This window comes from Paraburkholderia phenazinium, from assembly GCF_900100735.1.
Lineage (GTDB): Bacteria > Pseudomonadota > Gammaproteobacteria > Burkholderiales > Burkholderiaceae > Paraburkholderia > Paraburkholderia phenazinia.
The window spans coordinates 56,997-172,339 of sequence record NZ_FNCJ01000009.1 but is presented as its reverse complement, the minus strand read 5'-3'; the positions used below and the strand labels follow the sequence as shown (position 1 = coordinate 172,339).

Below are 115,343 nucleotides of genomic sequence, written 5' to 3'. Positions count from 1 at the left end.
ATGAACTTCGAGGCCATCCCCGAGCTGCATTACAAGTACGGTTATCCAATCTGCCTGGCCGTGATGCTGTCGGTCGACATTTTCTTGTGGTGGCGCTTTCGCAAGGCTGGCTGGCTCTAGCCGCCCACGCGCGCGCTGCGCCACATCGCTTCCCCTTGCATCGTACGCAATATAAGTCCAGGATAGGCGGCCCGCTGCACGCAAAGCTTGCAGGCAGCGGGAAACCAGCAAGCGCGGATCAAGCGGGAGACTCATGCCAACACAAGCTCTTGAGGTATGCCAAATGCGGGCCATCACGCCCGCATTGCGGATGCATAAGGGGCGCGGCGCCTGTGCAGTGCAACACTGCAAAGCGTTGACAGTGTGAACAGGCTACGCTGAGAATGAGCCTCGCAAACGTTTGCGCGAAGTCAAAAACACGGCTCATCCCGAGCCCATAAACCTGGAGATTTGCATGGACCACCGCATTCGCCGTCGCGTTCTGGCGGCCGCCGTCGTACTCACCGCTTCTGTTGCCCTGCCGTTTTCCACCGCCCATGCCCAGGCTGCCAAGAAGCCGAAAGTGGCGCTTGTCATGAAGTCCCTCGCCAATGAGTTCTTCCTCACCATGGAAAACGGCGCGAAGGATTATCAGAAACACAACCCCGGCCAGTTCGACCTGATCACCAACGGCATCAAGAACGAGACCGATACGGCTGCGCAGATCCAGATCGTCGAGCAGATGATCGTCTCGAAGGTCGATGCGATCGTGCTGGCGCCGGCCGATTCGAAGGCGCTGGTGCCGGTGGTCAAGAAGGCGGTCGATGCCGGCATCATCGTGGTGAACATCGATAACCCGCTCGACCCGGACGTGCTCAAGTCGAAGGACCTGAACGTGCCGTTCGTCGGTCCCGACAACGCCAAAGGTGCGGAGAAGGTGGGCGACTACCTGGGCAAGAAGCTGAAGGCGGGCGACGAGGTCGCGATTGTCGAGGGTGTGTCGACGACCACCAACGCGCAACAGCGGACCGCGGGCTTCAAGGCGGCCATGCAGAAGGTTGGCGCGAAGATCGACACGGTACAGTCGGGTGAGTGGGAAATCGACAAGGGCAACGCCATTGCCTCGTCCATGCTCAATGAATACCCGAACATCAAGGCGCTGCTGTGCGGTAACGACAACATGGCGATCGGCGCAGTCTCGGCCGTGCGCGCCGCCGGCAAGCAAGGCAAGGTCTATGTGGTCGGCTATGACGACATCGACGCCATCAAGCCGATGTTGAAGGACGGCCGCGTGCTCGCTACCGCCAATCAGTACGCGGCGAAGCAGGCCGTGTTCGGTATCGATACGGCGCTCAAGGCCTTGAACGAGCACAAGAAGCAATCCGAATTGTCCGGCGTGGTCGAGACGCCGGTCGATCTGGTGACGAAGTAAGTCCAGCCCGCCGCTGCCAGGCGGTCGCCGCGCTCGCGTAGCCGTTTGGCGCGAGCGCGGCGCACCGGCCCGCTTCAATTCAATAAACGCTCAAGAAAGCTGTCCCGCCGCCGTTAATCCAAAGATAAGCGTCATGTCGGCGGACGCGGCGGGACGGGGTGCGTTGGAAAACCCAGCGCAGAACCTGCCTTGAGCCGGCATGACACGTGGTTGCCCGACCCGGGCTCCAGTCGGCTGCCGTCCGTCTGAAGCCCGCGCGAGGCGGCCCCGGAACCAGGATCGCGATGGAATTGACCGCCCACCACGCACTGCCCGCCGTACTGTCCGTGACGGGGATTGGCAAGACGTATGCCGAACCCGTACTCGCTGATGTCGCGCTCTCGCTGTTTCCTGGCGAGGTGCTGGCGCTCACGGGTGAAAACGGCGCAGGTAAGAGCACCCTGTCGAAGATCATCGGCGGACTGGTCGAGCCGACCACCGGCTCGATGCGTCTGGCCGACGCGCCATACGCGCCCGCGAGCCGCAGCGAAGCGGAAGCGCTCGGCGTGCGCATGGTGATGCAGGAACTGAATCTGCTACCGACCTTGTCGGTGGCGGAGAACCTGTTCCTGAACCGTTTGCCGCAGGCCGGTCCGCTGCGCTTCGGCTGGATCGACCGGCGCCAGCTGCGCGAGGACGCCCGGGCGGCGATGGCGCAGGTCGGGCTTGAAGCGATCCACCCGGACACGCTGGTCGGCGAGCTCGGCATCGGCCATCAGCAGATGGTCGAGATCGCGCGCAACCTGATCGGCGATTGCCGCGTGCTGATTCTCGACGAGCCGACCGCGATGCTGACTGCGCGCGAAGTCGACCTGCTGTTCGAGCAGATCGAGCGCCTCAAGTCGCGCGGTGTCGCGCTGGTCTATATCTCGCACCGCCTCGAAGAGCTGGCGAGAGTGGCCGAGCGCGTCGCGGTGTTGCGCGACGGCCGGTTGGTGAAGGTCGAAGCAATGAACGCCTTGACCAGCGACCAGATCGTCACGCTGATGGTTGGGCGCGAGCTCGGCGAGCGGATCGATCTGGGCGTGCGCAACATCGGCGCGCCGCTCCTGAAGGTCGAGGGTCTCACGCGTGGCAAGGTCGTGAACGACGTCTCGTTCGAGGTGCGCGCCGGCGAGATCTTCGGCGTCAGCGGCCTGATCGGCGCGGGCCGCACCGAACTGATGCGGCTCATCTTCGGCGCCGACCAGAAGGACAGCGGCACGGTATTGCTCGCCGCCACGCCAGGCGCCGCGCCCACGCCGGTGCAGATCGGTTCGCCGGCCGACGCGGTGCGCCAGGGCATTGCGCTCATCACCGAGGACCGCAAGGGCGAAGGACTGTTGCTGCCGCAACCGATCGCGGCCAACGTTTCGCTCGGCAATATCGGCAACGTGGCGCGTCACGGCGTGGTCGACGCGAAGCGCGAAAACGCGCTGGCGCAGAAACAGATTGAGGCCATGCGGATTCGCAGCTCCGGGCCGGGGCAGATTGTCAGCGAGCTATCGGGCGGCAACCAGCAGAAGGTCGTGATCGGCCGCTGGCTCGCGCGCGATTGCCGTGTGCTGTTATTCGACGAACCTACGCGCGGCATCGACGTCGGCGCGAAGTTCGATATCTATGGCTTGATGGGCGCGCTGGCTCGCGAGGGTCGCGCGCTCGTCGTGGTGTCGAGCGACCTGCGCGAACTGATGCTGATCTGCGACCGGATCGGCGTGATGTCGGCAGGGCGTCTCACGGGGATTTTCGAGCGCGATAACTGGTCGCAGGACGCGTTGCTGGCCGCGGCATTTGCCGGCTATCGCGCCCGCGAAACATTGCTGCACGCCCACGACACCCATTCGGCAGGGAGTCTTTCATGACGAATCAACCCCAAGGCGGTACCCCAGGCGGGGCCAACGCTGCGCCGGTGCCCGACCCGTCGGCGCCGCTCGCGAGCGGCAAGCCGGTTGGCACGCGGCTCGGCTTCTCCAATTATCTCGGTCTGGCCGGCGCCTTGCTGGCGATGATCGTGCTGTTTTCGCTGCTCAGCTCGCACTTTCTGAGCTACGACACGTTCAGCACCATCGCCAACCAGATTCCCGACCTGGTCGTGATGTCGGTCGGCATGACCTTCATCCTGATCATCGCCGGCATCGACCTGTCGGTTGGCTCGGTGCTGGCTCTCGGCGCCTCGGTGGTGAGCGTGGCCGCGCTGAAATGGCAGTGGGCGCCGTTGCCGGCGGCGCTGCTCGGCATGGCCGCGGCGGCGCTGACCGGCACCGTGACGGGCGCCGTGACGGTGAGCTGGCGGATTCCGTCGTTCATCGTCTCGCTCGGCGTGCTCGAGGCGGCGCGCGGCGTCGCCTACCAGATGACGAACTCGCGCACGGCTTATATCGGCGACGCCTTCGACGTGCTGTCCAACCCGATCGCCTTCGGCATTTCGCCGGCCTTCCTGATCGCGGTGGCGGTGATGGTGATCGCGCAACTGGTGCTCACGCGCACGGTGTTCGGCCGCTACCTGGTCGGCATCGGCACGAACGAGGAGGCGGTGCGGCTCGCGGGCGTCGATCCGCGCCCCTACAAGGTGATCGTGTTCGCCTTGATGGGCGCGCTGGCGGGCCTCGCGGCGCTGTTCCAGATCTCGCGGCTCGAAGCGGCGGATCCGAACGCGGGCGTCGGCATGGAGCTGCAGGTGATCGCGGCGGTCGTGATCGGCGGCACCAGCCTGATGGGCGGCCGCGGTTCGGTCATCAGTACTTTCTTCGGTGTGTTGATCATTTCGGTGCTGGCGGCGGGGCTCGCGCAGATCGGCGCCAACGAGCCGACCAAACGGATCATCACCGGCGCGGTCATCGTCGTGGCGGTCGTGCTGGATACCTACCGGAGCCGGCGCAGGCGTGCCTGACTGGTCGCATGAGCGGCCGTATCAGCGCGGCCTGGCAGTGACGCAGGGAACCAGGGCAGCATGCAGGGTGTAGATGTAGCAGGTTGGATCTGTCATTGATGCAGACGCTGGGCTCGGTGCACGTCGCACCGGCCGGCGGGAAAAACAGGCAGGAGAGCAACAGGTTATGGCGACCATCAAGGATGTAGCGGCCGTGGCAGGCGTGTCGTTCACGACGGTTTCGCACGTCGTGAACAACTCGCGGCCGGTGTCGGCCGATGTGCGCGCAAAAGTCGAGCATGCGATCCGGCAACTCCACTACGTGCCATCGGCGGTCGCCCGCTCGCTGAAGGCGCGCGCGACCGCGACGATCGGTCTGGTGGTGCCCAACAGCACGAATCCGTACTTCGCGGAACTGGCGCGCGGCATCGAGGACGGTTGCGCGCGCAACGGCTACTGCGTGTTCTTCTGCAACTCCGATGACGATCCTGCCAAGCAGCGCAACTATCTGCGCGTGCTGCAGGAAAAGCGTATCGATGGACTGATCGTGGCTTCGGCCGGCGACGACGCCGTGCTCGCGCAGGCGCTCGCCGATGCGCGCGAGCCGCTGGTGGTGGTCGACCGCAACATCGAAGGGTTGAACGCGGATCTGGTGCAGATCGATCATGAAAAGGGCGCCTATCTGGCAACGCGCCACCTGCTCGAACTCGGTCATGTGAAGATCGGCTGCATCACCGGGCCGGTGGCGACCGCTGTCAGCGCGATGCGCGTGCACGGCTTTATCCGCGCCATGGCGGAACGCGGCATCGAGATTGCGCCGGGCGCGATCGTCGAAAGCGACTTTTCCGGCACCGGCGGCTATCGGGCCGCGAGCCAGTTGTTCGATGGCGTGATGCCCTCGGCGATCTTCGCGGGCAACGACATGATGGGCATCGGCGCCTTGCGCGCCGCTGCGGAACGCGGTATCAACGTGCCGCGCGACTGTTCGATCATCGGTTTCGACGATATCGAACTCGGACGTTTTACCTACCCTGCCTTGTCGACGGTCGGGCAGTCGGTGCGCGCGCTCGGCGAGATGGCGGCGCAGACCTTGATCGAACGGATTACCGGAACCGCAGCCGGCACGGCCGGCGCACCGGCTCGCCGGCGGGTGGTCGCGCCGCGGCTGATCGTGCGCGAGTCGACCACGACGTGGGCGGGCGCCGGGGCGGCACGGCAAGGGCTGGCGGCTTAGTTTTGGCGCCTTGGTTTGGCGGCGCAGTTGGAAACTCAGGCAGGAACGGCAGGGCGCGCACGCGGCGTGCCCCACGGGTGGGTCCATACATAACAGTTTGAAGGAGAAGACACTTGGCAAGTCAGTCAGCAGACGGACGGGTAACGGTAGTCGGTAGCCTGAACATGGATCTCGTGGCGCGGGCGCCGCGCCTGCCGCAGCCGGGCGAGACGCTCGCCGGCAGCACGTTTGCCCAGGTGGCGGGCGGCAAGGGCGGCAATCAGGCGGTCGCGGCGGCGCGCCTTGGCGCCCGGGTGGCAATGCTCGGCTGTGTCGGCGCCGATGCGAACGGCGCCCAATTGCGCGCCGGCCTCGCCACCGAGGGGATCGACTGCGCGGCGCTCGAAACCAGCCCGTCGGCCCCGACCGGGGTTGCGCTGATCGTGGTCGACGACAGCAGCCAGAATGCCATCGTCATCATTGCGGGCAGCAACGGGGAAGTCACGCCGGAAACGATCGCCCGGCACGAAGCGGCGCTCGCTGCAGCGAACGTGGTGGTCTGCCAGCTCGAAACGCCGCCTGCCACTGTGCGTGCGGCATTGGCGAGCGCCCGGCGGCTCGGCAAAACGGTGATCCTGAACCCGGCACCCGCCACCGCTCCGCTTCCGGCCGACTGGTTCGAGCTGATCGACTATCTGATTCCTAACGAACTGGAAGCCGCCACCCTCACGGGTCTGCCGGTCGATTCGCCCGAGGATGCCGCCAGGGCGGCTGACGCATTGCGCCGTGCGGGCGCGCGCAACGTGCTGGTGACGCTCGGCGCACGCGGCGTGCTGGCGGCGCTCGAGGGGGCCGAGCCCAAACTCTACGCCGCGCAGAAGGTGGCCGCCGTCGATACGACTGCCGCCGGCGATACCTTCATTGGCGCTCTCGCCGCGCAACTCGCACACGGCGAAAGCGTCGACGCGGCGATCCGCTTTGCCCAACGCGCCGCGGCGCTCTCCGTGACGCGCGCTGGTGCGCAGACTTCTATCCCCACGCTCGCTGAATTGAGCGCTTAAGCCGGGTCGCGCGAAAGCCCGCTGGATCAAGGCTTCGCGCGCTCAACGCTTGATTGCGCCGCGACGCTTCGCGCCGGCGCCCGCTAGCATCTCCCTGCTTGTTCCATTAGCCGGTGCGCTGCTTGCACCGAGACTCACGTGTGCCCGTGGGCCATCCTTCGTGCGCCCGCCGATCACCTCCCGCCGAGGCTCCAAGCTTTTTGTAATTTATACAAAACTTGGCCTCGATCAATCGTCATACCATATAAAAGCTTTAAGTATGCAGCCTGATTGCCGTAAACGATTATTAGAGCGCCATATCTAGAAGGCGCCGGCCAGGACGCTATCAACCCGCACCTGGCGCCGCACACGCCCCTCTCATTCGTCACGTCACAGGAAGAAGCATGCTGAACAAGGGCATCACCATCAAGGCACGGATCGGCCTGACCATGGCTTTTCTCGCCGCATTGCTGCTGATCATCGGCGTTCTCGGGCTCACCGGTATGAGCCGCGCGAACGACGCCCATCACGAAACGTTCACCAACCAGATGCCCAGTGCAGTCGATATCGGCAACGCCGAGCTATACGCTGCGCGCGAGCGTCTCGCGCTCGACCGGGCGGCGTTCCTGTTCGGCACCCCGGAGGTCGCGCCCACGGTGGAACGCGCCCACGTCATGCGCACCAACTCGGACGCCTGGTGGAAAAAGTATTACGACTTGCCGCGTGACGCGGAAGAGGACCGCCTGGCGCAGGAGGTGTCGGCCAAGCGTGAAACGCTGCATCAGGCGATGGACGGGTTTGCCGCGATCGTCGCGGGGACCGATCAGTCGAAGATCGCCGATGCCGCGAAGGACCTGCAAGTCAAGTACAACGACCTGTCGGTTGCCGACGACGAACTGCGCAAGCTGCAGTTCACCCAGGCCCAGCAGGGCTTCGACACGGCGCAGGACAGCTTCGGCACGTTCCGCCTCGTGAGCATCGTCGCGGTGGTGGTCGGCCTGCTGGCGGCGCTCTTTTCGTATCTGACGTTGAGCCGCGCGATTGGCCGCCCGCTCGCCGACGCGCTCGAGCATTTCGATGCGATCGCCGCCGGCGACCTGCGCCGCCCGGTGGTGGTGGGCTCGCGCGACGAAATGGGGCAACTGCTGGAAGGCATCGCCAAGATGCAGCGCAGCTTGACCGAGACGGTGCGCTCGGTGCGCGGCGGCAGCGAGTCGATCGCCACCGCGACGCGCCAGATTGCCGCCGGCAACATCGATCTGTCCTCGCGCACCGAAGAACAGGCGTCGGCGCTGCAGGAAACGGCATCGAGCATGGACCAGTTGACCGGTACCGTGAAGCAGAACGCCGACAACGCCCGCCAGGCCAGCTCGCTGGCGGCAAACGCCTCGGAGATCGCCAACAAGGGCAATGCCGTGGTCGGGCAGGTGGTCGGCACGATGGGCGATATCAACCAGAGCTCCGCCAAGATCGCCGACATTATTTCGATTATTGAAGGCATCGCCTTCCAGACCAACATTCTGGCGCTCAATGCCGCCGTCGAAGCGGCGCGCGCGGGCGAGGAAGGCCGTGGCTTTGCCGTCGTGGCGGGTGAAGTGCGCAGCCTCGCGCAGCGCTCGTCGGCTGCAGCCAAGGAAATCAAGGAACTGATCGATACCTCGGTCGAGCGGGTGCAGTCCGGTTCGGCGCTGGTCGACCAGGCCGGTCGCACGATGACCGAGATCATCGGCGCCGTGCAGCGCGTGACCGACATCATGGGTGAAATCGCCGCAGCCTCCGAGGAGCAGAGCAGCGGGATCGAGCAGGTGGCGCGCGCTGTCACGCAGATGGACGAAGTGACCCAGCAGAACGCGGCGCTGGTGGAAGAGGCGGCCGCTGCGGCTCAGTCGCTCGAAGATCAGGCCGGCAAGCTGCGCACGGCGGTCGCGGTGTTCCAGATCACTGAAGGCGATAGCAAAGCGCCGGCTGTCCACATAGTGCGCAATCCGGTCCATAAGGCGGTGGTGCGCAAGGCCGCCCCGGCGAGCCCGCGCCGCGCGCCGGCCGCCACCCCGCCGGCTGCGGCGAGCACGGGCGCGGCGTCTACCGCAGCGTCTGCCCCCGCGCCCACGACCGCACCGGCTTCACCAGCTGCACCGAAAGCACCGGTTGCCGCCAAAGCGCCGGCCGCCGCCGGCAACGATAACGACTGGGAAACGTTCTGATCATCTGCATCACCTGCGACACGCCGGCTGGGTTTAGCTGAGCGTTAGCAACGGCCGCGCCGCCGCAACGGCTGAGCCTGCCGGCGCGGCCACCCCAGTGCCGCCAAGGCGGAATCCGACAGCAAGAACAGGACCACGGTTGCGTATGCAACCGTGGTCTTTTTTCATGCTCGACTCAGTAAGCAACCCGGTTCGACTTGTGTTCCGGTACATTGACGGGCGCGATTGCCCATTCAATGCGCCAGCCAGAAAGGACCGACATGACGCCACACGACCTTGCGCAACGCCTCGTTCAGGCACGCAGGCAGCACCGACTGATCGATGCGCCGCCGCCGGACAGCCTGCCGCCTGACGCTGCAACCGCCTATGCGATCCAGCAGGCCGTGCTTGCCGGCCTCGAGCAGTCGACCGGCGCCTGGAAGATCGGCGCCAAGGCGCCGGGGGCGGCCGCTTCGGGCGCGCCGATCCCGGCCTCGCTCGTGCACGAGTCGCCGGCCCGGATTGCCCATGGCGGATTTTTCCGTGTGCTGCTGGAACTCGAGATTGCCTTTCGCTTCAGCGAGGCGATCGAGCCGCGCCGCGAGGCCTATGCGCGCGACGAGGTGCTCGCGCGGGTCGGCGCGGTGCTGCCAGCCATCGAAATCGTTGATAGCCGCTTTAGCGAGTGGCCCGATATTGCGCCGCTCGCGCAACTGGCCGACGCGCAAAACAACGGTGCGCTCGCGACCGGACAACCGGTTGCCTACGCCGGATTTGCGCGCGTGTTCGATTTTGTCTCGCCGGAGCTCGAATTAACATTTAACGGTGTGTCGCTGGTGCCCGAGGCAACCGGCAACCCGGCCGGCGATCCGCGCGAACTGCTGGTATGGTTTGTTAACCACTGCGCAGCAATGGGTATCACTATCGAACCGGAGTGGACCATTACAACCGGTTCGTATGTCGGCGCGCATCGGGTCGAGCGGGCTGGGACCGTATATGGCCGCATCGACGGCCTGGGCGAGGTCGAGGTCGATCTGACCTGATTCGCCGCGCTTGCCTCCTGGTACGTATACACCTATGTAATCGAACGCACGCAGCAGCGACATACGGCATATCGTTATGTACGCCACCGACCATGCCGCTGTTGTGGATATCGGGCATGCTGGTTCAACCGCACACACGTGTGTGCGATTCGATGTGAACGAAAGCGGTGCTGCAGTGACGAACGTGTAACACCGCGTAGCGAGAGACGAACATGTAACACCGCGTCAACGCTGTGCACGGAAACGCTTCGCTGCGCGTTGAGGGAAAAAGCGCAAAGGAAAGCGCGACACGCATTGATGTAACGGCAGGCCGATGCATGGGCGATTCGCGCATCGGAGAAGAGAGCAGGTTGCTGCGATCCTGGCAAATGATCCTGGCAAATCCTTGGGGGCAGTGCGGTCGAAGATTGTAGGTGACCGAAACTGTGTTTCCAAGTGAGGATTGTAGGGGGGGCAACACGGCACGATTTTCATCACGTAGTCCGTGAAAAAAAATTTAAAAGGGTTTAGGATGAATTCGAGCGATGTCGTTTCCGATTAGCGCGCCGCGCACGACATCGGTCTAGACTTAGGCGAGGAGGTAGCATGGATATCTACAGCAGTTTCGCGACCCGCTTCGAGAAAACGCGAGAAGATGAACTCTCGCTCGAGGAGTACCTCGCGCTCTGCAAAGACAATCCCGCCGCGTACGCTACAGCCGGCGAACGCATGTTGACGGCAATCGGGGAACCGGAACAGATCGACACTCGCAACGACCCGCGTCTTTCGCGCATCTTCGCGAACAAGGTGATCAAGGTATACCCCGCATTCCGTGAGTTCTACGGAATGGAAGATGTGATCGAGCAGGTGGTCGCCTACTTCCGGCATTCGGCCCAGGGGCTCGAAGAAAAGAAACAGATTCTGTATTTGCTGGGGCCGGTCGGGGGCGGTAAATCGTCGATCGCGGAACGTCTGAAGCAACTCATGGAGCGCGTACCGTTCTACTCGATCAAGGGCTCGCCCGTGAACGAGTCGCCGCTGGGTCTGTTCGACTACGACGAAGACGGTCCGATTCTCGAAGAACAGTACGGTATTCCGCGCCGCTACCTGAAAAGCATCCTCAGCCCGTGGGCCGTTAAACGGCTGCACGAGTACAACGGCGACATCCGCAAGTTCCGCGTGGTGCGCCGCTATCCTTCCATCCTGCGGCAGATCGGTATCGCCAAGACCGAGCCGGGTGACGAAAATAATCAGGACATTTCGTCGCTGGTCGGTAAGGTCGACATCCGCAAGCTCGAGCAATACGCACAAGATGACGCAGACGCCTACAGCTACTCCGGTGGCCTGTGCCTCGCGAATCAGGGCCTGCTCGAGTTCGTCGAAATGTTCAAGGCGCCGATCAAAGTCCTGCACCCGCTGCTCACCGCCACCCAGGAAGGCAACTTCAAGGGTACGGAAGGTTTCGGTGCGATCCCGTTCGACGGTGTGATTCTCGCCCACTCGAACGAATCGGAATGGAAGGCGTTCCGTAATAACCGCAACAATGAAGCACTGCTCGACCGGATCTTCGTCGTGAAAGTGCCGTATTGCCTGCGCTATTCGGAAGAGATCAAGATCTACGAGAAGCTGTTGCGCAACTCTTCGCTGGCAAGCGCCGTCTGCGCACCCGGCACGCTGAAGATGATGGCGCAGATGTCGGTGTTGACGCGCTTGCAGGAGCCGGAAAACTCCAGCCTCTTTTCGAAGATGCAGGTCTACGACGGCGAGAACCTCAAAGACACCGATCCGAAAGCCAAGTCGTATCAGGAGTACCGCGACTTCGCTGGTGTCGACGAAGGCATGACCGGCGTGTCGACGCGCTTCGCGTTCAAGATCCTGTCGCGCGTATTCAACTTCGACTCAACTGAAGTCGCCGCGAACCCGGTGCATCTGATGTATGTGCTCGAACAGCAGATCGAGCGCGAGCAGTTCCCACCGGAAACCGAGCAGAAGTACCTGTCCTTTATCAAGGACGTGCTCGCCTCGCGCTACGCAGAGTTTATCGGCAAGGAGATTCAGACCGCTTATCTGGAGTCGTACTCGGAGTATGGGCAGAACATCTTCGATCGCTATGTGACGTACGCCGACTTCTGGATCCAGGACCAGGAGTTCCGCGACCACGACACGGGCGAAAGTTTCGATCGTGCCTCGCTGAACGCGGAACTGGAGAAAATCGAGAAGCCCGCTGGCATTAGCAATCCGAAGGACTTCCGCAACGAGATCGTCAACTTTGTGTTGCGTGCGCGTGCTGCGAACGCAGGCAAGAACCCGGCGTGGATCAGCTACGAGAAGCTGCGCGTCGTGATCGAAAAGAAGATGTTCTCGAACACGGAAGAACTGTTGCCGGTGATCTCATTCAACGCAAAAGGCTCGGCGGAGGAACAGCGCAAGCACGAAGATTTCGTCAACCGGATGGTCGCGAAGGGCTACACGCCCAAGCAGGTGCGACTGCTGTGCGACTGGTATCTGCGCGTGCGTAAGTCGTCGTGATCTGCTCATGAAACTTATAACGTGCCGCCCGCACAGAGAGATTGCGCGGGCACCTTGCGAGGCGCAAGTTGTCTGGACATAGCGTTGTGTTTGCAGCGCGCGTCTCGCACACCCGAAATTAGCGGCGCTGCATGGGATCGGAGTCAAGCGCTCACTCTGATCAACGCGCAGTACCTGCATGGGAGACCGGATGTGCTTCATCAAATCATCGACCGCAGGTTAGCTGGTAAGAACAAAAGTATTGCAAACCGCGAACGCTTCTTGCGTCGTGTCAAAAACTATATTCGTCGCGCCGTGTCGGAAGCGGTGCGCGACCGTAGCATCAAGGATATCCAGAACACCCAGAGCATCACGATTCCGCGCAAGGACATCGCGGAGCCGTCGTTCCGGCACGGTCCCGGCGGCAAGCGCGAAATGGTGCACCCGGGCAACGCCGACTATATCCGCGGCGACAAGATTCCGCGTCCTCAAGGCGGGGGCGGCGGAGGCGGCGGCAACCAGGCCAGCAACGAAGGCGAGGGTCAGGACGACTTCGTATTCGAACTGAGCCGCGAAGAGTTCATGCAGTACTTCTTCGACGACCTCGAGCTGCCGCGTCTGGTGAAAACCCATCTGCTGGCGGTCCCCACCTGGAAGAGCATTCGCGCCGGCTGGGCGGCGGAAGGCACCCCCAACAACATCGACGTGGTCCGTTCGCTGCGCAGCGCGCTAGGCCGGCGTATTGCGCTGGGTGCGCCGCTCGTGAACGAGTTGCATGAGCTCGAACGGCAGCTCGAGGAAATGAAGGCCGATCCCGACGATCGCCGCGACGACATCAAGGCGCTCGAGGAGGAAATCCATCATCTGCGCGGGCGTATCTGGCGCATCCCGTTCATCGATCCGTTCGACCTGCGTTACGTGAACCGTGTGAAGCAGCCGACGCCTTCGAGTCAGGCCGTGATGTTCTGTCTGATGGATGTATCGGGTTCGATGGACGAGCAACGCAAGGATCTTGCCAAGCGCTTCTTCATTTTGTTGTACCTCTTCCTCAAGCGTAACTACGAAAAAATCGAAGTGGTGTTCATTCGCCACCATACGCGGGCCGAGGAGGTCGACGAAGACACGTTCTTCCACTCGACGGAAAGCGGCGGCACGGTGGTGTCGAGCGCGCTGGAGCTGATGAAGAAGGTCCAGGAGGAGCGTTATTCGCCCACCGAATGGAACATTTACGGCGCCCAGGCCTCTGACGGGGACAACTGGACCGACGATTCGCCCAAGTGCCGCAAGATCCTCGCAGATGACATTCTCGAGAAGGTGCGCTATTTTGCGTATATTCAGGTAACGCCCGAGGAACAGAACCTGTGGCTCGAATATGCGCAACTCGCGCTATCGCAGCCGCATATGGCGATGAAGAAGGTCGAGACGGCCGCCGACATCTATCCAGTGTTCCGGGAGTTGTTTGAAAAGCAGGTGGCGTCGTCATGAGCACCAAACATCTGCACAATGAAGCGCGCGGTTATCAGCCGGAGCGCAAGAAAGGCGTGCCGAAGCCGCAATCCGGGCATGCCCAGGCCGCAGCGGCGGAAATTGGGGCCGTTGACGCGGGAGCAGGGCTTGATGCTGCTGCCGCTGCAGAGGGACACACCGGAACGCCCTCAGAGGGGCAAAGGGAAGTCCGTATGAACGTAGCCGATAGGCGGCCACTGCCGTGCCCGTCCGACTGGACCTTCGAACTGATCGAGGAATACGACACCCATATTGCTCATGTTGCAGAGCAATACGAGCTTGACGTGTATCCGATCCAGCTCGAACTCATCAGCGCTGAACAGATGATGGATGCCTACGCATCCGTCGGCATGCCGGTCAACTACCGGCACTGGTCGTTCGGCAAACATTTCCTATCTACCGAAAAAAGCTACCGTCGTGGACAGATGGGGCTGGCCTACGAGATCGTCATCAACTCGAACCCTTGCATCGCGTATCTGATGGAAGAGAACACGATGACGATGCAGGCGCTCGTCATTGCGCATGCGGCCTACGGCCACAACTCGTTCTTCAAGGGCAACTATCTGTTCAAGTTGTGGACGGATGCACACGCCATCATCGATTACCTCGTCTACGCCAAGAACTACATTGCGGAGTGCGAGGAGCGCTTCGGCATGGACCGGGTGGAGGAACTGCTCGACTCCTGCCACGCGCTGATGAATTACGGCGTGGACCGTTACAAGCGGCCGCAAAAGCTTTCGCTGGAAAAGGAGTCCGCGGCGCGCCGCGAGCGCGAGGCGTATCTGCAATCGCAGGTGAACGAGCTGTGGCGCACCTTGCCGAACAAGCACACGCCGCTGCCCGAGGAAACCGACGACCGCTATCCGCCCGAGCCGCAGGAGAACCTGCTGTACTTCGCGGAGAAGAATGCGCCGCTGCTGGAGCCGTGGGAGCGCGAGGTGATTCGCATCGTGCGCAAGATCGGCCAGTATTTCTATCCGCAACGCCAGACCCAGGTGATGAACGAAGGCTGGGCGACCTTCTGGCACTACACGCTGCTCAACACGCTGTATAACCAGGGCAAGCTGGAAGACGGCTTCATGATGGAGTTTCTCCATTCGCACAGCAACGTCGTCTATCAGCCGCCGGTCACGAAGCAGTATTACAGCGGCATCAATCCGTACGCGCTGGGCTTTTCGATGATGAGCGACATTCGCCGCATCTGCGAAAACCCGACCGACGAGGATCGCAAGTGGTTTCCGGAGCTGGCCGGCAGTTCGTGGCTGCAATCGCTGCACTACGCGATGCGCAATTTCAAGGACGAGAGCTTTGTGGCGCAGTATCTGTCCCCGCATCTGATCCGCGAAATGCGGCTCTTCTCGGTGCTGGACGACGACATGCGCGACGCGCTCGAAGTCTCCGCGATCCACGACGACAGCGGCTATCAGTATGTGCGCCAGGCCTTGTCGCGGCAGTACGACATGCATCACCGCGAGCCGAACATCCAGGTGTGGTCGGTCAATACGCGCGGCGACCGTAGTTTGACGCTGCGGCATTTCATGAGCGACAACCGCCATCTGTCCGGCGACAGCGACGAGGTGCTCAAGCATATGGCGCGGCTGTGGCAGTTCGACGTGTATCTGGAAAGCGTCGATGAAAACGGCACGGTGAGAAAGCGCTACGAGTGCCGTTATGTGCCGCCGGCGGTGCGACTCTGATCCTTTGCGCTCTATGAGCGATGTCTAAAGCCAGCCTTCGGGCTGGCTTTTTTATTAGCCTGCCTTGAGCCCGATGGCGAGCTTCAAACCTAACGTTTACCCGACAAATAACATCACAAAACCTTTCATTTCTGTAGAATTCCGCACGCGCGAAGAGAGCGCGCAACGTGAAGGCGGCGCCGCGACCGCTATTTTTCTATCCACGTCAAGGAACGACACAGCATGACCGACCAAACTGACCAGGCCATCGTCACCGCGCACGACACGCGGCGCCGCATCTTCGCGATTGTCGGCGCCTCTTCGGGCAATCTCGTCGAGTGGTTCGACTTCTACGTCTACTCGTTCTGCGCGCTGTATTTCGCGCCGGCCTTTTTTCCGAGCGGCAATCCCACTACGCAACTGCTCAATACCGCCGGCGTGTTCGCCGCGGGCTTTTTGATGCGCCCGATCGGCGGCTGGTTCTTCGGCCGGCTTGCCGACAAGCATGGCCGGCGCACCGCGATGCTGGTGTCGGTGTTCATGATGTGCGGCGGTTCGCTGGTGATCGCGGTGCTGCCCACCTATGCGCAGATCGGCGCGCTCGCGCCAGCGCTGCTGCTGGTGGCGCGGCTCTTCCAGGGGCTTTCGGTGGGCGGCGAGTATGGCACCAGCGCGACCTATATGAGCGAAGTGGCGCTCAAGGGGCGGCGCGGCTTTTTCGCTTCGTTCCAGTACGTGACGTTGATTGGCGGCCAACTGTGCGCCTTGCTGGTGCTGGTGATCCTGCAGCAGACCTTGAGCACCGAGGAACTGAAGGCATGGGGCTGGCGGATTCCCTTCGTGGTCGGCGCGCTGGCGGCGCTGGTGGCGCTCTACCTGCGTAAGTCGCTCGAAGAAACGACCACGGCCGAGATGCGCAAGAGCCAGGAAGCCGGCACGATTCGCGGCTTGTGGGCGCACAAGGGCGCATTCCTGACCGTGCTTGGCTTCACCGCGGGCGGCTCGCTGATTTTCTATACGTTCACCACGTATATGCAGAAGTATCTGGTCAACACGGCGGGCATGCATGCAAAGACCGCCAGTAACGTAATGACGGCGGCGCTGTTCGTGTACATGCTGATGCAGCCGCTATTCGGCGCGCTGTCGGACAAGATCGGGCGCCGCCAGTCGATGATCTTCTTCGGCCTGTTCGCGACCATCGGCACCGTGCCGCTGCTGCACACGCTCAAGGACGTGACCAATCCGTATGCGGCCTTCGGCCTTGTGGTGTTGGCGCTGGCGATTGTCAGTTTCTATACGTCGATCAGCGGCCTCATCAAGGCCGAGATGTTCCCGCCGCAAGTGCGTGCATTGGGCGTGGGGTTGTCGTATGCGGTCGCCAATGCGATCTTTGGTGGTTCGGCCGAGTATGTCGCCTTGTGGCTCAAGTCGGTGGGCAGCGAATCGATGTTCTACTGGTACGTGACGGCGCTGTGCGCGATTGCGGGTCTGGTGTCGCTGCGGATGCGCGACCCGGCGAAGGTGGGGTATTTGCGCAACGAACCCTGAGGGGCTGCGTTTGGGGAGGGGCGCGTACCTCGCCGGTTAGCACGAAAAAAGCAGGAAAGTGCACGAAAAAAGCCCAGCCATCTAGTGCTGGGCGAAGTCACCAGGCATCTGGAGACGGAGGAGTCCGGTATTGGCAAACAGGCCCGCGTGGACGGCTAGCGCGGGCCTGTTTCGTTGGCGAGCCGTTCAAGCGGCCCTGTCCTCATACAGCACGCCGATCAATGACCGACGTAGACCGGCACCGAGTACGGGCTAGCGGTGACTTCGGCACGTTGGCCAGACTGCGAGCTACCGCTTGTGGCCGGACCGTAACCCGTGGTCTCGGCTTGCGCCGTAGCGTTTTGCGCAGCGACGCGTGCTTCAGCGGCCTGGATGTCCGTCGGGTAGTACGGGTCACGACCGCGAGCGGGCGAATAACCGGCTTGTTCCAGCTGCACCAGTTGCGCACGCACTTCCGCGCGGGTCAGCGGCTGGTTCGACGACTGGGCAAACGAAACCACCGGGCTGGCGAGAACAGCAGCAATAGCAACAGCTTGAATGAGCGACTTCATGATATTTGACCTCCGAAGATTGTTTTTGGCCTTGCCAACAGCAGATTCATTACGGCGAGTACGGTGAAAAGCGCGGCTTAATGGCCGAAGAACACCGAACGCGGACCGCTAACCGCTTCACGCGAACCCGATTGCGAGCTTTGCTCAGCTACGCCGCCGTACGAGCTGTTAGCAGTGACATTGGCACGCTCAGCAGCAACGGTCTGGGCGCTCTGGCCTTGTTGCGACGCAGGTGCGCCAACAGTCGGACGATAAAACGGCGCCGGACCATAGCCGCTTGCAAAGGCGGGGGCAGCGAGGGTGGCAGAGGCGGCAACCAGCAGAGCGGCAACGAACTTGGTCTTCATGATGGACTCCATAAACGTTTCGACTTCAACTCGGGGAGGCGTCGCGACAGGGGCCGGTGAGGTTTGCCTGGGGTGTCTGCAACGTCGATGGAGCCAGTGTATACCCTAGCTATCGAAACTTTGTATCGATAGTTCGAAATGACTGTTCCGGATTGGCGGCTAATCCGCTCAGGGCCGCCGGGCAAGGCGGAGCGGGGAGAGCGGGGGGAGCGGCCCGGAGGGCGGCGCAGGCGCTGCGCCGCGCTGGCGTCACGCGATAACGATATCTGTGCCCAATTGATGCAGCAGGTCGCGCAGGGCCTCGGCCTGGGCCATCCGCGCATCGCCGCGCAAATGAATCTGCACCGCGCGCCCGGCGATACCTTCGACCGGACGCGCCAGCCACAGCTCGACCGCGAGTCCGAGACCCTCGGGTTGATTGGCAGCCACCGGTTCGATCACCCGTGGCTTGAAAGCGGCACGCTCGGACATCGCAAGTCTCCTCAAGATCTGATTGCGGAGCCTCGATCCTAGTCAGCGTTCGGCGGCGCGGCAAACGACGAATCGGTCTTTGCAAATCACCGCGTTGCTTAGCAGAAAAGCCGCTTATTACAGGAACATTTCTTGGTTCTGCAGGGTGGGCCCTGGCTGCTAAGGTGGCGCTCGTGCATCGCTCGAACGGTGCCAGGTACTTCACTAGATTGCCGGGTTGCGCTACCCGGCCGCCACACACACTCGCACAAGAAGGTCCATAAAAATGAAATCCAGAACGCTCGCGGCATGGTTCATGGGGTTAACGTTCGCGGTCTCGGGCGTCGCTCACGCCGACCGCCTTGACGACATCAAGAAAGCCGGCGTGCTGCGCGTCGCCACCTTCGATAGCAACCCGCCGTTCGGCTTCGTCGACCCCGCAACCAACCATATCGTGGGCCTCGATGTCGACTACGCGAAGGCGCTGGCCGACAAGCTCGGCGTGAAACTCGAACTGCAGCCGACCAACCCGGCCAACCGGATTCCGTTCCTCACGTCCAGCAAGGTCGATCTGGTGCTCGCCAACTTCACGATCACGGACGAACGCGCCAAGCAGGTCGATTTCAGTATTCCTTATTTTTCGTCGGGTCAGCAGTTCCTCGCGAAGAAGGGCGTGCTGAAGTCGCCGGACCAGCTCAATAGCCTGCGTGTGGGCGCCGACAAGGGCACCACCAACGAGATCACGCTGCGCGAGAAATTCCCGCAAGCCACCATCGTGGCTTATGACGACACGCCGTTCGCGTTTGCGGCCTTGCGCGCGGGCAACGTTCAGGCGATCACTCAGGATGGTCCGAAGCTGGTTGGCCTGCTCGCCAATGTGCCGGACAAGCAGAACTACGAGATCCCGCCGTTCACCATCTCGAACGACTATATGGGTGTCGGCATCCCGAAGGGCGAGACGCGCCTGACGGCCTTCGTCAATACCACGTTGAAGGGGCTTGAAGCCGACGGCTCGGCTGGCAAGATCTATAACCGCTGGTTTGGCCCGCAGACGAAGACGCCGCTCGTGCGCATCTTCAAGATTGGCGACAAGGTTTGAGGCAGGCTGAATAGCCTTCTGAAACGATGGTAGCAACCGGGCACGCCAACGCGTGCCCGGTTGCGTTTTACAGCTCGATGAAATCCAGCAGGTCCGATAATGCAGGCGTGGCTCGCCCCGAAGTATCTGATGTGGTTGTGGCTTGGGTTCGGCGTCACGCTGGGCCTTGCGCTCTCTGCGGCGATTGCCGCAACGCTGGCGGGGTTTGGCCTCGCGATGTGCCGTCACGCCCGCCTCCGGCCGCTGCGCCACGCCGCGCGCGCCTATGTGGTCGTGTTTCGCAACACGCCCTTGCTGGTCCAGTTGCTGTTCTGGTATTTCGGCGTGGCGACTTTGTTGCCCGATGCCTTGATGCAATGGCTCAACGCGCCACACCGCGTCCATCTGGCGTGGCTGTCGGTGCATTGGCCGTCATTCGAATTCGTAGCCGGCTGGCTCGGGCTCACTTGCTACTCGGCGGCCTTTATCGCCGAGGAGTTCGAGGCGGGATTGCGCGGCGTACCGTCCGGCCAGCATCATGCCGCCGCGGCGCTCGGACTGACGCCACGGCAGGCGTTCCGCTATGTCGTGTTGCCACAGGCGGTGCGGATCTCGTTGCTGCCGCTGTTCGGCCAGTACATGAACCTCGTCAAGAACTCCTCGCTAACCATGGCGATCGGCCTCGCGGAATTGTCGTATGCGGCCCGTCAGGTGGAGACGGAGACCTTTCAGACCTTCGCCGCATTCGGTGTGGCGACCGTGCTGTATATCGCTGCCGTCGCGTTGATCGAGGCGCTCTCCCATGTCGTCACGCATCGGCGTGACCCGTCGCTGGCGAGGCGCTAACCATGGAATGGTCGCTGTTCGTCAACAACCTGCCGTATCTGCTGGTCGGCGCGTTTCCCGAGGGGCCGCTGGGCGGGGCGGCTCTGACGCTCGTGCTGGCGGTGAGCTCGGCGCTCGCCTCCGCTTTGCTAGGCGTGGCAGGCGGCATCGCGCTGGCGATGGCCGGCCGCATTACGCGCGTCCCCTTGCTTCTAGTGATCGGCTTTTTTCGCGCGATTCCCGTGCTGATGCTGATCTTCTGGACGTTTTTCCTGCTGCCGGTCGTGTTCCATGTCAATGTGCCGGGACTCGCGGCGGTGATCTGCGCGCTCTCGCTGATCGGCGGCGCATATCTCGCGCATTCGGTCCACGCCGGCATTCTGGCGGTCGGCGCGGGTCAATGGCAGGCAGGGCTGTCGCTCGGGCTCACACGCATGCAAACCTTGCGTTATGTATTGCTGCCGCAGGCGATCCGCATCATGACGCCGTCGTTCGTGAACCAATGGGTCACACTGGTGAAAGACACCTCGCTTGCGTATATCGTCGGCGTCGGCGAACTGTCGTTCATGGCGACCCAGGTGAATAACCGCCTGATGGTCTATCCCATACAGATATTCCTGTTCGTCGGTTTCGTCTATCTGGTCATGTGCACCGCGCTCGACCGGATTGCGACCTACTGGCTCACACGCACGGGCCGCACCACGGCCGCGCATGTGCGTGCCACCGCGCAACCGGTGGCAGGGGAGTAGAGGCCCAAGGGCCCGCTATACGCGGCCCGTTTGCCCGCCTGTCGCGGCTCGAAGGCGCTCGGCAGCGCACTGGACGTAGTGGACAAGGTGGGGAACAGCGGATCGACGGTGGAGGCGGACGCAACCCGGATGGGAAAACTGGCCGCCAGGCAGATCCAACGCTTGACGATCGATCAAAAGTGGCTGGCAAGTCCCTGCGCGAACAACGCCAGCCCCGCGTAGAGTGGTGGGCCCCTGCGGCTAGCTCACCGACGGCTCACCGTCTCCCGGCTTCTTGCCGGGGCGGTCGGCCGGCGACTGCTTGCGCATCTCGTCGTGCCGTTCCGGTAATTTGCTCTTTTCGTTGTCGCTGTGACTGGCTGGCTGCGGATGCTGGAGATCCGGTTGCGGATTTTGGCGGGTTTCGCTCATCTCGTACTCCCTAGGGTGAACACACCCTTGAAGTAGCAATCCGCAGTCCTGCTCAAATGCGGCACCGGCTGAACAGCCTGTGATCCGTAAAGGGAGCCTGTCAGCCAGGCGCCGAAACACCTCGTCGTCAGCCGAATGCCGCCACCACGAAGTCAACAAAGCTGCGCAGCTTCGGGGTGGGCCGGCGGTCCTGGGCGAATAGCAGGTACATCGGCCGCGCCGGCGCTTCGTAAGCAGGCAGCACCTGCACCAGCCGGCCGCTTGCGAGATCGTCGTTGAGCATCTCGCGTGGCTGCTGGATGATGCCGAGGCCCGCCAGCGCCGCGCTGCGCAAGCCCTGGCCATTGTTGATCGAAAACCGGCTGGTCACGCGCACCGTATGCACGCCTTGGGCGCTGACGAACTCCCATTCCGCCATAGGCGGGCGCGTCGAAAACGCAAAGCCGAGGCATTCGTGATTGGTCAGATCCTCGGGCCGGCTCGGGATGCCGCGTTCGGCGAGGTAAGCGGGCGCCGCACAGGTCACGAGCCGGTACGGCGCCAGTTGCCGTGCAATCAGCCCGGAATCCGTAAGCGGGGCGATGCGGATCACGGCGTCATAGCCTTCGTCGACCAGATCGACGACACGGTCGCTCAAGGTCAGATCGACCTGTACCTCCGGATATTGCCGCAGATACTGCGCCACCATGGGCGTGAGGCTGTGCGCGCCGAAGCTCACTGGCGCATTCACCTTGAGCTTGCCACGCGGCGCCGCGAGCAGGTTGGCGGCGAGCGCTTCGGTGGCGTTCGCCTCCAGCAAGACCGCCTTGCTGCCTTCGAAAAACGCATGACCCGCTTCCGTCAGGCTTTGGCGGCGGGTTGTGCGGTTGATGAGCTGCATGCCGTAGCGCGCCTCGAGAAAGCGGATGTGCTTGCCCACCATCTGCGACGAGATGCCGAGGGCGGCGGCCGCAGCCGTAAACGATCCGGTTTCCGCTGCCTTCACGAAGACCGCCATGCTGGTCAAACGATCCATGATTAGAAATCAGATGTTTCAATAGAAGGGTTGGAAGTGCGATTTATCTACGGTGTGGCGGCAATTATAGTGGTTGCACATCAACGTGTTGGAGAAGAAAGATGCCGAAAATCGTGCGTTTCTATGAACATGGCGGTCCGGAAGTACTGAAAATCGAAGACGTCGAGGTGGCGCCACCCGGCGCCGGTGAAGTCACGCTGCAGGTGAAGGCGCTGGGTCTGAACCGTGCCGAATCGATGTTCCGTTCAGGGCAGTACGTGGAGGGCGGCGAGTTTCCGGCGCGCCTCGGTTACGAAGCGGCGGGTGTCGTGAGCGCGCTTGGCAGCGGCGTGACCGAGGTGGCGGTGGGCGATGCGGTCAGTCTGATTCCACCGCTCTCGATCACGCGCTGGGGCACCTACGGCGAAGTGGCGACCGTGCCCGCCGCGTTACTGGTGAAGCATCCGGCGTCGCTCGGCTGGACGGAAGCGGCCGCGGTCTGGATGCAATATGTGACCGCATGGGGCGCGCTGATCGAGATCGCGAAGCTCGGCGCGGGCGACACGGTGATCGTCACCGCGGCATCGAGCAGCGTCGGCCTGGCCGCGATCCAGATAGCGAAGAGCGTGGGGGCGACCACGATTGCCACCACCCGCTCGCGCGCCAAGCAGGACGCGCTGCTGGCATTCGGCGCTGACCATGTGATCGCCACCGACCACGAGGATTTACCGGCCCGCGTGCACGAGATTACCGGCGGCAAGGGAGCGCGTGTCGCCTTCGATCCGGTGGTGGGCCCGATGCTGCCCAAGCTGGCCGAAGCCTTGGCGCCGCACGGCATTCTGTTCGAGTACGGCGCCCTCGACCTCGAAGCAACGCCGTTCCCGCTGTTTCCTGTGCTGGGCAAGATGCTGACGGTCCATGGCTACCAGTACAAGCAGATCGTGGCCGACGCCGGGCGGCTCGAGCGGGCCAAGCGTTTCATTCTCGAGGGCCTCGCGAGCGGCGTCCTCAAACCGGTGATCGACAGGACGTTCACGCTCGATCAGATCGTCGACGCGCATCGCTACCTGGAGTCGAACCAGCAGTTCGGCAAGATTGTCGTCACCGTGTGAGGACGGCGCTGGCGCGGGGCGCTCGAGTCCGCGGCTGGCGCAGATTGCGCAGCCTGATCGAGATGCCAGGCCTCGCGTGCGGCGCTCAAGCGGAGATGCCGCTGCGGGCCCGCGCCAGCAGCCACGCGAGACCCGCCAGCAGCAATGCGCTGGCGAGCCCGGCGATCAATACCGTCATGGCGGCGTAGTCGTTGCCGGCGGCGAGATAACGTTCACTGGCGGTGTAGACCAGCGTGAGCGCCTCGCCGCCGAAGCGCAGCGTGTCGGTCCTGCGCACGAGCGGCGCTGCGTCGTTCGTGGTCTCGCTGAGCGTCGAGCTATATAGCGTCGTGGCAGGCGAGCCGGCCAAAACCTGCAGATCGATCCCCGGCTGATGAGCCATGCCGCGCTCGAATAGCCGCCGGGGATCGACGACCGCGACCAGCACGCCGTCGAAGTCGGGATGTGCATCGGCTGCAACGCTCGCCATAGCCGCGGAGGCAGCAGAGGCAGCAGAGGCAGCAGAGGCAGCAGAGGCAGCAGAGGCCGAGGAAGCATCCGAACTCGCCACCGCAGGGGCGCCCTCTGCGCCATCCCCCCGCGCCGCATGGCCGTACACCGGCAGATACAGCTCGAAATGGGAGTGAGGTGGCTCGAGCGTCGCGCTTGCTTGCGCCGCCAGCGCATCGAGCGTCAGCTCGCCGTTGTCCAGCGCGCGCAGCAGGGCAGCACGCCGCGTAGGGTCGCGGCCCAGGTCGTAGCCGGTGGCGGGCGCACCGGCGCGCACCGGCGTCATCAACTGGACGGGCGCGAACGGCACGTCCCCGGCAGACGCCGGCCCCGCATTTCGTCCCACCGTGGCATAGCCGAGCGCACGAACGATGGACAGCGTGTCGTCCATATCGAGCCGCGTCACGTACTGCCGCCAGGCCTCGGGCGTCACGTTGGGCGACACTGCCAGCAAGCCGCTCGCGCTGCGCAGCACGTACTCGCAAGTGGCCAGTTCCTGTTGCAGGTCGCTCGTGATATGTGCGGCGCGCTGCTCGAACTGGCCACGGGCCGTTTGCAGCGACTGTTCGCGCACCAGCCACCATGTGCCGAGCGCGGTGGTCAGCACGACGGCAAAGGTACAGGCTGCGGCGAATGCCGGCAGGCGGATCAAAGCGGTGATACGCATACGCAGGGTCGAACTCTCGTTGCGAGGCGCATCGCACGGTTCGACCATGCGCGGCTCGATATTTTTTCATGCATACGCCACCCCGAAATCGCCGGTGCCGTGCGGGTTGAAGGACAGCTCGCCCGGGGGCCGCCGCGGCCGCCCCGAATGGATCATCGCAGCCAATACGCATTGTGCGCGGAAGGCATGGATCATGCTAGTCCGTTCCAGCACGAAGGCCCGCAAACTGCAGGCGCACAACGTCGATAACGTTCTCATGAAGGTCCGCAGGGCTAGCGGCACGTTCCTGGCGTTGTCGTATAGAGTAATAGGGCAGCCGGATCCGAACGCAGCGCCGTCCTCACCTTCCATAGGGCTGTCTTTCATATGAAATACAAGGACTATTACGCGGTCCTCGGGTTGGAGCGCAGCGCCTCCCAGGACGAGATCAAGCGTGCTTACCGCAAGCTTGCCCGCAAGCATCACCCAGACCTCAACAAACAGGCGGATGCCGAGGAGCGCTTCAAGGAAGTGGGCGAGGCCTACGAGGTGCTCAAGGATCCGGAAAAGCGCGCGGCCTACGACCGCTTGGGCAGCGAGTGGCAGAGCGGTCAGGAGTTTCAGCCGCCGCCGAACTGGGACGAAGGTTTCGAGTTCCGCGGGGCTGGCGAGGACGCGGCAGGCGAGGCCAACCTCAACGACTTTTTCGAAGCGATGTTCGGCCGGGGGCACGGCCATGGCATGCATCAGCGGCAGGGCCCCGCGGCAGCGATGGCCGGCCAGGACCATCACGCCAAAATCCTGATCGACCTGGAAGACGCCTATCGTGGGGCGCAGCGCGCCATTTCCCTGCAAATGCCGGTGGTCGACGAGCAAGGTCATCTCACGCTGCAAACGCGCACGCTGGACGTCTCGCTTCCGAAGGGCATCCGTGCCGGGCAGCACTTGCGGCTCGCCGGCCAGGGCGCACCCGGAATGGGCGGCGGTCCGGCAGGCGATCTCTATCTGGAGATCGCGTTTCGCGAACACCCACGTTTTCGTGTCGACGGCCGCGACGTCTCGCTCGACTTGCCGGTCGCCCCTTGGGAAGCCGCGCTTGGCGCGCAGGTCACCGTGCCGACTCCTGACGGTTCGGTCGAAATGACGGTGCCCAGGAACTCGCAAGGCGGACGGCGCTTACGGCTCAAGGGCAAGGGGATTCCGGGGACGCCGCCCGGCGATCTGTATGTGGTGTTGAACATCGTCTTGCCGCCGGCCGACACCGAGCGTGCTGCCGCTGCGTACGACGTAATGCGGCAGGCGTTCAACTTCGACCCGCGCGCCCATTTTTACGGATGACCGCTGATCATGAAAGAGACCGTGACGACTTACCTGGAAGGCCAGATAGTCAACGAAGAGATGGAATTCACGCTCGTCGAGTTGTGTCGCGCGAGCGGCGCCTCGCAAGAGGAAGTGACCCTATGGGTTGCGGAAGGCGCATTCGCCCCGCACGGTGCGCGACCAGACGAGTGGCGCTTTAGCGGCGCGTCGTTGCGGCGTGTGCGCACCGCCCGGCGCCTTGCGCACGACCTCGAGATCAATCCGCCGGGTATCGCGCTCGTGCTCGATTTGCTTGACGAAATCGATGCGCTGCGAGCCAATCCACGGCGCGCGCGCAGCGGCTAGGGCGTGCCGCCATTTGACATTCTTCAGATTTAACAATTGGCGCTGCCTGGTACCGCGCTGCCCCGAGCGGCAAGCCGTAGCGGGAGGCCGCGCAAACCAGCAAATGGGCCCTTTCTCCCGCTCTTTTCCGCGAATCGAAATCCTCCTGACCCCCCAATAATTCGCTCTGTGTAAGGCGCGAAATGTGAAATCTCGCGCCTCGCGCGCGACGAATCACAAGGGGAATATCCAATGAGAACCAGCATGCTCTGTGCTGCGGCCGTCATGACGGCGCTGGCCGCCGGCATACCCGCGCACGCCGAGCTCGGCAGTGCGCCCACCTGGCCGGCCAGCAGTGCGGGTCAGGCGACGAGGCTGGTCCAGCACGTCAGCACGGCCTCCGTGCCCTATACCGTCAACGAAACCACCCTGAACGGCGGCACCGTGGTGCGCGAGTACGTCGCACAAAACAACGCGGTCTTTGCGGTCGTCTGGCATGGCCCGCAGATGGCGCCGCTCAACACCCTGCTAGGCCGCTATTTCCCCGAGTACCTGCAGGGGATCAGCGCGGCGCGCGCGGCCCAGGGCGGCGGCCACGGCCCCGCGATGGTCCAGGAGGACGGCCTGATCGTCCAGACGGGCGGCCATATGGGCAATTTCACGGGCCGGGCGTATCTGCCTCAAGCACTCCCACAGGGCACTAGCCCGGACGACCTGCAATGAACCGGATCAACATCATGCGAACCATGGCGTGGGCGCTCGTCACGGCGCTCCTCACGAGTCTGGCCGCCTGCGGCGGCGGGGGCGGCGGTTCTTCGTCGACCTCGCCGACTACCAACACCACCAGCAATACGAGCAATACGAGCAGCAGCACCTCGGTCACGACGCCTGCCGCAACGAGCACGCTTAGTTCGGCGAATCCAAGCGCGGTGCCGACCGCGAGCAGCGCAGCGAATACGGTGCCGGTGCTGGTTTCGGTCACCCAGTTCAACCGGGCCAATGCGCCAATGGCGAGCGTCACGGTGTGTACGGCGGGCTCCAATGCCACAGCGAACTGCACGACGATCAACAACGTGCTGGTCGATACCGAATCGTTCGGCCTGCGCTTGTTCGCCTCGGCGATCCCGTCGACCACGCTCAACGCGCTCGCGCCCCAGACTTCGGGCGGCGCGACGGTGGCCGAATGCGCGTTGTTCGGCAGCGGCTATTCGTGGGGCACCGTGCGCAACGCCGACGTCCAGCTGGGCGGCGAAATCGGGCAGAACGTGCCTATCCAGGTGATGGCCGATCCGACGCTCACGGCGAGCGCGCCGAGCGCCTGCCAGCAGGCGCCGGCCTTTGCGCAACCGTCGGATCTGGGCGCGAACGGCATTCTAGGTATCGGCGTGGCGCCGCAGGACTGCGGCGGCCAATGCGTGAGCAATAGTCCGACGGGCCACTACTATGTCTGCAGCGGTGCGACCTGCAGCGTCGCCAATCAGCAACTGGCGCAGCAGGTGGGCAATCCGGTCCAGTACTTCAGCACCGACAACAACGGCGTGATACTGGAGATGCCGGCGCTCGGCGCGACCGGTGCAGCCTCGGCGTCAGGCACGCTGGTGTTCGGTATCGATACGCAGTCCAACAACACGCTGGCAGGCAGCGGGGCGACCGTGCTCGCGACCGACTCGTCCGGCGACTTCACCGCGACCTATAACGGCGTGACCTTCAGCGATAACGCGTATTTCGATTCGGGCTCGAACGTGCTGTTCTTCCAGGACTCAACTATCGCGACTAACGGCCTGAAGTACTATGTGCCCAGTTCGACGCTGGCGCGCTCGGTGACGATTACAGGCGGCAACGCCGTGAACGCCACGATCCAGTTCAACGTGGCTAACGCGAACACGCTGTTTGCTTCGGGTAACTATGCGTTCAACAACCTGGGCTCGTATCTGAACGCTACCTTCGATATGGGCATGCCGTTCTTCTACGGACGCCACGTCTACTACGGCATCACCGGTACCGCGTCGGCTGGCGGCGGCACGGGGCCGTACGTGGCCTTCACCTCGAGCTGAGCCGGTGGGGCAGCGGGGCATCCCGTTGCTCAACTGAAGGCGAGCGCGGCTGCAAGCTTTACTTGCGGCCGCGCGACGTGATAGCCCTGCACGTAGACCTCGGGGCGCTGCCGCAGCCAGTGCAACTGCGCCTCAGTCTCCACGCCCTCCACAACCGCACGTATCTTCAACCTCTCGAGCAGGTCGAGCAGACCGTTCATCACGACGCAGTCACGCGGCGTGGCGGGGACGCGCGTCATAAAGCTGCGCGCCAGCTTGACCGTATCGATACGGGCGGTTCCCAACAGCGAAAGCGGTGAGTATCCCGAACCAAAATCGTTGAGCGCGAGCCGCACGCCGAGCTGCCGCAACGAACGGGTGAACTCCTGAGTGGACAACAGGGTCGCCGCGTCTTCGGTGGCCGCCAGTTCCAGTTCGAGCAGCAGCGGGTCGATGCCGTGACGCCGGGTCGTGTCGCGGATGGTGGCGCAAAGCGTCTCGTCGAGCAACTGCGTGGGCTGGATATTGACGGTGACGGGCGGCAGAACCTGGCCGGCCTGGCGCATTTCGCTTAGCTGCAGGCTGACTGCTTCGAGCATGAATTCGCTGACCGCGCGGGCGGTCAGCGGATCGTCGAAGGCCGATACAAAGCATTCAGGCAGCAGCAGGCCATATTGGGGATGCTGCCAGCGCAACAGGCATTCGACGTTGAGCAGCGTGAGGGTCTGCGCGTGGGCCACCGGCTGGTAGGCGACGCTGAATTCGCCGGCGCGCAGGCCGGCGCGAATCCGTTGCGCAAGCTCTGCGTCGTGGCTCGACGGCTCGGCCGCTTGCCCGGCAGCGTCCTGATCGATCAGATGTATCGCGGCATGTGCGGTGCGGTCCACTGCGCGTTCCTTTCCAATATGGGTAGCCGGCCCTTGGCCAGCCTCTGGTCACCTCGTCGGCGTTTCGAAGCCCGCAAATCGCCTTGCAGGCTGTCACGCTGTTATGCGCCCAAGCATAAAGCGGGTTGCCCGGGAAGACTGTCAAGAATCAACAGGTTAATGTCGGAAATTTATAAATATTGTTAAATTTGATGATTTTAATCGGAGTCAGCCTGATTGCGAGCGTGATTTGTATGAATTAAAACGGATTGAGTGTCGATTTAATGGTGGTGCGAAAGATGAGCCGGCGATTAAAGAAGCCGGTAGAATGCCCGTCAATCAGGGCGGCTTGATATAAATCTGAAGATTATAAAATCGTATGAAATGAACGTTTGTATGAGATGGTGCGGCGGCGGAGACAATTGTTAGATGCCCTGGTAACGCCCGCTTGCTCGCCAGCGCTTGCCAGCGCTTGCCAGCATTACCCGCTGGGGCTCGTCCAGGCGCCTTTCATCGCACTGCTGCCGGGCGCTTTCCGGTCACTGGCGGGGCTCCGGCGAACTACCATCAATTCACTGCGCTTCTATGTTCACTTCCCATCTTCAGCCGGACAGTTCGGCTCGAATCGTCAATATTGACAATGTTTAACATAATCCGGATGGGTAATTTGCATTGCTTGTCAATTTGAAATAAATGAAACCCATAGAATCCCGCTTATCCCAAATTCTATGCGCGTCGGGATTTCGATTTTCGAAAAATCAGATCGGTTTGTCTGCTGAATACCGGTGGGTCGGTTAGTGTCGCGCGTTACCTGAGAGGCTTTTGTCAAAATGAACAAGTCATACAGAACCATTTGGAATGAGGCCCTCGGTGCGTGGGTAGCTGCATCGGAAATCTCGTCCGCGCGCGGCAAGCCGAATAAGTCATCCGTGGCCAAGGCGATCGCCGTGGTCGTTCTGAGCGCCAGTGCCGGCATGAACGTCGCGCAGGCGCAGTACTCGGCGGGCGGCGGTACGGCGACCGGGGGGCAGGCGATTGCGATTGGCGGCTTGGCCGGCAGTACAACCACCGCATCGGGCGCGACGTCTATCGCGATCGGCGCTAATGCCACCGCGTCGGGTAACTACTCGCAGGCCTTTGGGCAGGCCACGACAGCGACTGGCCTGAGCGCGATTGCGATGGGTTCCGGCGCCAAGGCAACCAATACGGGCGCGACAGCGGTGGGTAACGATTCGACCGCGTCGGGCTCGAGCTCGATCGCGATCGGCGGCGGCAACAGCAGCGGCACGGGCGGTTCGGCGGCACTCGCGACCAATTCGATCGCGATTGGGCGCTTTTCGGTTGCAGCGACGGCGGCGACTTCGAGCGTGGCGATTGGCTATGCATCGTCTGCCGCCGCGGCGGGAGCCGTGGCGTTAGGCCAGTCGGCGACGGCAGTGGGAGCATCGTCGCTCGCCATGGGGCAGAGCGCAACTGCGTCCGCCACCCAGGCGACCGCACTTGGCTACAACTCGAACGCGGCGCAGCAGGCGGTTGCGGTCGGCAATGGCGCCAGCGCGACGGCGACCTTCTCCGCCGCAGTGGGTGGCAACGGCACCGTCGCCAATGCCTCGGAGGCCTCGGCGTTCGGTGATGCAGCGACCGCCTCAGGCACAGCCGCCACTGCGCTCGGCACGTTTGCGACGGCCAGCGGCGCGAGCGCGACGGCGATCGGCACGACGTCGACCGCGACGGGCACCGGGGCGTCGGCGATCGGGACGTATGCAACCGCGAGCGCCAACAATTCCAGCGCAATCGGCGATGGCGCGACGGCAAGCGGTGTTTCGTCCGCAGCAATCGCTTACAACTCGGTTGCTTCCGGCACCAGTTCGCTGGCACTGGGCAGCGGCAGCAGTGCGGTCGGCAACAACAGCGTGGCGCTCGGTCCTAACAGCACCGCGAGCTACGCCAACAGCGTGGCGATTGGCTACGGCAGCGCCACCGGCGCGGCTGCGCCGACGGGTACGGGGTATCTGACGGGCACGGCTGCGCCGTTGTCTGAAGTGTCGGTCGGCACCGCCACCGCGCTGCGCCGGATCACCAATGTCGCCGACGGCTCGGCGCCGCAGGACGCTGTCACGGTCTCGCAGTTGAGCACCGGCATGAGCACCACCGCGAGCAGCATTTCGAGCCTGTCGACTTCGACGTCGACGGGCTTGAGCACGGCGACCAGCAGCATTGCCTCGCTTTCGACCTCTGCGTCGACCGGCATCAGCACCGCGCAAAGCGGTGTGACTTCGCTGTCCACGGGTTTGAGCACCACGAATAGCAATGTGACGGCGTTGTCCACCTCGACCTCGACGGGGCTGAGCACGGCGGTGAGCCGCGATGCCAGCTTGTCGACCGGGCTGAGCACGACGAATAGCAATGTGACGGCGCTGTCGACTTCGGCGTCGACTGGCATCAGCACGGCACAGAGCGGGGTGACCTCGCTGTCGACGGGGTTGAGCACGACGAATAGCAATGTGACGGCGCTGTCGACGTCGACCTCGACCGGCATCAGCACGGCACAAAGCGGCGTGGGTTCGCTGTCGACCGGTTTGAGCTCGACGAATAGCAATGTGGCTTCGTTGTCCACCGGTCTGAGCAGCACGAACAGCAGCGTGACGGCGCTTTCCACTTCGGCTTCGACGGGTATCAGCACGGCACAGAGCGGTGTCGGTTCACTGTCGACCGGTTTGAGCACCACCAACAGCAACGTGGCGTCGCTGTCCACCGGCCTGAGCTCCACCAACAGCAACGTGGCATCGCTGTCCACCGGGTTGAGCAGCACGACGAGCAGTGTCAGCTCGCTCTCGACGGGCCTTGTCACCACCAACAGCAGCCTGACCTCGCTGTCGACCTCGACGTCGACCGGCCTCGCTACGGCGACGAGCGGCATCACCAGCCTGTCGACCGGCGTGAGCACGGTCCAGACCAACGTGAACGCCCTGGGCACCAGCACGGCAGCCGCGCTGGGCGGCGGCTCGTCCTATAACGCGACGACCGGCGCAATCTCCGCTCCGTCGTACACCACGTACAACGCGAACGGCACGACCAGCACGGTCAATAACGTAGGCTCGGCGCTGAGCAACATCGACAGCCAGGGCATCAAGTACTTCCACGCCAACTCGACGCTGGCGGACTCGCAGGCGCTTGGCACGAATAGCGTGGCGATCGGACCGGCGGCCGTGGCCAACAACCCCGGCGATGTCGCACTCGGCTACGGTTCGGTGACCGCGGCGGCGAATCCGACCAGCAGCGCCACGGTCGGTTCGACCACCTTCAGCGGCTTTGCAGGGACTAACCCGACGAGTGTGGTGAGCGTGGGCGCACCGGGCGCCGAGCGGCAGATCACCAACGTGGCGGCGGGCCGCGTCACGGCAACCAGCACCGACGCTGTGAACGGCAGCCAACTGTATTCGGTGGCGAACCAGGTCAACTCGGTGGGCAGCTCGGTGAGTTCGCTGTCGACGGGCTTGAGCTCATTGTCGACTTCGACGTCCACGGGTATCAGCACGGCGCAAAGTGGCGTGACTTCACTGTCCACTGGGCTGAGCACGACCAACAGCAGCGTGACTTCGCTGTCGACATCCACCTCGACCGGTATCAGCACCGCACAGAGCAGCGTAGCTTCGCTGTCCACCACGACATCGACGAGCGTCAGCTCGTTGTCGACGGGCCTCAGCACGACGAACAGCGGTCTGGCTTCGCTGTCAACCTCGACCTCCACGGGCATCAGCACGGCACAAAGCGGTGTGGGTTCGCTGTCCACGGGTCTGAGCACGACCAACAGCAGCGTGGCATCGCTGTCGACCTCGACCTCGACGGGTATCAGCACAGCCCAAAGCGGCGTGACCTCGCTGTCTACCGGCCTGAGCACGACGAACAGCAACGTGGCTTCGTTGTCGACGTCAACCTCGACCGGGCTCAGCACGACGAACAGCGGCTTGGCTTCGCTGTCGACCTCGACCTCGACGGGTATCAGCACAGCCCAAAGCGGCGTGACCTCGTTGTCCACTGGTCTGAGCACGACCAACAGCGGCCTGGCCTCGCTGTCGACCTCGACCTCGACGGGCATCACGTCGCTGTCCACGGGTCTCAGCACCACCAACAGCAACGTCGCTTCGCTGTCGACAGGGCTGGCGAATTCGGTCCAGTACGACGACTCGACCCACACGAAGGTGACACTGGGCGGCGTCGGTTCGACCACACCGGTAACGCTGACCAATGTCGCCGCCGGCGTCAACCCGACCGATGCGGTCAACTTCAGCCAGTTGACCTCGCTGTCCACCACGACGTCGACGAGCGTCAATTCCTTGTCGACGGGTGTGAGCACCGCGCAGAGCGGTGTGGCGTCGCTCTCGACGGGCCTGAGCACGACGGGCAGCAGCGTCGCTTCGCTGTCGACGGGGCTGAGCACCACGAACAGCAATGTGACTTCGCTGTCCACGTCGACTTCGACCGGCATCAGCACGGCCCAAAGTGGTGTGACGTCGTTGTCCACCGGCCTCAGCACGACCAATAGCAGCGTGACTTCGCTGTCGACCTCGGCGTCGACGGGCATCAGCACGGCCCAAAGTGGTGTGACGTCGTTGTCCACCGGCCTGAGCACGACCAACAGCAACGTGACCTCGCTGTCGACCTCGGCGTCGACGGGCATCAGCACAGCCCAAAGTGGTGTGACGTCGTTGTCCACCGGCCTCAGCACGACCAATAGCAGCGTGACTTCGCTGTCGACCTCGGCGTCGACGGGCATCAGCACGGCCCAAAGTGGTGTGACGTCGTTGTCCACCGGCCTGAGCACGACCAACAGCAGCGTGGCTTCGCTGTCCACCTCGACCTCGACCGGCATCAGCACCGCGCAAAGCGGCGTGTCCTCGCTCTCGACGGGGCTGAGCACGACCAACAGCACGGTCACGACGTTGTCGACGTCGACCTCGACCGGCATCGCCTCGCTGTCGACCAGCGTTGGCTCGATCCAGACCAACGTCACCGCGCTCGGCAACAGCACGGCGTCCGCACTCGGTGGCGGCGCCACCTACAACCCGGCAACCGGCGCGATCTCCGCACCGTCGTACACCACCTACAACGCGAACGGCACGACCAGCACGCTCAACGACGTCGGCTCGGTGCTCAACAGCATCAATAGCCAGGGCATCAAGTACTTTCACGCCAACTCGACGCTGGCGGATTCGCAGGCGCTCGGCGCGAACAGCGTGGCGATCGGACCGGCGGCCGTGGCCAACAACCCCGGCGATGTCGCACTGGGTTACGGCTCGGTGACCGCGGCAGCGAATCCGACCAGCAGCGCCACGGTCGGTTCGACCACCTTCAGCGGCTTTGCCGGGGCTAACCCGACGAGCGTCGTGAGCGTCGGTGCACCTGGCGCCGAGCGTCAGATCACCAACGTCGCTGCCGGTCAGGTCACGGCCGCCAGCACGGATGCCATCAACGGCAGCCAGTTGTATGCCGTGGCGTCGCAGGTGAACACTGCCGCGAGCAACGTGGCTTCCTTGTCGACCGGCGTCAGTTCGTTGTCCACCGGATTGAGCACGACCAATAGCAACGTGGCGAGCCTGTCCACCTCGGCGTCGACCGGTGTCAGCTCGCTGTCCACGGGCCTGAGCACGACCAACAGCAGCGTGGCGTCGCTCTCGACCTCGACCTCGACGGGTATCAGCACGGCGCAAAGCGGTGTGAACTCGCTGTCCACCGGTCTTAGCACGACCAACAGCGGCGTTGCGTCGCTGTCGACCTCCACCTCAACGGGCATCAGCACGGCGCAAAGCAGCGTGAACTCGCTGTCCACCGGTCTGAGCACAACCAACAGCAGTGTGGCTTCGCTGTCCACCTCGACCTCGACCGGCCTCAGCACCACCAACAGCACGGTGGCAACGCTGTCCACCTCGACTTCGACCGGTCTCAGCTCGCTGTCCACGGGCATCAGCACGACCAACAGCAGCGTGGCTTCGCTGTCGACGTCGACCTCGACGGGTATCAGCACGGCGCAAAGCGGCGTGAACTCGCTGTCCACCGGCTTGAGCACGACCAACAGCAGTGTGGCGTCGCTTTCGACCTCGACTTCGACGGGCATCACGTCGCTGTCCACCGGCCTGAGCACGACCAACAGCAACATTGCCTCGCTGTCGACGGGCGTGGCGAATTCGGTCCAGTACGACGACTCGACCCATACGAAGGTCACGCTCGGCGGTGTCGGCTCGACCGCGCCGGTGACGCTGACCAACGTCGCTGCCGGGGTGAACCCGACCGATGCGGTCAACTTCGGGCAGTTGACCTCGCTGTCCACCACGACCTCGACCAGCATCAGTTCGCTGTCGACGGGGGTCAGCACCGCGCAGAGCGGCGTGGCGTCGCTGTCGACCGGTCTCACTACGACCAACAGCAACGTGGCTTCGTTGTCCACTGGCCTCACCACGACCAACAGCAATGTCGCCTCGCTGTCGACCGGGCTCACCACGACCAACAGCAACGTCGCCTCGCTGTCCACCGGCCTCACGACCGCCACCAGCAGCGTCACCGCGCTGTCGACCGGCATCGCCAGCGGCACGGTGGGTCTCGTGCAGCAGGTCGGCGGCGCGCCGGGCAACGGTGCGATCACGGTGGGCGCCAACACGGGCGGCACCAGTGTCGACTTCACCGGTACAGCAGGCGCACGGCAGTTGACCGGCGTCGCCGCCGGCACCGCGCCGACCGATGCGGTGAACGTCAGCCAGTTGCAGGCGGTGGCCTCGGTCGCGAGCGATGCGGTGCTGTACGACAGCCCCGCGCATACCAGCGTGACGCTCGGCGGTGTGGGTGCAGCCTCGGCGGTGGCACTGACCAACATCGCGGCAGGTGCGATCACCGCGACCAGCACCGATGCAGTCAACGGCAGCCAGCTGTTTGCGCTCGAAACGCAACTGGGCACGATCGGCGGTCAGCTCACCCAGCTGTCGCAAACCACCACCAACAACGCCGCGGCGAGCAATTCGAAGTACGTGGCGGTGAACACCACCGGCAGCGCGGCAAGCGCTACCGGCACCGAATCGGTGGCGATCGGCGGCAACTCGACCGCAAGCTCGAGCAACACCGTCGCGGTCGGTTCCGGCTCGCAGGCGACGGGCTCCGGCTCGTCGGCGGTGGGTGCGGGCGCCCAGGCAAGCGGCACCAACTCGTCAGCAGTGGGTTCCAATGCGGTCGCATCCGCGCCGAATTCGGTGGCGATTGGCGCCGGCTCGGTGGCAAGCGAGGCGAACTCGGTGTCGGTGGGCTCGCCGGGTAACGAGCGGACCATCACCAACGTGGCGCCGGGCGTCAACCCGACCGATGCGGTAAACGTTGCGCAACTGCAGGGTGTTCAGCAGAATATCAACGATGTGGCGCGCGCAGCGTATTCGGGCGTGGCCATGGCTGGCGCGCTGGCCGGTTTGCCCCAGGTCGAACAGGGCAAGACCTTCCAGATTGCTGCGGGGGTGGGGAATTACGCGGGGTACAGTGCTATCGCCATCGGCGCGAGCGCACGGATTACGCAAAACACCATCGTCAAGCTGGGCGCCAGCGCAACGGATGGGGCTCACGTGCTGGTCAACGCGGGTGTGGGTTATTCCTGGTAGTGTCAAGATCAGTATCAACCTGAGTGTGAACATGCGCATCGGGATTTCCGTCATTACTCACACCGGCCAGAACATCTGGCAGAACGGGCTGGGACAGAACGTCATCTTTCTGGCAGAGCTGTTCCAGCGCCTGCCGTTCGTGCAGTCGGTAGTGCTGATCGATGTCGGCGACCAGGGCGTGATGCCCGAGCAGGTGGACCTGTCCGTGCGCAACCTGCGCCTGATGAGGGCGCACGAAGCCACGGACGAAGTGGATGTGATCGTCGAAATGGGCGGGGCGCTCGACATCGAGTGGCTTGACCTGATGCGCGCGCGCGGCAAGAAGGTGGTGTTCTACTGCTGCGGCCAGCCGTATGTCGGTCTTGCCGAACCGGCCATTTTTACCAAGCCCACTCATGCGCCGCGGCCCGACCGTTGCGACGAGGTCTGGCACCTGCCCAAAGACGCCGCCTTCGCGCCGATGATGCGCCTCTTGCACCGGTGCGATGTGTACGAGGCGCCTTTCATCTGGCATCCGCAGTTTGTCCAGCAACGCATGCGCGAAGTCGAAGCGCTCGGCATGCACTACGGCTATGGGGCCAGCGGAACCGCAACGGCGCCGGCCGAGACAGCCGGAGCATCCGGAGCAACCCGCGACGGCTCGCGCCGCGGCCTGCGGGTGGCGATTTTCGAGCCGAATATTTCGGTGGTGAAGACCTCCAGCATTCCGATGCTGGTCTGCGACGAGGCATACCGCACGGATCGCGGTCTCGTCGAAGCGATGCATGTGCTCAACACCTTGCACCTCAAAGATCATCCCACCATGCTGTACTTCGCCAACTCGCTGGATCTCGTGCGCGAGCACAAGGCCACCTTTCATGGCCGCCACGATATTGTCGGTTTCATGGTGCAGCATGCCGATGCCATCGTCGCGCATCAATGGCAGAACGAACAGAACTATAGCTATCTCGACGCGCTCTACGGCGACTATCCACTGATCCACAACTCGCCGTGGCTCAAGGAGGCGGGCTACTACTACCCTGGCTTCGATGCGCGCAAGGGCGCGGCGCAACTGCAGCACGCAGCGGCGCAGCACGCCCACGGGCTTGTCGAATACCGTACCCGCTCGCAAGGCATCTTCGCCGCGGTGGATCCGTTTAGCCAGGCCAATCTCGACGCCTATGCGGCCCGGCTGTTGCATCTGTGCCGCGACGCGGCGTTTGCCCCCCAAGCGAGCCGCTCATGAGCCTTGAACCTCGCCCGGCCACCCAGCCCCGCAAGCTGCGCGTCGGCGTGTCGATTTACGTGCGCAAGGGCGAGCAGTCGGTGTGGGAAAACGGCATCTACCAGAACTGCATTTTTCTGGTGATGTTGCTGATGCGCTCGCCGCTCGTCGCAGCCACGTATCTGGTGGCGGGCGGCGGCGACGGCCGGCCCGAGGACGCGAAGAACTTTCTCGCCGATTCGCCGGTGCCATTGATCGACATGGACGAAGCGGCCGCGACGCTCGACGTGATGATCGAGATGAGCGCCCAGCTGTCGCGCGAGTGGGTGGTGGCGTTTCGCGAACGCGGCGGCAAGATCGTTTCGATGCGGGTGGGCAACGACTATGTCATCGACATCGAACGGATGATCTTCGACAAGCCGCATGGACTCCTGATTAATGCGGCGCCATATCACGAGGTCTGGACGCTGCCCGAATACGAAAATACTTGCGTGCCGTACTACGCCAGCACCTTTCGCTGCCCGGTACGCCTGATGCCGCATCTGTGGAGCCCGCTGGTGCTGGAGCGCGAAGCGGCACGCCTGCCCGAGGGACTGAGCTTTGGCTACCGGCCGGGGCGGCGGCGCTGGCGCGCCGGCATCTTCGAGCCGAATATCTGCATGGTGAAGACGAGCTTCGTGCCGCTGCTGTCCTGCGAGGCGGCGCACCGCGCCGATCCGGACCTGCTAGAACACGTGTGGGCCTACAACACGTTCCATCTGAAGGAGCACGTGAGCTTCAACGGCTTCGCCCGCAGCCTGAATATCGTCAAGCACGGCCTGACCTCGTTCGAAGGGCGCTTTCCGTTTTGCCGGGTGGTGGCAGCGGACGTGGACGCGGTGGTCAGCCATCATTGGGAAAACGGCCAGAACTATGTCTACTACGAGGCGCTGTACGGCGGCTATCCGCTGATTCATAACTCGCACCTGATCGGCGACTGTGGCTACCGCTATCACGACTTCGATTGCGAGGAGGGCGGCCGGGCCTTGCAGCGGGCCTTCGCCGAACACGATACGCATATCGAGAGCTACCGGCGCACCGCCAATGCGTTCTTGCGCGGACTGGACCCCGAGAACGACGACAACGTGCGCGTCTATAGCGATGCGCTGGCCACGCTCTATACACCCGCTTAACAGCCAGGTTCGAACCGCACCATGAAGACATATTTTTCGCTTGACCGGCTCGCCCGACCGACACGCCCGTCGACAGCCGCCCGCCTTGCCGCCACGCTGACTGCTGCCTGCGTGATGGTTTGCGGCTCGACGCTCGCGCTCGCGGAGCAGGGTACCTCGGCCGACGAACTGCTGAACGACGCCAATCAGGTCTTGCAGCAACTCGACGGCAATCACTATGCCGCGCTATGGCAAGACGCGGCGCCGTTCGTCAAGGCGAGCCTGCCGCAGGAGCGCTTTGCGAGTCAGCTACAGCAGGCGCGTCAGTCCGTGGGCGCGGTGACGCGGCGCGGCTGGGCCTCGGTCACGCGGATCCAGTACAGCGGCGCCAAAGGAATTCCCGACGGCCTGTACGCGAACGTCGATTTCGCCACCACCCTGACGAGCGGCCGCACGATGTTCGAAATGCTGAGCTTCCGGCTGGGCGACGACGGCCAGTGGCATCTGACCGGGTACGTGCCGCGCCAAACCCAGGACCGGGGCGCGACCCAGAACCAGATTGCAACGCCATGAACGCACTGCGGGTCGGCATCACGATCGGCTTGCACCACGAAGCCGAAACGCTCTGGAACAACGGCATCAAACAGAACGCCGCTTTCCTGGCGGAGGCATTGCGGCATTGCCCGCAGGTCGCGCGAGTGGTCCTCGTGAACACCACCGCGGTCGCCGTCACGGAGGCGCTGCCGTGGGACCAGGTTCGCTATCCGACGTTGTCGTTCGAAGCGGCGAAAGACGACCTCGACGTGCTGATCGAACTCGGCGGTCAGATCGACGGCGCCCAGACCGCTTATCTGAAGCAGCGCAACGTGCGGCTCGTGTCTTACTGCTGTGGCTTCGAGTATGTCCACGCGATGGAGTCGGTACTGTTCCGCAAGCCGATGTGGGGCGAGACCTTGTTCGTCAATCAGCGCTACGACGATATCTGGATCATTCCGCAGGTTGCCAAGATCAGTCAGTCGTACTTCGAGGTGTTGCGCCGGCAAGCGGGCCGGGTCGTACCGTTTGTCTGGAGTCCGATGTTTCTGGACGAGCGCGTCAAGGGGCTGCCCAACGCGGGCGAGTACCGCCCACGCGAAGGTGTGCGGCGCCTGAGCGTGATGGAGCCCAACCTCAATGTCGTCAAGTTCTGCCTGTACCCGGTGCTGATTGCCGAGCTGGCCTACCGCCAGCGGCCCGACAGCATCGCACTGTTGCAGGTCACGAACGCTGAGCAGATTGCGAAAGAAAGCCTTGATTTCATCGCCTTGATGAACCAGCTCGATATTGTCCGCGACCATAAGGCGGTTTTCCTGGGCAGGCACGAGACCCCGGTGTTTCTGGCTGAAAACACGGATATCGTTATCTCGCACCAGCTCGAAAACCCGCTGAACTACTTCTACCTCGAAGTGTGCTGGCAAGGCTATCCGTTGATTCACAACGCGTCGCTGTGCAGCGACCTCGGTTACTACTACCAGGGCAACGACGCCGATGAAGGGGCGCGCCGGGTGATCGAGGCGATCGAGACACACGACGCGCACGCCTCCTGGTACCGCGAGCAGCAGCGCAGTCTGATCGCGCGCTATCTGCCGGATAACCGGCAACTGGTCGCAACCTATGCGGCGCTATTCGACGACCTGCTGGCGCGGCCGGTTCGCTAACCGCCGGGCTAACCAGTTTCGCGCCCGGATCGATGCGCTCGATGACCGCTTTCTCCCCATCCCTTACGCGATTCTTGCGGATCAAACCGTGTCTCGAACGCGGTGAGCTGGCGCTCGCGGCGCCGCGTTAGCCCGCTTGCACGATGCCAATTGGCGTTTTTGTTTAGAATCCCGTATTCGACGCAGCGCGCGGGATTGCCCGGGGCCATTGGCGGCTGGCCTTGTCCGGCGCGGCGAATGCACTGTCGCACCTGTTCAAGGAATCCCGCGCAGGTTGCCGAGACAGACCGAACGTCCAGCCATCGGCGATGGTTTTCCGCAGGAGCGGTATTGTGTGGCATTTCCCGACAGCTATTCCACCCGCGCTGTGTGCCTGGGCGGTATTCATGAGCGTGCTGATCACGCAACTCGGCGTGCCGGTTCCGGCCGCACCGATGTTGATTCTGGCCGGCACCATGGCCGCCGTGGGAGAGGTCTCGTACACCAGCGTGTTCGTTGCCGCCGTCTGCGCCACTTTGCTAGCCGATACGCTGTGGTTCACCACCGGGCGCCTGCGCGGGCGCCGCATGCTCAATTCGCTGGTGCGCTTTTCCTTGTCGTTCGACGCGACCGTCCGCACGGCGCGCAATATCTTCGAACGCCACGGCGCGCCGATTCTCGCCGTTTCCAAATTCGTCCCCGGCCTCGGTCTGATCGCCGCACCGTTGCTCGGCACCACGAGCATCGATCCGCGCATTTTCCTGCTCTGGGACTTGCTGGGCGCGTCGTTGTGGGCGGGCCTCTGGCTGGTCGGCGGCGCGGCGCTGCACGATGAGATCGCACAATTGCTGCTGCTCGTGCGGCATAACGGCGTCACGATATTCGATCTGTTCGGAGTGTTGGGCGGCCTGTTTGTTGTCTATCGCTGGGTGCGGCGGGTGCAGTTTCGCCGCTGGCTCGCCAGGATTCGCATCACGCCCGAGCAACTGGACGAGCAGATGAAGTCGAACGCGCCGCCGCTGATCTTCGATGCGCGCCCGCCGGAAGTGCGCGCGAAAGAAGCGTACCGGATTCCCGGTGCACGTGCCCTCGATCTGGACTCGCCGGAGCAACTCGATCCCGAACTGCTGAGGCGTCCAATCGTTGTGTACTGCGTGTGCCCGAACGAAGCGACGGCCAAGCGGATCATCACGCAACTGCATCGAAAGAATATTCATCACGTGAACGCGCTCAAGGGCGGGCTAGACGCCTGGGAGCGGAGGGGCTATCCGGTTGAGCCGCTGACGGCGGATTTTCATGCGCCGCGTGGCAAGCCCGACGCCGAGGCCGAGTTCGATGCAGTGCTGGATAACGAGTACACGGTGAGGGCGCGTCTCACCGAGTGATGCTTGCTGCGCGATACCTCAGTTGATGCGGTAGTAGCGAGCGATCCCATTTTCGAACATTTTTTGCGGTAGCAATTTCTTCGCAGGGTCGGCAACGCCGCGCGGCACACGCGGAGCATGCCGAAAAAGATTGGTATCGAACTGCGCCAGCTTGCACATTTGCTTGCGATCCAGGATAGGGCCGATCAAAAACGGTGCGAAGCGCCGAAACGGTCAATTAGCGGGTCCAGGCCGGACACCGGCTGGGCGATTTCATCAATCCGTCCGGATTGTGTGGGCTTCGAATGCGGAGACGATGCCGTCGATCATCGCTGCGATGCGCGCAGTATGCCGAAGGTCTTGATGCGTGACGAGCCAGATTTCGTAGACCGCCCCACGTGTGGGCTCAGGCCATATCTGCACGAGGCCGTCGTGTTCCGCCAGATGTATCGGGAGCTCACCAATGCCGAGTCCGGCCTTTACCGCGGTACGCAGCATGAGGCTGGAATTGAAGGTCGATACGATGCGCCCCGCGTGTATCGGTTCGCCGGCAAGCGTCGGTGATCGATTACCGGTCCAGTTTCCCTGATAGACGACAAGATCGTGGCCCGCGAATGCCGAGCCAGCGGCGGGCTTGCCGTGTTGCTCGAGATAGGCATTCGATGCAAAGAGCGCCATGGGCCAGCGAGCCAGGCGCCGCGCGATAAGCTCGGGATTGTCCGGCCTGACTGAGCGGACCGCGATATCCGCTTCACGCTTTGCCAGGTTTAGCATGCGCGTCGACGTGTCCAGCAGGACGCGCACTTCGGGATGCGCAGCGTGCAGGCGTTCGATGGCGGGAAGCAGGAACTCGAGCGCAATCGAGTCGGTGCTGGTGACTCTGACGTCCCCCGCGAGCCGGGTATCCGTGCCTTGAGTTCGTCTGACGAGTTCGTGCGCGGAGTGCTCCATTTTTTCCGCTGATCTCAGCGCGGCTTCGCCTGCGGCGGTCAACGCGTAACCCTCAGAGGTCCGCAGGAAGAGCGTTGCACGTAGCGCGTGCTCTAGCGCCGCAATCCGCCTGCCGACCGTCGCCTGATCGAGATTGAGCGTCCTGGCCGCTCCACGGAGCGTTTTTTCCCGCTCCACCGCGAGAAACACTCGCGCATCGTCCCAGTTCATCGTGCCGCCCTCCTGATGCAAATTTGCATCTCACAGTGTGAATAATGCTGCACATATTCATCAATGTCGATGCCTATACTGAACGCAAGAGTTCCTCGTTCAACGATCCGCCCGGATCAATCGAGCCTCATCTATAGAAGGAGTGGTATCCATGTCTGCTTCAACTTATCGTGTACCGTCGTCCATGACGGCCATTGAGATCAAACAGCCCGGCGGTCCCGAGGTCCTGGTGCCGACTACGCGCCCCGTGCCGACGCCGGCCGCCGATCAGGTTCTGATCCGCATCCACGCGGCTGCCGTGAACGGCCCAGACGTTTTCCAGCGCAAAGGACTGTATGATCCGCCCCCCGGCGCTTCGGACATTCCAGGGCTGGAAGTGGCAGGTCAGGTGGTTGCCGTTGGCTCCGACGTGTCGCAATTCCGGATCGGCGAACTGGTCTGCGCGTTGATTCCCGGCGGTGGCTACGCAGAATATGCAGTCGCGCACGCCGATAACGTGATGCTTATTCCCAAAGGCCTGACCTTGGTGGAAGCGGGCGCCATGCCGGAAACGTTTATGACGGTATGGCTGAACCTGTTCCAGCGCGGCAAGCTGGTTGCCGGCGAATCGGTCTTGATCCATGGCGGCGCGTCGGGTATCGGTACCACGGCGACCATGCTGGCGAAGGCATTCGGTGCTGCGAAGATCATCACGACAGTGGGCTCGCAGGCGCATCGGGAAGCGAGCCTCGCGCTAGGCGCAGACCTTGCGATAGATTACCGCGAGGAAGATTTCGTCGCCGAAACGAAGCGGTTTACCGATGGAAGAGGCGTCGACGTGATCCTCGACATCATTGCCGGCGACTACGTGGCCAGAAACTATGACGCCGCTGCCATGGACGGACGGATCCTCCAGGTTGGCGTGATCAAGGGACCGGCGAAGGACCTTAACCTCGTGCCGATGTTGGCGAAGCGTCTGACGCATATGGGCTCGACATTGCGATCGCGCACATCCGCGGACAAGGCGGCCATCATCAATGAAATGGAGCGGCAGGTCTGGCCGCACATCGAGAACGGCAAGATCAAACCGGTTGTCTACAAGACCTTTGCGCTTGCCGACGCTCGCGGTGCTCACGAACTGATCGATGCCGGCACGCACTTTGGAAAGATTGTCCTGACGACAGGGGCCGATCTCATTGACTGAAGCCCCTTGCTGGTTTCGGTCATCCGCGCGGCGAGGCAAAATAGACGGCAACGAGTAGGATAATATCCACCCAGAAGACGATAAGTCACCGGTAACGTCCGGGTTTGGAGATTGCTCGATGTCACCCACACATGAATACTGGTTTCCGGCAAAACGCTATGGTTGGGGCTGGGGGTTTCCCGTGCGCTGGCAGGGATGGGCAGCGCTGATCGGATACTTTTTGTTGCTTGGCGTAGTCGCTCTATGTTTTCCACCTGGCCTACATTCTTTAGCGTTCGCCTTGCTGGTCGCCCTGTTGAGTCTTGCCCTTGTGGCCGTGTGCTGGATGAAGGGAGAACCGCCTCGTTGGCGATGGGGCAAAGACTAAGTCCATCAAAGAGCAAGCCCATCAATTAGCTTCCAACCGATGCCGTAGCGCAACTTTCAATTGGCAGGCGGCATATATAAGCCGCCGGTCTTGCTGGGCGGGGGAGAGCGACTGTTCGAGGGGATTGACGCACGCGCTCTGGGATACGAGTGCGTTCAGTTCGTTGCATCGGAGAAAGCCACCCATGTGGTACTCCGGCGCCAAGGGCACAAAGAAAATGATGCGTTGAAAAAGAGTTGAATTGTTGTCCAAACCATCGCTGAATTAGTCGCCTGGGCGAGCGCTGTAGCGTTCCCAAACACCCGGACCTGTGCCACACTGCACGCCATGAACTCACGTAACGTCTCCACCCGGTCACATCACCATCACGGCAGCAGCCCGTTGCGCCGTGGTTCGTTACGTCTCATAGCAGCGAAGCCAGCCCGATACTGATTGACCGGCTGGTTCATGCGAAAACGACCAAGGCGCCCATGGCGCCTTTTTTATTTCCTCATCACCTGGAGTTCGAACATGACCATGATTCGTGGAACCCGCTTTATCGTCGGCAAGCAAGCCGCGCTCGTTCGTGAACTGGAGAACCGCTTCCGGAGCTACCTTCATTGACGCTGGGGCAGAAGAGGCCATCGTCCCTGCGCTATGGTCGCAGGACACCTTTGTGCAAAAAGCCGGCGGCAGTGAAATCATCGGCCAGATGTGGGCCTTCCCGGACAAGAAGGGCCGGCCGGTTTGCCTGATTCCCGAAGCCACTGCGCTGTTTCAGGAGCGATGCCAGGAGCTGCTCGAGCGCCGCAAGGAACGCCTGCTGTTTTACGTGGCGCGCTGTTACCGCTATGAACGGCCCCAGGCCGGCCGCTATCGCGAGTTCGTGCAACTCGGATTCGAGTACCTCGGTCCAGATCCATTCGGCGCTCTCGTGCGCAGCCTTGAGCTGGCCACGGGCTTCCTCGATTCTCTCGGCGTGCGTTACGAACTCGACGTCGCCGCGCGGCGTGGCCTGAGCTACTACCTGAACGGCGAGGGCTTCGAGATCCGCTGCTCCGAACTCGGCGCGCAACAGCAGGTGGCCGGCGGCGGCGCATACCGCGAGGGTGCCGGCTTCGGGATCGGCGCCGAGCGCCTGTTGCTGGCGATGGGCATGCAAGGTCTGCAAGACCTGTCAGATGGCTAGACACTCCCAGTGAAGGTGAGGCGGCACGGTCATTCAGTCCAGGCATGCGATGAACGATCGCTTCGCTTCGCCTTGCCGCAGCGGCGGCAGTGCATGCTGCCCCGTCTTAGTGCAGCCCGCCAAAAAAGGGATACAGAACTCCGCATGCCACGGGAGCACAGTTTTATCTGCCCGCCAAACCGCCCGTTTTGAGCCGCTTTATTGATGAAGATCGAGTTCGATCGCCCTATCATATGCGCCAGTTTGACGCACCCTACCTGATTGAGGAGGGTGGACCAATTCGTGGAGCCATGATGTACGCAGAGAGTATCGATAAATTCGCCAGGATCGGCGCCCATAAGGCGGCAGCGATCTTGCGCTCGCCGTTTGCCTTTCTGGTTGGGGCGGCCATGGCCGGCGCCTATATCGGCTTCGGCGACATCCTGATGTTTTCGGTCGGCTCGCATGTCGATCCGGCCTATGTGCACCTAGTGATGGGCGCCGTGTTTGCCTGCGCGCTGACCATCGTCGTGTTCGCCGGTTCGGATCTGTTTACCGGGACTGCGATGTACATGCCGCTTGCGGTGCTGCGCGGCGAGACGGGTGTCGGTGGGATGGTGCTGGTGTGGGTGGTGTGCTGGATCGGCAACCTGATTGGCGCCATTGTGCTTGCGGCAATTTTGCATGCGGCCGGCGGCGGTGTGCTGCTGACCGATGGCTCCGAGGTCTTCTTCAAGGCGGTGGCGGCGAAGATGGCCGCGCCCGGTCTGGCGCTGTTTGCCAAGGGCTTGCTGTGCAACTGGCTCGTGTGTCTCGCCATCTGGATGGCGGCGCGCACCAACAACGACGGCGCGAAACTGGGCCTGATCTTCTGGCCGGTGTTCGCCTTCGTGGCAAGCGGCTTCGAACACAGCGTCGCCAACATGTTCGTGTTCGCGCTTGCATTGATCAGCGAACACCCGGATAGCGTGACGCTCGCCGGTGCTGTGCATAACGAAATATTCGTCACGCTCGGCAACCTGGCCGGCGGCGCGATCTTCATGGGGCTGGGCTACTGGCTGCAGGAAGGCGGCATTGGACATCCGTCCAAGACGCGCTTGCCGGTCGCAGCAGGTAACGTCAATACCAACTGATATCGCCGCGCAGGCACGGATTCGTGCCGACCCGCGTGGATCCTTCATCGCGCGCCTCTGAGCAATCAGGTGCGAGCGATGTGTCTTGAGCTATGGGTGTTGGAAGGTATCGAATTGCTCGCTCAGGCGAGAGCCTTGAACCCTTCATGGATAGATGCGACATCGGTCGGTCGCACCACCCGTGCCACTTCGATGCCGTCGCGCAGAAAGATCAGCGTTGGCCAGAGCTTCACCTTGAAGGATCGGCCGAGCGGTCGGCCGGGGCCGTCCTCGATCTTTAGATGGCGCACCTCGGCATGCCCTTCGAAGGCTTGGCCGATCACCGGCTGCGCCCCTTTACAGTAACCGCACCAGTCCGTGCCGAACTCGAGAATGGTTGCGCCCGCAAGCGCATCGACTTCGGCGCGCGTGGGCGAGACGGTTGAATAAGCAGCGCGAGACGTCATTTTCACTCCGCAACAAGGATGGCTGGCAGCACGCTTCGCCTAGGTTGGAATCACGGTTTGCGTGCCGGTAACGTCTCAATGTAGCGGAAAACGGCGCGCCCGACACGCGCCGGTCCGCTCGCGGGTGTTCTGCTAACCGGCGGGCTTTTTGCCTGCAGCGATGTTGGCCCACGAGGGCTTCGGGGCGTTGGTCGCAGCGTTAGCCGGTGCATTGCTTGTGTTTGCGCTGCTGCCGGCCGCCGGGCTGCTGGCCGTGGCACTGCTAGTCGCAGCGTTGGCCGATGCGTTGCTTGTGCTGCTGCTTGCCGAGTTGCTGGTCGACGCGTTGGTGGCGGCCGCACCGCTGGCTGCCGGCTTGCTGGTATCCAGAATAGTGTGCGCCCTCACGTTGTAATCGTGGTTCTCTTCGCCATACTTCATATTCGGGCGGATCCCAGGGTATCCGTACCTGGTCGGCACTGAGGGATTCTGTCCTCGTGTTGTGTCCTGGTAACTCGTATAGACAGACATCGCCTTAAACGTCGATCCCGGCGGCGCCTTTTCTAGAAACTGCGACTCGAGCGTCTTGCTGCTTTTTGCTAAACGCCCTTTGCATCCCACGTCCTCACTTTGCCCGCACGGCCCGAAGTTTCCGTGATACTCGACTTGAACCTGCCACGGCGCTGTTCGCTCGGCGCCTGCCATCAACCGTCGGGCGCGCGGAACGCCGTCGCTTAGCATATGCACTTCAGCGTCGTGCATGGACTTCGCGGTGTCCGCTGCTCTTCTCCCGTCGGGAAGTCTGGCGGGCGATCGAGCACGCCGTCCCTCATCGTTGGGATGAATTCCCCCGACTTGAGTCCCGCCCGACTCTGGATTCAGAGTGTCGTACGTATCGTGTCGCAACACACCTCCATTCGCCACGCCGCGGTTCAGATAGGCTGCACTGTATTCCACCTGCGGCTCTCCCTGTCCGACCTGGATACTGACTCTCATCGCGCTTGATACGCCACGTTCTGGAGAGTGAACGTTCTCCATCGAATTGGACCGTCGCAGTATCGCGAGTTGACCTAGCGTTGCATTCCCCGTCGGTGTCGGGCTGGGAGTGGTTGCGTTCTGATTCGAAGCCGTCGGCTCGGACGCGCTCGATGTCGAGGGCTGCGAGGTCGGGGTGGCCTGGTTAGCACCAATGCTGGAAGGTGTCATGGAGGGCGCTCTACGTCGGAAGTAGGTAACCGTCAAACGTTACGCGGCGCGCAACGCCTGAGGCGCGCATTCGCGAAGCAACGCCGCAAAATCCGAAACGCCCCACCTGATAACGTGGAATAGCCGCGCGTCCGCGGCACGGGGCGCCGGCCGTCCGCTTCGATTCGCGCGTCGGGTCCGGCGCGTGCCAATGGCTCGTCGCACCATTCCCAAGGCGCGCCGCGAGGCAGCTACACGTGGTCTCCAGTTGCCCGCTTGGGAAAGAGAATGCCTTCCTGGATTGCGGTGCCGGGTTTGATGCCATCGCCCCAAGGCACGTTCCAGCGCGGCTCGCTGGAGACCCCAAGCAACGAGCGCAGCTCTTGCATCTTGCCGGGCAGCACCGGGGACAGCAGGTTGGAGACGTGGTACAGCGCTTCGATCAGGGTGTAGAGCACGGTATCGAGCCGCTCGGACGCGCCGCTATCCTTGGCGAGCGTCCATGGAGCGCTCGTCGCCACATAGACGTTGAGCTGTTTCACCAGTTCCATGACCTGTTCGACGGCGCGGCCGAGTTTCATCTCGTCGACCAACGCCAGAACGATGTCCGGCAGTTCGCCCGCCCGCGCGATCAGCGCCCGTTCCGGAGCAGTGCAGGTGCCGGGCGCGGGAACGCGAGCGCCGCGGTACTTCACCACCATCGAAAGCGTGCGCGCTGCCAGATTGCCCAGATCGTCGGCCAGATCGCGGTTCAGGCGCTGTTCGATCACCGCTTCGCTGATGATCCCGTCAAAGCCGAAGCTGACCTCGCGCACCAGCGTGTAGCGCAGCGCGTCGACCCCATAGGTATCCGCCGCCGCCAACGGATCGACACCGTTGCCGAGCGACTTGCTCATCTTGCGTCCGTCGGCGCCGAGCAGATGGCCCGACACGTGCAGGCGCTGATAGGGTGCGATTCCTAGCGCGTGCGTCATGCTCAGCCAGAACAGCGTGTGGGTGCGCAGAATATCCTTGCCGACGATATGCCGCACCGACGGCCAGTAGTGAGCAAACGCCGCCTGATCGGGATACCCCAGCGGCGAGACATAGCTCAGCAACGCATCGAACCAGACATAGGTCACATGCTGCGTGTCCCATGGAATCGGAATGCCCCATTCGAGCCGTTCCACCGGACGCGAGATGCTCAGGTCGCCTATCGGTTCTTCAAGCAGTTTGAGAATTTCATTGCGGTACTGCGCGGGCTGAATCAGATCGGGCGTGTCGAGCAGCAGTTGCCGGGTCCATGTGCGGTGCGCCTCCATGCGAAAGAAGTAATTCGGTTCGCGCCGCACCACGGGCGGCTCCTTGTCCTCGGGGAGCTTGCCGTCGACCAGTTCCTTTTCCGTGACGAAGCGCTCCTGGCCGACCGAATACAGGCCTTCGTAGTCGGCCAGATAAATCTCGCCGGCCTCGAACAGACGCGTCAGGCAGGCCGATACCACCCGGGCGTGCGACGGCGCCGTGGTGCGGACAAAATGGTCCGGCTCGACCGCGAGACGCCGCCACGCGGCCTCGAAACTTTGCGCATGCCGTTCGGCGAACGCGCGCGGCGCTTCGCCGGCCTGCGCCGCGGCCTTGGCGATTTTCTCGCCGTGCTCATCGGCGCCGGTGAGCAGCATCACCTGATGGCCGGCCGCGCGCAGATAGCGGGCCATGATGTCCGCATGCACGCTCGCGTAGGCGTGCCCCATATGCGGCCGGTCGTTCACGTAGTAAATCGGTGTGGTGATGTATCGGTACGTCATTGCCGCTCCAAAAAAGAAAAGGGACGCCAGCGGCGTCCCTTTTTAGAAGCAAAAAAGCCCTTAGCGCCTGGGGGGAGAACCTGCCAGGGACATACGCATCGAGTGAGCGAGGGCTTGGATAGCTTGCATTTTCGTTGGGAAGTATCGGAAGACAAAGTGGCGGCCCGGGCCGCGGTGTTTGAATCGTGCCAGCAAAGCTGGCGGTTGTCTAGCGGTGGGAGAGCCAGCGGTGGGAGAGCCAGGGGCTATGGGCTGGATGGGGCCAGGACGGCTGTACCGGTGGGTCATCCTTCTAAAATGACTTGCGAAGATAGTCATAATTGCTATAATTGTGACCATGGGCGAATGACTATAGGCAGATAATGGACGGTAATCAGGTTTCCAAATCCGAATTCAAGGCGAAAGCCCTTGAATTCTTCCGGCAGGTCGAAGCCTCCGGGGAAAGCGTAATCGTCACCGATCACGGCAAGCCCGCTATCGAAGTGCGAACTTACCGGGGCATCGAGCGCAATCCGCTGGACGTACTGCGGGGTTCGGTCGTGCGCTACGACAACCCGACCGACCCGGTAGGTGAGGATGAGTGGGGGGCGGCGCAGTGATCGTTCTGGATACGCACACGCTTGTGTGGTGGGTGGCCGGCGATCCTGCGCTGAGCAAGAAGGCTAAAACCGCCATCGAGCGCGAGCTTGCAGGCGGCGAAATCATCGTGTCGGCAATCTCCGCATGGGAGATCGCGATGCTCGTCGAGCGCGAGAAGCTTGTGCTGTCGATGGACGTCGGTAGTTGGCTCGCAACGGTGTCGGCCATCGAAGCAGTGCACTTCGCCCCGATCGATCCCGAGATCGCAGTCAAGTCTGTTGTCTTGCCTGGCGAATTCCACAAAGACCCGGCCGACCGGATGATTGTGGCAACTGCGCGCAAGCTGGCCGTCCCGCTGGTGACAAAGGACGAGAAGATCCGGGCCTACGCGCACGTCAAGACCATCTGGTAATTCGGCACAGAGCGAGATACATCGATCGCCCGCTACCGCTCCTGCTGATGGTCGCGTTCCAGGTGCTGGCGCAAAGGAATATACCCGGCGCGAGCATACCGGCACCGCCATTTAACCGAGACTCACAAGGACTGACTCGTATGGACCGCCTTCAGGCAATGGAAGTCTTCACCCGTGTGGTCGAGACCAACAGCTTTTCCAAGGCCGCAGAATTGCTCGACTTGCCGCGCGGCTCGGTGAGCAACCTGATTCAGGCGCTCGAGCAGCACGTCGGCGTGCGTCTGCTGAACCGGACCACGCGCCAGGTCAGCGTCACCGAAGACGGTGCGTTGTACTACGAACGTTGTGTTGGCATCCTCGCCGAGATTTCGGATGCGGAATCGTCGCTGTCGAACAAGCGGCAAACACCTGCCGGCACGATTCGCGTCGACACCTCCGGCACGCTGGCGAAGGCGTTGCTGTTGCCGGCGCTAGGCGACTTTTACCGGCAGTACCCGGAGATCGACGTGCGCCTCGGCCTCGCGGACCGCAACATCGACCTGATCCAGGACGGCGTGGATTGCGTGATCCGCATGGGCACGCCGGAAGAGTCGAGCCTGGTCGCGCGGCGCATCGGCAGCTCGCGCATCACCACCTGTGCGTCGCCCGCTTATCTCGCCGAGCACGGCACGCCCACCACGCTCGAAGAGCTCGCGGGACATCGCGCCGTCAACTATGTCTCCGCACGCAGCGGCAAGATCTTCCCGTTCGAGTACGAAGTAAACGGTGAGGTGGTGAGGGTGTCGCTGGAAGGCGCGCTCGCGGTCAACGACGGCTCGGTTTATATCACGGCCGGCGCGCTGGGCTACGGCATTATCCAGCCCTCGCGCTTCATGGTCGCCGAGATGATCGAGCGCGGCGAGCTGCAGGAAATCCTGACCTCGTACACGATTCCGTCGACCCCGTTGTCGATTCTTTATCCGCATCGGCGCATGAGTTTGCGGGTCCGTGCGTTTACCGACTGGATCACCGAACTCGCTAACCGTCACCCGGATCTCGGCGTCTAAACCGGTGTCTTGTGCCGGTTGCGCAATTTCCGCGCCCGGCTGATGCCAGGTGTTCCCAATAATGTGCTTGCACGGCTTCGAACGCGGTGCAAGCATCCGATCGAACCCAGCGCCAGACTCTTTACCACCCGTTACAAAGCCGAATTATTTTTCGCGCTGCGGCCTTGGCTCGCCTTCTAGAATTTCCCGCGTCTCTTCACCATCCTCACTTCAGGGAGAACGCATGAAACGCTCGCCGATTGCTTCGCTTATGGGCGCTTGCGCCACCGGTCTTCTGGTGGTCGCGATGGGCGCCCACGCCCAAGGCACGCCCGCTGCATCGAACGCGCAGGACGATACGAAATTGCACGCCGAAGATCAGGACTTTGTGGCTGGCGCAACCAAGGCGGTGTCGACGCAGCGCGACGCCGCGCGCCTCGCAACCTCGCGCTCCACCGATCGCGACGTCAAAGCCTTTGCGCAACACGTCGCCGCCGACAACGCCAAGCTTTCGGAAGCATTGCGCGCGGCGAGCCCGCGTGGCGTCGACGTGCCGAACAACGACCCGGACGCAAGCGTGCTCGACAGCATCAAGGACCTGCGCGGCAGCGATTTCGACAAAGCCTATATCCAGCAGGTCGCGCTCGGCGACGAGCAGAAAACCCTCTCGGCCTTTCAGTCGGAAATTGCCTCGGGCCGCAATGCACAGCTGAAAGAGGCCGCACGCAAGGCCCTGCCGACGGTGCAGGCGGATTACGCGCAGGCCCAGGAACTGGCACAGAGAAAGCATCTCGCCCAGTAAGGTCCACCTTTCACGCGGGAGAGCGAATTATTTTTTTCATAAAAAATAATTCGCCTTGCCACCGGCATTTTTTTAATTAAATACACGGCGCCGCGGCGATTTATTTTTCTTGCATCGCGTCCTATGATGGCCCGACTGCTTGGGCGATCTCACCAAGGGGCCGACACCGACCCGGACGACGGCATTCATGGACAACAGGATTCGCGGTTTCGACGGACTACGCGCCATCGCCGTGCTGATGGTGTTTTTGCAGCATCGCTTGCTCGCCAGCAGCGATGAGACCGGCCATCTCGGCGTGTGGATTTTTTTCGCGCTGAGCGGCTTTCTGATTACCGGCATTCTGACGGCACAGCGCCGGACGATCGAGACGGGCGTCAGCGATTTTTTTGCCGAACTCAAACGCTTTCTGTTGCGCCGGACCCTGCGCATCTTTCCGGTCTATTACCTGCTGCTGAGCGTGTTAGCGGTCCTGATGCTACTCGGCTATGTCAGCCCGCAACTGAAGGGTGGCTTGCCATTTCATTTCGCTTACCTGTCGAATATCTGGATCGGCGAGGTGCTGCGCTACTGGCCCGGCCCATACTCGCATCTGTGGAGCCTCTCTATCGAGGAGCAGTTCTATCTGTTCTTTGCGCCGCTGCTATTGATCGCGCCGCTGCGCTGGCATCTGCCGATCTGCTATGCGGTGTTCGTGGCCGGCGTAGCGTCGATGTGGGGGATGCGCGTGACAGGCACGCCGGAGATTGTCATCTACACGAATCCGTTGACCAATTTCTGGCTGCTTGCGCTCGGTGGAATCGGCGGAGCATGGCTGCGCGCGCAAGGCTCGCTGCTGCGTGCGTGGCTCGCCCGGCCATCGAGCTTCGCGGCGCTCCTCGTCGGCGTGAGCCTGCTGTGTGCCACCGAGCCTCATTGGACGACGGCAGCAGGGCCTGCCGTCTATACGTTGCTCTGTACGTTCTATGGCATCTGCATCGCAGCGCTGGTGTGTTCGATTGCATGCAGCCACAGCACTACGCTGGTGGGTCTGCTGGAAACGCCATGGCTGGCCTCGCTCGGCCGCATCAGCTACGGCTTTTATCTGTATCACAACTTCGTGCCGAATCCTGCGCGGCTTCATCGCGTGCAAGCGCTGTTTCATGGCGCGAGCGAACCATTCTGGGTCCGCCTCGGGGGCATTGTGATTTCATTTCTGATTGCGCTGTTGCTGGCGAAGCTGTCGTGGCGTTTTATCGAAGCGCCGATCCTGCGGCGCAAGGCGCAGTGGACGCTGCGCGTCGCGAATCCGGCGGCCGCGCGCGGCGCAGGGTTGTCCAAGGGATAGCCGCGCTTCCGGGCGGCGCGTGGTTACGGCACCGGGATGGTTAGGGCGCTTTCGGTTGCGCCGTTTCGGCCTGAGCGGCCGCCGCAACTGCGCTCGCGGGTTCGACGCCATCAATGCTCGCACGAATGCGCCCGCCGTCGAACCACACCCGCAAGTTGCGGTATTTCCGGAGGTAGTGAAACCCGACCAGCGCAGCGGCGAAACCCGACGCGGCGCCTACGCCAAGTGCCCAGCGCGGGCCGAAATGATCCGCTACCCAGCCGACGACCGGCGCACCGAGAGGCGTGCCGCCCAATGCAATAGCGAGCAGGATCGCTACTACCCGGCCGCGCATGGCGGGCTCGGTAGACATTTGCACAAGACTGTTGGTCGAGGTGTTGAAGGTCTGGGTGCAGATGCCGATTACGGTCAGCGTGATGCCGAACAGGGCGTAATTCGGCATGCACGCGGCGAGCGTGCAGCCGAAGCCGAACAGCGCGGCGCTGACCATGATCAGCGACAGCCGGGGCCGCGCACGGCGCGCGGCCAGCAGTGCGCCGGTCACGGAACCGATCGCCATCGCCGAGCTCAGGAGTCCATACTGGCTCGCACCGGCATGAAAGGCCGTGACCGACATGGTCGAGATGAAGATCGGAAAATTGAGGCCGAAGGTGCCGATCAGAAACAGCATCGTCAGCAGCGCGATCAGATCGGGGCGCTTGGCCACATAGCGGAAGCCGTCCACGAAACCGCCGCGGGTGCGCTGCGCCTTGAGCTTGCGGTGCAGTTCGTGGACGCGCAGCGTCCGCAGCGAGCCCAGCACCGCGGCGAACGAGGCCGCATTGAGCAGGAACACCCAGCCGGTGCCGACCGAGGCGATCAGCACGCCGGCTACCGCCGGGCCGATCATCCGCCCGGCGTTGAAGGAAGTGGAATTCAGCGCGACTGCGTTCGACAGGTCTTCTTCGCCGACCAGTTCCGCAACGAAGGTTTGACGCGCGGGCGAATCGAACGCAGTGACGCAACCCTGCAGAAGCGCAAACACGTACACCTGCCACAACTGGACCACCCCGGCGAGCGTCAGCACGCCGAGCCCAAGGGCGAGGGCGCCCATGGACGCCTGGGTCACGAACAGCATCTTGCGGCGCTCGAGATGGTCGGCCGCGAAGCCGGTGAGCGGCAACAGGAGCAGCATGGGGCCGAACTGCAGCGCCATCACGATGCCCACCGCAGTCGCATTGCGGTGGGTCAGCTCGGTGAGCACGAGCCAGTCCTGGGCCGTGCGTTGCATCCAGGTCCCCACGTTGGAGATGAGTGCGCCGCTGGCCCAGACCCGGTAGTTGAAGCCGCTTAGCGAGCGGAAGGTGCCTTTCACCGACTGACCCGGCCGCTTATGCGCGGGTCTGTTCGAGCAGGGCGACGATCTCCTGGGTGGTGCCAGTCTCGCCGAGACGCGGGAAAATCCGCGTAATCGAGTTGTGGTGCGCGTCGGCGTTCAGATCGGTCATTGCGTCGACGCCGAACGTGACGTTAAGGCCCAGTTCGCTCGCCTGGCGCGCAGTCGATTCGACACCGATGCTGGTGGCCACGCCAACGATGACGACCTGGGTGACGCCGCGCCCCTTCAGATACTGCTGGAGATCGGTGCCGGTGAAGGCGCCCCACGTGCGCTTGGTGACCAGATGGTCTTGCGGCTGCTGGTTCAGCTCGGGCACCAGATCGGTCCAGCCGGCCGGAAACTCGCCGCTGTGGCGCGGCTGTTCGTTGCGGCCCGGGGCGACGCCCGCGACGTTGACGAGCACGACCGGCAACCGGCGCGCGCGGAATGCGTCGAGCAGCACGCGGCTCTTCTGGACGACTTCACCAGTAGGGTGCGCGGTGGGCAGTGCGACGATGCCGTTCTGCAGGTCGATGACGATGAGCGCGGTGTTCTGATCAAGTGTGGTGACGGCCATGGAGTGCTCCTTCGTGGGGGTGAGGACGGCGGCGGCGCCAACACGGCGCCGCCTGCAGCCAGGGTTCGAATGGGCCGCCGCGCAGTGCCTGGTGCCGGTGTGCGCGGCAGCAGGAATCAGGTCTCGACAAGGCGTTTGAGCAGTTCGACGGCGCTTGCCAGTTGCGCCTGTTCCGCGGGCGCGAACTTCGTGCGAATGGCGCGGAACAGCCAGTCTTCGTGTGCGGCGCGGCCGGTCTTGATGGCTTCACTGCAGGCCGGGGTGAGCGACAGCACGGTTTGCCGTCCGTCGTCCGGATCGGGCGCGCCGTTCACCAGTCCGGCCGCCTTCAGGGCGGAGACCGTTTCGCCCATCGATTGCGGGCGCATGCCTTCGGCACGGGCGAGGGCGGTCACGGTGGCGGGCCCGTCGCTGTCCAGCCGCGCGAGCACGCGGATCTGCGACCAGGTCAGGTCGCCGAGATGCGCCTGCTCGCGCAAGCGGCGCTTTAACTGGCCGATCAGGACGCGCAACTCCCCGGCCAGCGCCAAGGCGCGGAGGGCTTCGGGATCGGAGGGGGATTCGTTCATGTCCGGGAGATGCGAAGGCTACCTGATAAGGTTACCTTCGTAATGGGTCGGACGTCAAGCTGAAGAGAGCGGGGGCGCGTCCCGTACGCCCCGGCGCTAGTGCCGGAACGAGGGGTATCGGGCCTCATGCCTCGCATCCGGCTGATTCGCACAGCGGTCATTTCGGTGCAACAAGGGAGCACGAAAATTGGCATCAAACGATGCTATGATTTGTGTATCACTCGCGGAGATTCTCATGCGTACCACGATTGCCCTCGATGACGATTTGATCGCCAAAGCCCAAGCCTATACGGGCTTGGACGAAAAAACGGCGCTTGTGCGCGAAGCGCTCAAGGCCTTGATCCAACGTGAAGCCGCGAAACGACTCGCCAATCTTGGCGGCAGTCAACCGGGAATCACGGGAGCACCGCGTCGCCGCCAGGACGTCGAATGATTCTTGTCGACACGTCGGTCTGGATCCACCACCTCAACGCTTCTGATCCTTTGCTGTATAGCCTGCTCGCAGGGGGACGCGTGTTGGCTCACCCCTATGTGATTGGAGAGATTTCACTTGGAAGTCTGCGCGACCGCGATCTTGTGCTTGGTGCGTTGCTCGATTTGCCACGCGCGCCAGTTGCAACGCCTGAGGAAACTTTCTATCTGATCGAGCGAGAACGCTTATTCAATCGTGGAATCGGATACGTCGACACGTCGCTGTTGGCATCTGCTCGGCTAGGTCCGGGCATCACCATCTGGACGCGCGACAAGCGACTCAAGAAAGTTGCCGATGAGCTCAACCTGAGCGCTGTCCTTGAGCATTAATTGAACTCGCCGCCTCACAACACCGCATCCAGGTTATCCGACCCCGGCTCCATCCTGTCGCCGTCCCGCTCGTCCACAGCCATACCGCCCGCCTTGCGCCGGCGCGCTTCGAGCAGATCCTCGTAGCGCAGCCATGAAGCGTGCTCGCCCGATTTGGCGGCGTACATGGCGGCATCGGCGTTGAGCAGCAGCATCTCGACCGAGGTGCCGTCGGCGGGATACTGGCTGATGCCGATGCTCGCGCCGACCACCAGCGGCTGCCCGTCGATCAGCAGCGTCTCGTTCAACGAATCGATGATGCCGGCGGCGATGCCCGGCGCCGCGTCGGTCGCGGCGCTGCCGCGGATCAGCACGATGAACTCGTCGCCGCCGAGCCGCGCGACCATGTCGCGCTCCGACAGCACCGCCTGCAGGCGCCGCGCGACGGTGGCGAGCACCCGGTCGCCCACTGTATGCCCGAACTGGTCGTTGATCTGCTTGAAGCGGTCGAGATCGACAAACAGCACCGCGAGCCGCTCGCCGCTAGCGGCGGCCTCATCAATCGCGGTCTCCAGCTTCTGCGCGAACAGCATCCGGTTGGGCAGGCCGGTCAGTGCATCGTGACTGGCGAGATGCACGAGTTCGTGCTGCTTGCTATGCAGGACATCGAGCTGCAAGCGAATCTCGCGGCGCATCCGGTCGAAGCAGCGCGCCAGAACGCCGATCTCATCGGTGCGCCTGAGCGGCAGTGCACCCATCGTATGGTCTGCGAAGAAATGGGTGGCGGCATGCGCGAGCATCTGCAGCGGCTGGGTCAGCGCGCGCGCAAACAGAATGGCGAGCAGGAACGCGAAGACGCTCGACACCAGCACCATGCGGATAATCCGGATGCCGAGCAGGTTCGCACCGGCCAGCACGTCGGAGAGCGGTTTTGAGAGCCCCAGCACGATGAAGCGGTTGCCGTCGGCCGCGCCGAACGGCCTGCGGATGAAGGCGAGCACGTGGCCCGCCGCCTGCTGCGGGCGCACCAGACCGTTCATCAGCACAGCGCTCTTCGACTGCTCGAAGATGGGCTTCGTCGCCGGAAAACTGTCCTGCATGAAAATGCGCCGGCCGCGGTCGAAACCGAAGGTCTGCGAAGCATCCGGATGAATCAGGAAGTCGCCCCATTCGTTGGCGAGATAGACCTGGTAGTCGCGCGGCAGATCGACCTGCAACACCTTCAGCAGGCTCGCCAGGTCGACATCGAGCACCATTACGCCTACCACGCTGCCGTCGTCCGCCGCCACCGGCGTGGCGAGGCGCAGCGTGGGTTTGCCTTCGGCGGAATGCGCGCCGTGCTCGTGATTGACCGCGATCGGCGAAATGTAAATGCCGCGCGGCGGCAGCGCGAGCGTGTCGAACACATAGGCAAACTGGCCTTTTTCCTGCAAACGGTTCGTCTCGACCCGCACCGCACTTTGCCCGTTGCGGTCGAAGCGGATCAGTTCCAGCCCATAGTGCTGGCGCGCGATCAGGCGAATCTGCAGGTATTCGGGGTGATTCGCCATGAAGCTGGCGAACACCTTGGCGAGCCGCTCGCGCGAGGGATTGGCGCCGGAGCCGTCGTCGAATTGCGCGAGCTGCGCGGCCGACGGCAGCGTGGCGAGCACCAGAGCGTCTGCAGCCACGTCGTCGATCGCCACCGAAAAGCGCTGGCCCAGCAGTTCGGTCGAGGTCAACAGGTTCTGCTCGGCCTCGCTCACGAGCATTGTGCGGTTGGCGCGGTACGCGTAGTAGCCGGTCGCGCCGGAGGCGATCACGCCGATGCAGGCGAGCAGGAGCGAGAGCTTGAAGGTCAGGCCCGGACGCATCATTTGAAGGTCTCCGGCCGGTCTCCGGAGACGATCTTGCTCCACAGCGCTTCGCGCCGCTGGATGTCGTCCACTGGGCGGATCCAGATCAGGTGCGCGTTGACATTGCTCTCGGGCGACGCGGTCAGCGTATTGGCGAGGCCCTGGCGCTGCGTCAGCAAAGCGCTGACGTCCGGCTCGAGCATGTAGTTGATCCATGCGAGCGCCAGCGCGCGATTGACGGCCGTGCTGGTCATCGCCCAGCAGTCGAGCCAGGCGAGCGCGCCTTCGTCGGGGATCACGTAGCCCACGTCCGCGCCGGCCCGGCGTAGCTGCGCGAGCTGCTGGGTGCCGTAGTTGCCGAACATCAGCGCAGCCTTGTGATGGATAAAGAACGCCGTGGCCTCTTCGGGGAGGTTGTAGTAGGTAAGCAGATTGCGCCGCAGGTCGATCAGCTTGATGGCGATCGCGCGGGTTTGCTTGGGGCTTAGCTGAAACGGATCGCGGTAGCCGAGCGCGAGCGCTGCGAACGAGAAGTTATGCTGCGCGCTGTTGAAGTCGAGCACCTTGCCGCGATAGCGCGGATTCCATAGGTCCGCCATCGAACTCGGGGCGACCGCCACCTGCTTGCGATCGTAGATCAGCCCCATTGACGAATAGGTGAACGGAATCGCATAGACCTTGCCGTCTCCCGTGAGGCCGTCGATCGAGGCGCGCGCCTGAAAGCGCGGCAGTTGCCGGCGGGTGTTGGGCAACTGCGTGAGGTCGAGCGGCGCCAGCATGTGCTCGTGCCGGTAGCGCTGGATTTCGGCCGAGTTGGCGGCGAGGACGTCGTACTGCGGATGCGGCGCGGCGCCCGCATGCATCTTGTCCCACAGCGCTTCGTCGGAATCGACCATCGTCACTTCCACGGTGGCGTGAAAGCGCGCTTCAAAGGCTTTTACCACGTCGCTGTCGGCGTAGCCGGGCCAGGCCAGCACCCGCAGCACGGTGTTTTCACCAGCCACAGCGGGCGTGGCCGGTCCTAGTGCCAACAGCGGTAGCCATAGCGCTGGCAACAGCGAGGCGCACGCGAACAAGGCGAGCCGCAGCAGCTCTCCTTGCACGCCATATGCCCCGGAGATACGGCACGGCGGATTCGCCGGTGTCCTAACGGGTGCCGGCGTTCGTCGTCCGAGGAACGGGAGGCCCCAGCGCATGTTCTTGGTCCTTTTGCAAGCGTGTACACGGGATCGATACCGCTCAGCATCATGCGCTCGAATTCGAGCAATTGCATGTCTACCGCGTCGCGTCCCTTATCGTCGCATTGGACGAGGCTGAACGGACGAACTGGCTGGCGGTTATCGATCGGCTGTTCGCGGTTTGCGAAGGTCAGTGCGCACGTTCGGTATTGCCGCGATCTGCATCCGGCCAGATTACATTTCGCTAAAAACAAGCGAGCGCGCCTCTCACATGCATAACGGCTGCAGTGACGAATATCTTGAGCCGTGGTGGATGGACAAATCTTTCTAAAAATGACGAACGAAGCGGGAGGGTCGCGGCGCTTAGCGCTTGACCTTTAACAACTGACGTTTGACAACGGATGCTTAACGCCTGCCGCAGCCATAAAAAAAGCGGCCCTTTGCGGAGCCGCCTGGATTTGCACCGCGTTAGGCAACGCGTGCTGGCCTAGCCTTAACGCTTAGGACGACATCACCGTAACCGACTTGGTCACCAGATACGCTTCCATGGCTTCCGGACCGCCTTCCGAGCCGTAGCCCGAATCCTTGACGCCGCCAAACGGCATTTCCGGCGTCGGCGTGGCCGGCTGGTTGATCCACAGCATGCCGACTTCGAGGTGCTGCGACAGCAGATGCACGTTGGCGAACGACTTCGTGAACGCATAGCCGGCCAGACCGTACGGCAGGCGATTGGCTTCGGCAATCGCGTCTTCGAGCGAGTCGAAGCCGCGAATCGCGGCGATCGGGCCGAATGGTTCGTTGTTGAACACGTCGGCTTCGAGCGACACGTTGGTCAGCACGGTCGGCGCAAAGAAGTTGCCCTCGGTGCCGACCCGTTCGCCGCCGGTTGCAACCGTCGCGCCGGTGGCGCGAGCGTCGTCGAGCACCTTGGCCATGGCCGTCAGACGCCGCGCATTGGCGAGCGGCCCGAGCGTGGTACCTTCGGCGAGGCCGTCACCGAGCTTGAGGCTTTCGGCGTGCTTGACGAGCGCCTGCGAGAATTCTTCGCGGATGCTGTTGTGCACAAGAAAGCGCGTCGGCGAAATGCAGACCTGGCCCGCATTGCGGAACTTGGCGCCGCCGGCTGCCTTGACGGCCAGCGCGACGTCCGCATCTGCCGCGACGATCACCGGTGCGTGACCGCCCAGCTCCATGGTGGCGCGCTTCATGTGCGAGCCGGCCAGGGCGGCGAGTTGCTTGCCGACCGGCGTCGAGCCGGTGAAGGTGACCTTGCGGATGATCGGGTGCGGAATCAGGTAGCTGGAAATTTCGGCCGGGTCGCCGAACACGAGGCCTACCGTGCCGGCCGGCACGCCGGCTTCGACGAAGGCCTGCAGCAGCGCGGCGGGCGATGCCGGGGTTTCTTCCGGGGCCTTGACGAGGAACGAACAGCCGCTCGCGAGGGCGGCGCTCAGCTTGCGCACCACCTGGTTGACCGGGAAGTTCCACGGCGTGAAGGCGGCGACCGGACCGATCGGCTCTTTCAGCACCAGTTGTTGCGCGGCCAGATTGCGCGACGGCACGACCCGGCCGTAGACGCGGCGGCCTTCGTCCGCGAACCATTCGATGATGTCGGCGGCCGACAGCATTTCGACGCGCGCTTCGGCAAACGGCTTGCCTTGCTCCTGGGTCATCAGGCGGGCGATGTCCGAGGCGCGTTCGCGCACCAGTGCCGCGGCCTTGCGCATGGTGGTGGCGCGCTCGGCGGCCGGAATTTTGCGCCAGGCTTCGAAGCCCTTTTGTGCGGCGGCGAGGGCCCGGTCCAGATCGACGATGCCGGCGTGGGCGACCTTGCCGATCGGCTTGCCGGTGGCCGGGTTGAGGACTTCGAGCGTCTTGCCGCTGGCGGCGTCGCACCACTCGTTATTGATCAGGAGACGGGTATCGGTATAGCTCGATGTGGCCATGCTGGGTTCCTCTGACGGTTGGGGCGAGCGGCCGCGATAACTGCGGGCGGCCGGGGTGGGCTGCTGAGAGGGTCATCTTAGCCGATTGTGGCCAGCCTCACAGGCGCGGCGGCCAGCGGCGCGGGCGTGGCGCCGGTCTTTGCGGCGGGTCTGGCGCGGGTTCGGCCAGGCACGCCGCAGGTCCTTGAAGCCGGTGTGGCAGAGACCCGCCCGGGGCCGTCGCCTAGGGTGCGGAGGCGGCGCCCTTATTCCGGTTGGCGCAGTCGGCGGTGACGATCATGCTGGCCTGGTCCGGCGTCATTCCCTTGCCCTCGGGGCTGTAAATCCGCTCGATGATGGCGTTGACGGCCTGCCGGTCGGAATCGTCCTTGTAGTAGGTCGCCGCCTGGGTCAGCGCTTGCGCCTTGGTTTTCTTGTGCAGGCGCCACGAGGCCACCTGGCCCGCAATATCGCCAAGCGCAAAACATTGATCGTTGACGGTCTGCGCCACCGCCTGTACGGCGGGTTGCGCGAGGCAAACCGCCAGCGCTGCTGATACGACTACTCGCTTCATGTGACCGGATCCTGTCTTTAGATAAGCGGCGGTCTCCCGGCGAGGGCCTCGGCCGGCGCGGAACCGCAAAACGAAAGGCGGTAGTTTACCGGGAAGCCGGCCGCACTGGCGTGCAGACCTGCAGGCCGGTCCTACTTCTGACCCTGGGTCCGGTTGCCGCCCAGCGCTTCGAGCAGCGGTCGCAGCGCATCGAGTTCCGCGCCGAAGCCACTCCAGTCGCCTGCCTTCAGCCGCTCGATGGCACGCTGGTAATGGGCCAGCGCGTCGCGGGCGCGGGCGTCCGCCGTGCCCGCTGGCGCGGCGGCGAGCGGTGTGCTCTCCTTGAAAAGCGCCGCCAGCGCGCCGCCCAAGGTCTCGTCCATCACCACCCGGTCGCCATAGGCCGCAATCACGCGCTTCAATTCGGGCAACTGGCCCGACTCCGCACGCAGGTAGAGCGGCGAGACGTAAAGAATCGAATTCTCGATCGGCACGACCAGCAGATGGCCGCGAATCACCCGCGAGCCCATCTGGTTCCACAGGGAGATCTGCTGCGAAATCTCGGTGTTCTGCTGGATCCGCGCCTCGATCTGGAAGGGCCCATAAACCAGCTTGTCCTTGGGAAACGTATAAACGATCAGCTTGCCGTACTCGGGTGGATCACAGCGCGCCGCCAGCCACGCGATCATGTTGTCGCGCTGGCTCGGCACCATCGGCAGCATCAGGACGAACTCTTCATGCGGCTCGCCGGGCAGCCGCATGATCGTGTAGTAAGGCGCCATTGGCGTGCCGGCGCCGCTGCCTCCATCGATGCCGACCAGCTCCCGTGGAAACTGCCAGAGGTCTTCGCGGTTGTAGAAGACTTCCGGCGCATCCATGTGGTACGCCCGGTAAAGCTGAGCCTGGATCAGAAACAGGTCCTCGGGGTAGCGGATATGCCGCTGCAGGTCTTGAGGCATCGCCGCCAGCGGCTTGAACAGACCCGGGAAGATCCGCTGCCAGGTCTGCACGAGCGGATCGTCTGGGTCGCTCACATAGAAGTCCACCGTGCCGTTGTAGGCATCGATCACCACCTTGACCGCGTTGCGGATGTAGTTGGCGCTGTCGTCGGCGACCGGTTGGGCGTAGGGGAACCAGCGGCTCGTCGTATAGGCGTCCTGCATCCAGAACAGGCGCCCGTTGCTCGCCACCATGTAAGGGTCGTGATCGAGCGTAAGGAAGGGGGCGATCATGCGCACCCGGTCCTGAATGTTCCGGTGCAGCAGAATCCGGCTGCTGCCCGTAATGTAATCGGTCAGCAGGATGTTGGGGTCGTCGAACTGCCAGGCGAACAGGGTGCGCCGCGCGGTGCTGCCGATGCCGACGCCATCGCGTCCGCTGTAGGTGGTGTAGACGTTGTCCTTGCCCTTGGGATAGTCGAATTCGGGCACGTTGCCCTTGACGATGACGTAGCCGTCACCGCCCTCGCCGAAGTAGATGCGAGGCTCGCGAATCGTGGGGCCGCCACTGGCGACCGGCGGAATATCCTGCAGGTAGAAGGAGGGCAAGCCTTCGGTCGATTTTTCGGTGACCGGCGACATCACGACGCCGTTGCCGTGGGTGAAGAGCAGGTGCAGGTTCACCCAGGTCTGGGCGTTGGTCGGCAGCATCGAGGGCTCGAGTTCGCGCGCCGACAGCATCACCTGCCGGTAACCGCTGTCGAGCCGGTAACGGTCGATGTCCACCGAGAGGAATTTGTAGTAAGTCCTGATCTCCTGCAATTGCGCGTAGGTGTCCATCAACGGTTGCACATCCCACAGGCGGATGTTGTCGACGGTTGCGCGATTGGCGTCGAGAGAGGCGAGATTCAAGCCCTGCTCGGCCGGAAACGGCTTCACCGCAATCTGCGTTAAGCCGTAGGCAGTCCGTGTCAGCGCGATGTTGTGCTTGAGATAGGGCGTCTCCAGTTGCAGTTCGCTCGGCTTGACATAGAGACGCTGAAACAGCGCCGGGTAGATCCCGGCCAGCAACAGCGAGCTGCCGAACACCAGCAGCACCGAGGCGACCGGAAGCCGATAGCCAGGCCGGCGCATGTTGAACCATGACGCGAGCGCGGCAACGGCGGCGAATCCCGCGAGCAACCACAATATCGGCAGCTCGACATGGATGTCGGTATAGCCGGCCCCGACCACGACGCCGTTGTCGCCGTACAGCAGCAAAAAGCGGTCGAGCGTGTACGACCATGCTTTCACGGCGAAGAACAGGCCGAGCAGGGCGCAAGCATGAGCGGCGGCTGCGCGCGAGAGTCCACGCGGCGCGCGCTCGAAGCTAAGGTCGCCGCGGATGCCGTAGACCACAACTGCCAGGATCGTGCTGCACACGAGCACTTGCCATAGCCAGTTCTTGAGCGCGAGACAGGCGGGCAGCGTGAACAGATAGAAGCCAATGTCCTTGCTGAAGATGGGATCGCGCTGGCCGAACGGCACCTGATACAGGTAGCGCAGCACCATGTCCCAATTGGAGGTTTCTCCTGCGGCGATCACGAGTCCAAACACGAGCGCAACGGCGGCGATGCTGATGCGCCAGGGGATGCGCGGCGCGAGTTGCTCGGTCAGTGCGCTGATGAGATCCGGGGGGCCGGACGCTTGAGCCGTTTCGACTTGCCAACTTCCGGGCCGCGTTGCGTAATGGTGCGCGACGAATCCGGATGCGCCGATGGTGGCTGCTGACACCACGCACACGGCGGCGAAGAGAAGCGCCTGGGTGGAGATGACGGTCCAGAAAACGTTCGCATAACCGATCGATGCAAACCACAACCCGTCGACTACGAAGCCGGTGATGCGTCCGACGACGATCAGCACCGCCATCACGACCACTACCGTCGCGATGGCCGTGCGTCTAAACCGCGCCGGGGATTTATTTTGCGAACCCATCGACCCTCCTTGGTTGGGCCGTGACTCGTTGCTGACTCGAACCGGGCCAAGTCAGATGATTGATTGTATTCCGGGGCGTGAACGGACGCTGCGATCCGGTGACGAACGGATCGAGATGGAGGGGAGGCGATTGATTCGATTGACGCGATTGATGCAACTACCAACGCCGGGTGGTCGGGGCGGTGCCCGCCACACCCGGCGTTCTAACGTTAGCGCAGCCCGCCGCCGGTCAGCAGCGATTCGCCCGTGATCCAGCCGGCATCGTCCGAGGCGAGAAACACAGCCACCTTGGCGATATCGTCGGGTTGACCGACGCGGCCGAGCGGCGTTTGACCCACAAGCCATGTCTCCATGTCCGAACCGATGAAGCCGGCGTCCTTCGCCCCTTCGGTTTCGACCATGCCAGGATTGATCGAGTTGACGCGAATCTTGCGCGGTCCCAGTTCGCGTGCCAGTACGCCCGTGATCCCATCGACGGCGCCCTTGGTGGCCGTATAAACGGCGCTGCCCGGCGGCGTAAGGCGGCTGACAATCGAGCCGATGTTGATGATGCTGCCCCCTTCGCCGAGATGCTTCGCGGCCGCCTGGGCGGTGAGCAACAACCCTAGCACGTTGACATTGAACTGCTTGTGGAAATGCTCTTCAGTGATCGCTTCGAGCGGTGCAAACTCATAGACACCCGAGTTGTTGACGAGGACATCGAGGCGTCCGTAGGTTTCGATAGCGGCATCGATGATGCCTTGTGCATCGACGGCCTTGGAGACGTCGCCGCGCACGGCAATTGCCTTGCCGCCGGCCTGGGTAATCGCGGCGACGACTGCGTCGGCGGCGGCCTGGCTGGATGCGTAGTTGACGACGACCGACGCGCCTTGCGCCGCAAGCGCCTTGGCGATGCCGGCGCCGATACCTTTCGATGCGCCGGTGACGACGGCGACTTTACCGGTGAGCTTGCTCATGGTGACTTCCTTTGAGGGGGCGGGTAACGGAGCACAGGCGGGAATGTTCCCGGCGGTGCATTGAGGGTGCGACTCAGGCCACTCTAGTGCATTGGCGGCGTCGGATCATTGGGGGCAAAGCGAATTCATTTGACGGGACAGGCGAACAATGGGCAAACCCTCTCCGGCGCGGATCTCGATTCCCAGTGCGCAATGCGCAACTCTCACCGCGCAGCCGATTCCGCCACCGACGACGCTGGTGCATCGCTTTGCACAAGCCGGCGCTCGAGCAGCGCCTTGGATAGCTGCACAGGCTTGCCTTGCAGCTTGTTGAGGGCCTGTTGCAACATGAAGTCGTCGCTCGAACCGAACTCCACGGGCGCACGCTCGCGGTCTTTCTGGCGCTGCTCCGGCGTCTCGCGGTCGCTCTGTTCCTCGAGCAGCCGCAGTTGTTCCTGACGGTCGTGCTCGCGCGCCTCCAGTTCTTTCTTTTCGTTGGGATCCTGAATATTCGCGAGGTGATTCGGATAATCGGCTTCGCGCGTCACGAGCGCATCGTCCGGATCGCCGTCGGCGAACTGGTCGACCGCCACGTCCGGGCGGATGCCGATATCCTGAATCGAGCGGCCGCTCGGCGTGTAGTAGTAAGCGGTTGTCAGGCGCAGCGCGGTGTCCGGGGAGAGCGGCATCGAGGTCTGCACCGAGCCCTTGCCGAAGGTGATCTTGCCAAGAATCAGCGCGCGATGCGCATCCTGCAGCGCGCCTGCCACGATCTCCGAGGCCGAGGCCGAGGCCGTGTACGCATTGGTCAGCACGATCATCGGCACGGTCTTGAAGATCGCCGGTTCGTCCTGCAGCGGGTCGCCGTCGAACGAAGCGAGGCGATAGTAAGCGTAGTTGTCGCGATAGGCGCGCTTCGAATATTCGACCTGGCCGTTGGTCGTCACCACCACCGAATCGCGCGGCAAGAAAGCGCCTGCCACGCCAACCGCACTTTCCACCAACCCGCCGCCGTTGTTGCGCAGATCGAGGATCAGCCCCTTCAGGTCCGGCTGCTGCCCGGCGATGATGCGCAGCTTTGCCGCCAGGTCCGGGGTCGTATCTTCCTGAAAATTTGTAATGCGCACGTAAGCGTAACCTGGCGCAAGCCTGGCCGTTTTCACGCTCTGCAACTTGATGAGGGCGCGCGTCACGGTGAGCGGAAAGGTGCGGTTCTCGCTCTTGCGGTAGAGGGTCAGCGTCACCTGGGTGCCCGGCGTGCCGCGCATCAGCGCGGAGGCTTGATCCGGCGTCATGCCGCGCACCGGTTTGTTGTCGATGCTCATGATGAGGTCGCCCGGACGAATGCCGGCGCGAAACGCGGGCGTGTCGTCGATGGGCGCGATCACCTTGATGAGACCGTCTTCCGCGCCGCTCTCGATGCCGATGCCGGCGAAGCGGCCGCTGATCTGCTCCTGCAGATCCTTGAAGTCGGTTTTGTCGAGATAGGCCGAGTGCGGATCGAGGCTCGACACCATGCCTTTGATGGCCGCGGTGAGCAGCTTGGAGTCGTCGACCGGTTGGACGTATTCCTGCTTGATCTGCCCGAACACTTCGGCAAACAGCCGTAACTGGTCGAGCGGCAAGGGCGCGGACGGCGGTTGCGCGGCGCTCGCCGACGCGCTCAGCATCGCGATGGCGCCGCATGTCACGCTCAGGGTAAAGAAGCGGGGCAGATTGCGCATGATGACGCTCCAGTGGGCGTGACAGCCTACAACACTAGCGCAGTCATTGGTGTTGCGCAATCGTGTGCCCAGCAGCCCGTGTTACTGCACCGAAGCCTGCGTCCCCTGGCCACCGGCGCTGCTGCTCTGCGCGGCCGGCGCGGATGGCGCCGAGGCTGCCGCAGCCGCTGAAGCGCCAGCCGCCGCTGAAGCGCCAGCCGCCGCTGAAGCGCCAGCCGCCGCTGAAGCCGCCGGCTGCTTGTCCGGATTGCGCGGATCATGCAACTCGCTATCCGACCACCCGCCGCCCAGGTCGCCAATCAGCGAAGCCGCGTCGAGCAGGCGCGACTCCTGCACGTTCAAGGCCGTTTGCTGGTTGCTCAACTGGGTCGCCTGGGCCGTCGCCACCGTCGTGTAGTCCACCGTGCCGGCCTGGTATTCGTTAAAGGCGATCTCGGTGCCGTGGGTCGCATCGCGCACGGCAGCATCTAAAGCATTGGCCTGCTCGGCGAGGATGCGCAGGCCGGAGAGGTCATTCTCCACATCCTGGAACGCCGTCAGCACCGTGCCACGATAGTTGGCAAGCGCCGCGTCGTATGCGGCCCTGGCTGCGGCGACCTGGCCGCTGCGCTCGCCGCCGTCGAAGATCGTCTCGGTGGCGCTGCCGCCGAGCGACCAGACGTAGTTGGCGACATGCAGCAAGCCACCCAGCGGCGACTGCGTAAAGCCGTCCAGTGCGGAGATGGAGACGGTCGGGTAATACGCCGCAATGGCTACGCCGATCGCCGCGTTCTCGGCCGCCATCTGCCGTTCCGCGGTGGAGATGTCGGGCCGCCGCTGCAGCAGCGTCGACGGCACGCCGACCGGAATCAACGGCAAGGTGGGCATGGCGGTGCTATGCGGAATGTCCAGGTCTTCCGGATTCTTGCCGACCAGCACCGCAATCGCATGCGCGTATTGCGCACGCGCCACGCCGAGCGCGATCAGGCTCGACTGCGCGGTTTCGAGCTGGGTACGCGCGGTCACCACGTCGGACGGCGCGATCGTGCCGTACTTGTCCTGGTTCGCGACCACATCCAGATAGTGTTGATATGCCTTGACCGTGTTCTGCAACAGGTCGATGTTGGCGTCGCTGGTGCGCAGCTCGATTACCGCGGTGGCGAGCGCAATCTGTTCGGAGAGCGTGGCATTCGCGAGGGTCGCTTCGCTCGCCTGCGCGGTTGCTGCGTTCTGCTCGATGGTGCGGCGCACCGAGCCCCACAGATCGGGTGCCCAGCTCACATTGCCTTCGAGCGAACCGGAGTTGTTGACGGTCTGGATGTTGCCGAGACTGCGTGCCGCACTGGAAGTGCCGGTGGCGCTGCGCGCGCGGGTGGCCGAGCCGGTCACGCCGATGGTCGGAAACAGGCTCGCGCGCGCGATCTTTACTTCCGCGAGCGCTTCCTGGTAGTTCGCATAATCCTGGCGCACGGTCTGATTGGAGACCGCCACCTGCGGCTCGAGCTCGTCGAGCAGCGGATCGTTGAAGCCGGTCCACCATGCGCCCTTGGGACCGTCGGCGGCCGGCTCGGCCTCGGTCCAGCCCGGCAGTTCGCGGTAGGTGGCGGGCACGCTGACCTGCGGCCGGTGGTAGTCCGGGCCGACCGTGCAGGCGGCGAGCAGCAGGGCCGCCGCAGCTGCAAGCGGGGTGAGAGGAGTGCGGGAAATCTTCATGGTCATGCCTTCGTATCCGTTTGCCCCGGCTGCGCCGGTGGCCCCATCTGTTCCGCCTGGCGGTTCCACGGCAGTCCCGACGACCATTTGATGAGCTTGAAGCGCAAACGGTCCAGGTAGAGGTAAATCACCGGCGTGGTGTAGAGCGTAAACACCTGGCTCAGGATCAGGCCGCCCATCACGGTGACACCGAGCGGCTGGCGCAGCGACGCGCCCTGGCCGATGCCGATTGCGAGCGGCACGGCGCCGAGCACGGCCGCGAAGGTGGTCATCATGATCGGCCGCAGACGCACGACCGCGGCGGAGTGGATGGCCTCCTTGGCCGGTATGCCCTCCTTGCGCTGCAACTGGATCGCCACGTCCACCATCATGATGCCGTTCTTCTTGACGATACCGATCAGCAAGATAATGCCGATCAGCGCGATCACCGAGAACGGCGTGCCGAAGATCAAGAGCGCGAGGGTCGCGCCAATGCCGGCCGAAGGCAGCGTAGAAAGGATCGTGAGCGGATGAATCGAGCTCTCGTACAGCACGCCGAGTACGATGTAGACGACCCCGAGCGCCGCCAGGATCAGCAACGGGATGGTGCCCGTCGACTGCGCATAGGCCTGCGCCGCACCGGCGAACGCGCCATGGATGCTGGCCGGCATGCCGATCTCGCGAGCGGCGTCGTCGATCGCCTCTTTAGCCGTGCTCAGCGAGCCGTTGGCCGGCAGGTTGAACGAGATTGTCGCTGCTACCAGGCCGCTCTGGTGATTGACCTGCGTCGACGTATGGTTGTTGACGTAGGTCGTCATCGCCGGCAGCGGCACCATCGTCTCCGCCGCCGTGCTGTCCGCGCTGCCGCTCGAACTGCCCCCCTTGCTGTTGGCGATGCTGTTGTTGGTCGCGTTGGCTTGCGCGTTCGAATTCAGCGAGTTGGTGCTCGACGAACTCGAGGTGGTGCTGACGACGCTTGGCGCCGTCACGCCCGTGACAGTTTTGCCCGGCATCTGCGTTTGCGCCGTACCGGCCGGATTGCCCGCCGCCGTGCTCAGGAAGATCTGGTTGAGCGTCTGCGGATACTGCCAGTACTCCGGCGCCACCTCCATCACCACGAAGTACTGATTGAGCGGGTTGTAGATGGTCGAGACGGTCCGTTGACCGAAGGCGTCATACAGCACGTTGTCGATCTGGTTTGGCGCAAAGCCGTAGCGGGCCGCCGTGCTGCGGTTGAAAGTGAGGTAGGTCTGCAGACCGTTTTGCTGCAGGTCCGAGTTCACGTCCAGCACCCGGCTGCGGTCCTTGCTGAGTGCGGTGACGAGCTTGGGCGTCCAGGCGAACAGCGCGGCGGAATCCTCGCTCGTCAGCGTGTACTGGTACTCGGCGGCCGACTGCCGTCCGCCGATCCGCAAGTCTTGCTGCGCCTGCATGAACAGGCGCGCGCCCGAGACCTGGTTCAGCTTGGGCCGCAGGCGGTTGACCACTTCGGTTGCAGTGACCTTGCGCTCGGCGAGCGGCTTGAGTTCGACGAACACGTTCGCCGTGTTCAGCGCACGGCCGCCGGTAAAGCCGGCCACCGACTGGACCGCCGGATCCTTCTGGACGATCTCCTGCAACTGCTCGAGCTTCTTTTCCATCGCCGGGAACGAGATGCTCTGGTCGGCGATGATCTGGCCGATCAGGATGCCGGTGTCCTGCTCCGGGAAGAAGGTGGCCGGCAGCAGTTTCGCAAGGAAGAAGTTGCCGAACAGCAGCGCGAACAGCAGCACGATCACCAGCAGCGAATGGTCCAGCACGGCCGTGAGCGAACGCGAGTAGGCATTCTTGAAACGCTCGAACTGCGCCTCGATCCACGTCGCCCAGCGGGCCCGCGAATGGCCCGCGTTGTTGCGGCTCAGCACATAGGCGCACATGGCCGGCGTGACCGTGAGGGAGATCACGAGCGAAATCAGGATCGCGATCGACAGCGTGACCGCGAACTCGTGGAACAGCAGGCCGACGATGCCCGGCATCAGCAGGATCGGCAGGAACACCGCGATCAGCGACAGGCTCATCGAGATCACGGTGAAGCCCACTTCGCCACTGCCTTTCAGGGCGGCTTCTCTCGGACTCATGCCCATTTCGAGGTAGCGGGTGATGTTTTCCAGCACCACCACCGCATCGTCGACCACGAAGCCGGTGCCGATGGTGAGCGCCATCAGCGAGAGGTTGTCGATGCTGTAGCCGAGCAGGTACATCGGCCCGAAGGTGCCGACAATCGACAGCGGCAGCGCGACCGCCGGCACCAGCGTGGCGCGCGGCGACTGCAGGAAGATGAACACCACGCCGACCACCAGCAGCACGGCGATAAACAGCGTGCGTTCGGTGTCGCCCACCGAGGAGCGGACCGATTCCGAGCGGTCGATCGCAACCTGTACATGGACACTGTGCGGCAGGGTCGCCTCGATCGCTGGCAGAACGTTTCTGATCTGCGCAACGGTGCTCACGACATTGCTGCCGGGCATTGGATAGACGATCACCAGCACCGCCGACTTGCCGTTGTAGAGCCCGGCGTTGCGGATATTTTCGTTGGAGTCCCTGACCTGGGCGACATCGCGCAGCATCACCGGCGCGCCGTTGCGGTAGGCCACCACGAGGTCGCGGTAAGGCGCGGCCTTGCTGATCTGGTCGTTCGACAACACCACGTAGCGCTGATTCCCCTGGTCGAGGTGGCCTTTGGCGCTGTCGGCGTTGGCCGCCGCGATCGCCGCGCGCACGTCTTCAAGGCCGATGCCGTAGCTATTCAGCTTGCCCGGCTGCAATTCGACCCGCACCGAGGGCAGCGCGCCGCCGCCCAGCGTGATCTGGCCCACGCCGTTGACCTGCGAGAGCTGCTGCTGGATCACCGAATCCGCGGAGTCGTAGAGTTGCGCTTTGGTGAGCGTGTTCGAGGTCAGCGCGAGCACCATGATCGGCGAATCGGCCGGGTTGTACTGGCGATAGGTCGGATTGCTGCGCAGGGTGGTCGGCAGGTCGGCGCGCGCGGCCTGGATGGCCGCCTCCACGTCACGGGCCGCGCCGTTGATGTCCCGGTTAAGCCCGAACTCGACCACGATCTGCGACGAGCCGACATAACTGATCGAAGTCAACTCCTCGACATCGGCAATCGTACCGAGCCGCCGTTCGAGCGGTTCGGCCACGGTGGAAGCCATGATGTCCGGGCTCGCGCCGGCCATGTTGGCCTGCACCACGATCACCGGGAAGGCGATGTTCGGCAGCGGCGCGACCGGCAGCCGGAAATAGGCGAGCGTCCCGGAGATCAGGATCGCGATCGCCAGAAGCGTGGTCGCGACCGGGCGCCGGATGAATAACGCCGAGATGTTCAAGGCGCGTCCTCCGTCGGCGCTTGGGGTGCTGGCGGATTATTGCGCTCGCGCCAGCGCCGCGTGCGCTCGGCCATGCGGTCGAAGTACAGATAGATGACCGGCGTGGTGAAGAGCGTGAGCATCTGGCTCAAGGTGAGGCCGCCGATGATCGCCAGACCCAGCGGGCGGCGCAGTTCCGAACCGGTGCCGGTGCCGAGCAGCATCGGCAGGGCGCCCAGCATGGCGGCGAGCGTCGTCATCAGGATCGGCCGGAAGCGCAGGAGCGACGCTTCGAAGATGGCATCGCGCGGCGCCTTGCCGTGGTTGCGTTCGGCGTCGAGCGCGAAGTCCACCATCATGATGGCGTTCTTCTTGACGATACCGATCAAGAGCACGATACCGATAATGCCGATCACATCGAGGTCGCTGCCCGCGATCATCAAGGCGAGCAGCGCGCCGATACCTGCCGAGGGCAGCGTGGAGAGAATCGTCACCGGATGGATGAAGCTCTCATACAGCACGCCCAGCACGATATACACAGCCACCAGCGCGGCGATCAGCAGAAACACCTCGCTCGACAGCGAGTCCTCGAACGCCTGAGCCGCGCCCTGCAGCGACGAGGTGATCGACGGCGGCAGATTGACCGCCTTTTCGGCTTCGTGGATGCGCGCGACCGCCGTGCTCAACGACGCCCCCTTGGCGAGGTTGAACGAGATCGTGACGGCCGGGAACTGAGCCAGATGGCTGATCACGAGCGGCGACTTGACGATCTGGATCTTGGCGATCGCCGAGAGCGGCACCTGGCCCGAGCTGCTGGTCTGGCTAGGGAGGTACAGGTTGCCGATCGACCCCACATTGGGCAGCGACTCCGGCTTGGCCACCAGGATCACGCGGTACTGGTCCGACTGCTGGAAGATGGTCGAGACAATCCGCTGGCCCAGCGCGTCGTAGAGCGCGTTGTCGATAGTGGCCGGGGTGATGCCGAAGCGCGCGGCCAGTTGCCGGTTGACTTCGACGTTCACGCTCAGGCCGTCGGTATTCATATCGCTTTGCACATCGGCGAGCGCCGGAATCTGCTTCATGCGCGCGATCAGTTCAGGCACGTACTTCTGGAATGCCTGCTGGCTCGGCCCGCGCAGCACGAAACTGTATTGGTTCGGCGAGACCGTGGTGTCGAGCGTCAGATCCTGCTGCGGCTGCATATACAGCTTGATGCCGGGCACATTGGCGACTTCCTGCTGCAGGCGCCGCGCGATTTCCTCTGCGGTGTCCGAGCGCTTGTCGTGGTCGCGCAGATTGATCAGGAAGCGGCCGTTGTTCAGCGTGGAGTTGGTGCCGTCGATGCCGACGTACGAGGTCAGCGAAACGACGTCGGGGTCTTTCAGGATCGCATCGGCGAGCGCCTGCTGACGCGTCACCATCGCCGAATAGGACACCGAGTTATCGGCCACGCTGATGCCCTGGATTACGCCGACGTCCTGCACCGGGAACAGCCCCTTGGGAATCACGACATACAGGACGCCGGTCAGTATCACAGTGCCGATCGCCACCATCAGGGTCAGCAACTGGTGATCGAGCACCCAGCGCAGGCCCCGTTCGTAGGCGGAGAGCGTCTTGTTGAAGAGCCCTTCGCTGATCCGCTCGAAGCGGCTCGGATGGCGTTCCGCCTGAGCGCGCAACATGCGCGCGCAGAGCATCGGCACGACAGTCAGCGAGACGACCGCGGACAGCACGATGGTCACGGCCAGCGTCACCGCGAATTCACTAAAAAGACGTCCGATCACGCCGCCCATGAAGAGCAGGGGGATCAGCACGGCAATCAGGGAGATGGTCAGCGACAGAATCGTAAAGCCGATCTGCCCGGCGCCTTCGAGGGCGGCCTCGAGCGGCGTCTTGCCTTCCTCCAGATAGCGCACGACGTTCTCGATCATCACGATTGAGTCGTCCACCACAAAGCCGGTGGCGATGATCAACGCCATCAGCGAGAGGTTGTCGATCGAGTAGTTCAGCTGGTACATCACGGCAAGCGTGCCGATCAGCGACACCGGCACCGAGATGCTCGGGATGATGGTAGCCGGCACGTTGCGCAGGAACACGAAGATCACCGCCACCACCAGCACGATGGCGAGCACCAGTTCGAGCGCGGCGTCCGATACCGACGAGCGGATCACACCCGTGGTGTCCGACACCACCGTGACCTGCATGCCGGCCGGCAGCGTCGATTCGAGCTGCGGCAACTGCTTCATGATCTGGTTGACGGTGGCGATCACGTTGGCGCCCGGCTGGCGCTGCACGTTCAGCACGATTGCGGGCGTGCCGTTGTACCAGGCGCCGCGCTCGACGTCCTGGGCGGCCGAGGTCACCTTGGCGACGTCGCGCATGAAGACCGGCGCGCCGTTCTGATAGGCCACCACCGTGTCCAGATAGTCTTTCGGATCGCTGATCTGGTCGTTGCCGTTGATCGTATAGTCGAGCGCCGGACCGTCGAAGTTGCCTTTCGGCTGGCTGACGTTCACGTAGCTGAGCAGCGTGCGCAGGTCGTCGATATTCAGGCCGTAGGCGGCCAGCTTTTGCGGGTCGGCTTCGACGCGGATGGCCGGCACGTTGCCGCCGCTGGTGGTCACGACGCCCACGCCCGACACTTCGGAAATCTTGGTGCCGAGGCGGTTGTTGGCGGCGTCCTCGAGCTGGGTGAGCGACATCGACTTCGAGGTGACCGCAAGCGTCAGGATCGGCTGGTCGGCCGGGTTGACCTTGGCGTAGGTCGGCGGCGCGGGCAGGCCGCTCGGCAGGTAGCTGTTGGCCGCGTTGATGGCCTGCTGGACGTTCTGTTCGGCGATGTCGAGGTTCAGCGACAAGTCGAACTGCAGCGTGATCACCGACGCGCCGTCCGAGCTGTACGAGGTCATCTGCTGCAAGCCGGGGATCTCGCCCAGTTGCACTTCGAGCGGCGCGGTCACGGTGGTGGCCATCACGTCCGGGCTCGCGCCCGGATAGAAGGTCTGCACCTGGATGGTCGGGTAGTCGACGTTCGGCAGCGAGGAAACCGGCAGCACGCGTACCGCGACGAGGCCCACCAGCACAAGGGCGATCATCAGCAGCAGGGTGGCTACCGGTCTAAGAATAAACAGGCGGGAGATATTCATCGGCGCGTGGGTTGGCTGGGTCCGCTACTACGAAGCTGCTTCTGCAGAGGCGGCAGTAGCCCCGGAGGCGCCGTTATGGGCGTGGTTATGCTGGCCGTGCGCGCCGCTTGCCGCGCTGGCTGTGCCCGCATCCGCGGCGGCTGCGCTAGCACCCGAAGCGGGGCGCGCCTTGGCAGCCTGGATCTTGGCGCCGTCGCTCAAGCGGTCGGTGCCGTCGGTCACGACGATATTGCCGGCCTGGAGCCCGGCGGTGATGACCGTGTTCTTGCCGTCGCTGGGTCCGAGCGTGACCTTATGGACCGAGACCGTATTGTTGGCGTTCACGAGGTACACGTAGTCGCCCGGTGCGCCGCTCTGCACCGCCGGGGTGGGCACCAGCACGGCGTTTTGCATGGTATCGACCAGCAGCTTGACGTTGACGAACTCGTTCGGGAACAGCGCTTCGTCGTCGTTGGGGAAGGTGGCCCGCAAGGTGACCGTGCCGGTGCTCGTCGCCATCTGGTTGCTGACCGCGTAGAGCGTCCCGGTGGCGACCTGCTTCGAGTTGTCGCTACTGAAGGCCGTGACCGGCAGGCTGGCGCCGCCGTTCATGCGCTGCAACACCGAGGCGAGCGAATCCTGCGGCACGGTGAACTGCACCGTGGTGGGCTTCATCGTGGTGATGACCACGATGCCCGGCGAGGACGACGCGGTTACATAGTTGCCCGGGTCGACGAGACGCAGGCCGACGCGTCCGGCAACCGGCGCGGTGATATGGCAGTAGGTCAGGTCGAGGTCGAACTGCGCGATGTTGGCGAGATCCGACTTGACCGCGGCCTCGTCCTGCTGCACGAGGAACTGCTGGTCGACAAAGGTTTGCTCGGCGATCGACTTGTGCTCGTTCAACTGCGTATAGCGCGCGAGGTCGGAGCGGGCCTGGGCGAGCGAGGCGCGGTCCTTGGCGAGCTGCGCTTCGGCCTGCTGCTTGTCGATCTCATACTGGCGCGGATCGATCTGGGCGAGGAACTGGCCTTTCTCGACGTCCTGACCTTCGTGATAGCCGACGGCGGTCAGGTAACCGCTCAATTGTGGCAACACGGTGACGGTCGCGGTGGGCGTGACGGTGCCCAGTTCGCTCAAGGTGACCGGCATCGAGCCGAGCGTGGCGGTGGCGACCGTGACGACTTGCGGCGCTGCACCCCGCGCCGGCTTCGGCCGGTTCAGCAGGTGCACAACCACGAGCGCGACCAGCGCCAGCACGACGACCGCAATCAGGACGAACCTGCGGCGCGAGTGCTTGGGCTGCGTGGACACGGCTTCGCTCATATCAATCTCCGAAAACTGGTGGTAAGTACGTTTTTTCGCAACTGCGGAAAAGTGCCACGTTTACTGCTCGTTGTCACCCTCGAACCATGCTTCGATTGCTTTTGACGATTGCAAAGGGCATCACACCTTGACGGATCGCGATTCATGGGGAGCCTGGGTCGGGAGCGCCGTCGGGCACGAACATATAGCCGCGCCCGCGCACGGTCTGGATGATGCGTGGCGCGGACGGGTCGGCTTCGAGGATGCGGCGCAGGCGCCACACCTGCACGTCGATGCCGCGATCGGTACCGTCGTATTCCGGGCCGTGCAGCAGCTCGAGCAGGCGCTCGCGGTTGAGCGCATGCAAGGGATGGTCGACAAAGATCTTCAGCAGCGCAAACACGCTGTCGGCCAGCGTGACCGGCCGGCCCTGCTGGCTGAGGGTGCGCGACTGGAAGTCGAGCGTGAAACGGCCGAAGCTGAACGGCTCGCGCTGCTCGGGCGCCGCCGCCGCGGGTGTCGTGCGGCGCCGCAGAACGGCCTGGATGCGCGCCAGCAACTCGCGCGGGTTAAACGGCTTGCCGAGGAAATCGTCGGCGCCCAGTTCGAGACCGACGATCTTGTCCACGTCGTCTGACTTGGCGGTCAGGATGATCACCGGCAGGTCGTCACCGGTGGCGCGCAACTTGCGCAGGGCGGTCAGGCCGTCGATGTCCGACATCATCAGGTCGAGCACGATCAGATCGGGGCGCTCCCGCTCGAGCCGGCGCTCCAGCGAGCTTGCGCCGTGCAGCACCGAAACCTCGAAGCCGGAATTGCTCAGATAGGTGCGCAGCAGATCGCGCAGATCGGCGTCGTCGTCAACGACCAGAATTTGGATAGCCATGCGCAGGAGTTTAATGTGCACGGGCGTGCTTGCTGTGCCTTGCAACCCTCAAAGTGGTTGCGAGGAGTTACGCCACAGGCGCTGTGTAAAAGACGGTAATGCTTCGACCCATTACGCAGGCCGTCGCGGGCTAGACATTTCGATTTAGTAATGTTTCGAAAGTAAATTGTCAGGATGGCTATGGAAACCGTGCGTGGCTGACGCGCGGTCCATGAGAGACGGCGTGAGATGCGGCATGAGCCGTCAGAACGACGTGCCGATCTGAAACTGGAACTTCTGGTATTGATCGCCAGCATGCCGCACGATCGGCAGGCCGAAGTCGAGCTTGAGCGGCCCGATTGGCGAGATCCATTCGAGACCCGTGCCGTAGCTGTAGCGCAGGCCGTTGGCGCCGGTGCTGTTGCCTTCGGTGCCCCACACGTTGCCGCCGTCGACAAAGGTGAAGATGCGCAGCGTGCGGTCGTAGCCGGTGCCGGGCAGCGGGAAGGTCAATTCGACGCTGCCGGCCAGCATCTTCGAACCGCCGATCGGATCGCCCGTGGTGGCATCGCGCGGACCCAGCGAGCTCGGCTCGTAGCCGCGCACCGAACCTATGCCGCCTGCATAGTAGTTCTTGAAGATCGGGTACGGCTCGCCGTCGAGACCGTTGCCGTAACCGCCCTGGAAGTGCAGGCCGAGCACGAAGCCTTTAGCGAACGAGTAGTAATACTGTGCCTGCACATCGGTTTTGTAATAGGTGGTGCGGGCGATCGGCGTGCCGTATTCGGCGTTGAACTGGGTGAAATAGCCGTTGCTCGGCACCAGTGCGCTGTCGCGGTTATCGCGCGACCAGCCTAGCGTGATCGGCACGTTGTTCGAGACACGGCCGAAGTCGTTCACATAGTCGATATAGCTTTGCGGCGTGGTCGAGTCCACGTCGAGGCGGTTCTGCTCGATACCGGTGCCGAAGTAGACCATGTCCGATTCGGAGAACGGCACGCCGAACTTGAGATCGGCGCCGAGCGTGATGATGCGAAAACTCGTGTCGGTGACGTTCGAATAGTAGAGCGGCTCGCTGGTGCGGTAGTAGACGTCGGTAATCCGCTTGATGCCGTCCACCGTGAAGTACGGATCGACCTGGGTGACCGTCAGCGTCCGAAAGGTGGTGGCCGTGTTCACGTTCACCGCAAGACTCGTACCCGAGCCGAACACATTGTCCTGCGACACCCCGGCGGAGATGATCGGGCCTTCGCCGGAACCGTAACCGAGACCGAGCGTGACCGAGCCGGTGGGCTTCTCGGTGACCTTGACGTCGATATCGACTTCATCGGGGGTGCCCTCGACCGGCACGGTGGTCACGTCGACGTCGGTGAAGTAGCCGAGCCGGTTGATACGGTCTTTGGACAGCGCAAGGCGCCCCGAGTCGAACCACGAGCTTTCGAGCTGGCGCATTTCGCGGCGCACCACTTCGTCACGCGTGCGGGTGTTGCCGATAATGTTGATGTTGCGCACGTAGACGCGGCGGCTCGGATCGACCTGCAGCGTGAGGTCGACCGTGTGGTGTTGCTGGTCGATCTGCGGCTGGGCATTGACGGTGGCGAACGCGTAGCCGTATTCACCGAGCTTGTCGACCACCGCCTTGGTGGCGGCCTTCAGCTTCGCAGCCGAGAAACGGTCACCCGGTTTGATCTTGATGAGCTTCGAGAGCTCGGCTTCGCGGTCCAGCAGATTACCGGACAGATGGATGCCGGAAATCGTGTACGGCTCGCCCTCGTGCAGCGTGAGCGTCAGGTACATGTCCTTCTTGTCCGGCGACAGCGAAACCTGAGTCGAATCGATGTTGAACTCAAGATAGCCGCGGTCGAGATAGTACGAACGCAGGTTATCGAGGTCGGTGGTCAGCTTGTCTTTTGAGTAAAGGTCGTTCTTGGTGTACCACGAGAACCAGTTCGGCGTGGAGAGCTGCATTTCATCGTGGAGGGTACTGTCGCTGAAGACCTTGTTGCCGATCAGGTTGACCTGGCGGATCCTGGCGCTCGGACCTTCGATGACCGAGAACAGCAGACCGACGCGATCGCGGTCGATTGGCGTGACCGTGGTGGTGACTTCGGCTGCATAGTAGCCGTGCGTCAGGTACTGACGCTTCAGTTCCTGCTGGGCGCGGTCGACCAGCGACTTGTCGTAATAGCGGCCCAGCGACAGCCCGACCGAGTTCAGCGCCTTGGTGAGGTTGTCCTTATCGAATTCGTGGAGACCGGCGAAATCGATGGTGCCGATGGCGGGACGCTCCTGCACCTGAACGACCACGACATCACCCTCGGTCGAGATCTTGACGTCATTGAAGAAGCCCGTGGCATAGAGCGCACGGATGGCTTCCGAGGCCTTGTCGTCGGTGAAGGTGTCGCCCTGCTTGAGGGGCAGATACGAGAAGACGGTATTGGGTTCGACGCGTTGCAGGCCTTCGAGACGGATATCGCGCACCACGAACGGGGTGGTGGCAAAGGCGGAGACAGCAGTCGCGCTCAGACCGATAAATGTCAGCGCACGGGCGCAGCGGGCCGAAAGTGTTTCAAGGTTCATTCTGGGTGACAGGAGAGACACGCAATAGAAGGATCGGAGGCGCATGTTTAGCCGGTGCTCCAAGTCGGAGGACGGCGCTGCGAGAGAGGCAAGGCGAGGGCGGAGCCGCGAGCGAACGATGGGCACGGCGCGCTATTGGAGGCGAACGCCGGCCGCACCATTGACCTTGGCGAGACCTGTGACGAGGGAGAGCACTTCGGTCATCTGACGCACTTCGGCGCGATGCATGCGAAACGACAGCTCGGCGCCGCCGGGCAGCCGAAACGAGAGCAGCAGATGGGAGGACTCACCCTTATCCTTACCGACGGCCCAGGCCTCGCAGGGCATGGCGAACTTCACGTCGTCGTTTTGCTGGCGAACTCGCGCAGACCATCCGATGGCATTAGAAATAGCGGCCAGCAGCTCGTGCATGACGGAGTAGTGCAAGGCGATGCTATCGGGCTGATTCCCCTTGAGCATGAGGTATTGACCATCACCGGTCAGCTCGAAGGAATGAAGGGAATGGATCGCGACGGCAACCGGCTGTGACATGAGAGCGCTCCGAACAACATTGGAGAGCGAGTCTAGGCCAGTGGGAATGGAAGGAGGTTACTGACGCATTACCTATTCTTCCTTTCAGGAGGAAGACGGAGAGGCGCGTCCAGCCATTCCTGTAACGCACCGCGCACATCCTCGATAACCGGACCCCACCGACCTAAGTCGCATCACAGGGTCGTCCGGCGTGAGTCGGGCTGCCTCCCTGCTGTAAAACATCGCTTCTACGTTACTGCCGCAAACGCTGAGAGCATGTGCCGCATAGAAGTGAAAAATGGCGCGTTGCGGATCGATGTCGATTCCCTGACGGGCAACACTCAGCATCTCGTCAAAGCGATCGATTTTGTACAACGCGAGACACAGGGCCTCCAATGCCCCAGCGTTGGCGGCGTGATGAATTCTGAACTGCCTGATCGCTTCGGCAAGTAGTGGAGCATGGAGCACACCTGGCTCTGGCCAGCGCAGCAACGAGGTTAAGCCCATCTTGCAGGTTAGAGGGTTCAAGGAACCAGGCGCTAGCGCGAGCAAGCAGGCCGCTTACCTCTGATTCGTCGGGATCACTGATGTTGGAGTTAGACATTGTTGAGATACCTTGCTTTCCTTGCGTGAGAAGTCGCGCGCCACCACCGCAAAGGCGGCGTAGGCGCACGCTACCCGGATGAACAGCTTATTGTGTGTAGGTGGCCAGAATCGTGGCGCCAGTGAGGGCTGTATTCGGGTTCACTCTGCCGTAGTAAGTCCCAGGCGCCGGGTTCGAGATGGTGCACGTGGCGGTCCCGCCTCTCACAGCGACGGACTGACAATCGGCATTGCGCGTGGTAGGCGAGCCAGACCTGAGATATAACGTTCCAATGTCAGCGTAGGCTGCCGGCGCAAGTGTAAATGTCACGCTCTTTGCCCCGACGGGGACGTCTAGAGAGAAATACCTCATGACGTAGGTTTCTGCCGAAAACTCGCAATGAAAGACTAAGGGTTCAGAAAAAGGGGGAATAGCAGACGCGGCTGGTTTGTATGAGAGGTGATTTACCGGCTGCGTAAGAAAGGAGCCGCGCCCCAACGACTCCCGGTGAGACGACTCCGACCGACCAGGCAGTGCCACATGCGAGAAAGTCAGGTCTTTCTCGAGTAGGAGTCCAATGAAAAGGCGCGAAGATTCGCGCCTTGATTGGGTGATACCTCGACTATGCTGAGAGACAAAAAGCGCGACACGTTCTCCGTTTTCCCGTGCAGACCCAACCGCGACGCACGCAGTGCGGAGTGGGATGGATGAGCGCTGTGTCACTGAGCGGAGTGGTGCGAGGGCAGGTCTTGTTTTCGGACCACTTCCGGTTAATATAAGTGATGGACACCTAAAAGCTAGCGGTGTGGGCCCGCTTTCTTTGCTTACTTTCTTTGCGGCGGCAAAGAAAGTAAGTGCCGCCCCGCACAGGGGCAACGCCAATAGACCACTAAGAACGCAAGGAAAGGCCAACGCGGTAAGGCAAGCCACCCAAAGCGCCGCGCAGGCCAAAGCAAAAAAGCGGATTACCACCTACGATGCGCATACCAATCATGCCTTGACCACCACCGCCGCCCGTCCCAGTAGTTTCCGCCATGCCACCCAATAACAACACTAGTAGCAACAACCGGCATCCCGACAGGCTGATAAACAGGCTGATAAGCCACAACAGAAGAGGGGGGCGGAGGCGCAACATATACAGGTGCAGGCGCGACATAAACCGGCGCCGGCACGGCAAAATTAAGCCCGACGGACACGCCTGCATTAGCGACCTGCGAAGCACCAAGAACAAGTGCCCCAAACCCGAGGCAGACGAACAGTTTGCTTTTCATGTTGGACCTCCGTAACAGGGGGATGACGGCTTAACTGTAGCTGTGCCGAGACGCCCTTGAGTTACGCAAGTGCAACAAAGTTGACGGCAGAAATCTTTGCAAAGGAGCGTGAAATAACGCGCCAGCCACGCGCGGCTTGAGGCGCACCCGTATTGCGCACGAACGACCGCAACGAACGGTAATAACAGTAATGGCTTTGCAACAAGAGGGGGCCGCGATAGGACCGTCACCGCAAAGCCCCTCAAGAAAGCCGCAGATGAACCCCGCTGGAAATGAAGGTAACCACCGCCAGTGCGATGCCGCTAACCAGGCCATAACAGCCAGCCAGCACCACCCCGCGCACGACCTGCGGCCACCACCGCCCACCATACACACGCTTGAGCGCCACGATCAGATAGGCGAGGATCACGAGCGCGGCCCACGCCGCATAGCCGCTCACACCGGGCACGAGGCACACCAGAAACACCGCGAAAATAAACGCGTGCAAATGCACGGTAAACAGCAGATGCATACCGTAGTTCTGCCGCCGGCGACGATAAACGAGCGCACACATCGCCGCAAACACCGGCATCAGCACGAACACCGCATACGGCAGCCGATGCAGCAGGTGTTCGCTGAACTCGGCAAGCTTGTCTGGTTGATCCAGTACGCTCATCGCACTGGCGGCTAAATTCAGCACCTGCTTGTCGCCCGCATCGGTCTCAGAGGCGGCGAGGGCGCTAAGCGCCTGGGTGGGGTGCGCCGCGGGCTGATTGTCGATGTACACGAGATGCGGATGCGTCATCGCCCCCGACCAGCTCAGCAGCAGAAAAAACAGAAAGCTGAACGTAACATAGAGCGGCAGCGGCATCACATAGCGCCGCCGCCTGCCTTCGAGATACTCGAGCGTCAGTTGTCCCGGCTTGAACAGCAACATCTTGACGGTAGGCAGCAGCTTGCCCTCCGCGGCGACGTAATGATGCAGGTACTGGTGCGCGAACTCGCGCAAGGTCGGCATTTCGTGAACCGTCTCCTGGCCGCACTGCGCGCAGAACGGCCCGTGAACGGGGGCATCGCAGTTAGGGCATGTGGCGGGCAGTTCGTGTGCTGCATCTTGGGCGTGCGACATGCGGGCTCATCGGTCAGGAGTTTTGACAGGCCGCATTCTGACGGCGAGCCTGGCAAGCGTCAATCAGGACCACCCCCTCAAGCCTGCCCCAGCCGCACCCGCACAAACCCAACATGCTCCCGCAGCACATAAAACGCATCGGCGTAAGCGAGCGGCATGCGCAGGCTGTTGAGCGACTCTTCGATCTGATCCAGCTCCTGGAAAAGCGCCTGGCGCTGAGCGGGCGAGGGGTCTTTCAACGCTTCGCGTTCGATCGCGATCAACGAACCGTAGTAGCGGTAAATGCGCGACCTCACACGCCATCTATACAGCGCCGGGACCAGCCGCAGGGCAGGGAACAGCAGTACCGCAACCGGCAGCAGCAGAACCAGCGTGCGGTCGCCGATGCTCGCCAGCCAGAACGGCAGGTTGCGGTACAGGAAGCTCTTGCCGGTCTTGTAGTAGCGCTGGGCGTCGTCGCTGATCGGATACTCGTGGGCGACCGGACTCGGGAATTGCCCCGCGTGTTGCAACAGACCGGGCATGCCGTGGATCTCCTGAGCGGCTTCGATCAGCAGGTCCGAGATGGCCGGGTGCAGGTTGGTACGCGCCACCAGTTCGACGGTCGGGCTGATCAGGTGGACCGTGTCGGGCGGGATCTTGCGGCGCAGGTCGAGCACGCCCGGCGGCAGGTCGATTTCGTCCAGATACGGAAAGAGCCGCGTATAGGCATTGGCCTCCTCGAAGTCCATCACCGAGATGCCGGGCACGCGCAGCAGACGCAGCATCAGGGCACGGGTGGCCGAATCGCCGTTCAGGATCGCCGCATCGGCCTCGCCCGAGACCAGCTTGGTGGCGGCTTGCAGCCCGTCGTCGGGCAACAGCGGCGTGTCGCGCCCCGGCTCGATGCCGTTCGCCTCCAGCAGCTTGAGCGCCAGCACCCGCGTGCCGCTGCCTTCGCGGCCAATGGCGATGCGCTTGCCTTCGAGTTCCGAGAGGCGCGTGATGCCGGTGCCGCGATAGAACACCACCACCGGGTCGTAGAACACACTGCCGAGCGACATCAGCGAGGAGATGTCGAGCCCGCCGGCCACGCCGCCCTGCACGAGCGCAATATCCACATGCTGTTTGGGGTCCAGCAGCCGGTGCAGGTTCTGCATCGAGCCGTCCGATTCCAGCACCTTCAGCGTGATGCCGTTGCGCGCGAGAATCTTCTTGTACTCGTTGGCCGCCAGCAGAAACGAACTGTCGTGTGGGCCGGCGCTCATCGTAATGGTGCGCGGCGGCGCCGGATCGACGAGCCACACGACCAGCGTGATCACCAGCACCACGAACACGGCGACCGGCGCGAACGTCAAGGTCAGATCGCGCAGATCCGCATGGGAATGCTCGCCTTGAAACTGCGGAGGACGTGGGCGCGGGTGTCGCATGAAAGCTCCGTTCTTGTGGCGGGCATGGTTTAACCGGCAAGCGGCTCGGTGCAGCTCGCTCAATGCGGCCGGCACAGTATGGTGCGCGCAGTGAGGCCTGCACAGCCGGGGCTGTGCATCGGCGCCCCCGGGCTGGCCGCGTCTATAGCGTAGCAGGACTGGCTTTGGTCTGAGGGATGTTTGCTACGAAGTCCGCAGCCGGGGATGCGCTCAATACTGAACGAGTATGGTCACGCGGCGGTTGGCGGCGCGCGCCACGGCATCGTCGCCGATCATCAGCGGGATATTGTCGGAGCGGCCGATAGCCGCGAGGCGATGCGGCTCGATGCCCTTATCCACGAAGAATCGCACCACCGCGCCGGCGCGAGCGGACGAGAGCTCCCAGTTCGATTCGTACTTCGCGTTCGAGATCGGCGTGCTGTCGGTGTGTCCTTCTACCAGAATGTTGTGGGTCGAATAATCCTTCAACGCGGCGGCCACCTGGTCGAGCACGTCGGTCGAATCCGGCAGCAAATGCGCATCGCCCGGGCGAAACAGCACCTTCGCATTGATGCCGATTTCCACGCCGCCGGTCTGTTCGTCGATATTGATTTGCCCTTTATCGCGCAGCACCTTCAACAGCGACAGCAGTTCGGTTTTCGAGGCCAGCGGCGCACCGCTTGTGGGACTGCCTGGCGGGCTGAGCGTCGCAACGGCGGCCGGCGCCTTGTCGTTCTTGACGCTGCGCGAGGCTTCCAGCAGCTTGATTTCCAGTTCGTGGTATTTCGCCAGCTGGATGGCATACAGCGCCAGAAACAGCACCATCAGCGTGGTGACGAGGTCCGAGTAGGAGAGCAGCCAACGCTCGGGCCGGGCCTCCACGTCGTCGTCGAGCTTCGGATTGTGTCGTTCGGATGCGAGCGCCATGGTGGATTACGCCAGCAGTTCTTTGGAGCGTTCGCGGACGTCGCCGGTGAGGCGCGTCTCGATGGTCTGCGGCGATTCCCTGCGCGAGATGGCCAGCAGCCCGTCGAAGTACAGCTTGCGGTAGCGCAGTTCGCTATCCACCTGCGCCTTGATCTTGCCGTAGATCGGCAGAAACAGCACGTTGGCGAGCGCGAGGCCATACAGCGTCGTCACGAAGGCGACCGCCACGCCCTGGCCAAGCTGCGCCGGTTCGAGGATGTGGCCCGTCACCTGGATCAGCCCCAGCACGGCGCCGAGAATGCCGAAGGTCGGCGCGTAGCCGCCCGCCTGCAGCCAGATGCGTGCGGCTGCCATGTGATTGCGTTCGTAGGCGTCCAGTTCGCGTTGCAGCGCGTCTTCGATGACGGCCGTGGCGACGCCGTTGGCGATCAGTTCGAGCCCGCGCTTGGCGAACGGATGAATCCCGGCCGGATCCATTGACTCGAACGCGAGCATGCCGTTCAGCTTGGCCTTGTGGCCCCACTCGAGCAGTACCGAGAGGTTTTCCTGATCGACCGGTTTGGCGGTGACGAAGGCGAGCCGCAATTGCCGCACACCGTCGGAAAAGCGTCCCCAGGTGTTCTGAACCATCACGGCGCCGATCGTGCCGCCGAGCACGATGACGAGCGCTTCGAGCTGGAACAGCGAGGCAAAGCGCCCGCCTTCCAGCGAAAAGCCGAGCACGATGGCTGCGATGCCGACAACGGCACCACAGAGCGTCAGGAAATCCATAAAAGACCTCGAAAATTCAAATGAAGGACGGCGGGTTCGTGCTGTTCAAGGCTGATCGGGCGGCACACGGCGGCGCACGGCGCGTGGTGCACCGTGCGCCGTCCTGCGCGTTCGCCTGCTAGACCGGCGAGCCGACCGGAATCGACGCGCTCATCGACGGCGATTTGATGCTCTTCACCAGGTCGATAAAGCGTTGCTCGATCTCCGGTATCTCCAGCGGATCGACCTTGACGTCGCGCCGCATGATCCAGGAGATCTCGTTCTGGCGCGCCTGGGTCATCACCGAGAGCAACCGGTCGGCAATCGCGTGATCGGCCATCGCGGTGAGCAGCTTGGCGAGATCGTAGGTGTCGAAAGCGCTGACCGCGTCGAACAGGGTGCGCTGGTCGATGTATTCGAGGTCAGCAAGCGATTCGAGCTCGCTTGCCGAACGGATCTTGCGCTTCGAGAAATAGGCCGTGCCGTTTTCTTCGATGTAGTTCAGCACCTTGGTCTTGCGGAACGCAAAAATGTCCTCGGCGATTTCCGAGTGCGACAGCTTCTTGAGGATCAACTGCCGTTCGACGCCGATCAGCGCCTCGAGATCCGACAGTTCGATCAGCTCGAGTTCGCCGGTAATCGCCACGTCCAGATCGTGATCGGCCACCTGCTGGGCGCGCTCGGTGATGCGCACCGGGTCGAAGGTGACCATGTGGCGGCCTGCGGCGCCGTCGTTGGAGGCTGAACCCTTACCGACGAGTTCCGGGCGCCCGGCATCGAAGCTCACCAGGTTGAGCTTTTCCATGCGCTTGAGCATGGCCATGACGTGCAGGCGGGAATGTCCGGCGATGGCGCGGCACTTCTTGATGACTTCCGCGAGCGGCACCGAGGTTTCCTCGTTCGACGAGCGGCGCGTCCACTCGTCGCGGTTGTCGTTACCGGCCATCAACGCCAGCACGTGAGCGTAGGACAGCACGCCGGGCAGAAAGTCAGCATGGGTGTAAGTGGCGAGCAGATCGTCTTTGCGCTTGGTGCGGCGAATCAGCGTGCGTACCAGGTGACGAAGCAGCGGCGAGACGCGCTCCAGTTCCTGCTCCACGAGGCTGGTTTCGACGACCGTCAGGCGGCAGAAAGTCAGGGCCTTGGCGGTCGAGCCGCGGGGCTCGGACGGCAGCAAGGCCGACTCACCGAAGATTTCGCCTTTGCCGAGGGTGGCGAGCACCACCCGCTTTTCGTCGCACTGTGTAGAGATTTCGACTTTGCCGTCTGCGATCACGTAGATGGCGGAGGTTCCAACGTACCCTTCCGAGTAGATGATTTCGCCCGGAGCGGCGGTCCGCGACCTTGACGACTGTTGCTGATTCAATGTAATCCCCTGCGGAGTGTGTGGCCCTGCTCAAGCGGTCTTCTATGGACTCGCTGACCTTCGGCAAACTTTGCTGCCTCATACCAGTGGATAACGACGCATTTACCGATCTCTTTAGCGCGACGCGCGGGTTTATGTGGCCTTCGTGCCTGTGGGCGGGCCTCGGCGCGGTAACGCGGCGTGCCGCCATGTGCAGCAGACGCTTCAGATTGAGGGCGCAAACGTTTGGGCGCTCCGCTGCGGGTGGTAAGCGCGCCGCAGCGGCGGGACAAGCAGGGAAGTGCTGCGAATAGGGTCGCGGCTGGCGTGGCTGGCGTGGTTAAGGGAAATGACTTCCCATAGTGGGAGCCATATAGTCAGCATCCCTTAGTAAAATGCAGCGACGGAAAATGGCTCAGGCTGAACTTCGGGGTGGGGTTAAGCGGCGTGCACGAGCCATCATCGGTCGGGCATGAGCCGACCTGAGCGTGGGGTGCGTCGCCGCGACGCTGCGCTACGTGAAAACCCTGGCGGGCTGGCGGTAATCGCGCGATGGCGTGCGGTTCAGTCTGCGATGCGCTTATCCGCCAGGGCGAGCTGGCAGTCGGTCAGCACTTGCAGAACGAGACGCGCCTGGAAATCGAGGTCGTCCGTATCGAGGATTTCTTCGACCGCGTCGCGCGCCCATTCCGCTTCGACAAAGCGCGCGTGGCGGGCGGCAATCTCCAGCGCCAGCGCGGAGAGCTTGGCGACGCTCAGCCAGTCAGCCTCCCGTAAGTGACGGTCAAGCCACTTGTGGGCTGCCTGTACGTGGAACGAGGGTTCCGGCCAGGTCTCATTGAGGTAATAGGCGCCGAGGCTCCCGCAGGTGAGCCAGCAAAGCAGTTCCACGCGGTCGCGTGGGCTCAGATGGAGGCGTACTTCACTCATGGCGACGCTCGCTACGATGAGTTGCGTTCGGTTCCCGACGGTGCGTGAACCGTCCTTTGATGCAACTCAACGATAGCACGCAGTGGCCCGAATCAGGAACACCTTGTGCTAGCGCGGCGTGCGGGCGCGCTCAGAAGTTGTACTGCAGATAGACTTCGCCGAAGTTGGCGCCGGGGTTGGGGTGTTCGAGGCCGCCATTCGAGACGTGCTGGAAGCGCATACCGGCCTGGTATTGCTGATGCTCGCCGAATTGCGCGCCCACGCCGAGCATGTCGGCAAACTGGAATGACGAGGACAGGGTGCGGTCTTCCGTCTCCCGCACATGCGAAAGCAGGCGTACGCCGACGCCACCTTCGAAGTACGGGCGGAACCAACCCGAACTCTTGATGAAGCGGAACACCGGCGTCAGGCCGAATTCCCAGATGTCCGGGTGAGCGGCGCCGGACTCCCGGATGTCCCAGTAGGCGACGTGCGCTTCTCCGACCACAGTAAAGTGATAACCGCCGATTTCCCACCAGGTTAAACCAGGGTCCCAGACGAGGCCGAGATCGGCCTTTTTTATGTCGTGATCCGCGACGCCACCGGCAAACTGCACGCCGAACTGGTCGGCATGGGCACACGCTGGACCGATCGTTAGCGCGCAAAAAACCAGAGCGCGAAGTATTTTGCCTTGCCGGGTTTTTTTATTCGATCGCATGGGATTTCTGACAACCAGAGTGCCTTGCCAGGGGCAAGCGCTTTGTTGTTAAGACGCGCCGTGCAAACGCGCCATCCGTCAATTCAAGCGCATAAGTGCTTGAATAACGTGCCGGATTCTAGAGCCATACGCGTGCATTGAATATTGACTGGGTAACAAATGAGAGTGTTGATTTCCGCAACGATCCGCGAGAAATAGTCTTGAGTATTCATTTGCCAATTTGTCAGAGCATTGAATTCGGCGCGCGGGCGGCGTTCATCGAAGGCCGGCGGGTTGACGCCCTGTGGCGCATGGCGCGCTCGCTTGTCTCGAGCGAGGTTTCGGGCAGTCTAGCCGAGGTGTGAAAATCGTGCAGCGAACGTAAGTTCGCGTACTGGAGTGGGCGTTGCGTGATGCATTGAAGAGGGTGGGAATGGCTGAAGCTCCCCACCCATCTCAGCCCTCAACCCGCCGACACCGCCCGCGCCGGTTCCAGCTTGATGGCTGGCACGAGCATCAACGAAACCACCGCCAGCACCGAGATCACCAGAATCGAGGTGAAGGTCAGATGCAGCGACTGATGCAGCGCGAGCCGCACGGCCGTGGCGCTCGCGACATGTCCCGGTGCCGCGTCGAGAATCTGCCTGAGCTGGTCCGCCGTCACGGCGGCGATGCCGGACGAGTGCGCGAGACCGTAGTTCAACACCGCGCCGAACATCGCCGCGCCGAGCGTGCTGCCCAGGTTGCGGGCGAACAGATTCGATGCGGTGGCGCTGCCACGCTCGGACGGCTTGACGATTTCCTGGATCAGGATGATCGCGCTGATGCTGGAAATCCCCATGCCGAAGCCCATCACCAGCGAACCGATGCCGGCGAACACCGGACTGCTCTCGGGGCCGAGCGTCGCAAAGAACACCGCGCCGAGCGGCAAAAACACGCTGCCGCCGACCAGCGTGCGCCGCAAGCCGAGCCGGTGGAAGGAGCGGGCGGCGAGCGTTGCGCCGCTCGGCCAGCCCACCATCATCATCGTCAAGGCGAGACCGGCCACCACCGGCGAGCGGCCCAGCACGCCTTGCACATACATCGGCAAAAAGCTCGTCAGGCCCATCAACGCCATGCCCGAGAGCACCGTGGCGACATTACACGCCGCGATGGGTCGATGCCCCCACAGCGCGAACGAGATCATCGGATCGGTGGCGCGGCGCTCCTGCAAGACGAACAGCACACCGCAGACGATAAAGAGCGCGAACTCGAAGGCGACCAGCGCGTCGCTGGAGCTGCCGACGTCGGTGAGGCCCATCATCAGCGCGCCGATCGACACCGTGAAGAGCGTGGCGCCGGCGATATCGATGGACGGCCGCTCGCGCTTTTCATGCTCGTGCAGAAACGCGAGGAAGCCGGCACCGGAGGCGAGGCCGATCGGAATATTGATCCAGAAGATCCACGCCCACGACAGGTCTCGTATCAGCAAACCGCCTGCCATCGGTCCGACCACCGCGGCAATCGCCCACACGCTCGCGAGGTAACCCTGGATCTTGCCGCGTTCGCGCGCCGGATACAGGTCGCCGACAATCGTCAGCGTGACCGGCTGGATCGCCCCTGCGCCGACGCCCTGGATCAGCCGGAACGCGATCATCGCGGGCATCGACCACGCAAACCCGGCGAGCACCGAACCCACCAGGAAGATGACAATGCCGATCAACACGATGGGCTTGCGGCCATACAGGTCGGCGAGCTTGCCGAACACGACGGTCATCGCCGTCTGTGCCAGCAGAAACGAGGAGAAGACCCAGCTATACAGGTGCAGGCCGCCGAGCTGCGTGACGATCTGCGGCATGGCGGTGGAGACGATGGTGGCCTCGATAGCGACCATCGCCATGGAAGCCATGACGGAGGCAATGACGAGGGGGCGAACTGTCTTTGGATGGTGTGACATGCCGTCGCTTTAGAGAGAGCCCGTGCGGCTTCTCGGCGCCGCGCGAACGTATGGCAGGGGATGAAGCCGTTGGCGCGGCCGGTTCGATGCCGGGTCCAGCGCTCAGTTATTAGCTCGCGCTGGACCCTGACGCTACGCAGCAGGCGCTTAAACGCGAATCCGGATGTTACCGCGTCACCGGCAACCTTGCTGGCGCGCTGCTATCGCACAGGCGCTGGAGGCGGTGCAATAACATGGTGCGACGCACCAGAAAATTGCACCAACTCAATTCACGTCGCGCCGCAACGGCGCTTGCCCAAACCCTCCGCGAGCGGCTGTGACGATCTCGCCGGGCGATACCTTCGCGCCTGAATGGCCTCGTCAAAAGCTCGTAGCGACAGGGCGCCCGGCCTTATCCAGCCTTACCCCGCTGCGTTTTGCCGCGACGAGAAGGGGATCTGCAGCGCCCCTCGCCAGCGCTGCGCGGGCACGCCTCGCGCTCACGTGGCATAGCTATTGCATTGCAACGCAGCGAGGCCAACGGCGGCCTCAACGTATCGACTCTTGAGGGGTTGCTCATCGCAGCGACCCGCAGGGACAACGGCGTCCCGAGTACCTAGCGGCCATCCGAGCAATCGGGGCGCGCCAGGCACTCGGGACGCTTTTTTTTTGCGCTCCATTTTGCGCCGTGCAAGGTGAGTCACGTTCACGATGAAACAGCAGACCCATAGCAGCTCCGATGCCGTCTCCGGACAGATCATCGGTGAGTTCTCCGCGGCGCTGCGCGAGGTCTACTTCGGCAGCCGCAAGGCCGATGAACGCATCCAGCAGTTCATCGCGCTGGCGGCGCAGCCGTTCAAGGCCAGCAATGGCGCGCCGAGCGCGCGCTTCAATAGTTTTTACCCTGCGAGAGCGACCCATGAAACATCTATTGAATTCGCTGAAAAGCGGCAACTGGCGCGCGTTGCTGGCGTGCTTTCTGTACTTCGATACCGGGTTTACCGTGTGGGTGATGTTCGGCCCGCTGGCCCCGTTCATCCACAAGGACATCGCGATGTCGCCGGCCGAGCTCGGCTTTCTCGTCGCGGTGCCGGTGCTGGGTGCGGCCATCCTGCGGGTGACGCTCGGCAATCTGTACCAGGCCTATGACGGGCGGCGCATCGCCTTGCTCGGCGTGGCGCTCTCGGCGATACCGTCAGTTGTCCTGCTGTTGTCGCCGGTCGCGCCATCCTATGTGACGTTGCTGGTGCTGGGCGTGTTTCTCGGCGTGGGCGGCGCCAGTTTCGCGGTGGCCTTGCCGATGGCCGGCAGCAACTATCCGCCCAAGGTGCAGGGCCTCGTGCTCGGTCTCGCCGCCGCCGGCAACATCGGCGCGGTGCTCGACGGCTTCATGTTTCCCAGTATCGCCGACCACTTCGGCTGGGCCAAAGCCGCGGGCGCCGCACTGCCGCTGCTGGCGTTGGCCGCGGTGGCACTGTTCTTCTGGGCCAAAGACCTCGGGCCGAAATCGGGCAGCGCGCCGCGCGCCTTGCGCAGCTTCTGCATCACGCTCGCCGGTTTGATCGCTCTCGTGCTGGCCGTGCATGCGGGCGTCTTCGGCGGCGGCAAGACGGGGGTGCTGCTGTTGCCGGTGCTCGGCGCGCTGCTCGCCATCGCCGTGCTGCCGAAGCACTATCGCAGCGTGCTCGCAGAAAGCGATACGTGGGTCGTCATGCTCATCTATAGCATCACGTTTGGCGGCTTCGTCGGCATGTCCTCGTATGTGACGACGCTGCTGGTTTCGCTGTATCAGTTGCCGAAGCTCGAAGCGGGGCTGTTCATGTCGCTGCTTGCTTTCACCGGCGCGCTCGTGCGGCCGATCGGCGGTCTGATCGCCGACCGCATCTCCGGGGTGCGGGCGCTGGTGCTGCTGCTTGCCGGCACTTCGCTGTGCGACTTCGCCTTTGCCGCATGGATGCCGCCGCTGCCGGCCGGCATTGCCTTGCTGGTGGCGACCTACCTGTGCTTCGGACTCGGCAACGGCGCGACCTTCCAGCTCGTGCCGCAACGCTGGAAAGGCAAGACCGGCCTGATGTCGGGCATCATCGGCGCGGCTGGTGGCATCGGCGGATTCTATTTGCCGGTGATCATGGGCATCGCCAAGGAAAGCACCGGCAGCTATCAGATGGGCTTTGCCACCTTCGGCGTGCTGTCGGCGTTTGCCTTCGCACTCGTGGCGCTGCATCGTGCCCGCTGGCTCAAGTGGGCGCTGCCTGCCGAGCCGCTGGTGGTGGCGCATCCGATTTCGGCCGCAGGTGTGCGGGCGGATAGCGGAGTGTGATCGGGGCGTCTTGCATCAGACGCGCTGCACGCACGCTGTGCTGCGCCGCACCACCGTTGTGCCATGCCGCATCAAAATGCATCGCCACCTGGCGTGCCGCTAGCGCCTGGCAATCGCACGAAGCCCGCTGCGTGGGCCGTTGCGGAAGATGCCTCGGATGGCACAGCCTTTGCATAAAGAGACCCGGCGGATCAACGACGATCCGGCCGGTACTGCAGCAAAAGTCACTCCTCAGATTACGGGCTTTTGGACAACGGCGTCCCCCGAATTCAGTCACCAGACGACTGGATCCGCGGGACGCCTTTTTATTTGCCGGACGAAAATCATGTCGCGAACCGAGCTGGAAACGGATGAAACCCCTGTCATGAACGTTGTCGTGATCGGTCACGGGATGGTGGGGCACAAGCTCCTCGAATGTCTCGTGGACGAGGCGGGGTCCAGGCTGCACGTGAGCGTGCTGTGCGAAGAGCCACGTCCGGCATACGACCGCGTTCACCTGTCCGAATTCTTTTCCGGCAAGTCCGCCGACGACCTGTCGCTTGTGAAGCCCGGCTTCTTCGAGCGCGAGAACCTGCTGCTCAAGCTCAACGCGAAGGCCGTGGCGATCGACCGCGCCGCGCGCACCGTGAGCATCTCGAGCGGCGAAACGCTTTCGTACGACAAGCTGGTGCTTGCCACCGGCTCGACGCCGTTTGTGCCGTCGATTGCAGGCAACGATCGTCAGGACTGCTTTGTATACCGTACCATCGAAGATCTCGAAGCCATGCAGGCCTGCGGCGCGCGCGCCAGGACGGGCGTGGTGGTGGGTGGCGGCCTGCTGGGGCTCGAATGCGCAAAGGCGCTGCTCGATATGGGGCTCGCCGCGCATGTGGTCGAGTTTGCGCCGCGCCTGATGGCGGTGCAGATCGACGAAGGCGGTGGCCGGGTACTGCGCAGCAAGATCGAGGAACTCGGCGTGCAGGTCCACACGGGCAAAGAGACGCTCGCGATCGTCGATGGCGAGACCGGTACGCATCGCATGCAGTTTGCCGACGGCACGCATCTCGACACCGACATGATCGTGTTTTCCGCCGGCATCCGGCCGCGCGATGAGATTGCCCGCGCTTGCGGACTGGAACTGGGACCGCGCGGCGGCATTGCAATCGACGCGACCTGCCGCACCAGCGACCCCGACATCTACGCGATCGGCGAATGCGCCGCATGGAACGGCATGGTGTATGGGCTGGTCGCGCCGGGATACGAAATGGCGCGCATTGCAGCCAAACAGTTGCTCGGCGCCGAGGCTGGCTTTGCCGGTGCGGATATGAGCACCAAGCTCAAGCTGATGGGCGTGGACGTGGCGAGCATTGGCGACGCGCACGGCAAGACGCCGGGCAGCCGCGCCTACCAGTTCAGCGACGAACGCAAGCAGGTCTACAAGAAGCTGGTGGTGTCCGACTGCGGCAAGCAACTGCTCGGCGCGGTGATGGTGGGCGACGCCACCGAATACGGCACGCTGCTGCAGATGATGCTGAACCGCATCGAGTTGCCGGAGGCGCCGGAATTCCTGATCCTGCCGGCCAGCGACGGCAAGGCCAAACCGGGGTTGGGCGTCGACGCGCTGCCCGACGGCGCGCAGATCTGCTCGTGCAACAACGTTTCCAAAGGGCAAATCTGCGCGGCGGTCGGCGCAGGCGCCACCAGTATCGGCGCATTGAAGACGGCCACCTGCGCGGGCACGTCCTGCGGCGGCTGCGTGCCGCTCGTCACCCAGGTAATGAAGGCGGAAATGAAAAAGCAGGGGCTGGCCGTCAACAACCATGTCTGCGAGCACTTTCCGTATTCGCGCCAGGAACTGCATCACATCGTGCGGGTCGAGCGCATCAAGACCTTCGGCGCGCTGCTCGAGAAGCACGGTCACGGCCTTGGCTGCGATATCTGCAAGCCGGCGGTCGCCAGCATTCTCGCCTCGTGCTGGAACGAGTTCGTGCTGAAGAAGGAACACGCGAGCCTGCAGGATTCGAACGACTACTACCTCGCCAATATCCAGCGCGACGGCACCTATTCGGTGGTGCCACGCATGCCGGGCGGCGAGGTTACGCCGGAAGGCCTGATCGCCGTGGGCCAGGTGGCGAAGAAATACGGCCTCTATACGAAGATTACCGGCGGCCAGCGCGTCGACCTGTTCGGCGCGCGCGTCGATCAGCTGCCGCTGATCTGGGAAGAACTGATTGCGGCCGGTTTCGAATCGGGCCATGCCTACGGCAAGTCGTTGCGCACCGTGAAATCGTGCGTGGGTTCGACGTGGTGCCGCTATGGTGTCGGCGATTCGGTCGGGCTCGCCGTCGCCATCGAGAACCGCTATAAAGGCCTGCGCTCGCCGCACAAGATCAAGTTCGGCGTGTCGGGCTGCACCCGCGAATGCGCCGAAGCGCAGGGCAAGGACGTCGGCATTATCGCCACCGAGAAGGGCTGGAATCTGTATGTCTGCGGCAACGGCGGCATGAAGCCGCGTCATGCCGAACTGCTGGCGGCGGATCTCGACCGCGAGACCCTCGTGCGCTATATCGACCGCTTCCTGATGTTCTACGTGCGCACCGCCGACCGGCTGCAGCGTACCAGCGTGTGGCGCGACAACCTCGAAGGCGGTCTGGAATACCTGATCGACGTGGTGGTGCACGACAAGCTGGGGCTCGCTGCAGAGCTGGAAGCCGAAATGCAGAACGTGATCGACACGTACGAATGCGAATGGAAGAAGGCCGTGACCGACCCCGAGACGCGCAAGCGCTTCCGCCATTTCGTCAACAGCGATCAGGCCGACCAGAACGTGGCCTTTGTCGAGGAACGCGGCCAGATTCGTCCCGCAACGCTGGAAGAACGTGCGTCAGCGAGACCTTTTCCGGTGCCTGTGGTTGCAGAGACGGTTTGAGGAGATCGACATGCAAGCGGATATGCACAATGAGCCAGCCATCGCTGAACCCGAGTCATCCATCATGAGCACGCAAGCCAATCCGCACGACTGGGTGCCGGTTTGTGCGCTCGACGAGATCGTGCCGAATACGGGAGTGTGCGCCCTCGTCGACGGCAAGCAGGTGGCCGTGTTCAAGGTGGGGGGCGGCGAGGGCGGGGTGTACGCCATCGACAACTACGATCCCTGCTCGCAGGCCGCGGTGCTCTCGCGCGGGCTGATCGGCAGCCTCGGCGAGCGCATCGTGGTGGCCTCGCCGATCTACAAGCAGCATTTCGATCTGCGCACCGGCGAATGCCTTGAAGCCCCCGAGCATTCGGTCAGCGCATTTGCCGCGCAGGTCAGGGACGGTCAGGTGTGGGTTGCGATATGACTGCTTGAGAACACCTGAGAACGCCTGAGAAGGCACCGCAAGGCACGAGAGGGTCGATCACGAGATGAGCAGCGCCAGCGTCAAGACGGTATGCCCCTACTGCGGCGTCGGCTGCGGCATGGTCCTGCAGGTCGAGGACGGCCAGGTCGTCAAGATTGCCGGCGACCGCGAACACCCCGCCAACTTCGGGCGGCTCTGCACCAAGGGCTCTTCGGCGCATGTCGCGCTGCGCAAGTCGGGCCGGCTCGAAACCGCCTTCCAGCGGCGCGACCGTCTTGGCGACCCGATCCCGCTGCCGCTCGATCAGGCGATTGCCGACACCGGCCGTCGCCTGCGTGCGCTGCTCGACAGCCACGGGCCCAACGCGCTCGCCTTCTACGTGTCCGGGCAGATGTCGATCGAGGCACAGTATCTCGCCAACAAGCTCGCCAAGGGTTTCGTGGGCACCAACCAGATCGAATCCAATTCGCGGTTGTGCATGGCGAGTGCCGGCAGCGGCTACAAACTGTCGCTGGGCGCCGACGGTCCGCCGGGCTCGTATCAGGACTTCGACAAGGCCGACCTGTTCTTTGTGATCGGCGCCAATATGGCCGACTGTCATCCGATCCTGTATCTGCGCATGATGGACCGGGTCAAGGCCGGCGCGAAGCTGATCGTGGTCGATCCGCGCCGCACCACGACCGCGGACAAGGCGAATCTCTATCTGCAGATCAAGCCGGGCACCGACCTCGCGCTGCTCAACGGCCTGCTGCATCTGTTGCACCGAAACGGTCACGCGGACCCCGCGTTCATCGCAGCCGCCACCGAGGGCTGGGACGAGATGCCGGCCTTCCTCGATGACTATGCGCCTGAGAAAGTGGCCGCGCTGACGGGCCTCTCCGAGGCGGATATCCATACCGCCGCGCAATGGATCGGCGAGGCGCCGGAGTGGCTGAGCTGCTGGACCATGGGCCTGAACCAGAGCACGCACGGCACGTGGAATACCAACGCAATCTGCAATCTGCATCTCGCGACGGGCAAGATCTGCCGCCCGGGCAGCGGGCCGTTTTCGCTGACGGGCCAGCCGAACGCGATGGGTGGCCGCGAAATGGGCTACATGGGGCCGGGTTTGCCTGGTCAGCGCTCCATACTAGTGGAGGAAGACCGCGCGTTCGTCGAGGACTTGTGGGGCATCGCACCGGGTACCTTGAAAGCGGAAACCGGCAACGGGACCATCGATATGTTCTCGCGCATGGCGGCGGGCGAGATCAAGGCCTGCTGGATCATCTGTACCAATCCGGTAGCGAGCGTCGCCAACCGGCAGAACGTGATCGCAGGGCTGCAGGCTGCGGAACTGGTGATCGCCCAGGACGCGTTTCTCGACACCGAGACCAATCGCTACGCCGATGTGCTGCTGCCCGGTGCGCTGTGGGCCGAGGCGGAAGGCGTGATGATCAACTCCGAGCGCAACCTCACGCTCATGCAAAAGGCCATCGAGCCGCCCGGCGACGCCTTGCCGGACTGGCAGATCATCGCGCGGGTGGCATGTGCCATGGGCTTTGCCGAGGCCTTCAGCTATGCCTCGGCAGAGGAAGTTTTCGCGGAGATCACGCGCGCGTCGAACCCCAGGACGGGCTACGACCTGCGCGGCGCCAGTTACGCACGGCTGCGCGAGACGTCGCTGCAATGGCCGTGCGCGCCGGATGCTCAGCACGACCGCAATCCGCTGCGCTATCTAAACGACGGCGTTAGTCAAACGCTCAGGCAAGCGCCCGATGGCAGCCGGCCGGCGCTGGTGTTTCCGACTGCAAGCGGCAAGGCCGTGTTTTTCGCGCGGCCCCATACCGAGCCGGCGGAAATGCCGGTGCCCGAATTTCCGATCGTGCTCAATACCGGGCGCTTGCAGCATCAATGGCACACCATGACCAAGACCGGCAAGGTGGCGATGCTGAACAAGCTCAACCCCAAGCCGTTCGTGGAGATTCACCCGGAGGATGCGGCCGCGCTCGGCATCGAGGCCAAAGATCGCGTGGAAGTGCGCTCGCGGCGGGGTCGCGCCGTCCTGCCTGCGGTCGTGACCGAGCGCGTGCGCGCCGGTTCATGCTTTGCGCCGATGCACTGGAACGACGTGTTCGGCGAAGACCTCTGCATCAACGCCGTGACCGGCGATGCGGTGGATCCGATCTCGCAACAACCGGAACTGAAGTTCTGCGCCGTGGCATTGAGCCGGGTCGCGCCTGAGCCTGAGGCCGTGCCGGACGACCCTGAGGCCATCACATTCGGCTCCGACAACCCTGCGCTGCTGGATGCCGGCAGCGCCGGCCCGCACAAGGAAAGAGACATGTCTCGCATCGACGCCCTCGTCACGCTGCTCGGTGTGCCCGAGATGCCCGCACCGCAACTCGACGACGCGCAACGTGCGTACGTTTCGGGCTTCATCAACGGCCTGCGTTCGAGCGCTGCCGCGAGGCTCGACGGTGTGCCCGTGCTGCCTGCCAACGCGCCGCTGCCGCCCGCCACCCGGCTCTGGTTCGATGGCGTGCTGGCGGGGCTCTATAGCCGGGCCGATGCGTCGAACCCTGGGTTGGGCGCACGCGCAGCGCCGGGGTCCGACGCGACCTCCGCTTCAGGCGCCGTGCGGATTGCGCGAGCCCGGCCGAAAGTGCTGCTGTTGTGGGCGTCGCAGACCGGCAACATCGAATCGCTGACTGAGAGCTATGCAACACAGTTGATGGAGTCGGGCTTCGAAATTCGCACCTGCTGCATGGCGAATTACGACGTGGCGGCGCTGGCGAAAGCGCAGTATGTGCTGCTGATGTCGAGCACCTTCGGCGACGGCGACGCACCCGACAACGGCGCGAGTTTCTGGACTGCGTTGCAGGCTGGCAGCGCGCCGCGCCTCGACGGCGTGCGCTATGCGGTGCTGGCCTTCGGCGACCCGAACTACGACCAGTTCTGCGGCCATGGCCGCAAGCTCGACCAGCGTCTGGCCGAGCAGGGCGCGCGGCGCCTGCTGCCGCGGGTCGATTGCGATACCGAGTTTCAGGCCACCGCCGATGCCTGGCTCGAGCGGATCATCGCCCGGATCAAGGAAGAAGATGCAGCGCTCTATGAAGTCGCGCCGCAAGGCATGATTCCCGCGGTCTTGCCGGGCGTCGTGCCCAGCAAAGCGCATCCCGCCGCGTCGCGGCTTGTGACGAACCTGCGGCTCAACAAGCAGGGCGCCGCGAAGGATACGCGTTATTTCTCGTTGTTGACCGCGGACTCCGGGCTCGAATATGAGGTCGGTGATGCGCTCGGCGTGTGGCCGAGCAACTGCCCTGAGCTGGTCGACGAGCTGATCGGCTTGAGCGGACTCGCAGCCGATACGGCGGTGAGCGTCAGCGGTATCGGTGAGATGCGGCTCGCCGATGCCTTGGCGAAACATTTCGAAATTGCCCGCCCGAGCGCCGAAGCGCTCGCGTTCATCGCCTCACGCAGCCGTGACGGCGCGCTTGGCGCATTGCTGGCGGACGAGCGCAAGGCGGACCTGAAGCAGTGGTTGTGGGGACAACAGTTGGCGGACGTGTTGCACGAGTTTCCAGTGGCGCTTACTGCGCCGGAGCTGCTCGGCATGCTCAAGCGCCTGCAACCGCGTCTGTACTCGATTGCCTCCAGCCCCAAGGCGCATCCAGGCGAAGTGCATCTGACGGTGTCGGCAGTGCGCTACAACAACGGCCGGCGCCAGCGCAAGGGCGTCTCTTCAACCTTCCTCGCAGATCGCGCCGGGGAGGTGAGCGTGCCGGTCTACGTGCAGAAGTCCGCGCATTTCCGCCCGCCGCGCAACGGCGATACACCGATGATCATGGTGGGGCCGGGCACCGGCGTCGCACCGTTTCGCGGCTTTCTGCACGAAAGGCTGGCACGCGGCGACGCGGGCCGTAACTGGTTGTTCTTCGGCGAGCAACGCGCGGCGACGGATTTCTACTATGGCGATGAACTCGACACGATGCGCTCGAAGGGCTTGCTGACCCGGCTCGATCTGGCCTTTTCGCGCGATCAGGGCGAGAAGATCTACGTCCAGGACCGCATGCGCGAACACGGTGCAGAGCTGTGGGCGTGGCTCGAAGCAGGAGCGCACTTCTATGTGTGCGGCGACGCCAGCAGGATGGCGAAAGACGTCGATGCGGCTTTGAAAGCGGTGGTAGCCAGCCACGGCGGGATGAGCGACGAGAAGGCGCAGGAATACGTGAGCGGGCTGGCGCGCGACAAGCGCTATGTGCGGGATGTTTATTGAACCATGGGGTGTTCTGCGGGGTGATGTACGGCATGCGACGTACCGTGTGGCTGGGAGGGTGCCTGGAACTAGAGGCGGGGGCCTTGGCCTTGCACCACGAAACGCTGCAATTCGGCCTGCACGCTTGCGATCACGCTGTCCCAATCGCCTTCGGCGGGCTGGCGAAAAATCTTCATCGTCGGATACCACGGACTGTCGTCGCGTTCGGTCATCCAGCGCCAGCAGGTGTCGAAGCGGTTGAGCAGCCACACCGGCTTGCCGAGCGCGCCCGCGAGATGGACAACGGAAGTGTCGACCGAAATCACCAGATCGAGTTGATCGACCAGGGCAGCGGTGTCTTCGAAGTCGCTCAATTCGCCGGTAAAGTCGGCCAGACGCGGGCCATTCCAACCAGCCCGTTCAAGCTCGCGCAACTGCGATGCCGCGGGTTCGCCTTTCTGCAGGCTGAAAAATTCCACCTCTGGAGTACTAAGGGCCGCAAACTTTGCCAGATGAATCGAGCGGCGTACGTCGACGGGACGCTGCACGGCGCGCGAAGTGTGCGGCGCGCCGGCCCACACCAGGCCAACTCGCGGCAAGCGCTTGGTGCCAAGCCGCTCTTGCCACAGTAAAGACTTGTCCCTCGATGGCGACAGATAGCGCCGCCCGCCCGGCACGGTTTCCAGGGTCGTGCCGAACGCCAGCGGCAGGCTCATGAACGGGCAGTGAAAGTCGAACTCGGGCAGCGCTTCGCCCGCTACGACAACCTGCGAAACCCCGCTTATGGTGCGCATCAATGACGCGAGCGGCGCCTGCACCTGGACGATCGGCGTCGCGCCGAGTTGGGCCACCATTGGCAGATAGCGGCAAAACTGCAAGCTGTCGCCGAGTCCCTGTTCGGCGTGCAGCAAAATCCGTTGACCTTGCAGCGAGTCGTTGCCGCTCCACAAGGGTGGAATGCAATGCAGTTGCGATGACCTGAGCTGCTCGGTCTGCCAGCGCCACTCGTATTCATGCCAGCCGTTGCGGTAGTGGCCGAGCGTGAGATGGCACAGCGCATGATTGAAGTGCGCCGCGGCGTGCTGCGGTGAGTGGGCTATGGCCGTCTCGTAGTGGCCGAGCGCCTGCGCATAGTGTCCGAGCGCTTCCAGGGCCATGCCGCGGTTGCAGTGGGCGTCGGCGTGGCCGGGGTCCAGTCGCGTCGCGGTTTCGAAGTCCGTCAGAGCTTCGTCGTGCTTGCCCCAGACGTGCAGGAGCAGGCCGCGATTGTTGTAGATGTCGGCCCGGCCCGGTTCAAGCGCCAAGGCTGCGTTGTAGGACGCTAGCGAGGCCTCGTAGTCTCCGCTTGCCCGCAAGGCGTCGGCGCGCCCCCAGTGGGAGGGAGCATGGCCGGGCATCAACCTGATCGCTTCGGCGTGGCGAGCCGCTGCTTCTTCATACAGCCCAAGCGCAAACAGCGATAGCCCGAGGTTGAAATGGGCGAGACCGTAATCGCTTTGAAGGGCGATGGCCTGCTCGAAGCAGGCGATTGCAAGCGCGTCATTGCCCTGGTCCTTTAACGCGAGTCCGCGGTTGTTGTGAAACGAGGCTTTGGCGGGATTCAGTTCGATCGCCTTGTCATAACTCTCCAGTGCGCGCTCGTGCTGGCCAAGCGCGTGGTAGGCGTTGCCGCGGTTGTTCCAGGCATCGGCGTGCTCTGGCTTGAGCCTGAGCGTCGCGTCGTAGCTCGCGGCCGCCGCCTCGTAGAGTTGCGCTTTTTGCTGCGCTTCGCCGCGCAGGAAATAGGCGTCGGCGAGCTTGCCGTTCTCGGCGAGTGCGCGGTCAACCCAGTCGATCGCTTCGTGCGGCTGATTGGCGTGCAGCGCGATAAACGCCAGCAACAGCAACACCTCCGCGGAGCGTGGCGTGAGGCGCAGCGCCTGCAGGCAGGCCTCGCGTGCCTGCGCGGTCTGCCCAGCCTGAAACAGCGTCGCGCCTTGCAGCGCCAGTTGGTGCGCTTGCGCGGCGCTTTCAGCGGATGAGGGAGCCATGCGTAGCCGGTTCGGGGATCCAGCGCACCAGTATACGGCTTGAATTCATGACTGGGTGGACATCAACAGGAGGCTATTCCCGACCGGATTCCTATACCCGTACTTCTCCTGGTACGCCGGAAAGCAGGCTTACTTACCAGCCGATTCCCACCGCCCGGCCTTGTCCGCTCTCGTTTTCAGCGCACCGGCCCGTCATTGTTTGCGATTCGCGAATGACGTATTCGGCGCTTGTCCCGTATCGCCTGTGCCACTCCTGCACCGATCTTTGCCACATCGATGTCGTGCATCCACGCGCGCCGATCGATACCTGTTCAACGAACCCGACGGCGTGGCCGGAGCCCGCAATCGTCGCTCGTCAGCAGAGAAGGCGCCGGTTGTGAGGCGCCTCCATATGCGGCGACCGGCTCAAGGGGACAAAGATGAAATCGAACGACTGGGATGTGGCGTATGAGTGGAAAGCCGTGGTGCTGCTGGCGCTCGGCTTCGGGCTGGTGGGCCTCGACCGGTGGCTGATCGCGCCGCTGTTCCCATCCATCATGCGGGATCTGCACCTGAGCGCGCAGGACGTTGGCAACTGCATCGGCATACTTGGGCTTTCGTGGGGCATCTTCGCGGCGCTGATGGGCGGCATCTCCGACAAGATCGGACGTCGCAAGGTGCTGATTCCCGCGATCATCGTCTTTTCGCTGCTGTCGGGTTTTTCCGGGCTCGCGGGCGGCCTGATGAGTCTGCTCGCCGTGCGCGCGCTGATGGGGGTCGCTGAAGGATCGTTTTGTCCGACGAGCTTCGCCGCCACCGCCGATGCGTCTCATCCGAAGCGGCGCGGCTTCAATTTCGGCCTCCAGCAAAGCGGTTTCGCGTTATTCGGGCTTGCGTTGTCGCCGATCATCGCGACGCAATTTGGCGCACGCGGTGGAAGCGCTCTATGCCGAAGACGCAAACCCGGTCGTCAGCCTGATGGCGGAAGAAGCGATCCGCGCGCTCGGTATTGCGGCGGCGCTTGCGCAGATCGGCATGCCGGAAGAAGGGCTCGACGAAGCGGCGGATCTTGCGCAGGTGCTGATGTGCGCGCACCACAGCGCGCTGTTTCGCTTCGAGGACGGACATTGCATCGAAGGTCCATGCGCAGGGGCGAATCTGGATGCGATCCAGGTGGCCGTCGATAACGCTGCGCGGATCATCTTGAAACAGTAAAGGCGCGCGGCGGCAGGTTTTTGGCGCCCGGCCTATTTGCCCTTGCTGCCCATCAGGTCCGCGCCGCGACATTGGGGATCGGCCGCCGGGTTGAAGGCCATTAGCGTGAAGCCGTTGCGTGCCTGCTGGATCACGGCGAAGTGGGGCGCGGCTTTGGCGGGCGTGTCGGTGGCCAGCTCCAGTTCGACCTGGTAGCGCGCCGCATGGTCGCTGCAACTGCGCACGGCGCCATAGCTGACGCCGAGGCTCTCCTTCTTGGCGGTAGCCAGCAAACGCGCGCGCTCGGCCACCGCTTGCGTGGCAGCGCCCGGATCGCTCCAGGCGTGGGCGAGCGGTTCGTCCACTTGCAGCCATTCGTCGACAAAGTCCCGTCCGTTGTTGGCGGCCGGTTGTATGCGTGTCACCTGGTCGCCCGCGACTCGATAACGGAGGATGCCGACACGTTCCATCAGATCGGTATCGAGCGAAGCGACATGCGCGCGCATCTCGAAGCCGTCGGCGGTCGGTTTGAAGCTGGTTTCCTCTTCGTTGATATAGCCGTGCCCGGTGTGAAAGAGGCTGCGCTGGCCGGCGGCGCCCTGGGCTGGCGCGATCACATCGATCGCCACCTGGCCCCAGCGCGACGCGCACTGCGGCGTACCGCGCAAGAGCGCCACCTGTCCATCATGCAGCGGCACGATGCCGATGGGGAAGCCATATGCGTCGGCGATGTTTTTGACGTTCTCGCTCTGCCAGCGCAATACGCGTTTCCAGTGGGCGCCATCCCAGCGATAGCCGAGCACCACGTTATCGGTGCCGCACGCGATGCCGATTCCCGAGCGCACGAGGACGAGCGGCGCCGCCGCGTTGGCCGAGGGTGCCGCGCCTGCTGATGTGGCATCAGTGAGTTGCGCGTCGATGTCCAGCCCGTTGCCGTAGGTCGGCCCCTTGGCCGACGCGGCCGGCGTGACCGCCTTGCGCTGCAGCGTCGCCGACAGATCGCGATTGAGTGCGGTGATATCGACGCTTTGCCCGGCGCAGGCCATACGCGCCTCCACTGCATCGGCAAGCGCCTGCTTGAAGTTGTGCAGCGACTTCTGCAGAGGGACGCTCAGGTCCGTGTCTCCTTCCTCGCCTATCGGAATGGACGTGGAGTCTTGCTGCACCTTTTGCTGGGCCGCGAGCGCGGCGCGTGCCGCAGCGTCGGCCGCAGGGCAGCCGGCTGCGAGGGACGCCTGTGCGGCAAACGCAGACAAGATGCAGGCGGAGAGGAGGGCGACGCGAATCGGGCGCATGGAGATCATCTGTGTGGGACGTGGGGGATCGATCGACGCGAAAGGGTAACGGTTTTTGCGGGTTTTGCGGGGTTTTGCCGGGTTTTGTTAAGCAGGCAGAGGGCAGCGTCGAAGCAGGCCTCTATGCGATTGGCATGAAGCGGCCGGGCTAACACGTTTGCTACTCGTGCGCTCCTGCCGCGAGCACGGCAAATGGCGCCGTGCCGGGTCCGAGGTCGCGTCGCGCGAGAGCCGCCTGGCCGTCGAAGGCGAGGCGAGTCTCCGCGATGGCGATATCCACTTGAAGCGTCGCGCCCAACGCATCGACTCGCCGTGCACGGAAGTAGTAGCGATAGGCGAGCGCACCCAAGGCGAGCGGCGGTGACACCGGCGAGTTCCACGATTCGAGCCGGAAGCCTTGTGCTTCGAGCCAACGCACCAGTCGCGACACTTGCGCGTCGTCGGGCGGGCAGAGCAGATCGATATCGTTCGGCGTCACGTCATGCTCGCCGGCCATGCGTCGCGCCAGGCTGCCATACACGAGGAACTCGAATTGCTGCTGTGCCAGCGCATCGAGCAATGCGTACGCCTCGCGCTCATCGAGTCCGCGTGACTGCTTGCGGCAGATCAGCGCGTATTCGTGGGCTCGATTGGTCGGCGCGGGCGCTCGATTTTCCTGTCCGCTGTGGGCCGCGTCGTAGACGATCAGCCGTTCCTCGTGAAGCACGAAGCGCTCGCCGAGAATGCGCGCCACATCCCATGCAAGCGGCACGAAGGTATCCGCGAGGCGCAGGTTCTGCGCCATCACGACACACCAGCCGCCCGGCTCGAGCAGCGCGTGCACACCCAGGAATACCTCGCGCATTTCGTTCAGAAAGTGCTGGTAAAAGCGCATGCCATAGAGTTGCCCCTCGGTGTCCGCACCGGACGGCGAGGACGCGATGGACTGCCTGGCGGTCGCGATAGGCGGGCAGCCGAAGTACGGTACGCTGGTCATGCACAGTGTGAACTTGCGTCGTGCAGGAAGCGGGTCGCCAGCGCCCGCTTGCCGATGCGTGCCGTCAGCGGGTAATTCGGGCAACGCGGACAAGGCCGGCAAGCCGGCCAGCGCATCGCGGGTGGCCTGCTGCGCAAGGTTGCCGGTCAACACCGGATACCGGTGCGGGTCTGCACCCAGCAAGGCGAGCCGCTCGCGTGCCAGCATCGCGCGCTCGGCATCGAGTTCGACCCCGGCCGCCGGGACGCCTTCCAGCGCAGCCGCTACGAGCGTGGAGCCGAAGCCGCAAAACGGGTCGATGATACCGGCATCTTCGCTGGCATGGCTGCGGATAAACGGAATCATCTGTTCCACCCAGCCGCAGTCGCGTGCGCCGCGCGGATCACGCTGCCTGAGCGACTCCGGTAAGGCATGGCGCGCATCCTGGGCGCGCAGATGCAACCAGCTATTGACTGTCATCGCTTCTCCATAACACGCCGCGCTCCGGTTGCCATCCGGAACAGAGATGACCATTGGCGTGGAACACCAGTTTGTAGATCAGCCCGCGCGCTTCGTGTTCGAGCATGGTTCCATAGTCGGAGCGTTCGAACACCACCTCGCGGCCGTCATCTCGTGCCCAGCGGGCGTTCCAGAAGTAGTAGCCGCCAGTAAGCGCAAGCGGCGTGTAGCGCTCGAGAAACCGCTTGTCGTCGATGCAGCCGAGCAACAGGTCGTCAATGGTCACGCGGGCGCCGTCGATATAGCGGCGCGTCGCGTTGTGGCGGTAGTGCGCCGGCAGTTCGGAGAACTCACGGAAGATCACCGTGTCGACACCAAGCCCATGAGCCCAGTCGACATAGCGAAACACGTCTACGGGTGTGACGATGCCGCCGCGCTGCACGACGCATACGAGCTTGACCGGGAACCGCTGCACCGCCGCGCGTACCGCCGCCTCGAAGGTGGCCTGCTGTGCGATGCGCTGGCCGGGACGAAAGCGCATGATCTGCTGATTGGCCTCGGCGTGATCGTGGTGGCGCGACCATTCCAGCCACGACAGCCCGAAGCTTTCGAGCGCGGGCAGCAGACGGGCGGCGTGGTCGACGAAACCGGCGCCATTGGAATACATGACTGTCTCGCTGACCAACGGGCCGTCCGCGCGCGCGGCACGCAAAGTATCGAGCACGCCGAGCAGCCACGCGGGGTCGTCGGTGCTTTCCAGCCCGGATAGAGAATAGGAGAGGGGGACGCCGCGCAATGCGCCGAGGGCGCGCCGCAACGCTGCGAAATAGCCTGGGTCCGGACGTAGCGCGGCGGCAAGCGCACCCTCGGCGGTCTCGTCGACCAGCGTCTCGGAGCAGAACCGGCAGCGCGCCGAGCACGGCCGCGCCGATGCGTACGGCGTGAAGGTCAGCGGTTGCGCAAACCGCAAGCGCTGAGCGCCCAGCGTGTGCTCATGCCAGCGTGCCGCGTCGTCCGTCGGCGGTTCGCGTAACGCCACTTTGCTGAAACGCCCGGCAAGTTGCTCGAAGGCGCGGCTCGTTTGCAGCAACGGCAGGCGCTCGCGAGTCTGCAGGAGCGGCACGAGTGGAATCGTCACGCGCGCGGCCATCGCTGCGGTTCCTGCTCCCGCCTGCGCTTCCGGTAACTCAGGCTTCGTCCGCATGAGCCCGGGCCCGGATCGCAGCGAAGCTATCGTCGACCAGCAGTTTGCCCGCCTCGAACACCGTGGTGAGCGCTTCGTCCCAGTCGCCTTCGACCCTGTGGTCGTCCCACGCGAGCGGCAACTCGACCGTGCGGTATTCACCGGTGCGGCGGTTGCGCAGCAAGGTGAGACGGCCCTTCTTCGAGCGCTTGCCGGCATCCGTCACCGGGTCCTTGCAGACGCCTTGCCATGTCGCGCCGACCCGGATGGCCGAGCACTTCATCGCGAAGCGTTGCGTGTCGCGATTGACCTGTTGCAGCAGGGCGCCGCCCATGCCGAACACCAGGTTGTCGGCGGCATAACCGGCTGCGTCGAGCGCCGCCAGAATCGCTTCGATCGATTGTGCGTTGACGCCGTCGCCCTGGATCACGCGCACATGGTTGAGTACGCGGTAGCCCTTGCTGTTGAGCGTCGAGCCAAACGAGGCGTCGAGTGCGCGCAGGGTCTGCAGCACGATGGTGAGCGGGTCGCCCGAGTCCGGCCGGATCACCAGCGTCGCGCCCGAGTCGATCACCGCCTGCTTTAACTGCGTGCCCCACAGGTCGAGTGCGGCGAACAGATCGTAGGAGTCGGAGACGACCGAGACGATCGCGCCTTCCTTGCCGAACTGCCGCAGCATGTTGCGGTAGGCGTCGGTTTCGCCTTCGCGGCCCCATGCCGTGATCGTGCTGTGCTCCGCAGCCGGCACCGAGAAGGCCGCCATTGGTTCGTTGTAGAACTGGTTTGCCGCCACCACGCCGAGCACCGTATCCGAACCCATGAAGCTGACCAGGTGAGCCGCGCCGCCGATTGCCGACGACTCCGCACTCGACACGCCGCGCGCGCCGAAGTCGTGCAGCTTGAACGGCAGTTGCGCGAGGTCGTCACTGGTCTTCTGCAGATAGTGGCGGATCGTCTTGCGCAGGTGCCAGCTTTGGGTCGCAACCGTCACCGGATACCAGATGCGCAGCAGCATGGTTTCGAGGTAGGAGGCTAGCCAGAACACTTCGGGATCCTCACACTCGACGGTGACGAGCACATTGTGCGCCGGCACCACCGAACCCTCGGCCACGGCGCGGATCTGCACCGGCAGATAGCCGTCATACTGCCCGACGATATAGCGCCAGCCGGCTTCGTTGAACGGCTCGCCGTGCGCGGCAAAGAATGCCTTGGCTTCGTCGATCATCGCATTGGTGATCGGGCGGCACAGGTATTCCTTGAGCAGCATCTGCAGCCCGAAGAACACCGTACGTTCATAGCGGCCGCCGCGCGATTCGATATACGAGAACATCGCCGAGGCTTGCGGCGGATATTGCAGGTAGTGCGAGGCCTTGTACGAATCCGTGTTGAGGATCGGGTTGGCGAGGATCGAGGCGAAACTGCGGAGAGTGGTTTGCATGGCTAGAGCTCCTCTATGCCGTTGAGGTGCCGCCGGGTCTATCCCGGCGGGTGGGACGAATCAAAGCTTTCCGAGGAAGTGATAGGCGATGTCGAAGTGGTCTTCGAACATCACGTTGCGCATCTGCGCGAACACGTTCAAGGGCACCCAGCGCGCCTTGTCGGCGTCGTCGCTGCCTTTGACGCGCGGCAGATCGCCGACCGGAAAGTGGAACAGGAAGGCGTGCGTGATGGTGCGGCCGCGCGCCGAACGCTGTGGGTGATCGAACACCTGGCGGTCTTTCAGCGAACCGCGCATCACCGGTTCCGGCAGCTTGAGACCGGTTTCTTCGCGCAACTCGCGCAAGCAGGCCACTTCGAGCCGCTCGTCCTGGTTGACGAAGCCGCCGGGCAAGGCCCACAGGCCGCGCCCCGGTTCGCTGCGGCGGCGCACCAGCAGGATATGACCGGAATGCACGACCAGCGCGTCGACCGTAACGAAGGTGACCGGGTAGGGGGCCGCCGCCCACGCTTTCTTGTAGCCCGCGATGAATTCCGCTTCGGATTTCAACTGCAGGAATTCGGGCCGCGTGCGGAACTGCTCGAGCCAATCGAACACCGGAGCCGGAACGGCCCACGAAACGAAGCTGTTGCTGCGCTCGGCAAAGAACTGGTCGCGAATCTCCGTGGCCGAAATGTCTTCGCTTGCGTCGACATCGACGAGTTCCCATTGCGGGAACATGCGCAGGTAATACGACGAGCTGTCTTTCTCGTGGCCGATCAGGCCGATCTTCTTGCCGGCCGTGTCGCCCAGTTCGGCCGCGACTGCGTCCTGAACCCAGCGCACCCAGTCGCCGTCGTTATAGGTGGAGTCTTGTACCGCCGCGATGGCGACGCGCTCGCGTTCTTCCTCGGCCAGCACAGACGTAATCATCTGGCGGCGTTCGTCGAACGAGAACGGGTCTTTGACGGTGCGAGGCCGGTCGGTTGAACCAATCAGAACGCAGACTTGGGTCGCGAGACTCAACGCGCGCCGCAGGACTTCGAGGTGACCGCGATGCAGGGGTTGAAAACGACCAATGAAAATCAGCGCATCGAAGCGCCTGGACAACGTGCTCATGAGAATCCCTCAGGAGATTGGCGGCGCTGGGTCTGTCCCTTAGCCATGGCGAAATGCTACGTCTGAAACCGGGGTGGAGTCAAATTTTTTAAGGTTTCGGCCGATAAAGCAGTGCATTTCATGCGCGACGCATGACAACAATTGTGCCTGCTATCGCAACGTTCGATTATCGATAAGATAGGGGCGGCACTCAAAACGAAGCGGGAAACAGCATGGCACGCGATCGCGGTCTGGAAGAATTGTTAAACGACGAATTGAGAGCAGTATATGGAATCACGGAGAAGGCCATGTTTGGCGGGTGGGCCTGGCTGCTGAATGGCAATCTGCTGTGCGGCGCGCGTGAGGACGGCATGCTGGTGCGCCTGGGCAAAGATCGCGATGGTTGGGCGCTGCAGATCACAGGCATCGTCCCCATGATCTCGCGCGGGCGGCATATGCCCGGCTGGGTGCGGGCCGCTTCCGAGGTCTACGGCAACGATGCCCTGCGTGGCCGGATCGTCGACTCGGCGCTCGAGTTTGTGCGGTCACTGCCGGGGAAATAGCGCAGCACTGTGATTTAACAATGACGTTTTTAAGTCAGTAGATGTTGCGCCATTCATATTGCATATCGGGCAACGATATAGCTTATAAATGGCTTACAAGATCGCGCTTTATTCCATTGCTGCCTATTCCTGCTGGGTCGAATCCGGTTTATGCTGTTGTGCCTTCGGGGAACAGTGGAAGTTAATCGAGCTAGCGAGCCGTCTCATACACGGCTATATCACACTCCATTCGAATGACGCGTGGCACATGTGTGGAGCGGGAATGCGCGGTCGATTTAACGAATTTAAAAATGACATCGTCTCGCCACGTAATTTTTTTCAGTTGAGCGCGTTTAATCCGCAATTTTTCCCTGCTCCCTGATTTCATCTTCGGCTTACTTTTCAGCTCATTTTCCCAATTACCATCCGGCTTCCCATGAGCGATCCCACTGCAAAAGATCCGTCCAGCCCTACCGAGTCGCCGCTGGATCTGGCGGCCTTCCTGAACGCTGCCGGCGAACCGGCTGAAACCGGCGCGCTGCAGGTCGCGCCCGAGACGGCTCCGGCTGTTTCGAACTCGAACCTGCCCGCCGAAGTGTTGACGCCCATGCCGCCTGCGGAGCGGCTGGTCGATCTCAGTTCGCTTGCGCCGGAACAGCGTGCGGTAGCGCAGAAGCTGGCCGACAGCATCCGCTTCGACGACACCACGACTACGCTGAACTTCGTCGACAACGCGCTGCAACCGCTCGCTCTTGCGTCGCGCCGTCTGCTCGCCGACACCACAGTGGGCGAGGCCGGCGAGATTGGACGCATTGCCGCGGCCGTGATCGACGGCATCAAGATTCTGCGGATCGAGGAGCTTCAGGAGGAAGCCCGCGAAGCCGCGCCGAAGGTCACCGGCTTTCTCAGCAAGCTGGGGCGTCTGGGCAAGGTCGCCCATGGTGCGGCCAGGTCGTTCCAGGAGAACCGCAAGGCCTTTCTCGGCTTGATGGATGCCGAGGAGGCCAAGGCACGGCGCACCAAGGCCGATCTGATGATCACCATCCAGCAGCTCGACGAGCAGTCGAAGGCGGTGCGCCAGGGCGTGAGCGATCTCTCGATCGGCATCGCCGCGATGCAACTGGCGCTGGAGCGCGGCGTCGGCGAAGCAGAACTGTTGCGCCAGGTGGCCTTGCGCACCAACACCGCAGGCGACGCGGCGATTGCCATGGACTACCGCAACACGCTGGGGAATTTCCGCGGCAGGATCGCGGATCTTCGCGAAGCGATGATTTCCGCCGCGACGCTGATTCCGCTGATTGCGTCGAACCGCAAGGCGGCCGAGACGCGTGTGAGCAAGCTCACGACCGGCATCATGGTGACGATTCCGCGCCTGATGGCGGTGGCGGCACAGGCCGTGGTGCAGGCCGATACGCGCCGCGCCGGCGAAGAAAGCGAGAAGCTCGACGAGGCGGCCCGCCGGATCACCGCGCTGGCCGTGCAGGGCGCCCACGATGCCGCGGTCGATGCGGCGCACAGCCTCGGCGGCGACCCGCGCAATCTGGAGTCGCTCGCGGCAGCGGCGGCCCAGTCGATCGAAACGATGAAAGAAGTGCTCGCCATCGAACAGCAGGTTCTCGCCCAGGATCGCGAGCGCGAGCAAAAACTGATCGAGGTGCGCAACAAGCTGGTGGAAGGCATGCGCGGCGTGCAGGCCCAGGCGCTCGCCGCACCGCCTGGAGCATGACGTGTCCGAATCCACACACGACCTTAATGGTGGTTCTGCGCCGCTCAGTTTCGATCTTGCCGCCGCGTGGCTGCGCCATGCCGAAGGCGATCGCGCCTCCTTTCTCTCGCGCTTCGCGCTGATCGTGGCCGAAGCCTTGCCGAACCACGCCCAGGTTCATCGGGTACGGCGCGGTTTGTTTCGGAAGACTGAGGAAATCGTCGGT

At 63.3% G+C, this 115,343-nt stretch carries 92 protein-coding genes and 1 pseudogene (2 of these 93 cut by a window edge); 49 read left to right on the top strand and 44 right to left on the bottom strand.

The features are described from left to right. The 12 genes from corA to BLQ92_RS20850 form a co-directional block, all read left to right on the top strand. Positions 1–120, top strand: the 3' portion of a protein-coding gene (corA, locus tag BLQ92_RS20910; protein ID WP_090686440.1) for a magnesium/cobalt transporter CorA. 858 nt of this gene lie to the left of the window's left edge; only the last 120 of its 978 coding nucleotides appear in the window; the start codon falls outside the window, past its left edge; the stop codon is at positions 118–120. A gap of 334 nt (positions 121–454) precedes the next feature. After that, positions 455–1,411, top strand: a complete 957-nt coding sequence (locus BLQ92_RS20905; RefSeq protein ID WP_090686439.1) for a sugar ABC transporter substrate-binding protein — start codon at positions 455–457, stop codon at positions 1,409–1,411. Between the two features lie 284 nt (positions 1,412–1,695). Further along, positions 1,696–3,291, top strand: coding sequence for a sugar ABC transporter ATP-binding protein (locus BLQ92_RS20900; RefSeq protein ID WP_090686438.1), 1,596 nt, complete (start codon positions 1,696–1,698; stop codon positions 3,289–3,291). After that, complete coding sequence (locus BLQ92_RS20895; RefSeq protein WP_090686437.1) at positions 3,288–4,319, top strand: ABC transporter permease; 1,032 nt, start codon at positions 3,288–3,290, stop codon at positions 4,317–4,319. The genes BLQ92_RS20900 and BLQ92_RS20895 overlap by 4 nt, the downstream gene beginning before the upstream one ends. Positions 4,320–4,485: 166 nt before the next feature. Then, the gene (locus BLQ92_RS20890; protein WP_090686436.1) at positions 4,486–5,532 is read left to right on the top strand and encodes a LacI family DNA-binding transcriptional regulator; all 1,047 of its coding nucleotides are present in this window, start codon (positions 4,486–4,488) and stop codon (positions 5,530–5,532) included. 113 nt (positions 5,533–5,645) lie between these two features. Next, the gene (gene rbsK, locus BLQ92_RS20885; RefSeq protein ID WP_090686435.1) at positions 5,646–6,572 is read left to right on the top strand and encodes a ribokinase; all 927 of its coding nucleotides are present in this window, start codon (positions 5,646–5,648) and stop codon (positions 6,570–6,572) included. 383 nt (positions 6,573–6,955) lie between these two features. Then, positions 6,956–8,755, top strand: a complete 1,800-nt coding sequence (locus BLQ92_RS20880) for a methyl-accepting chemotaxis protein (RefSeq protein WP_090686434.1) — start codon at positions 6,956–6,958, stop codon at positions 8,753–8,755. Between the two features lie 260 nt (positions 8,756–9,015). Beyond that, the gene (locus BLQ92_RS20875) at positions 9,016–9,777 is read left to right on the top strand and encodes a 2-keto-4-pentenoate hydratase (RefSeq protein ID WP_090686433.1); all 762 of its coding nucleotides are present in this window, start codon (positions 9,016–9,018) and stop codon (positions 9,775–9,777) included. Positions 9,778–10,362: 585 nt separating this feature from the next. Continuing rightward, positions 10,363–12,285 (top strand): PrkA family serine protein kinase, encoded by a 1,923-nt coding sequence (locus BLQ92_RS20865; RefSeq protein WP_090686432.1) that lies wholly within the window; start codon positions 10,363–10,365, stop codon positions 12,283–12,285. Between the two features lie 192 nt (positions 12,286–12,477). Then, positions 12,478–13,749 (top strand): YeaH/YhbH family protein, encoded by a 1,272-nt coding sequence (locus BLQ92_RS20860; RefSeq protein WP_090686431.1) that lies wholly within the window; start codon positions 12,478–12,480, stop codon positions 13,747–13,749. Continuing rightward, positions 13,746–15,467: a SpoVR family protein gene (locus BLQ92_RS20855; RefSeq protein WP_090686430.1), complete on the top strand. Its 1,722-nt coding sequence runs from the start codon at positions 13,746–13,748 to the stop codon at positions 15,465–15,467. Before BLQ92_RS20860 ends, BLQ92_RS20855 begins: the two co-directional genes overlap by 4 nt. Before the next feature lie 222 nt (positions 15,468–15,689). Next, positions 15,690–16,994, top strand: coding sequence for an MFS family transporter (locus BLQ92_RS20850; protein WP_090686429.1), 1,305 nt, complete (start codon positions 15,690–15,692; stop codon positions 16,992–16,994). 218 nt (positions 16,995–17,212) lie between these two features. On the opposite strand, the gene BLQ92_RS20845 is transcribed toward BLQ92_RS20850, so the two are convergent. The 3 genes from BLQ92_RS20845 to BLQ92_RS20835 all read right to left on the bottom strand — a co-directional run bounded on the left by BLQ92_RS20845 (position 17,213) and on the right by BLQ92_RS20835 (position 18,363). Continuing rightward, positions 17,213–17,545 carry a DUF4148 domain-containing protein gene (locus tag BLQ92_RS20845; protein ID WP_090686428.1) on the bottom strand — a complete coding sequence of 111 codons (333 nt, stop codon included), beginning with the start codon at positions 17,543–17,545 and terminating at the stop codon, positions 17,213–17,215. A gap of 77 nt (positions 17,546–17,622) precedes the next feature. Continuing rightward, on the bottom strand, positions 17,623–17,892 hold the full coding sequence (locus BLQ92_RS20840) for a hypothetical protein (RefSeq protein WP_090686427.1): 270 nt from the start codon (positions 17,890–17,892) through the stop codon (positions 17,623–17,625). 249 nt (positions 17,893–18,141) lie between these two features. Next, a complete protein-coding gene (locus tag BLQ92_RS20835) occupies positions 18,142–18,363 on the bottom strand; it encodes a hypothetical protein (protein WP_090686426.1) in 222 nt (73 codons plus the stop codon). 265 nt (positions 18,364–18,628) lie between these two features. Here BLQ92_RS20835 and BLQ92_RS20830 point away from each other — a divergent pair, with 265 nt between their 5' ends. The 3 genes from BLQ92_RS20830 to BLQ92_RS20820 all read left to right on the top strand — a co-directional run bounded on the left by BLQ92_RS20830 (position 18,629) and on the right by BLQ92_RS20820 (position 20,994). Beyond that, a complete protein-coding gene (locus BLQ92_RS20830; RefSeq protein ID WP_090686425.1) occupies positions 18,629–19,441 on the top strand; it encodes an ABC transporter substrate-binding protein in 813 nt (270 codons plus the stop codon). Between the two features lie 99 nt (positions 19,442–19,540). After that, complete coding sequence (locus BLQ92_RS20825; protein WP_090686424.1) at positions 19,541–20,266, top strand: amino acid ABC transporter permease; 726 nt, start codon at positions 19,541–19,543, stop codon at positions 20,264–20,266. Positions 20,267–20,268: 2 nt separating this feature from the next. Then, positions 20,269–20,994, top strand: a complete 726-nt coding sequence (locus BLQ92_RS20820; protein WP_090686423.1) for an amino acid ABC transporter permease — start codon at positions 20,269–20,271, stop codon at positions 20,992–20,994. A 240-nt stretch (positions 20,995–21,234) separates the two neighbouring features. On the opposite strand, the gene BLQ92_RS40105 is transcribed toward BLQ92_RS20820, so the two are convergent. After that, complete coding sequence (locus BLQ92_RS40105) at positions 21,235–21,405, bottom strand: hypothetical protein (RefSeq protein ID WP_175772209.1); 171 nt, start codon at positions 21,403–21,405, stop codon at positions 21,235–21,237. Between the two features lie 127 nt (positions 21,406–21,532). Then, a complete protein-coding gene (locus BLQ92_RS20815; protein ID WP_175772210.1) occupies positions 21,533–22,420 on the bottom strand; it encodes a LysR family transcriptional regulator in 888 nt (295 codons plus the stop codon). Positions 22,421–22,521: 101 nt separating this feature from the next. Between BLQ92_RS20815 and BLQ92_RS20810 the strand changes: the two genes are divergently transcribed. After that, complete coding sequence (locus tag BLQ92_RS20810; RefSeq protein WP_090686422.1) at positions 22,522–23,511, top strand: zinc-dependent alcohol dehydrogenase family protein; 990 nt, start codon at positions 22,522–22,524, stop codon at positions 23,509–23,511. Positions 23,512–23,596: 85 nt separating this feature from the next. On the opposite strand, the gene BLQ92_RS20805 is transcribed toward BLQ92_RS20810, so the two are convergent. Next, positions 23,597–24,715: a CHASE domain-containing protein gene (locus BLQ92_RS20805; protein ID WP_090686421.1), complete on the bottom strand. Its 1,119-nt coding sequence runs from the start codon at positions 24,713–24,715 to the stop codon at positions 23,597–23,599. Positions 24,716–25,033: 318 nt separating this feature from the next. Between BLQ92_RS20805 and BLQ92_RS20795 the strand changes: the two genes are divergently transcribed. From BLQ92_RS20795 to BLQ92_RS20780, 4 genes are all read left to right on the top strand, one after another. Further along, positions 25,034–25,984: a DnaJ C-terminal domain-containing protein gene (locus BLQ92_RS20795; protein WP_090686419.1), complete on the top strand. Its 951-nt coding sequence runs from the start codon at positions 25,034–25,036 to the stop codon at positions 25,982–25,984. A 9-nt stretch (positions 25,985–25,993) separates the two neighbouring features. Then, the gene (locus BLQ92_RS20790) at positions 25,994–26,311 is read left to right on the top strand and encodes a chaperone modulator CbpM (RefSeq protein WP_090686418.1); all 318 of its coding nucleotides are present in this window, start codon (positions 25,994–25,996) and stop codon (positions 26,309–26,311) included. 231 nt (positions 26,312–26,542) lie between these two features. Continuing rightward, positions 26,543–27,013 carry a DUF2844 domain-containing protein gene (locus BLQ92_RS20785; RefSeq protein ID WP_244106145.1) on the top strand — a complete coding sequence of 157 codons (471 nt, stop codon included), beginning with the start codon at positions 26,543–26,545 and terminating at the stop codon, positions 27,011–27,013. Continuing rightward, positions 27,010–28,344 (top strand): DUF3443 domain-containing protein, encoded by a 1,335-nt coding sequence (locus BLQ92_RS20780; RefSeq protein ID WP_244106146.1) that lies wholly within the window; start codon positions 27,010–27,012, stop codon positions 28,342–28,344. The genes BLQ92_RS20785 and BLQ92_RS20780 overlap by 4 nt, the downstream gene beginning before the upstream one ends. Before the next feature lie 29 nt (positions 28,345–28,373). Here BLQ92_RS20780 and BLQ92_RS20775 read toward each other — a convergent pair whose 3' ends face one another. Beyond that, positions 28,374–29,210: an EAL domain-containing protein gene (locus tag BLQ92_RS20775; protein ID WP_175772213.1), complete on the bottom strand. Its 837-nt coding sequence runs from the start codon at positions 29,208–29,210 to the stop codon at positions 28,374–28,376. A gap of 809 nt (positions 29,211–30,019) precedes the next feature. Between BLQ92_RS20775 and BLQ92_RS39525 the strand changes: the two genes are divergently transcribed. The 6 genes from BLQ92_RS39525 (at position 30,020) to BLQ92_RS20710 (ending at position 42,239) form a co-directional block, all read left to right on the top strand. Then, complete coding sequence (locus BLQ92_RS39525; RefSeq protein ID WP_143016646.1) at positions 30,020–36,823, top strand: YadA-like family protein; 6,804 nt, start codon at positions 30,020–30,022, stop codon at positions 36,821–36,823. A gap of 31 nt (positions 36,824–36,854) precedes the next feature. Then, complete coding sequence (locus BLQ92_RS20730; RefSeq protein ID WP_090686415.1) at positions 36,855–38,048, top strand: DUF2827 family protein; 1,194 nt, start codon at positions 36,855–36,857, stop codon at positions 38,046–38,048. After that, positions 38,045–39,199, top strand: a complete 1,155-nt coding sequence (locus BLQ92_RS20725; protein ID WP_090686414.1) for a DUF2827 domain-containing protein — start codon at positions 38,045–38,047, stop codon at positions 39,197–39,199. Before BLQ92_RS20730 ends, BLQ92_RS20725 begins: the two co-directional genes overlap by 4 nt. A 114-nt stretch (positions 39,200–39,313) precedes the next feature. Then, positions 39,314–39,751, top strand: a complete 438-nt coding sequence (locus BLQ92_RS20720; RefSeq protein ID WP_090686554.1) for a DUF4019 domain-containing protein — start codon at positions 39,314–39,316, stop codon at positions 39,749–39,751. Next, complete coding sequence (locus BLQ92_RS20715) at positions 39,748–40,875, top strand: DUF2827 domain-containing protein (protein WP_090686413.1); 1,128 nt, start codon at positions 39,748–39,750, stop codon at positions 40,873–40,875. Before BLQ92_RS20720 ends, BLQ92_RS20715 begins: the two co-directional genes overlap by 4 nt. Positions 40,876–41,207: 332 nt before the next feature. Beyond that, the gene (locus tag BLQ92_RS20710) at positions 41,208–42,239 is read left to right on the top strand and encodes a VTT domain-containing protein (RefSeq protein WP_090686412.1); all 1,032 of its coding nucleotides are present in this window, start codon (positions 41,208–41,210) and stop codon (positions 42,237–42,239) included. A gap of 18 nt (positions 42,240–42,257) precedes the next feature. Here the strand turns inward: BLQ92_RS20710 and BLQ92_RS40100 are convergent, their stop codons facing one another. Continuing rightward, positions 42,258–42,398 (bottom strand): hypothetical protein, encoded by a 141-nt coding sequence (locus BLQ92_RS40100; RefSeq protein ID WP_175772216.1) that lies wholly within the window; start codon positions 42,396–42,398, stop codon positions 42,258–42,260. A gap of 96 nt (positions 42,399–42,494) precedes the next feature. Then, positions 42,495–43,379, bottom strand: a complete 885-nt coding sequence (locus BLQ92_RS20705; protein ID WP_090686411.1) for a LysR family transcriptional regulator — start codon at positions 43,377–43,379, stop codon at positions 42,495–42,497. 151 nt (positions 43,380–43,530) lie between these two features. On the opposite strand from BLQ92_RS20705, the gene BLQ92_RS20700 reads away from it, so the two are divergent. The 4 genes from BLQ92_RS20700 to BLQ92_RS20680 all read left to right on the top strand — a co-directional run bounded on the left by BLQ92_RS20700 (position 43,531) and on the right by BLQ92_RS20680 (position 47,209). Then, positions 43,531–44,562, top strand: a complete 1,032-nt coding sequence (locus BLQ92_RS20700; RefSeq protein WP_175772217.1) for an NAD(P)H-quinone oxidoreductase — start codon at positions 43,531–43,533, stop codon at positions 44,560–44,562. 118 nt (positions 44,563–44,680) lie between these two features. Next, entirely contained in the window at positions 44,681–44,929 is a 249-nt protein-coding gene (locus tag BLQ92_RS40720) for a hypothetical protein (RefSeq protein ID WP_090686410.1), read from the top strand. 655 nt (positions 44,930–45,584) lie between these two features. Next, positions 45,585–46,097, top strand: a complete 513-nt coding sequence (locus BLQ92_RS20685; protein WP_244106147.1) for an ATP phosphoribosyltransferase regulatory subunit — start codon at positions 45,585–45,587, stop codon at positions 46,095–46,097. A 293-nt stretch (positions 46,098–46,390) separates the two neighbouring features. Next, complete coding sequence (locus BLQ92_RS20680) at positions 46,391–47,209, top strand: formate/nitrite transporter family protein (protein ID WP_090686408.1); 819 nt, start codon at positions 46,391–46,393, stop codon at positions 47,207–47,209. A 122-nt stretch (positions 47,210–47,331) separates the two neighbouring features. Here the strand turns inward: BLQ92_RS20680 and BLQ92_RS20675 are convergent, their stop codons facing one another. After that, positions 47,332–47,655, bottom strand: a complete 324-nt coding sequence (locus tag BLQ92_RS20675) for a thioredoxin family protein (protein ID WP_090686407.1) — start codon at positions 47,653–47,655, stop codon at positions 47,332–47,334. Positions 47,656–47,815: 160 nt separating this feature from the next. Between BLQ92_RS20675 and BLQ92_RS20670 the strand changes: the two genes are divergently transcribed. Next, a complete protein-coding gene (locus tag BLQ92_RS20670; RefSeq protein WP_090686406.1) occupies positions 47,816–48,049 on the top strand; it encodes a hypothetical protein in 234 nt (77 codons plus the stop codon). 1,021 nt (positions 48,050–49,070) lie between these two features. Here the strand turns inward: BLQ92_RS20670 and BLQ92_RS20665 are convergent. Next, a complete protein-coding gene (locus tag BLQ92_RS20665; RefSeq protein ID WP_090686405.1) occupies positions 49,071–50,603 on the bottom strand; it encodes a class I tRNA ligase family protein in 1,533 nt (510 codons plus the stop codon). A 362-nt stretch (positions 50,604–50,965) separates the two neighbouring features. Here BLQ92_RS20665 and BLQ92_RS20660 point away from each other — a divergent pair, with 362 nt between their 5' ends. From BLQ92_RS20660 to BLQ92_RS20640, 5 genes are all read left to right on the top strand, one after another. Beyond that, positions 50,966–51,202, top strand: coding sequence for a type II toxin-antitoxin system Phd/YefM family antitoxin (locus tag BLQ92_RS20660; protein WP_090686404.1), 237 nt, complete (start codon positions 50,966–50,968; stop codon positions 51,200–51,202). Beyond that, on the top strand, positions 51,199–51,594 hold the full coding sequence (locus BLQ92_RS20655) for a type II toxin-antitoxin system VapC family toxin (RefSeq protein WP_090686551.1): 396 nt from the start codon (positions 51,199–51,201) through the stop codon (positions 51,592–51,594). Before BLQ92_RS20660 ends, BLQ92_RS20655 begins: the two co-directional genes overlap by 4 nt. A 140-nt stretch (positions 51,595–51,734) precedes the next feature. Continuing rightward, entirely contained in the window at positions 51,735–52,640 is a 906-nt protein-coding gene (locus BLQ92_RS20650) for a LysR family transcriptional regulator (RefSeq protein WP_090686403.1), read from the top strand. 223 nt (positions 52,641–52,863) lie between these two features. Next, entirely contained in the window at positions 52,864–53,421 is a 558-nt protein-coding gene (locus tag BLQ92_RS20645) for a DUF4142 domain-containing protein (protein ID WP_090686402.1), read from the top strand. 187 nt (positions 53,422–53,608) lie between these two features. Continuing rightward, positions 53,609–54,745 (top strand): acyltransferase family protein, encoded by a 1,137-nt coding sequence (locus tag BLQ92_RS20640; protein WP_090686401.1) that lies wholly within the window; start codon positions 53,609–53,611, stop codon positions 54,743–54,745. Between the two features lie 40 nt (positions 54,746–54,785). Here the strand turns inward: BLQ92_RS20640 and BLQ92_RS20635 are convergent, their stop codons facing one another. The 3 genes from BLQ92_RS20635 to BLQ92_RS20625 form a co-directional block, all read right to left on the bottom strand. Continuing rightward, entirely contained in the window at positions 54,786–56,099 is a 1,314-nt protein-coding gene (locus tag BLQ92_RS20635; protein ID WP_090686400.1) for an MFS transporter, read from the bottom strand. 16 nt (positions 56,100–56,115) lie between these two features. Beyond that, the gene (locus tag BLQ92_RS20630; RefSeq protein ID WP_090686399.1) at positions 56,116–56,679 is read right to left on the bottom strand and encodes an isochorismatase family protein; all 564 of its coding nucleotides are present in this window, start codon (positions 56,677–56,679) and stop codon (positions 56,116–56,118) included. A gap of 116 nt (positions 56,680–56,795) precedes the next feature. Next, complete coding sequence (locus BLQ92_RS20625; protein WP_090686398.1) at positions 56,796–57,248, bottom strand: MarR family winged helix-turn-helix transcriptional regulator; 453 nt, start codon at positions 57,246–57,248, stop codon at positions 56,796–56,798. Between the two features lie 235 nt (positions 57,249–57,483). On the opposite strand from BLQ92_RS20625, the gene BLQ92_RS20620 reads away from it, so the two are divergent. Together BLQ92_RS20620 and BLQ92_RS20615 are read left to right on the top strand one after the other, a co-directional pair. Beyond that, positions 57,484–57,681: a type II toxin-antitoxin system VapB family antitoxin gene (locus BLQ92_RS20620; protein WP_090686397.1), complete on the top strand. Its 198-nt coding sequence runs from the start codon at positions 57,484–57,486 to the stop codon at positions 57,679–57,681. Then, positions 57,678–58,049: a type II toxin-antitoxin system VapC family toxin gene (locus BLQ92_RS20615; RefSeq protein WP_090686396.1), complete on the top strand. Its 372-nt coding sequence runs from the start codon at positions 57,678–57,680 to the stop codon at positions 58,047–58,049. The genes BLQ92_RS20620 and BLQ92_RS20615 overlap by 4 nt, the downstream gene beginning before the upstream one ends. Before the next feature lie 14 nt (positions 58,050–58,063). Here BLQ92_RS20615 and BLQ92_RS20610 read toward each other — a convergent pair whose 3' ends face one another. The 14 genes from BLQ92_RS20610 to BLQ92_RS20545 form a co-directional block, all read right to left on the bottom strand. Beyond that, positions 58,064–59,884 carry a diguanylate cyclase domain-containing protein gene (locus BLQ92_RS20610; RefSeq protein WP_090686395.1) on the bottom strand — a complete coding sequence of 607 codons (1,821 nt, stop codon included), beginning with the start codon at positions 59,882–59,884 and terminating at the stop codon, positions 58,064–58,066. Beyond that, positions 59,881–61,059 carry an extracellular solute-binding protein gene (locus BLQ92_RS20605; RefSeq protein WP_090686394.1) on the bottom strand — a complete coding sequence of 393 codons (1,179 nt, stop codon included), beginning with the start codon at positions 61,057–61,059 and terminating at the stop codon, positions 59,881–59,883. Before BLQ92_RS20605 ends, BLQ92_RS20610 begins: the two co-directional genes overlap by 4 nt. 482 nt (positions 61,060–61,541) lie before the next feature. Then, entirely contained in the window at positions 61,542–62,987 is a 1,446-nt protein-coding gene (locus tag BLQ92_RS20600; protein ID WP_090686393.1) for an NAD-dependent succinate-semialdehyde dehydrogenase, read from the bottom strand. A gap of 223 nt (positions 62,988–63,210) precedes the next feature. Next, positions 63,211–63,540 carry a hypothetical protein gene (locus BLQ92_RS20595; protein ID WP_090686392.1) on the bottom strand — a complete coding sequence of 110 codons (330 nt, stop codon included), beginning with the start codon at positions 63,538–63,540 and terminating at the stop codon, positions 63,211–63,213. Positions 63,541–63,671: 131 nt separating this feature from the next. Continuing rightward, positions 63,672–66,431, bottom strand: a complete 2,760-nt coding sequence (locus BLQ92_RS20590; protein ID WP_090686391.1) for a UPF0182 family membrane protein — start codon at positions 66,429–66,431, stop codon at positions 63,672–63,674. Positions 66,432–66,640: 209 nt separating this feature from the next. Next, positions 66,641–67,387: an SDR family NAD(P)-dependent oxidoreductase gene (locus BLQ92_RS20585; protein WP_090686390.1), complete on the bottom strand. Its 747-nt coding sequence runs from the start codon at positions 67,385–67,387 to the stop codon at positions 66,641–66,643. A 203-nt stretch (positions 67,388–67,590) separates the two neighbouring features. After that, positions 67,591–69,090, bottom strand: a complete 1,500-nt coding sequence (locus tag BLQ92_RS20580; protein WP_090686389.1) for a S41 family peptidase — start codon at positions 69,088–69,090, stop codon at positions 67,591–67,593. Positions 69,091–69,171: 81 nt separating this feature from the next. Next, positions 69,172–70,788: an efflux transporter outer membrane subunit gene (locus BLQ92_RS20575; protein WP_425312465.1), complete on the bottom strand. Its 1,617-nt coding sequence runs from the start codon at positions 70,786–70,788 to the stop codon at positions 69,172–69,174. Next, positions 70,785–74,129 (bottom strand): efflux RND transporter permease subunit, encoded by a 3,345-nt coding sequence (locus tag BLQ92_RS20570; protein ID WP_090686387.1) that lies wholly within the window; start codon positions 74,127–74,129, stop codon positions 70,785–70,787. Before BLQ92_RS20570 ends, BLQ92_RS20575 begins: the two co-directional genes overlap by 4 nt. Next, complete coding sequence (locus BLQ92_RS20565) at positions 74,126–77,254, bottom strand: efflux RND transporter permease subunit (RefSeq protein WP_090686386.1); 3,129 nt, start codon at positions 77,252–77,254, stop codon at positions 74,126–74,128. Before BLQ92_RS20565 ends, BLQ92_RS20570 begins: the two co-directional genes overlap by 4 nt. A gap of 27 nt (positions 77,255–77,281) precedes the next feature. Further along, positions 77,282–78,559, bottom strand: a complete 1,278-nt coding sequence (locus tag BLQ92_RS20560; RefSeq protein WP_090686385.1) for an efflux RND transporter periplasmic adaptor subunit — start codon at positions 78,557–78,559, stop codon at positions 77,282–77,284. Between the two features lie 142 nt (positions 78,560–78,701). After that, complete coding sequence (locus tag BLQ92_RS20555) at positions 78,702–79,424, bottom strand: response regulator (protein ID WP_090686384.1); 723 nt, start codon at positions 79,422–79,424, stop codon at positions 78,702–78,704. 243 nt (positions 79,425–79,667) lie between these two features. Then, a complete protein-coding gene (bamA, locus tag BLQ92_RS20550; RefSeq protein WP_090686383.1) occupies positions 79,668–81,983 on the bottom strand; it encodes an outer membrane protein assembly factor BamA in 2,316 nt (771 codons plus the stop codon). Between the two features lie 132 nt (positions 81,984–82,115). Beyond that, positions 82,116–82,514, bottom strand: a complete 399-nt coding sequence (locus BLQ92_RS20545; RefSeq protein WP_090686382.1) for a hypothetical protein — start codon at positions 82,512–82,514, stop codon at positions 82,116–82,118. Positions 82,515–82,769: 255 nt separating this feature from the next. Here BLQ92_RS20545 and BLQ92_RS40095 point away from each other — a divergent pair, with 255 nt between their 5' ends. Beyond that, a complete protein-coding gene (locus BLQ92_RS40095; RefSeq protein ID WP_175772219.1) occupies positions 82,770–82,946 on the top strand; it encodes a hypothetical protein in 177 nt (58 codons plus the stop codon). A gap of 238 nt (positions 82,947–83,184) precedes the next feature. On the opposite strand, the gene BLQ92_RS41445 is transcribed toward BLQ92_RS40095, so the two are convergent. From BLQ92_RS41445 to BLQ92_RS20500, 9 genes are all read right to left on the bottom strand, one after another. Beyond that, on the bottom strand, positions 83,185–83,448 hold the full coding sequence (locus tag BLQ92_RS41445) for a pre-peptidase C-terminal domain-containing protein (RefSeq protein ID WP_143016645.1): 264 nt from the start codon (positions 83,446–83,448) through the stop codon (positions 83,185–83,187). Positions 83,449–84,041: 593 nt separating this feature from the next. Beyond that, positions 84,042–84,347 carry a hypothetical protein gene (locus BLQ92_RS40715; protein WP_090686380.1) on the bottom strand — a complete coding sequence of 102 codons (306 nt, stop codon included), beginning with the start codon at positions 84,345–84,347 and terminating at the stop codon, positions 84,042–84,044. Between the two features lie 241 nt (positions 84,348–84,588). After that, complete coding sequence (locus tag BLQ92_RS20530; protein ID WP_090686379.1) at positions 84,589–85,455, bottom strand: DUF3667 domain-containing protein; 867 nt, start codon at positions 85,453–85,455, stop codon at positions 84,589–84,591. 77 nt (positions 85,456–85,532) lie between these two features. After that, complete coding sequence (locus BLQ92_RS20525; RefSeq protein ID WP_090686378.1) at positions 85,533–86,864, bottom strand: TAXI family TRAP transporter solute-binding subunit; 1,332 nt, start codon at positions 86,862–86,864, stop codon at positions 85,533–85,535. Between the two features lie 210 nt (positions 86,865–87,074). Next, positions 87,075–87,770 carry an OmpA family protein gene (locus BLQ92_RS20520; protein ID WP_090686377.1) on the bottom strand — a complete coding sequence of 232 codons (696 nt, stop codon included), beginning with the start codon at positions 87,768–87,770 and terminating at the stop codon, positions 87,075–87,077. 6 nt (positions 87,771–87,776) lie between these two features. Next, entirely contained in the window at positions 87,777–88,541 is a 765-nt protein-coding gene (locus BLQ92_RS20515; RefSeq protein ID WP_090686376.1) for a flagellar motor protein, read from the bottom strand. A gap of 118 nt (positions 88,542–88,659) precedes the next feature. Then, positions 88,660–89,886 (bottom strand): cyclic nucleotide-binding domain-containing protein, encoded by a 1,227-nt coding sequence (locus BLQ92_RS20510; protein WP_090686375.1) that lies wholly within the window; start codon positions 89,884–89,886, stop codon positions 88,660–88,662. Positions 89,887–90,429: 543 nt separating this feature from the next. After that, a complete protein-coding gene (locus BLQ92_RS20505) occupies positions 90,430–90,795 on the bottom strand; it encodes a hypothetical protein (RefSeq protein ID WP_090686374.1) in 366 nt (121 codons plus the stop codon). Between the two features lie 130 nt (positions 90,796–90,925). Beyond that, positions 90,926–91,492 (bottom strand): acyloxyacyl hydrolase, encoded by a 567-nt coding sequence (locus tag BLQ92_RS20500; RefSeq protein WP_090686373.1) that lies wholly within the window; start codon positions 91,490–91,492, stop codon positions 90,926–90,928. A 137-nt stretch (positions 91,493–91,629) separates the two neighbouring features. On the opposite strand from BLQ92_RS20500, the gene BLQ92_RS39515 reads away from it, so the two are divergent. Beyond that, positions 91,630–91,836: a hypothetical protein gene (locus BLQ92_RS39515; RefSeq protein ID WP_143016644.1), complete on the top strand. Its 207-nt coding sequence runs from the start codon at positions 91,630–91,632 to the stop codon at positions 91,834–91,836. Between the two features lie 98 nt (positions 91,837–91,934). Here BLQ92_RS39515 and BLQ92_RS20495 read toward each other — a convergent pair whose 3' ends face one another. Further along, positions 91,935–93,407, bottom strand: coding sequence for an MDR family MFS transporter (locus BLQ92_RS20495; RefSeq protein ID WP_090686372.1), 1,473 nt, complete (start codon positions 93,405–93,407; stop codon positions 91,935–91,937). Positions 93,408–94,305: 898 nt separating this feature from the next. On the opposite strand from BLQ92_RS20495, the gene BLQ92_RS20490 reads away from it, so the two are divergent. The 4 genes from BLQ92_RS20490 (at position 94,306) to BLQ92_RS20475 (ending at position 103,281) form a co-directional block, all read left to right on the top strand. After that, entirely contained in the window at positions 94,306–95,706 is a 1,401-nt protein-coding gene (locus tag BLQ92_RS20490; RefSeq protein WP_090686371.1) for an MFS transporter, read from the top strand. Between the two features lie 364 nt (positions 95,707–96,070). Continuing rightward, a complete protein-coding gene (nirB, locus tag BLQ92_RS20485) occupies positions 96,071–98,614 on the top strand; it encodes a nitrite reductase large subunit NirB (RefSeq protein ID WP_090686370.1) in 2,544 nt (847 codons plus the stop codon). Positions 98,615–98,678: 64 nt separating this feature from the next. Continuing rightward, entirely contained in the window at positions 98,679–99,026 is a 348-nt protein-coding gene (gene nirD, locus BLQ92_RS20480) for a nitrite reductase small subunit NirD (protein ID WP_090686550.1), read from the top strand. 64 nt (positions 99,027–99,090) lie between these two features. Next, entirely contained in the window at positions 99,091–103,281 is a 4,191-nt protein-coding gene (locus tag BLQ92_RS20475; RefSeq protein ID WP_090686369.1) for a bifunctional nitrate reductase/sulfite reductase flavoprotein subunit alpha, read from the top strand. A gap of 68 nt (positions 103,282–103,349) precedes the next feature. Here BLQ92_RS20475 and BLQ92_RS20470 read toward each other — a convergent pair whose 3' ends face one another. Then, complete coding sequence (locus BLQ92_RS20470) at positions 103,350–105,290, bottom strand: tetratricopeptide repeat protein (RefSeq protein ID WP_090686368.1); 1,941 nt, start codon at positions 105,288–105,290, stop codon at positions 103,350–103,352. A 419-nt stretch (positions 105,291–105,709) separates the two neighbouring features. Between BLQ92_RS20470 and BLQ92_RS20465 the strand changes: the two are divergent. Both BLQ92_RS20465 and BLQ92_RS40710 read left to right on the top strand, forming a co-directional pair. Continuing rightward, positions 105,710–106,189 (top strand): annotated as a pseudogene (locus BLQ92_RS20465) (MFS transporter); the annotation flags it as partial. Positions 106,190–106,262: 73 nt separating this feature from the next. Beyond that, on the top strand, positions 106,263–106,484 hold the full coding sequence (locus BLQ92_RS40710; RefSeq protein ID WP_341806669.1) for a Rieske (2Fe-2S) protein: 222 nt from the start codon (positions 106,263–106,265) through the stop codon (positions 106,482–106,484). Positions 106,485–106,516: 32 nt separating this feature from the next. Here the strand turns inward: BLQ92_RS40710 and BLQ92_RS20455 are convergent, their stop codons facing one another. From BLQ92_RS20455 to BLQ92_RS20435, 5 genes are all read right to left on the bottom strand, one after another. Continuing rightward, on the bottom strand, positions 106,517–107,758 hold the full coding sequence (locus BLQ92_RS20455; RefSeq protein ID WP_143016643.1) for a hypothetical protein: 1,242 nt from the start codon (positions 107,756–107,758) through the stop codon (positions 106,517–106,519). Positions 107,759–107,918: 160 nt separating this feature from the next. Next, positions 107,919–109,193, bottom strand: a complete 1,275-nt coding sequence (locus BLQ92_RS20450) for a TRM11 family methyltransferase (RefSeq protein ID WP_090686366.1) — start codon at positions 109,191–109,193, stop codon at positions 107,919–107,921. Continuing rightward, complete coding sequence (locus BLQ92_RS20445; protein WP_244896662.1) at positions 109,180–110,376, bottom strand: radical SAM family protein; 1,197 nt, start codon at positions 110,374–110,376, stop codon at positions 109,180–109,182. Before BLQ92_RS20445 ends, BLQ92_RS20450 begins: the two co-directional genes overlap by 14 nt. Next, on the bottom strand, positions 110,360–111,793 hold the full coding sequence (locus tag BLQ92_RS20440; protein ID WP_090686365.1) for a nicotinate phosphoribosyltransferase: 1,434 nt from the start codon (positions 111,791–111,793) through the stop codon (positions 110,360–110,362). The genes BLQ92_RS20445 and BLQ92_RS20440 overlap by 17 nt, the downstream gene beginning before the upstream one ends. Before the next feature lie 60 nt (positions 111,794–111,853). After that, positions 111,854–112,891: a bifunctional nicotinamide-nucleotide adenylyltransferase/Nudix hydroxylase gene (locus BLQ92_RS20435; RefSeq protein WP_090686364.1), complete on the bottom strand. Its 1,038-nt coding sequence runs from the start codon at positions 112,889–112,891 to the stop codon at positions 111,854–111,856. A gap of 212 nt (positions 112,892–113,103) precedes the next feature. On the opposite strand from BLQ92_RS20435, the gene BLQ92_RS20430 reads away from it, so the two are divergent. From BLQ92_RS20430 to BLQ92_RS20420, 3 genes are all read left to right on the top strand, one after another. Next, a complete protein-coding gene (locus tag BLQ92_RS20430) occupies positions 113,104–113,433 on the top strand; it encodes a TfoX/Sxy family protein (protein WP_090686363.1) in 330 nt (109 codons plus the stop codon). Positions 113,434–113,848: 415 nt separating this feature from the next. Further along, positions 113,849–115,138 (top strand): toxic anion resistance protein, encoded by a 1,290-nt coding sequence (locus BLQ92_RS20425; RefSeq protein WP_090686362.1) that lies wholly within the window; start codon positions 113,849–113,851, stop codon positions 115,136–115,138. 1 nt (position 115,139) lies between these two features. Beyond that, positions 115,140–115,343, top strand: the beginning of a protein-coding gene (locus tag BLQ92_RS20420; RefSeq protein ID WP_090686361.1) for a hypothetical protein. It continues 207 nt past the right edge of the window; the window shows 204 of its 411 coding nt (coding positions 1–204); its start codon is at positions 115,140–115,142; the stop codon falls past the right edge of the window.

Bases quoted from the DNA above. Each gene is read 5' to 3' on its own strand.
- BLQ92_RS20905 (WP_090686439.1), top strand. From the start codon at position 455: ATGGACCACCGCATTCGCCGTCGCGTTCTGGCGGCCGCCGTCGTACTC.
- BLQ92_RS20900 (WP_090686438.1), top strand. From the start codon at position 1,696: ATGGAATTGACCGCCCACCACGCACTGCCCGCCGTACTGTCCGTGACG.
- BLQ92_RS20895 (WP_090686437.1), top strand. From the start codon at position 3,288: ATGACGAATCAACCCCAAGGCGGTACCCCAGGCGGGGCCAACGCTGCG.
- BLQ92_RS20890 (WP_090686436.1), top strand. From the start codon at position 4,486: ATGGCGACCATCAAGGATGTAGCGGCCGTGGCAGGCGTGTCGTTCACG.
- BLQ92_RS20880 (WP_090686434.1), top strand. From the start codon at position 6,956: ATGCTGAACAAGGGCATCACCATCAAGGCACGGATCGGCCTGACCATG.
- BLQ92_RS20875 (WP_090686433.1), top strand. From the start codon at position 9,016: ATGACGCCACACGACCTTGCGCAACGCCTCGTTCAGGCACGCAGGCAG.
- BLQ92_RS20865 (WP_090686432.1), top strand. From the start codon at position 10,363: ATGGATATCTACAGCAGTTTCGCGACCCGCTTCGAGAAAACGCGAGAA.
- BLQ92_RS20855 (WP_090686430.1), top strand. From the start codon at position 13,746: ATGAGCACCAAACATCTGCACAATGAAGCGCGCGGTTATCAGCCGGAG.
- BLQ92_RS20850 (WP_090686429.1), top strand. From the start codon at position 15,690: ATGACCGACCAAACTGACCAGGCCATCGTCACCGCGCACGACACGCGG.
- BLQ92_RS20845 (WP_090686428.1), bottom strand. From the start codon at position 17,545: ATGAAGTCGCTCATTCAAGCTGTTGCTATTGCTGCTGTTCTCGCCAGC.
- BLQ92_RS20840 (WP_090686427.1), bottom strand. From the start codon at position 17,892: ATGAAGACCAAGTTCGTTGCCGCTCTGCTGGTTGCCGCCTCTGCCACC.
- BLQ92_RS20835 (WP_090686426.1), bottom strand. From the start codon at position 18,363: ATGTCCGAGCGTGCCGCTTTCAAGCCACGGGTGATCGAACCGGTGGCT.
- BLQ92_RS20830 (WP_090686425.1), top strand. From the start codon at position 18,629: ATGAAATCCAGAACGCTCGCGGCATGGTTCATGGGGTTAACGTTCGCG.
- BLQ92_RS20825 (WP_090686424.1), top strand. From the start codon at position 19,541: ATGCAGGCGTGGCTCGCCCCGAAGTATCTGATGTGGTTGTGGCTTGGG.
- BLQ92_RS20820 (WP_090686423.1), top strand. From the start codon at position 20,269: ATGGAATGGTCGCTGTTCGTCAACAACCTGCCGTATCTGCTGGTCGGC.
- BLQ92_RS40105 (WP_175772209.1), bottom strand. From the start codon at position 21,405: ATGAGCGAAACCCGCCAAAATCCGCAACCGGATCTCCAGCATCCGCAG.
- BLQ92_RS20815 (WP_175772210.1), bottom strand. From the start codon at position 22,420: ATGGATCGTTTGACCAGCATGGCGGTCTTCGTGAAGGCAGCGGAAACC.
- BLQ92_RS20810 (WP_090686422.1), top strand. From the start codon at position 22,522: ATGCCGAAAATCGTGCGTTTCTATGAACATGGCGGTCCGGAAGTACTG.
- BLQ92_RS20805 (WP_090686421.1), bottom strand. From the start codon at position 24,715: ATGGTCGAACCGTGCGATGCGCCTCGCAACGAGAGTTCGACCCTGCGT.
- BLQ92_RS20795 (WP_090686419.1), top strand. From the start codon at position 25,034: ATGAAATACAAGGACTATTACGCGGTCCTCGGGTTGGAGCGCAGCGCC.
- BLQ92_RS20790 (WP_090686418.1), top strand. From the start codon at position 25,994: ATGAAAGAGACCGTGACGACTTACCTGGAAGGCCAGATAGTCAACGAA.
- BLQ92_RS20785 (WP_244106145.1), top strand. From the start codon at position 26,543: ATGAGAACCAGCATGCTCTGTGCTGCGGCCGTCATGACGGCGCTGGCC.
- BLQ92_RS20780 (WP_244106146.1), top strand. From the start codon at position 27,010: ATGAACCGGATCAACATCATGCGAACCATGGCGTGGGCGCTCGTCACG.
- BLQ92_RS39525 (WP_143016646.1), top strand. From the start codon at position 30,020: ATGAACAAGTCATACAGAACCATTTGGAATGAGGCCCTCGGTGCGTGG.
- BLQ92_RS20730 (WP_090686415.1), top strand. From the start codon at position 36,855: ATGCGCATCGGGATTTCCGTCATTACTCACACCGGCCAGAACATCTGG.
- BLQ92_RS20725 (WP_090686414.1), top strand. From the start codon at position 38,045: ATGAGCCTTGAACCTCGCCCGGCCACCCAGCCCCGCAAGCTGCGCGTC.
- BLQ92_RS20720 (WP_090686554.1), top strand. From the start codon at position 39,314: ATGGTTTGCGGCTCGACGCTCGCGCTCGCGGAGCAGGGTACCTCGGCC.
- BLQ92_RS20715 (WP_090686413.1), top strand. From the start codon at position 39,748: ATGAACGCACTGCGGGTCGGCATCACGATCGGCTTGCACCACGAAGCC.
- BLQ92_RS40100 (WP_175772216.1), bottom strand. From the start codon at position 42,398: ATGTGCAAGCTGGCGCAGTTCGATACCAATCTTTTTCGGCATGCTCCG.
- BLQ92_RS20705 (WP_090686411.1), bottom strand. From the start codon at position 43,379: ATGAACTGGGACGATGCGCGAGTGTTTCTCGCGGTGGAGCGGGAAAAA.
- BLQ92_RS20700 (WP_175772217.1), top strand. From the start codon at position 43,531: ATGTCTGCTTCAACTTATCGTGTACCGTCGTCCATGACGGCCATTGAG.
- BLQ92_RS40720 (WP_090686410.1), top strand. From the start codon at position 44,681: ATGTCACCCACACATGAATACTGGTTTCCGGCAAAACGCTATGGTTGG.
- BLQ92_RS20680 (WP_090686408.1), top strand. From the start codon at position 46,391: ATGTACGCAGAGAGTATCGATAAATTCGCCAGGATCGGCGCCCATAAG.
- BLQ92_RS20675 (WP_090686407.1), bottom strand. From the start codon at position 47,655: ATGACGTCTCGCGCTGCTTATTCAACCGTCTCGCCCACGCGCGCCGAA.
- BLQ92_RS20670 (WP_090686406.1), top strand. From the start codon at position 47,816: ATGTTGGCCCACGAGGGCTTCGGGGCGTTGGTCGCAGCGTTAGCCGGT.
- BLQ92_RS20665 (WP_090686405.1), bottom strand. From the start codon at position 50,603: ATGACGTACCGATACATCACCACACCGATTTACTACGTGAACGACCGG.
- BLQ92_RS20660 (WP_090686404.1), top strand. From the start codon at position 50,966: ATGGACGGTAATCAGGTTTCCAAATCCGAATTCAAGGCGAAAGCCCTT.
- BLQ92_RS20650 (WP_090686403.1), top strand. From the start codon at position 51,735: ATGGACCGCCTTCAGGCAATGGAAGTCTTCACCCGTGTGGTCGAGACC.
- BLQ92_RS20645 (WP_090686402.1), top strand. From the start codon at position 52,864: ATGAAACGCTCGCCGATTGCTTCGCTTATGGGCGCTTGCGCCACCGGT.
- BLQ92_RS20640 (WP_090686401.1), top strand. From the start codon at position 53,609: ATGGACAACAGGATTCGCGGTTTCGACGGACTACGCGCCATCGCCGTG.
- BLQ92_RS20630 (WP_090686399.1), bottom strand. From the start codon at position 56,679: ATGGCCGTCACCACACTTGATCAGAACACCGCGCTCATCGTCATCGAC.
- BLQ92_RS20625 (WP_090686398.1), bottom strand. From the start codon at position 57,248: ATGAACGAATCCCCCTCCGATCCCGAAGCCCTCCGCGCCTTGGCGCTG.
- BLQ92_RS20620 (WP_090686397.1), top strand. From the start codon at position 57,484: ATGCGTACCACGATTGCCCTCGATGACGATTTGATCGCCAAAGCCCAA.
- BLQ92_RS20615 (WP_090686396.1), top strand. From the start codon at position 57,678: ATGATTCTTGTCGACACGTCGGTCTGGATCCACCACCTCAACGCTTCT.
- BLQ92_RS20610 (WP_090686395.1), bottom strand. From the start codon at position 59,884: ATGATGCGTCCGGGCCTGACCTTCAAGCTCTCGCTCCTGCTCGCCTGC.
- BLQ92_RS20605 (WP_090686394.1), bottom strand. From the start codon at position 61,059: ATGCGCTGGGGCCTCCCGTTCCTCGGACGACGAACGCCGGCACCCGTT.
- BLQ92_RS20600 (WP_090686393.1), bottom strand. From the start codon at position 62,987: ATGGCCACATCGAGCTATACCGATACCCGTCTCCTGATCAATAACGAG.
- BLQ92_RS20595 (WP_090686392.1), bottom strand. From the start codon at position 63,540: ATGAAGCGAGTAGTCGTATCAGCAGCGCTGGCGGTTTGCCTCGCGCAA.
- BLQ92_RS20590 (WP_090686391.1), bottom strand. From the start codon at position 66,431: ATGGGTTCGCAAAATAAATCCCCGGCGCGGTTTAGACGCACGGCCATC.
- BLQ92_RS20585 (WP_090686390.1), bottom strand. From the start codon at position 67,387: ATGAGCAAGCTCACCGGTAAAGTCGCCGTCGTCACCGGCGCATCGAAA.
- BLQ92_RS20580 (WP_090686389.1), bottom strand. From the start codon at position 69,090: ATGCGCAATCTGCCCCGCTTCTTTACCCTGAGCGTGACATGCGGCGCC.
- BLQ92_RS20575 (WP_425312465.1), bottom strand. From the start codon at position 70,788: ATGACCATGAAGATTTCCCGCACTCCTCTCACCCCGCTTGCAGCTGCG.
- BLQ92_RS20565 (WP_090686386.1), bottom strand. From the start codon at position 77,254: ATGAATATCTCCCGCCTGTTTATTCTTAGACCGGTAGCCACCCTGCTG.
- BLQ92_RS20560 (WP_090686385.1), bottom strand. From the start codon at position 78,559: ATGAGCGAAGCCGTGTCCACGCAGCCCAAGCACTCGCGCCGCAGGTTC.
- BLQ92_RS20555 (WP_090686384.1), bottom strand. From the start codon at position 79,424: ATGGCTATCCAAATTCTGGTCGTTGACGACGACGCCGATCTGCGCGAT.
- bamA (WP_090686383.1), bottom strand. From the start codon at position 81,983: ATGAACCTTGAAACACTTTCGGCCCGCTGCGCCCGTGCGCTGACATTT.
- BLQ92_RS20545 (WP_090686382.1), bottom strand. From the start codon at position 82,514: ATGTCACAGCCGGTTGCCGTCGCGATCCATTCCCTTCATTCCTTCGAG.
- BLQ92_RS40095 (WP_175772219.1), top strand. From the start codon at position 82,770: ATGTGCCGCATAGAAGTGAAAAATGGCGCGTTGCGGATCGATGTCGAT.
- BLQ92_RS41445 (WP_143016645.1), bottom strand. From the start codon at position 83,448: ATGAGGTATTTCTCTCTAGACGTCCCCGTCGGGGCAAAGAGCGTGACA.
- BLQ92_RS40715 (WP_090686380.1), bottom strand. From the start codon at position 84,347: ATGAAAAGCAAACTGTTCGTCTGCCTCGGGTTTGGGGCACTTGTTCTT.
- BLQ92_RS20530 (WP_090686379.1), bottom strand. From the start codon at position 85,455: ATGTCGCACGCCCAAGATGCAGCACACGAACTGCCCGCCACATGCCCT.
- BLQ92_RS20525 (WP_090686378.1), bottom strand. From the start codon at position 86,864: ATGCGACACCCGCGCCCACGTCCTCCGCAGTTTCAAGGCGAGCATTCC.
- BLQ92_RS20520 (WP_090686377.1), bottom strand. From the start codon at position 87,770: ATGGCGCTCGCATCCGAACGACACAATCCGAAGCTCGACGACGACGTG.
- BLQ92_RS20515 (WP_090686376.1), bottom strand. From the start codon at position 88,541: ATGGATTTCCTGACGCTCTGTGGTGCCGTTGTCGGCATCGCAGCCATC.
- BLQ92_RS20505 (WP_090686374.1), bottom strand. From the start codon at position 90,795: ATGAGTGAAGTACGCCTCCATCTGAGCCCACGCGACCGCGTGGAACTG.
- BLQ92_RS20500 (WP_090686373.1), bottom strand. From the start codon at position 91,492: ATGCGATCGAATAAAAAAACCCGGCAAGGCAAAATACTTCGCGCTCTG.
- BLQ92_RS20495 (WP_090686372.1), bottom strand. From the start codon at position 93,407: ATGTCACACCATCCAAAGACAGTTCGCCCCCTCGTCATTGCCTCCGTC.
- BLQ92_RS20490 (WP_090686371.1), top strand. From the start codon at position 94,306: ATGAAACATCTATTGAATTCGCTGAAAAGCGGCAACTGGCGCGCGTTG.
- nirB (WP_090686370.1), top strand. From the start codon at position 96,071: ATGAACGTTGTCGTGATCGGTCACGGGATGGTGGGGCACAAGCTCCTC.
- nirD (WP_090686550.1), top strand. From the start codon at position 98,679: ATGAGCACGCAAGCCAATCCGCACGACTGGGTGCCGGTTTGTGCGCTC.
- BLQ92_RS20475 (WP_090686369.1), top strand. From the start codon at position 99,091: ATGAGCAGCGCCAGCGTCAAGACGGTATGCCCCTACTGCGGCGTCGGC.
- BLQ92_RS20470 (WP_090686368.1), bottom strand. From the start codon at position 105,290: ATGGCTCCCTCATCCGCTGAAAGCGCCGCGCAAGCGCACCAACTGGCG.
- BLQ92_RS20455 (WP_143016643.1), bottom strand. From the start codon at position 107,758: ATGCGCCCGATTCGCGTCGCCCTCCTCTCCGCCTGCATCTTGTCTGCG.
- BLQ92_RS20450 (WP_090686366.1), bottom strand. From the start codon at position 109,193: ATGACAGTCAATAGCTGGTTGCATCTGCGCGCCCAGGATGCGCGCCAT.
- BLQ92_RS20445 (WP_244896662.1), bottom strand. From the start codon at position 110,376: ATGCGGACGAAGCCTGAGTTACCGGAAGCGCAGGCGGGAGCAGGAACC.
- BLQ92_RS20440 (WP_090686365.1), bottom strand. From the start codon at position 111,793: ATGCAAACCACTCTCCGCAGTTTCGCCTCGATCCTCGCCAACCCGATC.
- BLQ92_RS20435 (WP_090686364.1), bottom strand. From the start codon at position 112,891: ATGAGCACGTTGTCCAGGCGCTTCGATGCGCTGATTTTCATTGGTCGT.
- BLQ92_RS20430 (WP_090686363.1), top strand. From the start codon at position 113,104: ATGGCACGCGATCGCGGTCTGGAAGAATTGTTAAACGACGAATTGAGA.
- BLQ92_RS20425 (WP_090686362.1), top strand. From the start codon at position 113,849: ATGAGCGATCCCACTGCAAAAGATCCGTCCAGCCCTACCGAGTCGCCG.